At 67.5% G+C, this 81,520-nt stretch carries 81 protein-coding genes and 1 pseudogene (1 of these 82 cut by a window edge); 34 read left to right on the top strand and 48 right to left on the bottom strand.

Features of this window, described 5'->3' with window-relative positions; all coding sequences use genetic code 11:
• Positions 1 to 56: 56 nt before the first annotated feature.
• The 4 genes from EO174_RS20070 (at position 57) to EO174_RS20055 (ending at position 2,845) form a co-directional block, all read left to right on the top strand.
• The gene (locus EO174_RS20070; RefSeq protein WP_164739227.1) at positions 57 to 548 is read left to right on the top strand and encodes a TPM domain-containing protein; all 492 of its coding nucleotides are present in this window, start codon (positions 57 to 59) and stop codon (positions 546 to 548) included.
• 54 nt (positions 549 to 602) lie between these two features.
• Positions 603 to 1,493 carry a prolipoprotein diacylglyceryl transferase gene (lgt, locus tag EO174_RS20065; RefSeq protein ID WP_126946909.1) on the top strand — a complete coding sequence of 297 codons (891 nt, stop codon included), beginning with the start codon at positions 603 to 605 and terminating at the stop codon, positions 1,491 to 1,493.
• On the top strand, positions 1,490 to 2,284 hold the full coding sequence (locus EO174_RS20060; RefSeq protein ID WP_126946906.1) for a thymidylate synthase: 795 nt from the start codon (positions 1,490 to 1,492) through the stop codon (positions 2,282 to 2,284). The genes lgt and EO174_RS20060 overlap by 4 nt, the downstream gene beginning before the upstream one ends.
• Before the next feature lie 66 nt (positions 2,285 to 2,350).
• Complete coding sequence (locus EO174_RS20055; protein WP_126946903.1) at positions 2,351 to 2,845, top strand: dihydrofolate reductase; 495 nt, start codon at positions 2,351 to 2,353, stop codon at positions 2,843 to 2,845.
• Positions 2,846 to 2,918: 73 nt separating this feature from the next.
• On the opposite strand, the gene EO174_RS20050 is transcribed toward EO174_RS20055, so the two are convergent.
• From EO174_RS20050 to EO174_RS20010, 9 genes are all read right to left on the bottom strand, one after another.
• Positions 2,919 to 3,881: a symmetrical bis(5'-nucleosyl)-tetraphosphatase gene (locus tag EO174_RS20050; protein WP_126946900.1), complete on the bottom strand. Its 963-nt coding sequence runs from the start codon at positions 3,879 to 3,881 to the stop codon at positions 2,919 to 2,921.
• 28 nt (positions 3,882 to 3,909) lie between these two features.
• Positions 3,910 to 4,293, bottom strand: a complete 384-nt coding sequence (apaG, locus tag EO174_RS20045; RefSeq protein WP_104532996.1) for a Co2+/Mg2+ efflux protein ApaG — start codon at positions 4,291 to 4,293, stop codon at positions 3,910 to 3,912.
• A 36-nt stretch (positions 4,294 to 4,329) separates the two neighbouring features.
• Positions 4,330 to 5,118, bottom strand: a complete 789-nt coding sequence (rsmA, locus tag EO174_RS20040; protein ID WP_104584976.1) for a 16S rRNA (adenine(1518)-N(6)/adenine(1519)-N(6))-dimethyltransferase RsmA — start codon at positions 5,116 to 5,118, stop codon at positions 4,330 to 4,332.
• Between the two features lie 113 nt (positions 5,119 to 5,231).
• Positions 5,232 to 6,200, bottom strand: coding sequence for a 4-hydroxythreonine-4-phosphate dehydrogenase PdxA (gene pdxA / locus EO174_RS20035; protein ID WP_126946897.1), 969 nt, complete (start codon positions 6,198 to 6,200; stop codon positions 5,232 to 5,234).
• Positions 6,201 to 6,204: 4 nt separating this feature from the next.
• A complete protein-coding gene (locus EO174_RS20030) occupies positions 6,205 to 7,596 on the bottom strand; it encodes a peptidylprolyl isomerase (protein WP_104584983.1) in 1,392 nt (463 codons plus the stop codon).
• On the bottom strand, positions 7,593 to 10,025 hold the full coding sequence (gene lptD, locus EO174_RS20025; RefSeq protein WP_104649451.1) for an LPS-assembly protein LptD: 2,433 nt from the start codon (positions 10,023 to 10,025) through the stop codon (positions 7,593 to 7,595). The genes EO174_RS20030 and lptD overlap by 4 nt, the downstream gene beginning before the upstream one ends.
• Before the next feature lie 125 nt (positions 10,026 to 10,150).
• Entirely contained in the window at positions 10,151 to 11,059 is a 909-nt protein-coding gene (locus EO174_RS20020; protein ID WP_104584989.1) for a histone deacetylase family protein, read from the bottom strand.
• A gap of 37 nt (positions 11,060 to 11,096) precedes the next feature.
• The gene (locus EO174_RS20015; RefSeq protein WP_104584991.1) at positions 11,097 to 11,654 is read right to left on the bottom strand and encodes a cob(I)yrinic acid a,c-diamide adenosyltransferase; all 558 of its coding nucleotides are present in this window, start codon (positions 11,652 to 11,654) and stop codon (positions 11,097 to 11,099) included.
• A 1-nt stretch (position 11,655) separates the two neighbouring features.
• Positions 11,656 to 12,234 (bottom strand): hypothetical protein, encoded by a 579-nt coding sequence (locus tag EO174_RS20010; protein ID WP_126946894.1) that lies wholly within the window; start codon positions 12,232 to 12,234, stop codon positions 11,656 to 11,658.
• A gap of 288 nt (positions 12,235 to 12,522) precedes the next feature.
• On the opposite strand from EO174_RS20010, the gene ubiH reads away from it, so the two are divergent.
• From ubiH to EO174_RS19985, 5 genes are all read left to right on the top strand, one after another.
• Positions 12,523 to 13,731, top strand: a complete 1,209-nt coding sequence (ubiH, locus tag EO174_RS20005) for a 2-octaprenyl-6-methoxyphenyl hydroxylase (RefSeq protein WP_126946891.1) — start codon at positions 12,523 to 12,525, stop codon at positions 13,729 to 13,731.
• Positions 13,728 to 14,909, top strand: coding sequence for a UbiH/UbiF family hydroxylase (locus EO174_RS20000; RefSeq protein ID WP_126946888.1), 1,182 nt, complete (start codon positions 13,728 to 13,730; stop codon positions 14,907 to 14,909). The genes ubiH and EO174_RS20000 overlap by 4 nt, the downstream gene beginning before the upstream one ends.
• 115 nt (positions 14,910 to 15,024) lie before the next feature.
• Positions 15,025 to 15,747: an alpha/beta hydrolase gene (locus EO174_RS19995; RefSeq protein ID WP_104649456.1), complete on the top strand. Its 723-nt coding sequence runs from the start codon at positions 15,025 to 15,027 to the stop codon at positions 15,745 to 15,747.
• An 82-nt stretch (positions 15,748 to 15,829) separates the two neighbouring features.
• Entirely contained in the window at positions 15,830 to 16,261 is a 432-nt protein-coding gene (locus EO174_RS19990; RefSeq protein ID WP_115676180.1) for a nuclear transport factor 2 family protein, read from the top strand.
• 128 nt (positions 16,262 to 16,389) lie between these two features.
• The gene (locus EO174_RS19985) at positions 16,390 to 17,424 is read left to right on the top strand and encodes a transporter (protein WP_164740272.1); all 1,035 of its coding nucleotides are present in this window, start codon (positions 16,390 to 16,392) and stop codon (positions 17,422 to 17,424) included.
• Between the two features lie 196 nt (positions 17,425 to 17,620).
• Here EO174_RS19985 and EO174_RS19980 read toward each other — a convergent pair whose 3' ends face one another.
• Entirely contained in the window at positions 17,621 to 18,295 is a 675-nt protein-coding gene (locus EO174_RS19980) for a GntR family transcriptional regulator (RefSeq protein WP_104649459.1), read from the bottom strand.
• Positions 18,296 to 18,531: 236 nt separating this feature from the next.
• Here EO174_RS19980 and EO174_RS19975 point away from each other — a divergent pair, with 236 nt between their 5' ends.
• The 3 genes from EO174_RS19975 to EO174_RS19965 all read left to right on the top strand — a co-directional run bounded on the left by EO174_RS19975 (position 18,532) and on the right by EO174_RS19965 (position 20,875).
• Complete coding sequence (locus EO174_RS19975) at positions 18,532 to 19,437, top strand: gallate dioxygenase (protein WP_115676184.1); 906 nt, start codon at positions 18,532 to 18,534, stop codon at positions 19,435 to 19,437.
• A 10-nt stretch (positions 19,438 to 19,447) separates the two neighbouring features.
• On the top strand, positions 19,448 to 19,807 hold the full coding sequence (locus tag EO174_RS19970) for a protocatechuate 3,4-dioxygenase (RefSeq protein ID WP_039523676.1): 360 nt from the start codon (positions 19,448 to 19,450) through the stop codon (positions 19,805 to 19,807).
• 66 nt (positions 19,808 to 19,873) lie between these two features.
• Positions 19,874 to 20,875: a LysR substrate-binding domain-containing protein gene (locus EO174_RS19965; protein ID WP_104585011.1), complete on the top strand. Its 1,002-nt coding sequence runs from the start codon at positions 19,874 to 19,876 to the stop codon at positions 20,873 to 20,875.
• 191 nt (positions 20,876 to 21,066) lie between these two features.
• On the opposite strand, the gene EO174_RS19960 is transcribed toward EO174_RS19965, so the two are convergent.
• The 7 genes from EO174_RS19960 to EO174_RS19930 all read right to left on the bottom strand — a co-directional run bounded on the left by EO174_RS19960 (position 21,067) and on the right by EO174_RS19930 (position 28,133).
• Positions 21,067 to 22,545, bottom strand: a complete 1,479-nt coding sequence (locus tag EO174_RS19960; RefSeq protein WP_126946885.1) for an AMP-binding protein — start codon at positions 22,543 to 22,545, stop codon at positions 21,067 to 21,069.
• A gap of 207 nt (positions 22,546 to 22,752) precedes the next feature.
• Positions 22,753 to 24,222, bottom strand: a complete 1,470-nt coding sequence (locus tag EO174_RS19955) for an aldehyde dehydrogenase (RefSeq protein WP_126946882.1) — start codon at positions 24,220 to 24,222, stop codon at positions 22,753 to 22,755.
• Positions 24,223 to 24,305: 83 nt separating this feature from the next.
• The gene (locus EO174_RS19950; protein ID WP_016900748.1) at positions 24,306 to 25,133 is read right to left on the bottom strand and encodes a p-hydroxycinnamoyl CoA hydratase/lyase; all 828 of its coding nucleotides are present in this window, start codon (positions 25,131 to 25,133) and stop codon (positions 24,306 to 24,308) included.
• Positions 25,134 to 25,167: 34 nt separating this feature from the next.
• Positions 25,168 to 25,641, bottom strand: a complete 474-nt coding sequence (locus EO174_RS19945) for a MarR family winged helix-turn-helix transcriptional regulator (RefSeq protein ID WP_104649536.1) — start codon at positions 25,639 to 25,641, stop codon at positions 25,168 to 25,170.
• A 133-nt stretch (positions 25,642 to 25,774) separates the two neighbouring features.
• Complete coding sequence (locus tag EO174_RS19940) at positions 25,775 to 26,170, bottom strand: hypothetical protein (protein WP_104649463.1); 396 nt, start codon at positions 26,168 to 26,170, stop codon at positions 25,775 to 25,777.
• A 256-nt stretch (positions 26,171 to 26,426) separates the two neighbouring features.
• Positions 26,427 to 27,149, bottom strand: a complete 723-nt coding sequence (locus EO174_RS19935; protein ID WP_104560559.1) for a hypothetical protein — start codon at positions 27,147 to 27,149, stop codon at positions 26,427 to 26,429.
• Positions 27,150 to 27,230: 81 nt separating this feature from the next.
• Positions 27,231 to 28,133 (bottom strand): SMP-30/gluconolactonase/LRE family protein, encoded by a 903-nt coding sequence (locus tag EO174_RS19930; RefSeq protein WP_126946879.1) that lies wholly within the window; start codon positions 28,131 to 28,133, stop codon positions 27,231 to 27,233.
• A gap of 262 nt (positions 28,134 to 28,395) precedes the next feature.
• On the opposite strand from EO174_RS19930, the gene EO174_RS19925 reads away from it, so the two are divergent.
• Positions 28,396 to 29,505: a Gfo/Idh/MocA family oxidoreductase gene (locus EO174_RS19925; RefSeq protein ID WP_126946876.1), complete on the top strand. Its 1,110-nt coding sequence runs from the start codon at positions 28,396 to 28,398 to the stop codon at positions 29,503 to 29,505.
• Positions 29,506 to 29,850: 345 nt separating this feature from the next.
• Here the strand turns inward: EO174_RS19925 and rlmM are convergent, their stop codons facing one another.
• From rlmM to EO174_RS19895, 6 genes are all read right to left on the bottom strand, one after another.
• Positions 29,851 to 30,894 carry a 23S rRNA (cytidine(2498)-2'-O)-methyltransferase RlmM gene (gene rlmM / locus EO174_RS19920; RefSeq protein WP_126946873.1) on the bottom strand — a complete coding sequence of 348 codons (1,044 nt, stop codon included), beginning with the start codon at positions 30,892 to 30,894 and terminating at the stop codon, positions 29,851 to 29,853.
• Between the two features lie 36 nt (positions 30,895 to 30,930).
• The gene (locus EO174_RS19915; RefSeq protein ID WP_126946870.1) at positions 30,931 to 31,491 is read right to left on the bottom strand and encodes a nucleoside deaminase; all 561 of its coding nucleotides are present in this window, start codon (positions 31,489 to 31,491) and stop codon (positions 30,931 to 30,933) included.
• Positions 31,491 to 31,916, bottom strand: coding sequence for a hypothetical protein (locus tag EO174_RS19910; protein ID WP_126946867.1), 426 nt, complete (start codon positions 31,914 to 31,916; stop codon positions 31,491 to 31,493). Before EO174_RS19910 ends, EO174_RS19915 begins: the two co-directional genes overlap by 1 nt.
• Before the next feature lie 172 nt (positions 31,917 to 32,088).
• Positions 32,089 to 32,340: a hypothetical protein gene (locus EO174_RS19905; protein ID WP_126946864.1), complete on the bottom strand. Its 252-nt coding sequence runs from the start codon at positions 32,338 to 32,340 to the stop codon at positions 32,089 to 32,091.
• A 61-nt stretch (positions 32,341 to 32,401) separates the two neighbouring features.
• A complete protein-coding gene (locus EO174_RS19900; RefSeq protein ID WP_104649468.1) occupies positions 32,402 to 33,331 on the bottom strand; it encodes a DMT family transporter in 930 nt (309 codons plus the stop codon).
• Positions 33,332 to 33,549: 218 nt separating this feature from the next.
• Positions 33,550 to 35,289, bottom strand: a complete 1,740-nt coding sequence (locus tag EO174_RS19895; RefSeq protein ID WP_126946861.1) for a glutamine--tRNA ligase/YqeY domain fusion protein — start codon at positions 35,287 to 35,289, stop codon at positions 33,550 to 33,552.
• Positions 35,290 to 35,604: 315 nt separating this feature from the next.
• Here EO174_RS19895 and EO174_RS19890 point away from each other — a divergent pair, with 315 nt between their 5' ends.
• Together EO174_RS19890 and EO174_RS19885 are read left to right on the top strand one after the other, a co-directional pair.
• Positions 35,605 to 36,246, top strand: coding sequence for a glutathione S-transferase family protein (locus EO174_RS19890; protein ID WP_126946858.1), 642 nt, complete (start codon positions 35,605 to 35,607; stop codon positions 36,244 to 36,246).
• Between the two features lies 1 nt (position 36,247).
• Positions 36,248 to 36,478, top strand: coding sequence for a DUF2007 domain-containing protein (locus EO174_RS19885; protein WP_039409981.1), 231 nt, complete (start codon positions 36,248 to 36,250; stop codon positions 36,476 to 36,478).
• Positions 36,479 to 36,747: 269 nt separating this feature from the next.
• Here EO174_RS19885 and EO174_RS19880 read toward each other — a convergent pair whose 3' ends face one another.
• The 3 genes from EO174_RS19880 to EO174_RS19870 are packed head-to-tail and all read right to left on the bottom strand — an operon-like array spanning position 36,748 to position 39,823.
• Complete coding sequence (locus EO174_RS19880) at positions 36,748 to 37,212, bottom strand: response regulator (protein WP_104585035.1); 465 nt, start codon at positions 37,210 to 37,212, stop codon at positions 36,748 to 36,750.
• Positions 37,209 to 39,119, bottom strand: coding sequence for an ATP-binding protein (locus tag EO174_RS19875; RefSeq protein ID WP_126946855.1), 1,911 nt, complete (start codon positions 39,117 to 39,119; stop codon positions 37,209 to 37,211). The genes EO174_RS19880 and EO174_RS19875 overlap by 4 nt, the downstream gene beginning before the upstream one ends.
• Positions 39,116 to 39,823, bottom strand: coding sequence for a response regulator transcription factor (locus tag EO174_RS19870; RefSeq protein ID WP_126946852.1), 708 nt, complete (start codon positions 39,821 to 39,823; stop codon positions 39,116 to 39,118). Before EO174_RS19870 ends, EO174_RS19875 begins: the two co-directional genes overlap by 4 nt.
• Positions 39,824 to 39,947: 124 nt before the next feature.
• Here EO174_RS19870 and EO174_RS19865 point away from each other — a divergent pair, with 124 nt between their 5' ends.
• Together EO174_RS19865 and msrA are read left to right on the top strand one after the other, a co-directional pair.
• Positions 39,948 to 40,463, top strand: coding sequence for an SgcJ/EcaC family oxidoreductase (locus EO174_RS19865; protein WP_126942295.1), 516 nt, complete (start codon positions 39,948 to 39,950; stop codon positions 40,461 to 40,463).
• Positions 40,464 to 40,545: 82 nt separating this feature from the next.
• The gene (gene msrA / locus EO174_RS19860) at positions 40,546 to 41,196 is read left to right on the top strand and encodes a peptide-methionine (S)-S-oxide reductase MsrA (protein WP_104585043.1); all 651 of its coding nucleotides are present in this window, start codon (positions 40,546 to 40,548) and stop codon (positions 41,194 to 41,196) included.
• A 332-nt stretch (positions 41,197 to 41,528) separates the two neighbouring features.
• On the opposite strand, the gene EO174_RS19855 is transcribed toward msrA, so the two are convergent.
• The 6 genes and pseudogenes from EO174_RS19855 to ahpC all read right to left on the bottom strand — a co-directional run bounded on the left by EO174_RS19855 (position 41,529) and on the right by ahpC (position 47,745).
• Positions 41,529 to 42,098, bottom strand: coding sequence for a type 1 glutamine amidotransferase family protein (locus tag EO174_RS19855; protein WP_104585045.1), 570 nt, complete (start codon positions 42,096 to 42,098; stop codon positions 41,529 to 41,531).
• A 395-nt stretch (positions 42,099 to 42,493) separates the two neighbouring features.
• Complete coding sequence (gene tal, locus EO174_RS19850; protein WP_119129671.1) at positions 42,494 to 43,462, bottom strand: transaldolase; 969 nt, start codon at positions 43,460 to 43,462, stop codon at positions 42,494 to 42,496.
• Between the two features lie 56 nt (positions 43,463 to 43,518).
• Positions 43,519 to 43,960, bottom strand: a pseudogene (gene rnk / locus EO174_RS19845) (nucleoside diphosphate kinase regulator); the annotation flags it as partial.
• 391 nt (positions 43,961 to 44,351) lie between these two features.
• Positions 44,352 to 45,293, bottom strand: a complete 942-nt coding sequence (locus EO174_RS19840; protein ID WP_024940621.1) for a LysR substrate-binding domain-containing protein — start codon at positions 45,291 to 45,293, stop codon at positions 44,352 to 44,354.
• Positions 45,294 to 45,371: 78 nt separating this feature from the next.
• Positions 45,372 to 46,964 carry an alkyl hydroperoxide reductase subunit F gene (gene ahpF, locus EO174_RS19835; RefSeq protein ID WP_104585049.1) on the bottom strand — a complete coding sequence of 531 codons (1,593 nt, stop codon included), beginning with the start codon at positions 46,962 to 46,964 and terminating at the stop codon, positions 45,372 to 45,374.
• A 217-nt stretch (positions 46,965 to 47,181) separates the two neighbouring features.
• A complete protein-coding gene (gene ahpC / locus EO174_RS19830; protein WP_003488826.1) occupies positions 47,182 to 47,745 on the bottom strand; it encodes an alkyl hydroperoxide reductase subunit C in 564 nt (187 codons plus the stop codon).
• Between the two features lie 200 nt (positions 47,746 to 47,945).
• On the opposite strand from ahpC, the gene prmC reads away from it, so the two are divergent.
• Both prmC and pip read left to right on the top strand, forming a co-directional pair.
• Entirely contained in the window at positions 47,946 to 48,809 is an 864-nt protein-coding gene (gene prmC, locus EO174_RS19825; RefSeq protein ID WP_126946849.1) for a peptide chain release factor N(5)-glutamine methyltransferase, read from the top strand.
• 258 nt (positions 48,810 to 49,067) lie between these two features.
• On the top strand, positions 49,068 to 50,009 hold the full coding sequence (pip, locus tag EO174_RS19820) for a prolyl aminopeptidase (protein ID WP_104585053.1): 942 nt from the start codon (positions 49,068 to 49,070) through the stop codon (positions 50,007 to 50,009).
• Between the two features lie 249 nt (positions 50,010 to 50,258).
• Here pip and EO174_RS19815 read toward each other — a convergent pair whose 3' ends face one another.
• From EO174_RS19815 to EO174_RS19800, 4 genes are read right to left on the bottom strand one after another with little or no spacing between them, the layout of a single operon-like run.
• Positions 50,259 to 51,044, bottom strand: coding sequence for an N-formylglutamate amidohydrolase (locus EO174_RS19815; RefSeq protein ID WP_126946846.1), 786 nt, complete (start codon positions 51,042 to 51,044; stop codon positions 50,259 to 50,261).
• On the bottom strand, positions 51,037 to 51,588 hold the full coding sequence (locus tag EO174_RS19810; protein WP_005988855.1) for an NUDIX hydrolase: 552 nt from the start codon (positions 51,586 to 51,588) through the stop codon (positions 51,037 to 51,039). Before EO174_RS19810 ends, EO174_RS19815 begins: the two co-directional genes overlap by 8 nt.
• Positions 51,585 to 52,571: a 5'-3' exonuclease H3TH domain-containing protein gene (locus EO174_RS19805; protein WP_126946840.1), complete on the bottom strand. Its 987-nt coding sequence runs from the start codon at positions 52,569 to 52,571 to the stop codon at positions 51,585 to 51,587. Before EO174_RS19805 ends, EO174_RS19810 begins: the two co-directional genes overlap by 4 nt.
• Positions 52,568 to 53,143 (bottom strand): nitroreductase, encoded by a 576-nt coding sequence (locus EO174_RS19800; protein WP_115676215.1) that lies wholly within the window; start codon positions 53,141 to 53,143, stop codon positions 52,568 to 52,570. Before EO174_RS19800 ends, EO174_RS19805 begins: the two co-directional genes overlap by 4 nt.
• A gap of 129 nt (positions 53,144 to 53,272) precedes the next feature.
• Here EO174_RS19800 and EO174_RS19795 point away from each other — a divergent pair, with 129 nt between their 5' ends.
• Together EO174_RS19795 and EO174_RS19790 are read left to right on the top strand one after the other, a co-directional pair.
• Positions 53,273 to 55,525, top strand: a complete 2,253-nt coding sequence (locus tag EO174_RS19795) for a DUF1631 family protein (RefSeq protein WP_126946837.1) — start codon at positions 53,273 to 53,275, stop codon at positions 55,523 to 55,525.
• A gap of 221 nt (positions 55,526 to 55,746) precedes the next feature.
• Positions 55,747 to 58,104 carry a DUF1631 domain-containing protein gene (locus EO174_RS19790; RefSeq protein ID WP_119130793.1) on the top strand — a complete coding sequence of 786 codons (2,358 nt, stop codon included), beginning with the start codon at positions 55,747 to 55,749 and terminating at the stop codon, positions 58,102 to 58,104.
• 159 nt (positions 58,105 to 58,263) lie between these two features.
• On the opposite strand, the gene EO174_RS19785 is transcribed toward EO174_RS19790, so the two are convergent.
• The gene (locus tag EO174_RS19785) at positions 58,264 to 59,127 is read right to left on the bottom strand and encodes an alpha/beta hydrolase (protein WP_119130794.1); all 864 of its coding nucleotides are present in this window, start codon (positions 59,125 to 59,127) and stop codon (positions 58,264 to 58,266) included.
• Between the two features lie 125 nt (positions 59,128 to 59,252).
• On the opposite strand from EO174_RS19785, the gene EO174_RS19780 reads away from it, so the two are divergent.
• Positions 59,253 to 59,852: a TetR/AcrR family transcriptional regulator gene (locus EO174_RS19780; protein WP_119130795.1), complete on the top strand. Its 600-nt coding sequence runs from the start codon at positions 59,253 to 59,255 to the stop codon at positions 59,850 to 59,852.
• Between the two features lie 119 nt (positions 59,853 to 59,971).
• Entirely contained in the window at positions 59,972 to 61,063 is a 1,092-nt protein-coding gene (locus EO174_RS19775) for an NAD(P) transhydrogenase subunit alpha (RefSeq protein WP_126946834.1), read from the top strand.
• A 188-nt stretch (positions 61,064 to 61,251) separates the two neighbouring features.
• Here the strand turns inward: EO174_RS19775 and EO174_RS19770 are convergent, their stop codons facing one another.
• The 3 genes from EO174_RS19770 to EO174_RS19760 are packed head-to-tail and all read right to left on the bottom strand — an operon-like array spanning position 61,252 to position 62,653.
• The gene (locus tag EO174_RS19770; RefSeq protein WP_126946948.1) at positions 61,252 to 61,743 is read right to left on the bottom strand and encodes a DUF3106 domain-containing protein; all 492 of its coding nucleotides are present in this window, start codon (positions 61,741 to 61,743) and stop codon (positions 61,252 to 61,254) included.
• Between the two features lie 5 nt (positions 61,744 to 61,748).
• A complete protein-coding gene (locus EO174_RS19765) occupies positions 61,749 to 62,093 on the bottom strand; it encodes a hypothetical protein (protein WP_126946831.1) in 345 nt (114 codons plus the stop codon).
• Positions 62,090 to 62,653, bottom strand: coding sequence for an RNA polymerase sigma factor (locus tag EO174_RS19760; protein WP_115676227.1), 564 nt, complete (start codon positions 62,651 to 62,653; stop codon positions 62,090 to 62,092). The genes EO174_RS19765 and EO174_RS19760 overlap by 4 nt, the downstream gene beginning before the upstream one ends.
• Before the next feature lie 123 nt (positions 62,654 to 62,776).
• Here EO174_RS19760 and EO174_RS19755 point away from each other — a divergent pair, with 123 nt between their 5' ends.
• Entirely contained in the window at positions 62,777 to 63,082 is a 306-nt protein-coding gene (locus EO174_RS19755; RefSeq protein WP_119129683.1) for an NAD(P) transhydrogenase subunit alpha, read from the top strand.
• Complete coding sequence (locus EO174_RS19750) at positions 63,079 to 64,536, top strand: NAD(P)(+) transhydrogenase (Re/Si-specific) subunit beta (RefSeq protein WP_126946828.1); 1,458 nt, start codon at positions 63,079 to 63,081, stop codon at positions 64,534 to 64,536. Before EO174_RS19755 ends, EO174_RS19750 begins: the two co-directional genes overlap by 4 nt.
• A gap of 737 nt (positions 64,537 to 65,273) precedes the next feature.
• Here EO174_RS19750 and EO174_RS19740 read toward each other — a convergent pair.
• Positions 65,274 to 65,693: a hypothetical protein gene (locus EO174_RS19740; RefSeq protein ID WP_126946822.1), complete on the bottom strand. Its 420-nt coding sequence runs from the start codon at positions 65,691 to 65,693 to the stop codon at positions 65,274 to 65,276.
• Between the two features lie 175 nt (positions 65,694 to 65,868).
• Here EO174_RS19740 and sufT point away from each other — a divergent pair, with 175 nt between their 5' ends.
• The 5 genes from sufT to EO174_RS19715 all read left to right on the top strand — a co-directional run bounded on the left by sufT (position 65,869) and on the right by EO174_RS19715 (position 73,370).
• Positions 65,869 to 66,423 (top strand): putative Fe-S cluster assembly protein SufT, encoded by a 555-nt coding sequence (gene sufT, locus EO174_RS19735; RefSeq protein ID WP_016900709.1) that lies wholly within the window; start codon positions 65,869 to 65,871, stop codon positions 66,421 to 66,423.
• Positions 66,424 to 66,487: 64 nt separating this feature from the next.
• Positions 66,488 to 67,573, top strand: coding sequence for a branched-chain amino acid aminotransferase (locus tag EO174_RS19730; protein WP_126946819.1), 1,086 nt, complete (start codon positions 66,488 to 66,490; stop codon positions 67,571 to 67,573).
• A 315-nt stretch (positions 67,574 to 67,888) separates the two neighbouring features.
• Complete coding sequence (locus EO174_RS19725; protein WP_126946816.1) at positions 67,889 to 69,634, top strand: S8 family peptidase; 1,746 nt, start codon at positions 67,889 to 67,891, stop codon at positions 69,632 to 69,634.
• Between the two features lie 261 nt (positions 69,635 to 69,895).
• Positions 69,896 to 71,305 (top strand): S8 family peptidase, encoded by a 1,410-nt coding sequence (locus EO174_RS19720; protein WP_164739959.1) that lies wholly within the window; start codon positions 69,896 to 69,898, stop codon positions 71,303 to 71,305.
• A 364-nt stretch (positions 71,306 to 71,669) separates the two neighbouring features.
• On the top strand, positions 71,670 to 73,370 hold the full coding sequence (locus EO174_RS19715; protein WP_126946813.1) for a S8 family peptidase: 1,701 nt from the start codon (positions 71,670 to 71,672) through the stop codon (positions 73,368 to 73,370).
• A 204-nt stretch (positions 73,371 to 73,574) separates the two neighbouring features.
• On the opposite strand, the gene ybaK is transcribed toward EO174_RS19715, so the two are convergent.
• From ybaK to wrbA, 4 genes are all read right to left on the bottom strand, one after another.
• Positions 73,575 to 74,048, bottom strand: coding sequence for a Cys-tRNA(Pro) deacylase (gene ybaK, locus EO174_RS19710; RefSeq protein ID WP_126946810.1), 474 nt, complete (start codon positions 74,046 to 74,048; stop codon positions 73,575 to 73,577).
• A gap of 4 nt (positions 74,049 to 74,052) precedes the next feature.
• Complete coding sequence (locus EO174_RS19705) at positions 74,053 to 74,538, bottom strand: asparaginase domain-containing protein (RefSeq protein WP_016900703.1); 486 nt, start codon at positions 74,536 to 74,538, stop codon at positions 74,053 to 74,055.
• An 86-nt stretch (positions 74,539 to 74,624) separates the two neighbouring features.
• Positions 74,625 to 74,969, bottom strand: coding sequence for a DUF2069 domain-containing protein (locus EO174_RS19700; protein ID WP_126946807.1), 345 nt, complete (start codon positions 74,967 to 74,969; stop codon positions 74,625 to 74,627).
• The gene (wrbA, locus tag EO174_RS19695) at positions 74,966 to 75,562 is read right to left on the bottom strand and encodes an NAD(P)H:quinone oxidoreductase (protein WP_126946804.1); all 597 of its coding nucleotides are present in this window, start codon (positions 75,560 to 75,562) and stop codon (positions 74,966 to 74,968) included. Before wrbA ends, EO174_RS19700 begins: the two co-directional genes overlap by 4 nt.
• A gap of 111 nt (positions 75,563 to 75,673) precedes the next feature.
• On the opposite strand from wrbA, the gene EO174_RS19690 reads away from it, so the two are divergent.
• From EO174_RS19690 to EO174_RS19675, 4 genes are all read left to right on the top strand, one after another.
• Positions 75,674 to 76,951, top strand: coding sequence for a YihY family inner membrane protein (locus EO174_RS19690; RefSeq protein WP_104582248.1), 1,278 nt, complete (start codon positions 75,674 to 75,676; stop codon positions 76,949 to 76,951).
• The gene (locus EO174_RS19685; RefSeq protein WP_126946800.1) at positions 76,948 to 77,556 is read left to right on the top strand and encodes a TlpA disulfide reductase family protein; all 609 of its coding nucleotides are present in this window, start codon (positions 76,948 to 76,950) and stop codon (positions 77,554 to 77,556) included. The genes EO174_RS19690 and EO174_RS19685 overlap by 4 nt, the downstream gene beginning before the upstream one ends.
• Positions 77,556 to 77,822, top strand: coding sequence for an acylphosphatase (locus EO174_RS19680; RefSeq protein WP_126946797.1), 267 nt, complete (start codon positions 77,556 to 77,558; stop codon positions 77,820 to 77,822). The genes EO174_RS19685 and EO174_RS19680 overlap by 1 nt, the downstream gene beginning before the upstream one ends.
• Positions 77,823 to 77,906: 84 nt before the next feature.
• A complete protein-coding gene (locus EO174_RS19675) occupies positions 77,907 to 79,133 on the top strand; it encodes a hypothetical protein (RefSeq protein ID WP_119129693.1) in 1,227 nt (408 codons plus the stop codon).
• On the opposite strand, the gene ppk2 is transcribed toward EO174_RS19675, so the two are convergent.
• The 3 genes from ppk2 to EO174_RS19655 all read right to left on the bottom strand — a co-directional run.
• A complete protein-coding gene (gene ppk2, locus EO174_RS19670) occupies positions 79,115 to 79,897 on the bottom strand; it encodes a polyphosphate kinase 2 (protein ID WP_104582252.1) in 783 nt (260 codons plus the stop codon). The two genes, EO174_RS19675 and ppk2, sit on opposite strands and share 19 nt — an antisense overlap.
• A gap of 30 nt (positions 79,898 to 79,927) precedes the next feature.
• Positions 79,928 to 80,446: a molybdenum cofactor biosynthesis protein B gene (moaB, locus tag EO174_RS19665; RefSeq protein WP_039530503.1), complete on the bottom strand. Its 519-nt coding sequence runs from the start codon at positions 80,444 to 80,446 to the stop codon at positions 79,928 to 79,930.
• Positions 80,447 to 80,843: 397 nt separating this feature from the next.
• Positions 80,844 to 81,520: the final stretch of a tetratricopeptide repeat protein gene (locus EO174_RS19655; RefSeq protein ID WP_126946794.1), read on the bottom strand. Its footprint extends 1,030 nt past the window's final position; 677 of the gene's 1,707 nt are visible here — the last part of the coding sequence; its start codon lies beyond the right edge, outside the window; its stop codon occupies positions 80,844 to 80,846.

Here is an 81,520-nt window from a genome sequence, read left to right as displayed (position 1 = left end):
GGCTGGGGTGGTGGTGGCGGATCATCGGGAGGCGGTGGCGCCTCGGGGAGCTGGTGATGCGGTGGCTCAGACACGTTTTCGCGCCCTCGGCGCAGCGCAGTTTTCCGGCCAGCTGCATGGATGCGATCGCCGCGGCAGTGGCCGCCAGCGAGCGCACCCACACCGGGCAGATCATGGTGGCGGTGGATGCCGACCTGCCGCTGGACGCGCTATGGCGTGGGCAGACCGCGCGCCAGCGCGCCGAACAGGTCTTCGCGCAATTGCGCACCTGGGACACCGAGGCCAATAACGGGGTACTGCTGTATCTGCTGCTGGCCGACCACGCCATCGAGGTGGTTGCCGACCGCGGCCTGCGCAGCCGGGTGCCGGAGGCGCACTGGGCCGAGGTGTGCCGGCGCATGCAGCAGTTCCTGCGCGATGGCGAGTACGAGGCGGCGGTGCTGGCCGGGATCGAGGCGGTGACCGCGCTGTTGACCGAGCATTTCCCCGCCGTCCCCGGCTCCCAGCATGAAGACGAGCTGCCCGATCGTCCCCAGCTCTTAGGCTGAGCGCGCGCGAGGTGTCAGAATAGACGCCTCGCTTTTTTGTGATCCGCGGTCCGCATGATCTATCTGCACGCCATCGACCCCATCGCCTTCTCGCTTGGACCGGTGCAGGTGCACTGGTACGGGTTGATGTACCTGGCCGCATTCTTCTCTGCCTGGGCACTGGGACGCTCGCGCATCCTGCGCGGCCGCCTGCCGGGTGTGGACATGGACGGATTTTCCGACCTGTTGTTCTACGGCATGCTCGGCGTGGTGCTGGGCGGGCGCATCGGCTACATGCTGTTCTATGCGTTCGACAGCTTGCTGGCCAACCCATTGATCCTGTTCAAGGTATGGCAAGGCGGCATGAGCTTCCACGGCGGCCTGCTGGGCGTGCTGATCGCCTGCGGATTGTGGACGCGCAAGCATCGGCTGCACTTCTTCGACGTGATGGATTTCGTGGCGCCGCTGGTCCCGTTGGGGCTGGGCTTCGGGAGGCTGGGCAATTTCGTCGGCGGCGAGTTGTGGGGCAAGTTCACCCAGGCTGGTTGGGGCGTGATCTTTCCGCATGCGCCGGAGCTGGCCAATGTCGCACCAGCGCAAATCCAGGCGCAATACGTTGCCGGTGCGTTGACCCAGTTCGCGCGGCACCCGTCGCAGCTCTATGAAGCGGCGCTGGAAGGGGTGGTGATGTTCGTGGTGCTGTGGGCGTTCTCGATGCAGCCGCGCGCCCGCTATGCGGTGTCCGGGTTGTTTGCGCTGCTGTACGGCGTGTTCCGCTTCATCGTGGAATTCGTGCGGGTACCGGATGCGCCGATCGGCTACCTGGCCTTCAACTGGCTGACGATGGGGCAGATCCTGAGCCTGCCGTTGATTGCGGTGGGCCTGGTGCTGCTGGCGATGTCGCGCCGCGCGCCGGTGCTGCAGCCGGTGCGGGTGCAGGCCGTGGGCGTGGAGGCGGGCAAGTGAATCCCTATCTGGACCTGCTGCAGCATGTGCTGGAACACGGCGCCGAGAAGTCCGATCGCACCGGCACCGGCACGCGCAGCGTGTTCGGCTGGCAGATGCGCTTCGACCTCAACGACGGCTTTCCGCTGGTCACCACCAAGAAATTGCATCTGCGCTCGATCATCCACGAGCTGCTCTGGTTCCTGCAGGGCGATACCAATATCGGGTATCTCAAGGACAACCAGGTCCGCATCTGGGATGAGTGGGCCGACACCGATGGCAATCTCGGCCCGGTCTACGGCAAGCAGTGGCGGCGCTGGACCGGCCCGGACGGGGCCGAGATCGACCAGATGCAATGGCTGGTGGACGAGATCAAGCGCAACCCGGATTCGCGCCGGCTGGTGATCAGCGCCTGGAATGTCGGCGAACTGCCGCAGATGGCATTGATGCCATGCCACAGCCTGTTCCAGTTCTATGTGGTCGACGGCAAACTCAGCTGCCAGCTCTATCAGCGCAGCGGCGACATCTTTCTGGGCGTGCCGTTCAATATCGCCAGCTATGCGTTGCTGACGCATATGGTGGCGCAGGCGACCGGCCTGGGCGTGGGCGATTTCGTGCATACCCTCGGTGATGCGCACCTGTACTCGAACCACTTCGAGCAGGCACGCGAGCAACTGACACGCACCCCGCGCGCGCTGCCGACCTTGCGCCTGAATCCCGCCGTGACCGATCTGTTCGCATTCCGCTTCGACGACATCGCCATCGAGGGCTACGACCCGCATCCGGCGATCAAGGCACCGGTGGCGGTGTAGGCGGCGCTTCGCCGGTTGCGTGAGGCCACACGTTGCCTTGATGCTCGAAGGGATATCGTCTGCTGCATGAAACTGACCCTGATCGTCGCCTTCGACCGCAACAACGCCATCGGCCGCAATAACGAGCTGCCGTGGAAATTGCCGGACGACCTGAAGCGTTTCAAGGCGCTGACCTTGGGCAAGCCGATCCTGATGGGGCGCAAGACTGCGCAGTCGTTGGGACGTGCCCTGCCGGGGCGTTTGAACCTGGTGCTGACACGTTCGGGGCAGGTGCCGTTTGCGGACATGCAGGCAGTGGCGTCGGTCGATGCCGCGATTGCGCAGGCCGAGGCGACAGGCGCCCGGGAGTTGTGCGTCATCGGTGGCGGCGAGGTGTATCGCCTGACCATGGAGCGTGCCGACCTGCTGGCGGTGACCGACGTGGACACCAGCGTGGAGCAGGCCGACACCTACTTTCCGCCGATCGACCCGGCCGTGTGGGAAGCCGTGCAGCGCGAACCGCATGCGGCCGATGCCCGTCATGCCTTCGCATTCGATTACGTGGACTATCGGCGACGCTGAGGCGTGTGCGTCGACTGAAGCGCGCGTGGCTCAGCGCTTGGTTCGATTCGTCTGACCAGACCCGTCTCTCAGCTCAGTCAGCAGCAGGAGCGGGCGGGGCGGTATCGGGAGCAGGGGTGGAACCGGCGCTCGCGTTCGCATGGTCCCCGCCGCCGCCGCGCTGGCGTTGCCGCCGGCGCGGTGGCCGGTTGCGCTGCGCGGCCTGCGTCGGCTGCGTGATCGGAATTCCCGGTACCTGCACCACGCGCAATTCGTCGGTATCCAGCTGCAGCGCGGTGAGCTTGCCGCCCCACACGGCGCCGGTATCGATGGCATGCACGCCCTGGGTGATGGTCAGCCCGAGCGCGGACCAATGCCCACAGACGATCTTCAGGTCGCGCTCGACCCGGCCCGGCACTTCGAACCACGGATACAGGCCCTGCGCCTGCGTCCCCGGCGTGCCCTTGTCGTCGGTGGCGATGCGCCCGCGTGGGGTGCAATAGCGCATGCGCGTGAACAGGTTGATGATCGCGCGGCTGCGGTCGTACCCGCTCAGGCCCGGCGACCAGCCCGGCTGGTCGCCGTACATGTTGCGCAGCAGTTTGCGGTAGCCGCCGCCCTGCAGTTGCTGCTCGACCTCGCGTGCATGTTTCTCGGCCATCTGCGTGGTCCACTTCGGCGCGAGCCCGGCATGGATCATCATCCAGCCCAGGTCGCGGTCCACGTGTGCCAGCTTCTGCATCCGCAGCCAGTCGAGCAGCAGGTCGCGGTCTTCGGCCAGCACGATGCGCAGCAGATCCGGATTGACCTTGCGCTGCTCTTCTTCCGAGCGCGCGCCGATCGCCAGCAGCGACAGATCATGGTTGCCCAGCACCACCACGCTATGCGCGCGCAGCGAATGCACCAGGCGCAGCGTTTCCAGCGATTGACCGCCGCGGTTGACCAGGTCCCCGCAGAACCACAAGGTGTCCTGCGCAGGATCGAAGTTGATTTTTTCCAGCAAGCGCTGGGTGATGTCGTAACACCCCTGCAGATCGCCAATTGCCCAGACGCTCATCGCGTGCGCTCCATCAGTCCAGCATCCATCAGTGCAGCGTCCTGGGTACGCTCAGCACGAAGGCGGCGATCGGGGCGGTGAATTCGGTGCCATCGTCGGCCACCATGTCGTAGTGGCCTTGCATCTGCCCCTGCTCGGTCTCCAGCAGCACGCCGGAGGTATAACTGAACGCCTCGCCGGGACGCAGCCAGGGTTGCTCGCCGACCACGCCTTCGCCATCCACCCGCTCGGTGCGTCCGTTGGCGTCGGTGATCTGCCAATGACGCGCGACCAGGCGCGCGGGCACGGCGCCCGCGTTCTGGATGCGGATGCTGTAGGCGAAGGCATAGCGGCCTTCGTCGGGGGTCGACTGATGGGCGAGGAAGCGGGGCGACACCTCGACCTCGACCCGGTAGCGTGGATCATCGTGCATGCGGAAAGTCTAAAGAAAACCGTGTGGGAGCGGCGCTCAAGCCAGCTCGACATTGGCCAGACGGATGAAATCCGCGACCTCGAGTTGTTCGGCGCGTGCATCCGGACGCACCTGCGCGGCCTCGAAATGGGCGGGCTCGCAGACGTTGGACAAGGCATTGCGCAGGGTCTTGCGACGCTGGCCGAAGCCGGCGCGTACCACGTCGGCAAAGCGCCGCCGATCCCTGATCAGCACCGTGGCCGGATCGCGCGGCACCAACCTCACCACCGCCGAATCCACCTTCGGTGGCGGCCGGAATGCGCCCGGCGGCACCACGAACAGCGCGGTCACCTCGCAGTACGCCTGCAGCATCACGCTCAACCGCCCGTACACCTTGCTGCCGGGGCCGGCGGCCATGCGGTCGACCACTTCCTTTTGCAGCATGAAGTGCATGTCGGCCACCGCTGCGGCATGGTCCAGCGCATGGAACAGGATCGGCGAGGAGATGTTGTAGGGCAGGTTGCCGACCAAGCGGATCGGCGTGCCATCGGCCAGCGCAGTGAAATCCACACTGAGCACATCGCGATGGATGATGCTCAGCGCGCCGATCGGTGCGGCCGCCTCGGTCAATGGGGCGATCAGGTCGCGGTCGAATTCGATCACGGTCAGGGCGCCGTGCTTGCGCAGCAGTGGAAAGGTGATCGCGCCCTGACCAGGGCCGATTTCGACCAGGTGCTGGCCGGCGCGCGGGTCCACCGCCTGCACGATGCGGTCGATGTAATACCGGTCGGCAAGAAAGTGCTGGCCAAGCGACTTCTTGGCCGGTGCGCTGAAAGAATGATTCATGCGCGCAGTTTAACGTGGCAGCGCCTGCACGCGGTGCCGGTTCTGCGCCTGCAAGACGCGACAGACGGGCTGCGTGCACGCGGCGCACCGTTGAGCGCGGCAATCGCCGTTGCTCAGTCGCGTTTCGCCAGACGCGCGCACAGGTCGGTGGCCGCCATCAGGCTGGACGGGTCGGCAAGGCCGCGCCCGGCCAGCTCCAGCGCGGTGCCGTGATCGACCGCCACGCGCGGATACGGCAGGCCGAGCGTGATGTTGACCGCCTGCTCGAAGCCGCTGTACTTGAGCACCGGCAGGCCTTGATCGTGATACATCGCCACCACCGCATCGAAACCGGTGAGCTTCTGCGGCAAGAATGCGGTATCGGCCGGAAGCGGGCCGATCAGCTGCATGCCGTCGCCGCGTAGCTGCTCCAGCAACGGAATGATGATGTCCAGTTCCTCGCGGCCCAGGTGCCCGTCTTCGCCGGCATGCGGGTTGAGGCCCAGCACCGCGATGCGCGGGCGTTCCAGGCCGAAGTCGCGTCGCAGTGCAGCGTCGGTGATGCGCAGGCAGCGCGTAACGGTGTCGGCGGTGATCGCATCGGCCACTGCGCGCAGCGGCAGATGGGTGGTCACCAGGGCGACGCGCACGATGGCATTGGCCAGCATCATCACCACCGGACAGCCCGCCTGTTCGGCCAGCAGCTCGGTGGTGCCGGTATAGGGAATGCCACCGGCATTGATCACCGCCTTGTGCACCGGGCCGGTGACGATGCCCTGCAGCCTGCCGGACAGGCAGTCGCCGGCGGCGCCACGCAGGCCGGCAATCACCGCTGCCGCGTTGGCGGGGTCGGGCGTGCCGAAGCGGGTCGCCACGGCCTGGCGGATCGGATGCAGCGGCAGGTCGCCGGGCGCACGCGCGCGCTGGTCCGGATCGAGCAACCGCACAGACAAGGACAGCGCCTTTGCGGCGCTGTGCAGGGTGTCCGGATCGGCGTAGGCGACCAGGTGGGCGTCCGAGCGCGGCCGCTGGGCAAGCCGGACGCATAGTTCCGGCCCGATCCCGGCCGGCTCGCCTGGCACCAGCGCGAGCGACGGGAGCATCGAATCAGCGCGTCGGCTGTGCCGGCGGCGGGGTCGGTGCGGCAGGATCGGCCGGCTTGGCTGGTGCCGCAGTGGCATCGCCATCGGCGCGGTCGCCGGTGCGGAAGCTCACGTAGGCTTCGCCGCGCAGCTCCTGCAGGTAGCGGTTGTACTCTTCTTCCAGCTTGCGGCGGCCGATCGTTTCACGGATCTGCGCACGCTGGCTCTCGGCACTGACGTCGGTCTGACGGCTGCCCACACGCTGCACGATGTGCCAGCCCGCCTGGGTGCGGAACGGCTCGGACACCGCGCCATCGGCCAGGCCTTCGACCTGCTTGCCGAAGTCCGGGCCGAACGCATCGGCCGGGAACCAGCCCAGATCGCCACCCTGGCCACGGCTGTTGGTGTCTTCGGACGACTCCTTCGCAACGGCCTGGAAGTCGGCACCGCCGGTGATACGCGCACGCAGCGTGTCGATCTTGGCCTTCGCCTGCGCTTCGGTCTGGTTGTCGCCGATGCGCACCAGAATGTGGCGGGCGTTGTACTCGGTGACCAGCTTCTTCTCGCCGCCGGCATTGGCGTCGCGCATTTCCACCAGCTTGAGCAGCTGGAAACCGCTCGGACCACGCAATGGACCAGCCACCTGGCCAGGCTGCATGTCGCGGATCAACTGGGCGAATGCGTTCGGGATTTCGTCCAGGCTGCGCCATCCCAGATCGCCGCCTTCCAGCGCATTGGGGCTATCGGAATACCGTACCGCGGCTGCCGAGAAATCCAGCTCGCCCTTGTCGATCAATGCCTTGACGCCATCGACCTTCTTCTGGCCGGTGGCGATCTGATCGGCGGTTGCGCCTTCCGGCAGGCCCACCAGGATGTGCGCCAGGTGGTACTGGCTGCCGGTGGTGGCCTGCTGCGCCAGCGCGGTATCCACTTCGCCTTCGCTCACGCTGATGCGGCTCTGCGCAAAGCTCTGCCGCAACCGCTGCACGATGATTTCGTCGCGTACCGAGGCACGGAAGTCGCCATAACCCATGCCGTCTGCCGCCAGCTTTTGCCGCAGGCCGTCCACGGTGGTGCCGTTCTGCTGGGCGATGCTGGCGATGGCGCGGTTGAGTTCCTCGTCGCTGACGCGGATGCCGCTGCCATCGGCGCGGCCGACCTGCAACTTGACCAGGACCAGACGCTCGAGCACCTGACGCTGCAGGACATCGTCCGGCGGCAGCTGGTTCTCCCGGCCGGCGTACTGCGACTTGACGTTGCGCACGGCGCGATCAAGCTCGCTCTGCAGCACCACGTCTTCGTCGACGATGGCGGCAATGCGATCCAGCGGCTGGGATTGCTGCGCCGAGGCCAACGGCGAGAGCGTGCTGGTGAGTACCAGCAGCGAGGCGAGAACAACGGAGAAAGGCTTGGTCATGGAATCAAGTTCGGATCGTAATCGTCCGGATTAGTCGTGGTGTTGCTGGGCGGGACCAGGTAGAGGTCGTCGCGGTAATAGCCGAGAATAGCACGGCGCAAAGTGCGGTCTGTGTTCTGCCCGAACGAGCTCAGGCCCTTCAGCACGAACTCGAACTGGATGGAGTTGTCCATCTCGCCATCGCGGTTGCGCACGAACCGGCGCACCAGCGCGCGCACCGCCAGGCAGCAGCTGTCCCACTGCACGCCACCGATCATTTCCAGCGGTTTGCGGTCCAGCAGCGAGTAGTAGTAACGGCCGACCGCACTCCAGGTGGGGTTGATCGGATACAGGAACGAGAAATCGGCCTGCTCGAGCTGGTCGGTGTTGTTGGTCGGATTGCGGCGGTAGCGATAGGCCAGATTGATAATGCCGTCGTTGCCCAGCAGATAGCGCGTACGCAGGCTGGCCAGGTCTTCCTTGCGCGAGTTGGGGTTCCACTGGTAGGTGGCGCCCATCGACCAGCGGTCGTTGATCATGTAGTTGGCATCGGCCACCCAGGCGGACTTGCCCTGCTCGATGGGTTGTTCGCTACCGGCGGCCGAATTGGTGCTGTTGTTGATGGTGACCAGCGAATCGTTGAAATACAGGATCTGGCCCGCGCTCAGCGACAGCTTCTCGCGACCATCGTCCTGGCGCAGCCAGCGCGAGGTCACCGCCAGGGTCAACTGGTTGGCATCGTTCTGGCGGTCGGCACCGGTGTAGCGCGTGTCGCGGAACAACTGGCTGTAGCTGAAGGTGAACGGGCGGGTATCGAAGACCGGAAGATCGTCCTGGTCGCGGTACGGCACGTACAAATAGTACAGACGCGGTTCCAGCGTATTGAGATAGTTGGTGCCGAACACCGAGGTCTCGCGGTCGAAATACAGCCCGGCATCCAGCGAGGCGATCGGCAGGCTGCGCGAGGGCGAACGATCACCGGTCAGCGGCGCGGTGTTGGCCAGCGTCGAATCCAGCTGGTACGTGGTGTAGCGCCATGCCACGGTCGGAGTGAAGAACCAGGCCGCGCCGGACAACGGCATCGAGATGTAGGGCTTGATGTCAAGGCGCGAACCGCTGCCATATTCCTTGTTGCGGATGTTGGTGCGGACATAGTCGTCATCATCGTCATCGCCGCTGGTGCTCCCGTTCACCGGGGGCCTGACGAAGTACGAATCGTCGTGCGTGAAGCGCACCGCTTCGGCATACACGCCGGCCTCGAAGATGCCGAACGGCTTGTCCCAGGTGAAATAGGCGCGCGGCTGGCGGTTGTACGGCAGCGACTGCTCGTCCAGCGTGTAGTCGGTGAGCTGCCAGCGGTCGGCCATCAGGCCGGCGGTCCAGGTCTCGCCGGTACCGTAGATGCCGATGGTGCTCTGCAGGCTGGAGGCCGAGCCCATGCCGTTCAGGCGGCTGGTGAAGTCTTCCACATAGCGCGTATCGCTGACCCAGGAGATGCTGCTGCGCGCCTGCCAGTGATCATTGATGTTGTGATAGCCGCTATAGAAGACGCTGCCGCGGTCTTTTTTCCGCAGGTCGTCATTGGGCAGGTAGTTGCCGGTGATCTCGCCGCGGCCGCCTTCGTACAGGTAGCGGAACTCGGTGCCGAACATGAAACCGCGCTTGCTCATGTAGCGCGGCAGCAGGGTGGCGTCGTAGTTCGGCGCCAGGTTCAGGTAGATCGGCTGCAGGTAGTCGAAACCGTTGCGGCCGGACAGGCCGAACTGCGGAAACAGCAGGCCGGTCTGGCGGCGGTCGTCGATCGGGAACTTGAACCACGGGAAGTACAGCACCGGCACCTTGCCGATCTGCAGCACGGCGTTGCGTGCGGTGCCGAAGCCTTCTTCGTTGTCGACGTCGATCTCCGGCGCGCGCACGCGCCAGATCGGCTGCGAGGGATCGCAGGTGGTGTAGGTCGAACGGTGCATCTGCCCGACCTGGCCCTGCAGATCCACCGATTCGGCCGCACCATTGCCGCGTCGGTCCACCAACTGGTACTGGATGTTGGTGACCTTGTGGGCGTCGGTGTCCTGATTGCCTTCGGCGCGGTCGGCGACCATGCGGAAGGAGGTGTCCTGGTAGCGGACATTGCCTTCGGCGATGTAGTTGCCGGTCTCGGTGTCCATGCGCAGGTTGTCGGCACCCAGGAACTGGTCGCCGCGCTTGAGCGCCACGTTGCCCTGGTACTGCGGGGTGGTATCGGTACCGGAGAGCTGGTCGCCTTCGATGTCGGTCGGCAACTCCTGGCGCATTTCGGCGGCCTTGGCATCGGCGGCGGGGGCGCCGTCGAAGCCGGGCAGCGGATCCACCGCCGGGCACAGTCCCCAGTTCAACGGCTTGTCGGCAGCCATGGCCGGAAGGCAGATGGCGATGCTCAAAGGCAGGGGCAGCAGGCGGAGAACTCGGCGCACGCGTGATTCAACCAATAAAATGGCGACTAGCTTGCCGCATACCCCGCATAGGGGCAATGAAGAGCTCCCGGGTCGGGGGGGCGAGGTTCATCGCGATGGGGGCGCGAGCGACGCGCCGTCGGGGTTCACCGCAGCGCGGCCACGTGCGCCACGCTGCTCTCGCGCAAGGCCTGCAGGTCGTAGCCGCCCTCCAGCATGGACACCACCCGGCCACGCGCATGGCGGTCAGCCAGGGTGCGCAGTGCGCCGGTCAGCCAGGCGAAATCGTCGGCATCGAGCATCAGATCGGCCAGCGGATCGCGCAGATGCGCATCGAAGCCGGCAGAGATCAGGATCAGCTGCGGGCGGAAGGCGTCGATCAGCGGCAGCATCTCGTCTTCCCACACATTGCGGAAGCGCAGCCCGTCGCTGCCTGGCTGCAGCAGCAGGTTGTGGATGTTGCCGATGCCGCGCTCGTAAACGCTGCCCGAGTGAGGATAGAGCCCGGACTGGTGGGTGCTGAGATACTGCACGGCAGGGTCGCGCTCGAAGATCGCCTGCGTGCCGTTGCCGTGGTGGACGTCGAAATCCACGATGGTGATGCGTTCCAGCCCATGCCGGTCGCGCGCATGCGCGGCGGCCACGGCGACGTTGTTGAACAGGCAAAAGCCCATCGACACCTGCGCGGTGGCGTGGTGACCGGGTGGGCGCACTGCGCAAAAGGCGGTCCGGGTGGCATCCTGCATCACCGCGTCTACCGCGGCGACGCCGGCGCCGGCTGCGCGCAATGCCGCCGCGCGCGAGCCGGGCGACATCACGGTGTCCACGTCGAGCCGATGGTGGCCGTCGAAGGCGGTTTCCAGCACCGCATCCACCTGTTCGCGCTCGTGCACACGGCACAGGTCGCCGAGCTTGGCCAGCGGCGCCTCGCGCCAGTCCAGGTCCGGGAAGGCGTCGCGCAGCGCCTCCAGTACCGCTTCCAGACGGGCGGGACGCTCGGGATGCTCGGGGCCGGCGTCGTGACCGAGGCAGGCGGGATGGGTAAAGACCAACATGGGGCAAATCTAGCCTGTCCGCCGTGCCATGTGCAGGTCAGCCGCGCCGGCGGTCGTGCCGCCACAGCACTTCCTGCTGGCCATCGGCACGCGCCAGCACGCGGGCGAGCACGAACAGCAGGTCGGACAGGCGATTCAAATAGCCGATCGCCTCGCTGCGCACGGTCTCCTGGCGCGACAGCGCAACGGTCTCGCGCTCGGCCCGGCGCACGATGGTGCGGGCCAGGTGGCAGCGCGCGGCGGCCTCGCCACCGGCCGGCAGGATGAACTCCTTCAGCGGGGGGAGCGTGTCGTTGAAAAGATCCAGCTGGCGCTCCAGTGCAGCGATATCGGCGCTATCGATCGCCGCATGGCCCGGGATGCACAGCTCGCCGCCCAGATCGAACAGCTGGTGCTGGAGGGTGGTCAGCAGCTCGGCAACCGGTTCCGGCACGCCGGGAGCGGCCAGCAGCACGCCGATGGCCGAATTGGCCTCGTCCACGCTGCCATAGGCGTTGACGCGCAACGCGTCCTTGCCGGTACGGCTGCCGTCGCCCAGGCCGGTGCTGCCGTCGTCGCCGGTGCGCGTATAGATCCGCGAGAGCCGGTTGCCCATCTCAGCCGGCCTGGATCTGGCCGGGCGCGCTGGTCAGGCGCTCGGCTGCCACCTGGATCGCCGCGGCGGCGGCCACATACAGCGCGGCACTGCGCAGATACGGCCCCAGCCAGTCGCTGTAATTCTTGAACCAGCCGGCCACGGTCGGCTCGGCCACGCTGGCGCTGATCCAGTAGAAGCTGCCCTGGGCGATCAACTGGCACAGCGCCACGGAGAGCAACAGCGCCGGCACCAGCCTGGCCAGCGCGCTCCATTGCGCGCCGTGGTACTGCCGGCGCAACCACATCCCACCTGCCCACAGCGCGAAATACGCCGGCACCAGGCACCAGTACGCCGGCGATACGCAGTAGTGCTGCCAGAAGCTCAGGCCCTGGCGGGTGATCACCAGCCAGTCCACCGCTACTGCCAGCAGCATCAGCAGCGGGAAGGCCAGCCTGGTGCGCGCGGCCAGATGGAAGCCGCCGATGAAGAACACCGCCCAGGACGCGTCCGGGACCGGCGCGAAGTGATTGATCCGCGTGGCCGCCATCAGGACGGCAAGCAGGCTCAAAATCAGGGTGTCGTGCGAGCGAGGAGTCATGCGCGGAGGTGGCCGGATCACAGGCTGGCGAGTGTAGCGTGGAACCCGGCACGCCCGCGCCTTGGCGGTCCTGCGGGAGTGGCTGGCGCAAGCGACCGTGGCAGCGCTGCCGTTGCCGCCGCCCACCGCGGATGCAGACCGGTGGGCGCCTGGGTGTGCCCTGCAGCGGCAAGGGTCGGGCAGCGGGGCCTGGGTGAGCAGCCGGCCTCGCTACGCCAAGCCCGGGCGCGGCAAGCTGTCCCACCCGGACGCGGCAACGGGTCATGGGCGAAGGCTTATCATGTGTCGATGACACATCCACATGACGTTCTGATCGTCGGCGGCGGCCTGGTCGGCTCCAGCCTGGCGATTGCGCTGGACCGCATCGGCCTGGATGTCGGGCTGGTGGAAGCCACCCCGGCCGGCACGCCGCCAGCGGTGTTCGACCAGCGCAACCTGAGTTTTGCCGCTGCCACCGTCAATGCGCTGGGCGTGCTGGGGGTGATGGCCAAGCTGCGCAGCGCCCCCGGCCCGATCCGGCGCATCCACGTCAGCCGCGCCGGCGACTTTGGCCGCGTGCAGCTGGACGCGGCCGATTACGGCCGCGACAGCTTCGGCCAGGTGGTGGTGGCGCGCGATTTCGGCGAGGCGTTGCAGGCCCGCCTGGACGAGCTGACCCGGCTGCGCCGCTATCGCCCGGCACGCTGCATCGGGGTCGAGCCGGTACAGGACGGTCTGCGCACGCTGCGGATCGCCACCGATGACGGCGAGCAGCGCGTGCAGGCACGGCTGGTGGTCGGCGCCGACGGCACCCATAGCGCAGTACGCGAGCTGCTGCATATCGGCAGCGATGCGCACGACTTCCTGCAGACCTTGTTCGTGGCGCGGGTGCGCGCCTCCCGCCCACCGGATGGCACCGCGTGGGAGCGCTTCGGCGCGCATGGGCCGACCGCGCTGTTGCCGCGCGGCGACCGCCATTACGGCGCGATCCACTGCGTGGCGCGCGGCGAGGCCGAGGCGGTGGCCGCGCTCGACGAGACCGACTGGCTTGCCCGGTTGCAGCGGGCGGCCGGATGGCGCGCCGGGCGTTTTGTCGCCAGCGGCGAGCGCAGCGCATATCCATTGGTGCAGGTGCTGGCCAACGCGCTGGTCGCCGAGCGCGTGGTGCTGCTGGGCAACGCCGCGCAGACACTGCATCCGATCGGCGCGCAGGGCTTCAACCTCGGCTTGCGCGATGCGCTGACACTGGCCGAATTGATCGAGCACGATCGCCGCGATGCCGGTGCGGGCGCGTTGCTGGCCGAGTATTTGGCACGCCGACGCGTGGACCGCGAACAGACCATCGGGTTTTCCAGCGGGCTGGCGCGGCTTACCGGCAATCCGGCGCCGTTGTTGCGGCCGCTGCGCAGTCTCGGCCTGCTTGCGACCTCGCAGGCGGCGCCGCTGCAGTCGATGCTGGTCGGCGGGGCGATGGGGTTCCGTGGCGATGTGCCGCAGTTGTGCAGGGGCGTGGCATGAGCCGCCGTGGTAGCCGCGATGCGTTGATCGTCGGTGGCGGCGTGGTCGGGGCCGCCTGCGCGCTGGCCCTGGCCGATGCCGGCCTGAGCGTGGCCCTGGTCGAAGGCCGCGAGCCCGCGCGCTGGCGGGCCGACCAGCCCGATCTGCGCGTGTATGCCTTCGCTGCCGACAATGCCGCGCTGCTCGACAGCCTGGGCGTATGGGCCGCCGTGCGCGCTGCCCGCGTGCAGCCGTACCGGCGCATGCGGGTCTGGGACGCCGGCGGTGGCGGCGAACTGCGCTTCGACGCGGATACCCTGGGCCGCGAACAACTGGGCTGGATCATCGAACACGAGGTGCTGGTCGATCGCCTGTGGGCGGCGGTGCATGCGGCCGGCATCCAGGTGCATTGCCCGGCACGCGTGGTCGAGCTGGAACAGGATGCACACGGCGTGCGCCTGCGCCTGGACGATGGCAGCCGCCTGGAAGCGGCGGTCGCCATCGCTGCCGACGGCGCCGCATCGACCTTGCGCGAGCTCGCCGGCCTGCCGGTGTCGCGGCATGCCTACGCGCAGCGCGGCGTGGTTGCCTTCGTGGAGACCGAGCAGCCGCATCAGGCCACTGCCTGGCAGCGCTTTCTGACTACCGGCCCGCTGGCATTCCTGCCGTTCGCCGATGGCCGCAGTTCGATCGTATGGACCTTGCCGGATGCCGAGGCCGCGCGCGTGCTGGCGCTGGACGATGCCGATTTCGCGCGCGAGCTGACCCAGGCCTTCGCGGCGCGGTTGGGGCAGGTGCGCGTGGTGTCTGCACGTGCAGCGTTTCCGCTGCAGCGGCAGTTGGTGGAGCAATACGTCAGCGGCCGCGTGCTGACCCTGGGCGATGCCGCGCACGTGGTGCATCCGCTGGCCGGGCAGGGCGTCAACCTGGGCCTGCGCGATGTCGCCGCGTTGCGCGCGGAGGTGCGCCATGCGCTGGCAAAGCGTGCGGACTGGGCCGCCCCGCATCGGCTGCAGCGCTGGGCACGCACCCGCCGCAGCGAGAACACCGTGGCCGCCTATGGCTTCGATGCGATCAACACGGTGTTCTCCAACGACGAGATGCACCTGACGCTGTTGCGCGGGTCGGTCCTCGGGCTGGCCGGCAAGTTGCCGCCGCTGGTGGATGTGCTGTGGAAGCGCGCCTCCGGCAGCGCGTGACCGACATGCCGGCCGACGCCACCGTCGTCGGCCCCGTCTTTGTATGTTGATGCGCTTATAGCGCAGGCAGCATGTTCCATACGACGGGCGCAGCCGGCGTGGCTACAGTCGAGCCATGTCATCTTTCGCCACCCGTTCGTCCAGGCCCAACGTGCTGCTGCTCTGCGGTTTGCTCTGCGATGCCACCATCTGGCAGCCGCAACGCGAGGCGCTGAGCGATCTCGCCGCAGTGCAGGTGCTGGACTTCGCCGGCTTCGACAGCATCGCGCGGATGGCCGCACATGTGCTGGCCGTCGCCCCGCCGCAGTTCGCCGTGGCCGGCCATTCGATGGGCGGGCGGGTGGCGCTGGAGATCATGCGCCAGGCGCCGCAACGCGTGCAGCGCCTGGCCTTGCTGGACACCGGCATTGCGCCACGCCGCGATGGCGAGCGTGAACAGCGCGCGGCACTGGTGCAGCTTGCCCACACGCAGGGCATGCAGGCGCTCGCACGGCAATGGCTGCCACCGATGCTGCATCCGGACCGGCACGACGATGCCGGGTTGATGAATCCCCTGATCGCGATGGTGCAGCGGCATAGCGTGCAGGCCTACGCCGGGCAGATCCATGCGTTGCTGGAGCGCCCCGACGCCGCGCCGGTGCTGGCGCAGATTCGCTGCCCGACCCTGCTGGGCGTGGGCCGGCAGGACGCCTGGAGTCCCCTGGCCCAGCACCAGCAGATGGCGCAGCAGATCCCGCACGCACGGCTGGTGGTCTTCGAAAACAGCGGGCATATGGCGCCGCTGGAAGCCCCCGCCGCCGTCAGCGCAGCAATGCGCGACTGGTTGCAGGAGGCGTGATGGCGATCCGGTCCGGCCGGCGACGCGCGCGCTGTCGTTGACCAGGCTTGCCGCTTTATCAGCAGCGACTTGAGGAGGCTGCATGCACGACGATGCATCGATCATCATTGCCTGCGAGCAGGTGATTCGCCAATTCGCATTGCTCAACGATCGGCATGACCATGAAGGCCTTGCCGCATTGTTCACTGCCGACGGCGTGTTCGCCCGGCCCAGCGCACCGGAGCTGCCGGTGCACGGCCGCGAGGCGATCCTGCACTCCTTCCGCGCGCGCCCGCCGCGCACCACTTGCCATCTGATGCTCAACACCCTGGTCAGCATCCAATCGCCGACCGTGGCGCACGCGCACAGCAAGGTCCTGCTCTATACCGCCGCGGACACCTCCACAGCACCGCCCTGGACGGCCCAGTCGCCTGCGTTGCTCGGCAGTTTCGACGACGTGCTGGTGCGGGAGCAGGAGCGCTGGCTGTTCAAGCAGCGGCTTGGCGCCTTGCTGATGCGCATCGGCGCCGATTGATCAACTGCCTCGCATCCGTTCCTGGACGCACAGCCGGATGGCGCCCTCGTCGTCGCCTGCCGCAGCACCGCTTTCCTCCCCCACGTCGCGCCCGCAGTCATCCATCCATCGCATTGGAGAATCGCCTAGTGGAACGCGTGAGCTCATCTGCCCGTTGTGCCGTTGCACTGCCACGGTTGTCGTCGCATCGGCATCGTGTCCTGACCCTGGTCACCCTGCTGGGTGCCGGCCTGCCCGTTGCGGTGTCCGCGCAAGCGGTGCCGGAAACCGCTGCACCGCCGCAGGGCATCAATCTGGGCGGGACGAGTTTTCTCGACGGCTTCGGCTCCTCGACGCCGGGCTGGACGGTGATCGAATATCTGCGCCATTACGACTTCGACGCGATCAAGAACGCGCGCGGCGACGATGCGGCCGCCTTCCGCGATCCCAAGGTCGGTGTCAGCGTCCTGCTGACCCAGCTGATCTACGTCACGCCCTATCGCTGGAAGCGCGCGTCGCTGAGCTTTAATACGATCGTGCCGCTGGTCAACTACGACACGTCCTTCGCTGCAGACAGTCCGGTGCAGCTACGCGGCAACGGGTTCGGGATCGGCGATATCTCCTTCGGGCCGGCGCTGCAGATCGACCCGGTGATGCGCAACGGACGTGTCCTGTTCTTCCAGCGCTTTGCGATCGATGCGTTCGCTCCGGTGGGCAAGTTCGATCGCGATGCCGCCATCAACCAGAGCACCGGATTCTGGTCGGTGGCGCCGCATTGGGCATTCACCGTGCAACCCAGCGACACCTGGGAGATCAGCATGCGGGTCAACTATCTCTACAACTTCCGCACCGATCGCGCCGGCGGCGTACCGCCGATCCCGGGGTTCGGTTTTCGCAATGGTCAGGCCGGCGATCTGGTGTGGGCCAATCTGGCCAGCTCGGTGAAGGTCAGTGAGCAGCTGCGCCTGGGCATCAACGGGTATTATCTGCAGCAGCTGCAGGACAACCGCACCAACGGGCAGCGTGTACCCGACAGCAAGCGCATGCAGTTCTATCTCGGGCCGGGGCTGTCCTGGCGGCTGGATGCCAACAACCTGCTGAATTTCAATGTCTACCTGCCGGTGGAGGTGAAGAACTCGGTGGCCGGCACCAGTGTCAATCTGATGTTCGTGCATTCCCTTTAACGTGGAAGCACGCACATATGCGCAGCATGCACGCCGGCGCGTCCGCGTGCGTGCTGCGGCGCAGACGGATGCAGCACGCTGCTGCAGGCAACGCTGCATGCAGCGCAAGCCCGGGTAGTCCTACGTTCGAGTTCTGAGCTGTGCAGGCTGCTGCGCCAGGCCAGTGCACGCTGTCCGCACCAAACCCCTGCGCGCGTCAGATGCCCATGCTGTGGCGCTGGGTATTGGCGTGCTCGCGGAACAACAGCTCCGCACGCGCGCCATCGCGTTGTTCGATGGCCGAGACGATGGTGCCGTGCTGCCGATGTCCGTAGTACAGATCGTCGTAGGCCAGCGTGGGCGAGCGTTGACCGAACACCACATTGACCGGGCTGACGAAGGGCACCACGGTGCAGCGGTCCACGGTCTCGGTCAGGATCGGTTTGTCGGCGGCCACCACGATGGCGCGGTGGAAGCGGGCATTCATCGCGCCATAGGCCTGCTCGTCGTCGGCATTGAGGCTGCGCGTGGCCAGGATCCGGTCGCCTTCGGCGAGACAGGCATGCAAGGTGGCCAGCAGCGTGGTGGAAGCGCCCCGTTCGGCGACGGCGCGTGCAGCCATGCCTTCCATCAAGGCGCGCACCGCCAATGCGTCCAGGCTTTCCTGCTGGCTGAAGCGTCGCACTGCATAGCCGCGGTTGCCTGCCTGCACCAGCAGGCCTTCCTGGCACAGCGCGGGCAGGGCCTGACGGATGGGAGTGCGCGAGATGGCCAGTCGCTCGGCCAGGGCGGCCTCGGTGATGCGCTCACCCGGGGCGAAGGTGCCGCACAGGATCAGTTCGCGTAGCTGCTGGACCGCTTGCAATCGGTGGTTGTTCGCCATTGGCTCCATTCTCTCGCGCCGTACTGCGGCGCACGTTCCTTCGAAGGGGAAAACTCGCAATCCCGGTATAAAAAACCTTGCAGATCAGATCGCTTGGTGGCACTTTGGATCCCAAGGATACCGTTTTGGCGGTCCCGAGTGGCCAGTCGGCGCTGTTGGGATCCCGTGGCAGGACGGATTTCGGCTCAATCAATGATGCGCAATCGGTCACTGCCAGTGGCCGGTACGTATCGCAGGAGTGCAGCATGGCAAGCATCATCGGCGGCATCGGAACCTCGCACGTTCCCACCATCGGGGTGGCCTACGACAAGGGCAAACAGCAGGATCCCTTGTGGAAGCCGTTGTTCGACGGCTACACACCGGTGGCTGCCTGGTTGGCCGAGCAGCAGGCAGACGTGCTGGTGTTCTTCTACAACGACCATTGCACGACGTTCTTCTTCGACCTGTACCCGACCTTCGCCTTGGGCATCGGCGAGCGCTTCCCGGTGGCCGATGAAGGCGCAGGGCTGCGCAATCTGCCGCCGATCCGCGGCGATGTGCAGCTGCAGGCGCATATCGCCGAATGCCTGGTCAACGACGAATTCGATCTGACCGTCTTTCAGGACAAGCCGATCGACCATGGCTGCGCGGCGCCGCTGCCCTTGCTGTGGCCGCACGTGCCGGACTGGCCGGGCACGGTGGTGCCGATCGCGATCAACGTGCTGCAGTACCCGCTGCCGACCGCGCGCCGCTGCTATCGCCTGGGCCAGGCAGTGCGGCGGGCGATCGAATCCTATCCGGAGGATCTCAGGGTGGTGGTGGTGGGCACCGGCGGGCTGTCGCATCAGATCCACGGCGAGCGCACCGGCTTCAACAACACCGAGTGGGACATGGAATTTCTGGACCGCTTCCAGCATGCGCCGGAAACGCTGACCGATCTGACCCACACCGATTACGTGCGCCTGGGCGGAGCCGAGAGCGTGGAGCAGATCATGTGGCTGGCGATGCGCGGCGCGCTGGGCGGGCCGATCCGCAAGCTGCACCAGAACTACTACCTGATGACCACCACCGCGATGACGGTGGTGCTGTACGAGCCGGGTGTCGAAGCTGCTGACGCGCCGTCTTCGGCGCAGTTGCTCGCACACACCGCGCATACCGCAAACGCGGCATGAGGGCCGACCCATGAATCCGCAAGTACAGGGCATGGACCAGATCGGCGGGACCTACCTGTTCGATCTGCGCACCAGCAACCGCGCGTTGCGCATCAACCGATTCTTCTGGCATATGATCCGCGCCCCGTGGCGCGATCGCTTTCTTGAGGATTCCGAAACCCTGATGCAGGAGGCCGGCCTCACCGAGCACGAAAAGGCGCTGATCCGTGCACGCGACTGGCTCGGCCTGGTGCAGTACGGCGCCAACTTCTTCGTCATCGAAAAATTCGCACGCGTGGTGCGCATGACGAATCTGCAGGTCTACGCCATCATGCGTGGCGAGTCCTTCGAAGACTTCATGCAGACACGGCGTGTGCCCGATGCACGCTGATCTGCAGGCGGCGGCCAGGTGCCGTCGCGCCGCACTACCCGACTTCCCAACGTAAGGTCTACCCCCATGACCATGTCCTCCGTGTTCTTCGAACACCGCATCAAGGTCCGGCATCTACGTGTCATCGAGGCGCTGGACCGGCAGAAAAGCCTGCTGCGCGCCTCACGCGTATTGAACGTCACCCAGCCCGCGTTGACGCGTGCCCTGCAGGAGATCGAGGAGATCGTCGGCGCGCCGCTGTTCGAGCGTCACTCGCGTGGCGTGCGCCCCAACGCGATGGGCGAGGTGCTGGTACAGACCGCGCACGTCGTGCTCGGCCAGTTGCGCCGTGCGCAGGACACCTTCGAGGGTCTGCTGCAGGATGACGCGCTCACCATCACCGTGGGCGCGTTGCCGGTCGCGGCGAGCGGCCTGTTGCCGGCCGTGCTGGCCGCGTTGTATCGCGCCGAACCCACGCTGCGGGTGCGCCTGCTGCATGGGCGTACCGACGAGTTGCTGCCCAAGCTGGCCGGCAACGAGATCGACCTGGTGGTGGGCCGGCTGTATCCGCTGGCCCGCTACGACGCATTGATCCGCAAGGTGCTGTACCAGGATCCGATCGCGCTGGTGGCGCGCAGCGATCATCCGCTGTTTGCCAACGGCCAGGTGCGTATCGGCGAAGCCGCCGCGTATCGCCAGGTGCTGCCGACGCTGAGCCAGCATGTGGAGCGCGACGTGGCGCAGGTGATGCGCGAGCACGGGCTGGCCACGCGCGATCAACTGCGTTCCAGTTCGGCCAGCTTTACCCGCGAGATCCTGCTCGGCACCGACAGCGTTGCCGTGATGCCAAGCATGATGGTGGCCGGGGATATCGCACGTGGCGAGCTGCGGGCCTTCCAGCTGCAACAGCCGTCGCAGGCGCGCGCAGGCGGGGTGATCTATCGCGATGGCAGTGCCATCCACAAACCCGGCGTGCGCTTGCTGATGCGTGAGCTGGAGCGCCAGCTGGCGGTCATGGCCGGGCAGGGTGCGGTGTGGGTGGACGACCAGATCAGCGAGGACAACCTGTTGCTGGACGAGTCCGCGTGATCGATTGAGCGCTGCAACCGCGGCAGCAGGCTGCGGCTGCGTCGCACGACGCCGGAGCGCCGGATGCACACGACGGGCAGCGCAGGCTGCCCGTCGTGCTGTCGGGGCGTTGGTCGCTGCCGCACCTGGGCAGTGCGGTGCGAAAACGCGGGGCGTTGCCAGCTGCGCGCGGCGCGATCGCCCGGCATGCATCACGCCTCGCTGGCCAGGGCATCTTTCAGGCGCGCTTTCTGCAGCTTGCCGGTCGCGGTGCGCGGCAGCGCCTCGACCACGCGCAGATGCTTGGGCACCTTGTACTTGGCCAGTCGTTCGATCAGATAGGCGCGGATCTGCGCCAGATCCGGCGCGTCGTCGGCCGGCACGATCGCCAGGTAGCCCACTTCCCCCCATTGCGGGTCGGCGATCCCCACCACCGCACATTCGCGTACCTGCGGATGGTCGGCAAGCACCGCCTCGATCTCGGCCGGATACACGTTCTCGCCGCCGGAGATGAACATGTCCTTCTTGCGATCGACGATCCAGAAAAATCCATCGGCATCGCGTCGCACGATGTCGCCGGTGTGGAACCAGCCGTGGGCGTCGCGCGCGTCGGCGCTTGCCTGCGGATCGCGCCAGTAGCCGGGGCTGAGGTTGGGGCCGCGCAACAACAGCTCGCCGGGCACGCCGACCGGGCAGTCGTTGCCATCGCCATCGACCACGCGCGTCTGCACCGACGGCGCCGAAATGCCGACCGCGCCCAGCTTGTCGCGGATCACCGCGCAGTCCACCGACATGCCGAACACCGTGCCGGCCTCGCTCATGCCGAAGCCGCTGACCATCGGGATGCCATCGTCCAGCCAGCCGAGTAGGTCATCGCTGGCATGCGGCGCGCCGCCGCTGACCAGCGCGGTGAGATGCCGCAGCGCGGCCGCATCGAAACCGGGCTGGCTGCGGAAGGCCTGCATCATCTGCGGCACGCCGACGTAATGGGTGATGCCCAGCGACTGGTCGCTCAGCCAGTCCAGCGTACGCCTGGGTTCGAAGCCGTTGGAGACCTGGATCGAGCCGCCCACCGCCAGCACCGGGCGCACGTTGGTGGCCAGGCCGATGATGTGGAACATCGGCGCTTCGCACAGGAAACTGCTGCCGGCCTCCACGCGCGTGGTGACGCCGAAGTTGTGTGCCACCTGCTGCAGGTTCTGCTCGCTCAGCATCACGCCTTTGGGCTGGCCGGAGGTGCCTGAGGTGAACAGGATCAGGCTGACGCGGTCGGGGGGAATCGCCGCCGTGTCTGCCGGTTCCAGCGTCTTCGCCGTATCGACGAAATCGGCCAGCGCTTCGACATCGGCGCGCCCCGCAGCAACGTCGTCACCCAGCAGCAGGCGCGGCTCTGCGCGTTGCAGCAATGCATCCAGTTCGGTTGCACTCAGCCGCCAGTTGAGCGGCACGTAAATCGCGCCGACGCGTGCGCAGGCGAAATGCAGCGCAACCTGCCAGACCGAGTTGCGTGCCAGCACGGCGAGCCGTTCGCCATCGATGCAGCCGCGCCTCTGCAGCAACGCGGCCAGACGGCCGATCAAGGCGTCCAGTTCTGCGTACGTCCATTGCTGGTCCAGCAGCAGGTCGCGGGCGGCAAGCCGGTGCGGGGTGAGGCGGGCGTGGAAGGAGATCGAGTCGGTCGGCATGGTCATGGCGCTGTCTTCCGAATGCAGATGGGGAGTGACTGGCGTGAGTGCGACGGCTACGGCTGAAGGTTGATACGTGCACCCGATCCACCTGGCGAACGTTCACCAGAGAGTGCGGGTGTGCCGCGGGAGGCGATGGACGAGGCGGTGCCTGCCGCATCGCGATACGACGTTGCTTGCTCTGGTACGTGCGTGGTCGGTGGGCTGGAGGGCCTAGCTGAGATAGATGGTCTTGGTCTCGAGGAAGGCATGCAGTCCTTCGATGCCGCCTTCGCGGCCGATCCCGGAGTGCTTGACCCCGCCGAACGGCATGTCGAAGTCCACCCACATGCCATTGATCGCATGACTGCCGCTGCGCACGCGGCGGGCGATGCGGTAGGCGCGATCGGGATCCTCGCTGTAGACCGTGCCGTGCAGGCCGAAGTCGCTGGCATTGACCTTGGCGATCAGGTCAGCCTCGTCGTGATAATCGATAAAGCTCACCACCGGGCCGAAGATCTCCTCGCGGGCGATGGTCATGTCCGGGGTCACCCCGGCAAACACCGTCGGTTGGAGGAAGAAGCCGCGCGGCAGATGCGTGGGGCGGCCGCCACCCATGACCAGGCGCGCACCCTCGGCGCGGCCGTGTGCGATGTAGGACTGCACGCGTTCGAGCTGGCGGCCAAGCGCCAACGGACCCATGCCGGTCTCGGCAGCGAACGGATCGCCGAGCTTGAGCGCGCCGATGGCCGCGCAATACGCCTGCAGGATGTCGTCGCGTCGCTGCGCCGGCACCAGCACGCGGGTGAGCGCGAAGCACACCTGGCCGGTGATCGGCATCGAGTAGGGCACCAGGCTGGGCAGCACCTTGGCGATGTCTGCATCGTCCAGCACGATCGCGGCGGACTTGCCGCCCAGCTCCAGCCCGACCCGCGCCAGACGCTCGGCGCAGGCCATCCCGATCAGCCGCCCGGCCTGGGTGGACCCGGTAAAACTCACCTTGTCCACCTGTGGATGGCGGATCAGGTGTTCGCCAACCTCGCGACCGCCCGGCAGCAGATTGAACACGCCATCAGGCACGCCGGCCGCGCTGATGCATTCGGCCAGGATGTAGGCATCGATCGGCGTTTCCGGCGAGGGCTTGGCCACCACCGTGCAACCGGCCGCCAGGGCGGCAGCGACCTTGTAGCAGAGCAGCACCAGCGGGGCGTTCCAGGGGGTGATCGTGGCGACCACGCCCACCGGCTCCTGCACGATGTGCACGCGGCCGCCGTTGGCGCGTGCACGGGGCTCCACGAACGGATGGGTCGCGATCAGGTCGCCGTAATAGTCGAACAGGCCGGGCGCCTGCTGCGAGGCGCGGCGACTGAAGCCGATGGTGGCGCCGACCTGTCCGGTCCAGGCTTCGGCCAGTTCCGGCATGCGCGCACGCAACTGCGCGGCCACGCGCTTGAGCACGACGCCACGCTCTTGTGGCGATAGCTGCGGCCAGGGGTCGGTGTCGAACGCGGCGCGCGCGGCGGCGATGGCCGCCTCGGTGTCGGCAGGCGCGGGCTCGGTGTAGCGCAGCAGGCGTTGTTCGGTGTGCGGTGCAATCACATCGACGTCGCGATCGCCGCTGCTTGCGCGCCACTGGCCGTCGATGAACAGGCCCAATGGTCCACGCGCAGCGATCCCGCGCAGGGTTGCGGACAAGGCTTCCATACTCCCTCCTCGGTGCAGAAAACCACTGGCAGCGCCAGCGATGCGTGGGGTGCACGCATCGCTTCAGGCGCCCTGGGAACTGCTCAGGCGCTGTTTTTGGTCAGGTCGTATTCGCCCAGGCCGGGCTTGTAGCTCTTCTCGTCGATGAACTGACGGATGCCTTCCTTGCGGGCGTTGTTGTCGAACGAATTGGCCGCTTCCTGCATGCGCACCAGATAATCTTCGGCTTCGTCGTAGGTCATGGTGCCGACGCGACGCACGGCATCCTTTGCATACTTCAGTGCGACAGGGTTCTTCTTGAGCAGCAACTGGGCCACTTCGCGGGTCCGTGCTTCCAGCCGTTCCAGCGGCACGCTTTCGTTGACCAGGCGCCATTCGGCGGCCTTCTTGCCGTCGACCATTTCGCCGGTCAGCGTCATCCACATCGCATCGCGCATGGACAGCAGCTCCACCGCGACCTTGGTGACGCCGCCGCCGGGCAGGATGCCCCAGTTGATTTCCGACAGGCCGAACTGCGCCTCGTCGGCGGCGATCGCCAGGTCGCAGGCGAACAAGGGCCCGAAGCCGCCGCCGAAACACCAGCCATTGACCATTGCGATGGTGGGTTTCTGATACCAGCGCAGGCGGCGGAACCATCCGTAGGACTCGCGCTGCGAGCGACGCACGCCACGCAGGCCCTGTGCCTCGGTCTCGCGGAAGTATTCCTTCAGATCCATGCCGGCCGACCAGGCCGTGCCTTCGCCGCCGAGCACCAGCACGCCGACGTTGTCGTCGAATTCCAGCTCGTCCAGCACGTCCATCATGCGGCGGTTGAGCGCCGGGCTCATCGCGTTGCGTTTGTCGGGGCGTGCGAACTTCACCCAGGCAATGCGGTTTTCGATGCGGACCGATACCACGTCATGCTCGTTCAAGCGGCGTCTCCTTCGAGTCGGTACAAGGTGGGAATCACAGGTCTTCGGCGAGCGCGGTGTCCGGCACGTTTGCCCGTTCCAGCGTGGCGCTGGCGTTCAACTTGCAGAGCAGGCGCAGCAGGGTCTGCTGCTCGCTGGCTTGCAGGCCGGTGCAGGTACGCGCAACCGCCCGTGCCAGGCAGCCCTGGGCAGTGGCGAGCGTGCGCTCGCCAAGCGAGGTGAGATACAGGCCCTTGCTGCGTCGGTCGCGCCCGGCCAGGCGTTCGATCAGGCCCTGCTCGGCCAGCGCGTTGGCGATCTTCATGCCGGCGGCGCGATTGACCAGCAGGCGGTTGCCCAGTTCGGTCTGGTCGCAGCCGGGCTGGTCGCGGATATGGATCAAGGCGGTGACGCGCGCCGGGGTCAGATGCAGTTCGGCCAGTTCCTGGCGCGCGGCGTGGCTGGAGGCCAGGGTCGCCAGTTGCAATTGATAGCCAAGGTCTGCGGCAAGGGCCAGGCGAGCAGTCATCGATCCGTCCAAATTGTATCCGTTAAATACAATCTAGCCGACCGAAGCGGGCACTGCAAGAGGTTGTCGCGGTCACAAACGAAGCAGCGTGCGCGCCTGCGTAGCGCAGCCGCGCACACTGCTGACCAATACCTTACTGAATCAGCCAGCCGGCCAGCTGCTCGCGGCTCAGGTGGCCGCTGTGACGCGTGTCGAGCGCGTCGAATTCCTCTGCCAGTGCCGGGTTGGCCTGGGCCTCGGCGCGACTGATGCGGCCGTCGCCATCGGTATCCAGCGCCTGGAAGTCGATGCGGTAGCTGCCGACCACGCTATTGGGCTGGATCGAGCGCACGATCACGCTGGCCTCGCCGCGTGGACGCTCCAGCTGGGCCTGATGGGTGACCTCGCCGCTGGACAGCGGCTGGGTGCGAATCACATTGGGAACCTCGATCAGCGGCACGCTGCTGGCCGGTGTCGGCGTCTGTTGCGCGAGCGCGTGGCCGCCGAACAGCAGCAGTACGGAAAACGAGGCAATACGAACGGTGGTCATCAGATCCCCCTGATGTGGAACAGCCCGCAAGCATAGAGGCTGGCGGGCGTGTTGAGGTGCGTGCACGCTGCGCCCGGCGCCCGGCGCCCGGCGCCCGGCGTACGGCGTACGGCGTACGGCGTACGGCGACAGCGTCTGCGTGTGCGTGTGCCAGGCGACCGTCGGTGCGGCACGAAATGCGGCATCGGCCAACCGGGACCGGAGCCGGAACTCACCGCCGCACCGCAGCTTCGGACAGTGCACCCGGCTCCGCCGCTCAGCCCGGGATGAACGGAAACACGATCTTCAACAAGCCCTTCAGGCCACCCTCGGCAGTGCTGGCCACCGCCTTGGCGCCGAGGCTGTTGAGTGCGCGCCGGACATCTTCCCAACGCAGTTGCGCGATGTCCTTCTTCAGCAGATCCGCCACTTCCTCTGCCGTGGGCGTGAGCTTTTGCAGTTCGCGCACGGTGGCCTGCGGATCCGGCTGCAGATAGCCCCAGCGCTCGGCGACTTTCAGCAGCGTGTCGAAGCGCACCGCGACCACTTCGCGATTGCGCTCGTACACCGGCAAGGCACCGACATCCAGGATGGCCTGCTCGAATTGCTGCGCGTCATCGGGGTGTTCGATGCGCACCGCCAGAAACCCTTCCTTGCGGCTACGTTCGCTGACGTGCTTGGCACCGGAGCGCAGGTTGTCTTCGGTGAGCACGTTGGCGACGATGCGCTGCATCGCCGCGTCGCCTTCCTCGGGCACCAGCGAGCGCCAACGCGCATAGCCGTCGCGACGCAATGCCTTGACCTTGGCCGAGGTCACCCGCAGCTGCAGCGCGACCATCGCGTTGGAGCTGTTGCGCGAGATGGCGCCATCGCGTTCGAGCAGCACGAAGATCAGCAATTCCAGGTCGCGCTTGGTCAGCGACTGGAATCCCTGCAGCAGGGTCAGGCGCAGGAATTCGTTGCCGAAGGCGGCCGCGTCCTTGAGTTCGATCGGTTGCATGGGGAGTCCTCCACGGGTGACCTGCAGGATGCCAGGACGCTGTTGCGCGACCTGAGAACCGTTGCGACGCGCGCAGCAGTTTCAGCGTCCGGTTTCGCGCCCCGGGCGATCGGACCTGAACGTTTCAACTGCGCCACGATCCTGCAGGGTGACGAACACCTGTTTGCCATCGCTGCCGCCGAACGCCACGTTGCTGGCCTTGCGGCCCTTCAACGCGACCGTGCGCAGCAACGTGCCCTGCGGCGAGACCACCGCGATCTGCCCGGCATCGTAGCGGGCGATGTAGAGATTGCCGTCGGCATCGCAACGCATGCCATCCATGCCGAAGTCCGGGAAGCTGATCAGCAGGCGTTTGTTGCGCAGGCCGCCATCGACGCGGTCGTACACCCAGACCTTGCGCGACATGCTTTCGTTGACGTAGAGATGCTTGCCGTCGGGGCTGACGTCCAGCCCGTTGGGCGTGGTCATGCCCGACTCCATCAACTGGACCACGCCCTCGCGGCTGATGTGCCACAGGCGGCCGCTGTTGTCCTTCCAGTTCGGGTCGCTTGCATAGAAGCTGCCATCGGGCGCAAGCGCCAGGTCATTGGGACCATCGGCGTCGGGCAGCGAGGCGAAGGTGCTGACCGCACGCGTGCGCAGGTTCACCTGCAGGATCTTGTGGCTGGTGAAATCGGCCACGTACATCGTCCCGTCGCGGAAGCGGATGCCATTGCCGGTGCTGCCGTCGGGCAAGGTCACGAAGACCTCTGCCTTCGCGCTGCCATCGGCGTGCAGTGCAATGCGCGCGATGGTGCCGTCCTTGCCCAGATTCACTGCATACAGCGCGCCATCCGGCCCTGCCGCAGGGCCTTCGGCATTGTGGGTGAAGGCGCCATCGCCGATCAGGTCGCGCGCAACGAAGGGCGCATCGTCAGCGATTGCCAGCGAGCTGGACAACAGCAACGCCAGGGGCAGGAAACGACGGCGGGCGACAGCGGTCATGCGGCATGCTCCAGATGGGATCGTTGCCAGTGTGCCAGAACGTGCGCAGCGGCCATGGCGGTGATCACGCGCGATCAAGTAAGGTGCCCGGGCAGTATTGGCCGGCCAGCGACCAACAGCACCACTGCGCCCATCTGCGGGCAGTGCGATTGGGACGTGGTGCGGCATGTATCCACTGACACTCCGGTGCGCGTGCGTCGTCATCGACTGATGACCGCATGCGATGGTGTCAGCCGCTCTCAATCTTGCGAAGGAGGTTTGCATGTCCGTGGAATCGATCACACGTCGCCGTCTGCTTGCCGCGTTCGGCGGTGCAGGCATCCTGCTGGCGGCGCCCGGCTGGGCATTGCCGAAGAAAAAGCCGGGCAAACCGCTGAATGTGGCGCTGGCCGGCCTGGGCAGTTATGCCAGCGAGCAACTCGCGCCGGGCCTGGCACTGACCAAGCATTGCAAGCTGGCGGGCATCGTCACCGGCACGCCCTCGAAGATTCCGCAGTGGCAGGCCAAGTACGGCATCGCCGATCGCAACGTCTACAGCTACGAAAACTTCGACCGGATCGCCGACAACGACGACATCGACGTGGTGTACATCGTCACGCCCACCCACTTGCATGCGCCGCTGACCCTGCGCGCGGCGGCGGCCGGCAAGCATGTCTGGTGCGAAAAGCCGATGGCGATGCATGCCGGCGAATGCGAGGCCATGATCGCGGCGTGCAGGCGCAACAAGGTGGCGCTGGCGATCGGTTACCGCATGCAGCACGAACCCAATACGCGCCGCCTGATCGCGATGGCCAGCGAGAAGCCGTTCGGCGCGATGCAACGCGTGCGTGCCGAGGCCGGGTACAACGGCTACCACGATGCGACCAAGGCCGATCGTCCGTGGCGCTTGCGTTCCCAGTTCGGCGGCGGGGCGATGTACGACATGGGCGTGTATCCGCTCAATGCCGCGCGCTACACGGTGGGCAGCGAGCCGTTGGCCGTGACCGCCAAGCGCTGGACCGATCGCCCGGAGCTGTTCGATGAAGTCGACGAGCATATGGACTTCACGCTGGAATTTCCGAATGCGGTGCGTGCAGAGTGCAAAACCAGCTTCGGCAAGAACATGAATGTGCTGCGCGCCGAGTGCGAGCGCGGCTGGTATGAGTTGTCGCCGTTCCAGAGCTACCAGGGCGTGACCGGCAAGGCCAGCGACGGGCGCGTGTTCGACGCCAAGGTGCCGCACCAGCAGGCACTGCAGATGGACGAGGACGCGCTGGCGATCATCAACGGCACTCCGCTGCGCGCACCCGGCGAAGAAGGCCTGCGCGACATCCGCATCGTCGATGCGATCTACCGCTCGGCCCGCGAGGGCAGCAAGCGGATCGTGCTGTAATCGCGGTCCGCTCCGTCGAGCGACGGAGCGGGCTGGCCCTGATCTGAGAGAGCAGACTGGCTCAAGCCAGCTTGCCGCCACCAAGAGCTAAAAAGGCCTTCGCGTACGAGGAGGCCTTTCAATCCGACGCTGGAGCACATGCCGTGCCACCGCGCGGGACCAGCGCCTGCTGCGAGCCGCACGCCTACTCAGGTGCTCTGCATGGCCCCTTGGAGTGGTCTCATGCACATCGGCACGCTGCCACTGGCCAGCACCCACAGCAATTCCGCCGCCAATCACCCGCCTTTACGAATCCCGAATCCCGGCTCCTACGATTCCCCAATCCCGATTCCCGATTCCTGGCCCTCAGCCCCGCATCGCCAGCACCGTGATCTCCTCACGATCGTGATACAGCTGCTTGGCACGCACGATCAGCGATTTTTCGGCCTGCTGTTCGAACAGGTCCAGGCATAGCCGGGTTTCGTCCCAGCGCTTTTTCATCGGCAGCTTGAGGTTGAAGATGGTGTTGCGGCACCAGCCTTCGCGGATCCAGGTGGCCATGCGCTCGGCCACGCGGCGCGGTTGCTCGACCATGTCGCAGACCATCCAGTCCAGCGCCTGCGCAGGCTTCCAGTGAAAGCCGTCGGCACGCAGATGTTCGACCAGGCCGGTCTCCAGCACATGCTCGCGGAGCGGGCCGTTGTCGACGCTGGTGACATGCAGGTGCTGGCGGGTGAGCACCCAGGTCCAGCCGCCGGGCGCCGCGCCCAGGTCGGCGGCGCGCATGCCGGGCTTGACCAGCGTCTCGCGTTCTTCCGGTGTGAGCAGGGTGAGCAGGGCTTCGTCGAGCTTGAGCGCCGAGCGCGATGGCGCCTCCGGCAACAGCTTCAGGCGCGGAATGCCCAACGGCCACGGCGCGCTGTCGGTACTGTCGGCCACCGCCAGCAAGGCATGGTCGCCATCGAGAAAGCAGACATGCAGCCGCGCCAGGCGCGGCTGCGGTTTGTCGGTCAGCAGGCCGGCCTTGCGCAAGGCCGGACGCAAGGCATTGCCGAAACTGCGTGCCAGCCCGGCCAGCGGCTTGCCCGCGTCCGAATCCGGGTGTTCCACCCACAGATCGCCGAAACGCGGCTGGCCTTCCAGGGCAGCCAGGATCGGCGTGATGCGGTCCTTGGGGTCGATGCCCTTGAGCTCGGCGACCACCACCAGCTTCTGCCGCGCGAAGATCAGCTCGCGCCAGTGCAGCCTGGTGGCCAGTTGCGCGGCCTCATCGCAGACGAACAGCACATAGCCGTCGTTGCGCTGGGTTCGCGCATAGCCGGCGATGCCGACGAAGGCGGCGCGCGCGCTCAACTCGGCGGCCAGCTCCGGCTCGAAGCCCTGGCGGCAGTAGCACAGCAAGCCGCTCATCGCAGGGCCTGGCGTGCGCGATCGCTGCGGGGCAGGTCAATAATGGTCACCGCCGCCCTCGCCATAGGTGCGCAGCACCGCGCAGGCCTGGTCGCGATGCACGTCGCGCACCACCTCGATGCCGCGACGGGTGAGCTCGCCCACCCAATCGGCCGGCAAGGGGCCTTCGTCGAATTCGGTCAGCGCCATCACGTCTTCGGCGCGTGCGCCGATCAGCAGGCGGTCGATGCCGGCCCACACCGTGGCGCCGTAGCACTGGCAGCACGGCTGCGCCGAGGTGGCCAGCGTCACCGGCGACAGCACATCGTTCAGGCGCGGCGTCTGCAGGCGTTGCTGGGCAAGCATGTAGGCCATGTTTTCGGCGTGCGCCAGCGAGGTGGTCTGCGGCACCACGCGGTTCACCGCCGCGGCGATGATGCGGTGGTCCGGGCCGAACACGACCGCCCCGAACGGGCCGCCGCTGCGCTCATGCACGTTCATCCGCGACAGGTCGATTGCCAGCGCCACCTTGTCCTCGTCGCTGGGATAGGCGCGGCTGTCGTCGACATGCGCGTGGATCCAGTTGGGCAGCGTGAGGTGGACTTGCGCGTAAAGCATCAGTGGACCATTTCTGTAGAGGGGGGAGCGGGGCGCAGTGTATCGGCCTGGGCGTCCTTTGCGGCACATTGCCCGGCCACGCACTGGCAGGCGCTGATCTCGCGGAAGCCGCACACGCTCATCATGCCGCTGGCCTGGCATTGCGCCTGCACGCCCTTGGGGTCGGTGGCACTGTTGACGTTGACGCAGGCCGGAAATGCGCCGCAGCAGTTGCCGACGTTCTTCACCGTGCAGTCGGCGTCGGTGCGACAGGTGGTGGTCACGGTGATCGGCTTGCCGCTTGCCGGACCGCTTGCCGGACCGGTTGCCGAGCCGGTCGCTGGAGGCGGCGTGGCCGTATCGGCCGGCGGTGCGGCGCAGCCGACCGACATCAGACAGGCCAGCAACAGCATCGAGCTCAGACACCGGGATAAAAGACGGGACATGCGGCCGCTCCGATCAGGACAGGTGAGCGGCCATGGTAAGCCCCTGCTGCGTGGAGTGCGGCTGGATCTGGGCACCGGCACACATCCGGGGCGCCGGGGCCTGCGCGCGTTGTGCCCGATGGGCCGGCTGTGGCGGGCGCGTGGCCGGGACACGCCTGCAGCGTCGGTGCAGTCAGCGCTGTCTGCGCAGTGCCCGGTTGCAGCGGGTGGCAAGGTCCAGTTGCTGCATGCTTTCGTCGCGGCGATCGCTGGGCAGATCGTCCTCAGACCGGCCCGGAAGCAGCGTGCAGAACACCTCGGCCGGGGTCACCGCGGTCGAGGCGGGTGGCTGCGGCGAGCAGGCCGCCAGGCCGATCGACAGCGAAAACACCGCGCTACGCAGCGTGTTTGCAGGCGGGCGGGAACATGGTTGGGGGAGGCACATGGCGGCGTTCCTGACGGACACAGCCTGCAATCTAGGCCGCTGCGCGCATCAGCCGCCGGCGTCATTTCGCTTCCGCATGCAGTGCTGCGCACCACAGCACGCCGACCAGCAGGCAGGCGATGGCGGCCAGCTCCAGCGGCGTGGGCAGGCGCATTTCCCAGGCAAAGCCGTACAGCAGCGCAAACACCGTTTCGAACACGATCATCTGGCCCACCAGGGTCAGCGGCAGTACGCGGCTGGCCCGGTTCCACAAGGCGTTGCCGATCACCGAGGCCAGGATGCCCAGCAACAGCGAAATGCCCCAGAAACCCGCCCAGTCGATCGGCGCATGTGGCGCGCTGCCGAGCAGGGCAGCCGGCGCCAGCAGGAGTGCCAATGCGCCGGTGACCACGCCGGTCAGCAGCGACCAATCGCCCCCGGACAGGTCCGGCCGCCGTCGTAGCCAGCGCGCATTGCCGATGGAATAGGCCGACCACGACGCCAGCGCACCGAACGCACAAAGCAGGCCGGCGATGCGGGTGGCGCGATCGCTGGCGTGGTGACCGGCATCGTGCTGCAAGGTGTCCAGGGCGACCAGCGCCACGCCGATGACGCACAACACGCATGGCGCAGCCAGGCGTCGCAGTTGCACCGCGCCTGCGGCACGCGTGCCGATCACGGTGACCACCACCGGCAACAGGCCGATGATCAGCGCGGTCGCCGCGCTGCCGGCCCACTGCACCGCGCTGCCGAGCAGCACGTAATAGATCAGGTTGCCCAGCAGGCTCAGACGCACCAGCGCCCACCATTCGGCCCGCCCCAGCCGTGCAGCGGTCTGCCGCGCGCGCGGTGCCAGTACCAGGGCGGCGACCGCGCCATAGGACAGATAACGGGCAACGGCCAGTTGCAACGGCGTAAATGCCGCCAGCAACTGCGGCGCCAGAAACACCAGTCCCCATAGCGCGCCTGCACCGATGCCGCAGGCAACACCGACCATCAAGCGCTCACGCATCGTGCTGCTCCTTCATGCCATGCGCCATGCAATGAAGTGCGGCACGCAGTCTCCATTGCGCTTGTTCATTACTTCAAAAGACACCGCGCTGCGGTGGCTTCGCGCTGCTTGCCTGATCTGCGGTGACAGCCATCAGCGGCCGATCGCGCCAGCCAGGCCGGCTTGGCTGCCTGACGCCATATCCGCGCCGGACGGCTGGCCCCCGGCGCGGTTCCGACTCACTTGGCCCAGGTGTCGCGCAGGGTCACGCTGCGGTTGAACACCGGCGTGGCAGCGCTGTGGTCGCGGCGATCGGCCACGAAGTAGCCGGTGCGCTCGAACTGGAACGACTGCTCGGGCGCCGCCTGCGCCGCGCTCGGCTCCACATAGCCGCGCACGCTGCGCTTGGACTCCGGGTTGAGATAGTCGCGGTAGGTCTTGCCTTCGGACTCGTCATCGGGCTTTTCCACCGAGAACAGACGGTCGTACAGGCGGATTTCCGCTTCCACCGCATGTGCGGCGCTGACCCAATGGATGGTGCCCTTGACCTTGCGGTTGGCGCCCTCCATGCCGGGACGCGATTCCGGATCCAGCCAGCCGCGCAGCTCGACGATCTCGCCCGCAGCGTTCTTGATCACCTCGTCCACGCGCGCAATGCCGGCGCCGCGCAGGCGAATCTCGCCACCGGGCACCAGGCGCTTCCAGCCCTTGGGCGGGACTTCGGCAAAATCCTCGCGCTCGATCCACAGCTCGCGTGCGAACGGCACCTCGCGCGTGCCGAAGCTGTCGTCCTTGGGGTGATTGGAAAACTGCAGCGTCTCGGCGTGGCCCTCGGGCAGGTTGGTCAGTACCAGCTTGAGCGGGTCGACCACCGCCATGCGGCGCGCCGCGGCCGCATCCAGATCCTCGCGCAGGCAGCCTTCCAGCACCGAGAAATCGATCAGCGAGTTCTGCTTGCTGATGCCGACCCGGTCCACGAACAGGCGCATCGCCGCCGGCGTATAGCCGCGCCGGCGCAGGCCCTGCAGCGTGTACATGCGCGGGTCGTCCCAGCCGTCCACCAGCTGTTCTTCCACCAGCGCGGTGAGCTTGCGCTTGCTCATCACGGTGTAGTTGATGTTCAGGCGCGAGAACTCGATCTGGCGCGGCTTGGCGGCCTCGCGCGGCAGGCCCTTGTCCAGCAGCGGCTGCAGCAGTTCCGGATGGCCGGCCAGGTCCACCTTGTCCACGCACCAGTCGTACAGCGGGCGGTGGTCTTCGAATTCCAGCGTGCACAGCGAATGGGTGATGCCTTCCACCGCATCGCCCAGCGAATGCGCGAAGTCGTACATCGGGTAGATCGGCCAGGCGTTGCCGGTGTTCTGGTGCTCGACATGCTTGATGCGGTACAGCGCCGGGTCGCGCAGGTTGATGTTGCCGCTGGCCATGTCGATCCTGGCGCGCAGGGTGCGCGCGCCATCGGGGAATTCGCCGGCCCGCATGCGCCGGAACAGGTCCAGGTTTTCCTCGACGCTGCGCTCGCGAAACGGCGAATTGCGGCCGGGCTCGGTCAGCGTGCCGCGGTACTCGCGTACCTGTTCGGCGGACAGGTCGCAGACGAAGGCATGGCCGTCGCGGATCAGTTTTTCCGCAGCCAGGTAGTACACCTCGAAGTAGTCCGAGGCATGGCGCAGCTGCGCCCATTCGAACCCCAGCCAGCGCACGTCGTCCTGGATGGCGACCACGAACTCGGGGTCTTCCTTGGCCGGGTTGGTGTCGTCCAGGCGCAGGTTGCACAGCCCGCCGAATTCGGCCGCCAGGCCGAAATCCAGGCAGATCGCCTTGGCGTGGCCGATATGCAGATAGCCGTTGGGCTCGGGCGGGAAGCGGGTGCGGATGACCGTGTGCTTGCCGCTGGCCAGATCCTCGCGGACGATCTGGCGGATGAAGTCTTTCTTCTCCGCCGGGGCGGTGGCGTCGGTGGCTAGGGTCTCGGACATGCGCGCATCAGCAATAGGTAAACCGCAAGTTTAGGCGGTGGCACCGGTTTAGGGGTAGGCGGCGGCGGATGTTGCGTGGTGGGCTGGTGCTTTCCGCTGTGGCGTGAAGCGCCAGCAGGCCCGTTGGCCGGTGCCACCAACGCCACCCAGTGGGGCCATGGGCCTGCTCAAGTCCGCTATTGGCTGCAACATGTGGCTGTCGGCGAGACGGTCGCGCCGGTGGGTGAAGGCGTGCCGGGAGCGCCCGATCGGCCACGGCTGGCGGTCGCCGGCCCCGACGCGTACGCTGCGCCGACCTTCTGCAGCGAGCAGCGCATGCCTTTGCCCCGCCTGGTGATCGGCGACAAGACCCTGTCTTCCTGGTCGCTGCGCCCGTGGCTGCTGATGCGGCACTTCCAGGTACCGTTCGAAGAAGTCCGCCTGCCGCTGGATACGCCCGAGTTCCAGGCGCGCATTGCCGGTTATTCGCCGACGCGCAAGGTGCCGGTGCTGTGGGACGACGCCCTGCATGTCTGGGACTCGCTGGCGATCTGCGAGTACGTCAACGAGCGCTGGCTCGCCGGCCGCGGTTGGCCGGCCGAGCTGTCGGTGCGGGCGCAGGCGCGGGCGGCTGCGGCTGAAATGCATTCGGGCTTCGTCGCGTTGCGCACCCAGCTGCCAATGAACCTTGCTCGTCAGCCCGGCCCCGCCCACTGGGACGCGGCCGCCGAGCGCGACATCACCCGCATCCAGGCGCTATGGGCCAGCCTGCGCGCCGAGCACGGCCATGCCGGGCAGTTCCTGTGTGGCGACTTCGGCATTGTCGATGCCATGTTCGCCCCGGTCGCGTTGCGTTTTGCCAGCTACGGCGTACCACTGTTCGAGACTGCCGGGGATTACCTGGCCGCGCTGGATGCGCTGCCGGCACTGCGCGAGTGGACGCAGGGCGCCGAGCGCGAACGCCTGGAGCGCGGCTGACATGCAGATCGCGTACCGCGCCAGCCACATCATCGACGCGCACCTGGCCAAGCACGCGTTGGAAGATGCCGGCATCACCGCCTTCGTGTTCGGCGAATCGCTATTGGGCGGTGCCGGCGAGCTGCCCGCCTTCGGCGTGCTGCAGGTCTGCGTGGCCGACCTGCACCTGAGCCAGGCGCAGGCGGTGCTGGCAGACATCGGCCTGTGCGGCGAGGTCACCCGCGCGCTGTAGCGCAGCACCAGTCGTAGGAGCGCACCCGGGCGCGACGGGCGTTACCGGGAAAGCCTCGTCGCGCCCGGGTGCGCTCCTACGCTGGTAGGCGCTCGGGATTGATGGCGCGCATCATCCCGGCTGATGCTACCCGTTGGCGGCCCTCGGTCAGTGCGGCGAGGCACCCGCGCGCTGTAGCGCAGTACCAGTCGTAGGAGCGCACCGGGGCGCGACGGGCGTTACCGGTAAAGCCTCTTCGCGCCCAGGTGCGCTCCTACGACGTGCACCCATCATCCTGGCTGACGCCACCCGGGCGGCGCGGCCTCCGGCGCCGCCAGCGCCCGCAGGCGTTTGAACAGCACGGTGGTTTCGGCCACGTTCCAGACCCGTAGCGCGACCTCGAAGGTGTCCAGCGGCTTGGTCAGAAAGTCCTTGGCACCCAGGCCGAGGGCGCGGTGGCGCGCGCTGCGGCTGGGGTCGGCGGTGAGCACGATCACCGGCAGGAAGTGGCCCGGATCGGACAGCCGCGCCAGTTGTTCCAACAGCGCGTAGCCGTCGAGCTCGGGCATCTTCAGGTCCAGCAGGATCAGGTCGGGCGCGAATGCCGACACCAGCCCCATCACCCGCAGCGGGTCGGTGGTGGCGATGACCTGCTGGAAGCCTTCGCGCTGCAGCAGGTCTTCGAGCAGCCGCACATTGGCCGGCTCGTCGTCGACGATGAGGATGCGCGAGCCGAGGATTTCGTCGCGTGTCATGCCAGCAGTCCGTCGATCACAGTGAAGAATTCCGCCACGTCGAGCGGCTTGGTCAGATACGCACGCACGCCCTGGTTGCCGACGCGCGCCAGGGTGGCGGTGGTGGCATCGGCACTGATCACCACCACCGGCACGCTAGCCGTGGCCGCCTGCGCCTGCAGCTCGCGCAGCAGGTCTTCGCCGCTGCCATCGCTCAGATGCAGGTCCAGCAGGATCAGGTCCGGGACACCGTGCTGCAGCAGTTCGCGCGCCTGCGCCAGGCTGGCCGCCTCCAGCAGCTGCCATTGCGGGCGACGTTCGCTGAGGGTACGGATCAGGGCCTGATTGGACGGGTTGTCCTCGATGCTCAGCAGCCGGCACACGCCGCTGCCCGTGTTACTCGGCGGCACGCTGGCGCGCGCCGGCTCGCGGCGCTGCGGTTCGCCCTGCGGCAGCGCGATCCAGAAGCGTGCGCCATCGCGGCTGCTGTCCACGCCGATGCGCCCACCCATCGCCTCGATCAGCCGCTTGCTCAGTGCCAGGCCCAACCCGGTGCCTTCCACCGCCGAGCGCTCTGCACCCAGCCGCTCGAACGGCGTGAACAGCCGCTCGATCTGCGCCGGCGTCAGGCCCGCGCCCTGGTCTGCGACCGTGATGCGCACCTGCTCGCCATCCGGCTGCGCGCTCACCTGCACCTGGCCGCCGGTGCGGTTGAACTTGACCGCGTTCGACAGCAGGTTGAGCAGCACCTGGCGCAGCCGCTGCGCATCGGCACGCACCGTCCACGGCCCGTCGATGGCCGCCGGTTGCAGCGCGATGCCGTGCTTGTCCGCGTCCGGCGCGATCAGGCCCAGGGCCTCGTGGACGGCCGCACGCACCGAGATCGGCTCCGGGCTCAGGTCCAGTTGATCGGCCTCGATGCGCGCGATGTCCAGCAGCTCGGTGATCAGCCCCAGCAGGTGCCGGCCGGCGCCGAGGATATGCTGCAGATGACGGCGGTGCCCGGGTTCGGGCAGATCCATTTCCAGCACCTGCGCATAGCCCAGGATCGCATTGAGCGGCGTGCGCAATTCGTGGCTGCTGCGCGACAGGAATTCGGTCTTTGCGCGGTTGGCGGTTTCCGCTTCGCGCCGCGCCAGTTGCGCTTCGGCCGCACGTGCGGCGAGCAGCTCGCTGGCCTGGGCCAGGCGCTGACCGACCTGGCCCAGCTCATCGCCGGCACGCGGCTGTGGTGCCAGCGGCAGGCCTTCGCCCAGCCGGTCGGCGTTGGCGGCCAGCGTGCGCAGGCGCCCGGAGAGCGCCGAGGCAAACCACGCCACCGCAAACACCGCGCCCAGGCCGCCGAGCATTGCCGCACTCAGGGTGATGATCAGGTTGCGCTGGCGCAGCCCTTGCGCCTTGGCGGTACGCACCTGCAATTGCGCGGTTTCGTAATTGCGCAGTTCGCGCAGTTCGGCACGCAGGATGTCGAGCTTGTACTTGCCGTCCCACAGCTGGCGGATCTCTTCCTCGCGGCTCAGATCCGGCGCCAGCAGACGGCGCCAGCCCTGCATCTTTTCCGCAAACAAGGGCTTGATGCGCGCGAACCGCTGCGCCTGCCCCGGGTCGGTGATGCGTTGCGACAGCCGCTCTGCCACCCGTTGCAGGCGCGGCTCGGCATCGCGGTACGGGGTGAGGAATTCATCGCGGCGCACCAGCCGATAGCCGCGCACGCCGGCTGCGGTTTCGGCCAGTAGCGCATGGGCTTCGTACAGATCGCTCAGCACTTCCAGCGTCTGCCGCACATCGTTTTCGGCAGCGATGTTCTGCCGCTCCACGCTGTAGATCGCCATCAACGCGACCGCCAGCAGCAGCAAGGGCAGGGTCACCACCGCCAGGCTCTTGCGGGTGATCGGCCAATCGTTCCAACGCACCGCCACTGCATTCATAGCGCGAGTCCGGCTTGGACCGCGTACACCGCGGCCTGGGTGCGATCTTTTACCTCAAGTTTCTGCAGGATTCGCTCCACATGCACTTTGACCGTGCCGGGAGAAATCCCCAGTTCAGCTGCCAGGGTGGCATTGGTGAGGCCGCGCGGCAGCAGTGACAGCACCTGTTTCTCGCGCTTGCTGAGCGTACCGAGGCGGTCGTCCTGCACCGGCTTGCGCCGACGCGTGACGAGCGGTTTGGCCGGTTCGGCCACCATCGCCGGCAGCAGCAGTGCGAAGGCCTGCAGCGCCTGGACGTCATCGTTGCCGGGGGCGGGGCGGTTGTCGTTCCAGGCCACGCACAGCATGCCGAGGGTGCTGCCCAGCGCATGGATCGGCATCTTGGCCTCGCGGATATCGGCCGGGCGCGGCGGCATCAGCCATGCGGCCTCATGGCTGTCGCCGGCTGCGCTGGCTCCGGGCGGCAATGCGCGGCCGCGGCTGGCCAGCACCTGCGCACGCGGCCCGCGCTGTGCCAGCACCGCGCCATGTTCCAGGCCCAGCAACAGCAGCACCCGGCCCAGCACCGCGTCGCAGGCCTGCTCCGGCGTCTGTGCCTGGCGCAGCGCCACCGCCGCCTCCCACAGCGCCTGCCAGCGTGCGCTGTCGGATGCCTCGCGTCGCAGCGTCAGGCGCCAATCGCCAGCGTTGGTAGGGGTTTCCATAGGTTCGCTCTAGGCCGATCAGCATATTTGAGTATATGCCACCCGGCAGAATTGTTGGGGCCGCTTGGTTTCGATACTGCGCTTGCCCGATGAGGCACCCCCATCCACCACACGGAGATTTCCCATGCGTCGCACTCTGTTCTCTCTGGTTCTGGCTCTGGCTGCCACCCCGGCGCTGGCTGGCGGCGTGATGCACTACACAGACAAGGCCACGTTGCCGGCAGGCGGCGAAGAACGCGAAGTCGCGTCCCTGTTCGACACCTGGAACGCGGCGCTGGCCACCGGCAATCCGGACAAGGTGGCCGATCTGTATGCCCCGGACGGCGTGTTGCTGCCGACCGTCTCCAACGAGGTGCGCGCCTCGCGCGCGCAGATCGAAAAGTACTTCGAGATGTTCCTGACCAAGAAGCCGCAGGGCGTGGTGAACTACCGCACCGTGCGCGTGCTCGATGACGACAGCGCAGTGGATGCCGGCGTCTATACCTTCACGCTGACCGACAAGGACGGCAAGAAGAGCAAGGTGCAGGCGCGTTACACCTTCGTGTACGAAAAGCGCGACGGCAAGTGGCTGATCATCAACCACCACAGCTCGGCGATGCCGGAAGTGGACACCGCCACCGCCTCGTTGACCAGGAAGTGATGCCGCATCGGTCGTAGTGGCTTGAAAGCCGCTACGGCCGGCGCCATCCAGCAGGCAATCCTCACGATTGCGGAGTTGCACCATGCTGGGAATCGGCGCTTTCAAACAACGTATGCCACGTCCGGGCGAGGCCTTACCCGGACGCGAGCAGGCACTACCGCTCCACAACACCCACCTGATCAACGGCCATCCGTTGCGCGGGGAATTCACCGGCCTGGCCCAGGTGCAATTCGGGCTTGGCTGCTTCTGGGGTGCAGAACGCAAGTTCTGGAACCTGCCAGGGGTGTACACCACGGCAGTGGGCTATGCCGGCGGCGAAACACCCAACGCCACCTACGGCGAAGTGTGTTCCGGGCAGACCGGCCACACCGAGGCGGTGTTGGTGGTCTATGACGCAGAGAAGGTGTCGTTCGCGCAACTGCTGCGCACGTTCTGGGAAAGCCACGACCCCACCCAGGGCATGCAGCAGGGCAACGATGTGGGTACGCAGTACCGCTCGGCGATCTATTGCACGACACAGGCGCAATACGACGCCGCGCTAGCCAGCCGCGATGCGTACCAGCAGCAGCTGGACGCCGCCGGGTATGGCGCCATCACCACGGAGATCCGTTTCCCGGCGCCCACGTTCTATTACGCCGAAGACGATCACCAGCAGTATCTCGCCAAGCATCCCAACGGCTATTGCGGGCTTGGCGGAACGGGAGTGAGCTGCCCGATCGGGCTGGATGCCTGACGGAAAGGCGGGCCGGATTGAAGCGCTGTCATCCACGTGATCGTGGCGGCGTGCCGATGGCCAACAGTGACCGGCAGCTTTCTCACGATCAGGCAGCGCATGGGAGTGCATGCCAGGCAACTCGAATGGCTACGTCGGAGACGACGTGGCCATCTTTTTGTGTGGGGCGTACGCAAGACGCGCCGGCACCGCTGCGGGTGGCCGAGCGGCGAACCGGCCCGGCGGATCATTGCGGTCAATCCTGACGGCCAATCGGTGCAATGGATCGGTGCGGCGACCCGCTCCATCCAGTCAGCGCAGCCAATGCGCCGGGTGCGACTGAATCCGCTGGATCAGACGAACTCACCGGCGAACATGCCGCGCAACTGGGCCAGCATGTCGGTGCGTTCCGGATGCAGCAGTCGCATGCAGGCAAGCGCGAAGCCGACCGGGCTGGTGCCGGGCGCGGTGATCACGCCGTCGGCGGTCACCACCTTTTCGTGCCGGTATTGCGCAGCACCGGCGTACGGCACCACGTGTTCCTGCAGGAAGGCCAGCGCGTTGCTGGTATGCGCGCGTTCGTCGAGCAGGCCGGCATAGGCCAGGGCGATGGTGGCACCGCAGATCGCGGCGACCGGGCGCTGGTGCTGCACGCGCTCGACCAGCAGGCCGCTCAGTCCGGGGATTTCGCCTGCTTGCCAACGCTCGCTGCCGGGCAGGATCCACAGATCCGCATCCAGCGGCGCCAGATCGGAGAGGGCGAAGTCCGGGGTGATGCGCAGCCCGCCGATCGACTGCACCGGCTGACCATCGATGCTGGCGATGGCGACCTGGTCGCCGAACCATTCGCGCGCCGCCGGCAGGACGATGCCAATTTCCCAGTCGGCCACGCCGTCGACCATCACCACTGCAATGTTTGCCATTGTCCGCTACGCCAGTTGAGGAACCCGGATTCTAGGCAGTGCGGGTTGCGCGGGTGTAAGCGATGTGTGGAGAGCGACGTCGATGTGCTCTTCGATCAGACCAAACAGACGCTTGGCAGCCCGGTGGCGGCCGCGCAGGCGTCAACATGCCCGCACGCTCAGCGATGCCCGGCAAGACCCCCTTGGCCGGAAGCAGTTCCCGCGCCAGCCTCGCACGCCGAGCCGGGCGAGAATGGCCGCGGTGGAACGGGTGTATTCGCCTTCGAGAAAGCCATCGATCGGCCGGCATCACCACGCGTCGTGGCGACAGCATGTCATGCAGCCAGACGATGCAAACCAAAACGCCTGCAGCCAGGAGGCTGCAGGCGTCGTCGGTGCGACCCGTGGCGCTGCAATCAGCCGGCGAGCTTGTCGGTGATGGTCTTGCGCAGTGCCTGCAGATCCTTGGCGAAGGCGTCGATGCCGCTGGCCAGCTTTTCGGTGGCCATCGGGTCGGCCGCCAGGTCGGTGGCGAAGCGGTCGCTGTCGATCGGGGTGATCTGCGCGTTGTCGGCCTGCGCAGGCGAGAGCTTGCGCGTCAGCTGGCCGTGTTCGGCATCGAGCTTTTCCAGCAGCTCCGGCGAGATGGTCAGGCGATCGCAACCGGCCAGCGCTTCGATCTGCGCGGTGGAGCGGAACGAGGCACCCATCACCACGGTGGACGAGCCACGCTGCTTGAACTCGTTGTAGACCGTGCGCACGAACACCACGCCCGGGTCTTCGTCGATGCTGGCCGGGGTCTGGCCCTGGGCGACGTAGTAGTCCAGGATCCGGCCCACGAACGGCGAGATCAGGAACACGCCGGCCTCGGCACAGGCCAGCGCCTGCGAGCGGTTGAAGATCAGGGTCAGATTGCAGTCGATGCCTTCGCGCTGCAGCTGGCGGGCGGCTTCGATGCCTTCCCAGGTGGCCGCGATCTTGATCAGGATCTTGTCCTTGGACACGCCACGCTCGGCATACATCGCGATGAACTTGCGCGCCTTGGCGATGGTCGCCTCGGTGTCGTGCGCCAGGTCGGCATCGACCTCGGTGGAGACACGGCCCGGCACCAGTTCGGCCAGCTTGACGCCGACACCGATGGTGAGGCGGTCGGCCACTTCGTTGACGGTGGCGGTGCGGTCTTCGCCGCCATGTTCGCGGCCCCAGGCCAGTTCGCGCTCGATCAGATCGGCATAGACCGGCAGGTCCAGGGCCTTCTTGACCAGGGTGGGATTGGTGGTGCAGTCGACCGGCTTCAGACGCTTGATGGCGTCGTAGTCGCCGGTGTCGGCAACGACGACGGACAGGTCACGCAGCTGGGCAAGCTTGGAGGGAGATGCAGTCATGCGGGTTCTCTCGAATCGTGGAACGGGTCGTGGATAGGACGCAGCGCGCTACGGTAGCGCGCCTGGCGTGGGAAGTCAGGCGCCGGCCAGCGCATGTTGATCGTGCACGGCACTCACGCGCAGACGCAGGTCGCGCCCGTCGGGCGTGCGCCAGTCGATGCTCTGGCCGACCGACAGGCCGAGCAGCGCACTGCCGACTGGCGCAAGCACCGAGATGCGGCCGTGCTGCACATCGGCCTCGTGCGGATACACGAGGGTGAGCGTATGCCGTTCGCCATGCAGCTCATCTTCGCAATCGATGCGGGAGTGCATGGTGACGACATCGCCGGGAATCTGGTCGGGCGGCACGACGCGTGCACGGCCCAGTTCGTCACTCAGCGCGGTGGCGGCCGGGTGCTTGTTGAATGCGGGGGAATCGAGCAGGGCCTCAAGCCGGGCGAGGTCATGGCTGGAAACCAGGATGGACGGCGGCAAGCCGCTGTGGTGCTGCGAAGTCATGGCAATCTCCTTGACGACTACCGCTCGCCGACATGGTGAGCGTCACTCACCAGATGAGGGCGCCGTTGCCCGATCGCAATGCATGGCGAGATGGGGCAGCGCATGCCACCGGTTGAGGCCGGCGCGGCACCGCGCGTTTCGCGCCGTGGCCAGGGATCCGGCAAGCGCGGCAATGCGTCAGCACACCGCCGCGCGCATCAGCGCCCAGCGACGGGGGTGGAGTCCGTCGCGCGTCAATGACGCCGCAGCTGCCGGCCGTGTCCAAATGCATCGCACCGTCACCAGCGGCCAAACAAAAAACGACGCTTGCGCGTCGCTTCTGTCCACTAGCAGGTGAAAACGCATCACGCCAAGCAACCGCAGCCGTGACACGATTCCCGAATCCCGATTCCTAGGCCGCAACCGCCTTGGGGCCCGTCGCCGGCTGGTCCAGCGTGAACAGGCTCTCCGGCAACTCCTTGAACAACTGCGCCAGCTGCTCCAGGAACGCGGTCATGGCCGAGCTGCGGCGCCAGGCCATGGCGATGCGGCGGCTGGGTTGCTTGTCCTCGCGGAAGCGGATCAGGCGGATGTTCTCCGAGCGTGCGACCGGTGGCTTGACCGCCAGCAGCGGCAGCAAGGTCACACCGACGTTGGCGGCCACCATCTGGCGCAGCGTCTCCAGGCTGGTGGCCTGGAACTCGGATTTTTCCAGGGCACCGGCAAGATGGCAGACATCCAGCGCCTGCTCGCGCAGGCAGTGGCCATCTTCCAGCAGCAACAGCCGCTGCTCGGACAGATCGTCCAGCGTCATGCTGTCATGGCGCGACAGCGGATGACCTTCCGGCACGGCCAGCACGAAGGGTTCCTCGAACAGGAATTCGGCATGCAACTGCTCATCCTGCAACGGCAGTGCGAGCAGCGCCGCATCCAGGCGGCCTTCGCGCAGCTGGTGCACCAGCTGATCGCTCTTTTCCTCGATCAGCAGCAGTTCCAGGCGCGGGAAGCGCTCGCGGATCCGCGGCACCACATGCGGCAGCAGGTACGGCGCCAGGGTGGGAAAGATGCCCAGCCGCACCGTGCCCGCTTCCGGATCCTGGCTGCGCCGCGCGGCTTCCTTCATCTGTTCCACTTCGGCCACGATGCCGCGTGCGCGCATCGCCGCCTCGCGGCCGGCCGGGGTCAGCATCACCTTGCGCGGTGCACGTTCCACCAGCGGCACGCCAAGCTCGTCCTCGAGTTTCTTGATCTGTGTGGACAGCGTCGGTTGACTGACGAAGCACGCCGTCGCGGCACGGCCAAAATGCTTGTGGTCGGCCAGGGCGACCAGATATTTCAGGTCACGCAGATTCATGTGCAGCAGCCCTCATTGCGGTGACGGGGACGCCCGGAGCGTAGCGCCCGGCCGGGCCGGGCGCTGGCTCGAGTGCGCTTACGCAGCCTGGGCGACGTTGTCGGCGCTGACCGGTGCGCTGGAGCGGATCAGGTGGTCGAACGCGCTCAACGCAGCCTTGGAACCTTCGCCCATCGCGATCACGATCTGCTTGTACGGCACCGTGGTGGCGTCGCCGGCCGCGAACACGCCCGGAACATTGGTCTGGCCGCGATCGTCGACGATGATCTCGCCGCGTGGCGACAACGCAACCGAACCCTTGAGGAATTCGGTGTTGGGCAGCAGGCCGATCTGCACGAACACGCCTTCCAGATCGACGTGCTGGATGTCGCCGCCGGTGCGGTCCTTGTAGACCAGGCCGGTGACCTTCTGCCCATCGCCCAGCACTTCGGTGGTCTGCGCACTGGTGATGATGCGCACGTTGTGCAGGCTGCGCAGCTTGCGTTGCAGCACTTCGTCGGCGCGCAGCTTGTCGTCGAACTCCACCAGCGTGACATGCGCCACGATGCCGGCCAGATCGATCGCGGCCTCGACACCGGAATTGCCGCCGCCGATCACCGCCACGCGCTTGCCCTTGAACAGCGGGCCATCGCAATGCGGGCAATAGGCCACGCCCTTGTTCTTGTACTGGTCTTCGCCCGGTACGTTCATCTGCCTCCAGCGCGCGCCGGTGGACAGGATCACGGTCTTGCTCCTGAGCGAGGCGCCATTGGCCAGCTTGATCTCGATCAGGCCATCGGCACCGGCCGGGATCAGCTGCTCGGCGCGCTGCAGGTTCATGATGTCCACGTCGTACTGGCGCACATGCTGCTCGAGCGCGGCAGCCATCTTCGGGCCTTCGGTTTCCGGCACCGAGATGAAGTTTTCGATCGACATGGTGTCCAGCACCTGGCCACCGAAACGCTCGGCGGCCACGCCGGTGCGGATGCCCTTGCGTGCGGCGTACACGGCCGCTGCCGAGCCGGCCGGGCCACCGCCGACCACCAATACGTCGAACGCGTCCTTCGCAGCGATTTTTGCGGCATCGCGCTTGGCCGCATTGGTATCGAGCTTGGCGACGATCTGCTCCAGCGTCATGCGGCCCTGGTCAAACAGCTCGCCGTTCAAGTACACGGTGGGCACCGACATGATCTGGCGGGTTTCCACCTCGTCCTGGAACCACGCGCCATCGATGGCCACATGCTTGATGCGCGGGTTGAGCACGGCGGCAAGGTTCAGCGCCTGCACCACGTCCGGGCAGTTCTGGCACGACAGCGAGAAATAGGTCTCGAACTGGTAGTCGCCATCCAGATGCTGCACCTGCTCGATCACGTCGGCGGCAGCCTTGGACGGGTGCCCGCCCACCTGCAGCAGCGCCAGCACCAGCGAGGTGAACTCGTGGCCCATCGGCAGGCCGGCAAAGCGCAGCGAGATGTCCTGGCCGGGCGTGGTCAGCGCGAACGAAGGCTTGCGCTGGTTGTCGTCGCGGTGGATGTCCAGGCTGATCTTGTCCGACAGCAGCACCAGGTCCTCGAGCAGGTCGAGCATTTCGCGCGAGCCGGCGCTGTCGTCGATCGAGGCATTGATCTGGATCGGCCGCGTGACCCGTTCCAGGTAGGCGGTCAGCTGGGTCTTGAGGTTGGCATCCAACATGGAGAACTCCTGGGAATGGGCAAGGGGAGGGCGTGGCGTCGCTGCGGTGGGGCAGGTCGCCGGGGAGGAGGGGATGAACCGCAGCCGGCGCGATGTCGGGAATGCGTGCTGGCGATGGCTGGCGGGCAGCCCGGCACCGGCTCCGGTTCACCCCCGGCCCAGTGCTGGGCCGGAGATGTCCTTGCGGCCTGAGGACAGGCCGCAAGGGATGGTCGATTTAGATCTTGCCGACCAGGTCCAGCGACGGAGCCAGGGTCTTGGCGCCTTCCTTCCACTTGGCCGGGCAGACCTGGCCAGGGTTGTTGGCGACGAACTGGGCAGCGGTCAGCTTGCGCAGCGTCTCGGTGACGTCGCGGGCGATGGAGTTGTCGTGGATTTCCAGGGTCTTGATGACGCCTTCCGGATTGATGATGAAGGTGCCGCGCAGGGCCAGGCCTTCTTCTTCAATGTGTACACCGAAGGCACGGGTCAGCTTGTGGGTCGGGTCGCCGATCAGCGGGAACTGCGCCTTGCCCACGGCCGGCGAGGTTTCGTGCCACACCTTGTGCGAGAAGTGCGTATCGGTGGTGACGATGTAGACCTCGGCGCCTGCCTTCTGGAACGCGGCATAGTTGTCGGCGGCGTCTTCCACTTCGGTCGGGCAGTTGAAGGTGAAGGCGGCCGGCATGAAGATCAGCACCGACCACTTGCCCTTCAGGCTGGCCTCGGTGACTTCGATGAAGTTGCCGTTGTGGTACGCATTCGCCTTGAACGGCTGGACCTGGGTGTTGATGAGAGACATTGAGTTTCCTCGTGCGGTGAAGGGGACGGGGGATGGAACAGTCGCCATGGTAGGCAGGATCGATAGATTTCTCAAATCGATTGATGGAATTGTATAGATAGGCTGTGGCTATCGAGTGCGCAGACGGCGTCTGCCGCTGCAGGGGCAGATTCCATCTCCGATAATGGTCGGCCGATGTTGCGCAGGAGTGAATGAACCGCATGAGCCAGGACCCGCACGCTCTTGCCGCTGAGCAGTTGTTGCGGCGGGCAGTGGAGCGAATCGACCGCAGCGATGCCGAGCCGCTGCTGCTGCACGCGCTGGGCCGCGAGCGTGCCTGGTTGTTCGCGCATGGCCGCGACCCGGTCGACCCGTCTGTGGCCCGGACGTTCGAGGCGCTGGTGCAGCGGCGCCAGGGCGGCGAGCCGGTGGCGTATCTGACCGGCAGCCGTGGGTTCTGGACGCTGGAGCTGGCGGTCTCCACTGCCACGCTGATCCCGCGCGCCGACACTGAGCTGCTGGTCGAACTGGCACTCGAGCGCCTGGACGGCCTGCCTGGCCGCCGCGTTGTCGATCTGGGCACCGGCAGCGGGGCGATCGCGCTGGCGATCGCCAGCGAGCGGCCGCAGGCACAGGTGATTGCCACCGACGCCAGTGCGGCGGCGCTGGCGGTTGCCCAGCGCAATGCCGACAGCCACCGGTTGCGCAATGTCGACTGCCGGCAGGGCAGCTGGTTCGCGCCGCTGGCCGGCGAGCGCTTCGATCTGGTTGCCAGCAATCCGCCGTATATCGCCGCGCAGGATCCGCATCTGCGCCAGGGCGATCTGCGCTACGAGCCGGCCAGTGCGCTGGCCTCCGGCCCCGACGGCCTGGACGACATCCGCCTGATCGTTGCCGATGCGCCCGCGCATCTGCTGCCGGGCGGCTGGTTGCTGCTCGAACATGGCTGGGACCAGGGCGCGGCGGTGGCCGAGCTGCTGCGGGCGCGCGGTTTCGATGCGGTGGCGACCTACCAGGACCTGGAACAGCGCGATCGGGTGACGACGGGGCGCTGGTCGCGCGCTGCGGACGGACTGGGCGGCTAGCCACAGTTAGGCTAGCCACAGTGAAAAGCGGTCGTCAGGTGGGTGCAGACGGCGCGCTCTGCCCCGGGGCCAGGCGCATGGGGCAATCCGAATCCGGGCGGCAACCGCGCCTGCCTGGCGGCGCCTGCGGGCGTCTTGGATCAGCTGCACCAGGCCTTCGTGTATCGCCGTGCACCTGCCCTTGGTCGATCGCGTGGGTGCGCCCGGCGTGGGTGTGCCGGCTGCCGATACACTAGCGGTTTCCCGCAGGACCGACGCATGCGCACGCTCTATCCCGAGATCACGCCGTACGACCACGGCACCCTCCAGGTCGACGACCGCCACACCCTGTATTTCGAGCAGTGCGGCAATCCGCAGGGCAAGCCGGTGGTGATGCTGCATGGCGGCCCCGGCGGCGGTTGCAACGACAAGATGCGGCGCTTCCATGACCCGGCCAAGTACCGCATCGTGCTGTTCGATCAGCGTGGCGCAGGCCGCTCCACCCCGCATGCCGATCTGGTGAACAACACCACCTGGGACCTGGTCGCCGATATCGAACGCTTGCGCACGCACCTGGGCATCGCGCGCTGGCAGGTGTTCGGCGGCAGCTGGGGCTCGACGCTGGCGCTGGCCTACGCGCAGACCCATCCGCAGCAGGTCACCGAGCTGGTGTTGCGCGGCATCTTCCTGCTGCGCCGCTTCGAGCTGGAATGGTTCTACCAGCAAGGCGCCAGCCGGCTGTTCCCGGATGCCTGGGAGCACTACATCAACGCGATTCCGCTGGTGGAGCGCGCCGATCTGATCTCTGCCTTCCATCGCCGCCTCACCAGCGACGACGAAGCCACGCGGCTGGCCGCGGCCAAGGCGTGGAGCGTATGGGAAGGCGCCACCAGCTTCCTGCATGTGGACGATGATTTCGTCACCGGGCATGAGGACGCGCACTTTGCACTGGCGTTCGCGCGCATCGAGAACCACTACTTCGTCAACGGCGGTTTCTTCGAGGTCGAAGACCAGCTGCTGCGCGATGCGCACCGCATCGCCGATATCCCCGGCGTGATCGTGCAGGGGCGTTACGACGTGGTGTGCCCGATGCAAAGCGCCTGGGATCTGCACAAGGCCTGGCCGAAGGCGCAGCTGCAGGTCAGCCCGGCCGCCGGTCATTCGGCATTCGAGCCGGAAAACGTCGATGCGCTGGTGCGCGCGACCGATGGGTTTGCCTGATCGCAACCGGGAGCGTGCACGGGAAGCTGCAGCAGCGCTCGCGCGCCAGCGGTAGGAGCCCACCCGGGCGCGACGTAGGGTAACGGGACGGCCTGTCGCGCCCGGGTGCGCTCCTACGAGGCAACCGTCGTCACCGAGGCTGCGGATCAGCGCGGCCGCCGCATGCCCCGTAGGAGCGCGCCTGCGCGCGATGAGGCGTTACCGATGACGCCCCATCGCGCGCAAGCGCTCCTACGGTGACTGCCGGTTTCAGGGCGGCAGCAATGCCTGTGCCAGTGGCGGCAGGATGCGTGCCAGTCGCCGTGCCCAGGCCTGCTGGCCGGTCGCGTCGGCGATCAGGTCCTGGCGGATCTCCAGCTCCACATGCAGCAGGCCGCGGCCTTCGCCGTAGACCGGAATCGCGTAGTCGCTGCTGTCGCTGACCGCATACGGCTGGTTGTCGCCGACCACCAGATCCGGCTCCTCGCGCAAGGCCTGCAGTAGCCGGTGCGCCAGCCGGGTGTCGCGGTTGTACAGGACGCCGGCATGCCAGGGCCGCGCAGTGCTAGCCATGATCGGTGTGAAGCTGTGCATCGACACCAGCACGGTCGGTTGCCTGCGCTGTGCACGCGCATCCAGCTCCGCCGCGATGCGCGCGTGGTACGGCGCAAAGATCTCGTCGATGCGTTGCTGCCGCACGTCGGCCGACAGCTGCAGGTTGCCGGGAATCGGGGTGCCGTCGCTGACCTCGGGCATCAGCGTGGCCGAACCGTGCGGGCGATTGCAGTCGATCACCAGGCGCGAATAGGTCTGCGCGATGGCGATGGCATCCAGCGCATCGGCCAGCAGGCGGGTGACCCCGGCAATGCCAATATCCCAGCCGATATGGCGGTCCAGCGCATGCTGTGGCAGGCCGAGATTGGCCAGCCGCGCCGGCACGCGTTGACCGGCGTGGTCGGCGATCAACAGCCACGGCGAGGCGGCCTGCGGGTTGTGCACGCTGAAGGCTGCCGGATCGTCGGCGCCCAGCAGGCGGTCAGCGGTCGCTTCAGCCACGCGGGGTGCCGTCCAATGCGTGATCCACCAGATACAGCCCGGCCCACAGCTTGGGATCCATCTGGTAGCCCTCGGCCATCTTCTGCACCAGCCAGGCGCCGACCTGCGCGCGCGGGATCTCGTGCACGGTGATGTCCTCGCTGGCATCGCCGCCGCCCGCGCCGACCTTGCGCAGGCCGGTGGCGCGCACGAAGGCGATCTTCTCGCTGCTGGCGCCGGCCGAGGTGGGGCCGATCATCAGCACTTCGGCGTGCTCGGCGGTCCAGCCGGTTTCTTCTTCCAGCTCGCGAATGGCCGACAGCTCGATCGACTCGTCGGCATGCACGTCGCCGACCAGGCCGGCCGGCATTTCGATGGTGCGTGCCTGCAGCGGCACGCGGAACTGTTCGACGAACAACATCGCATCGTCCGGGGTCACCGCCACGATGATCGCGGCCAGGCCGCCGGCATGCACGCGCTCGGAATATTCCCAGGTGCCCCGCACGACCATGCGCTGGTACTTGCCTTCGTAGACCACGGTGGGCGGGGTATCGTGTCGGTTCATGGATGCAGACCTTGTTCCAGGGAAACGGGAGTGCGCGGTGCCGGCGCGCCACTGCACGCGGCCAGCAACCGGCGCCGGGTGAGCGGACCAAAGCGCAGGCTCTCGCACAATCGGCCCAGCATGTCCGTATCGGCTTGCGCGCGCGTGAAACCGGCACCGGTCAGCGCCAATGGCGCGTCGAGGGCGATGGTGGTGAGCTGGCGCCACAGCAATGCGTGTTCACGTTGCTCGCGCAGGCGCGCGGCCATCTGCGCCGCGCCGCGCAGGCGCAGGAACGGAATCTCGTCGATGCGTTCCAGCAACGCATCCAGGCTGCCGAAATGCGACAGCAGGACCGCCGCCGATTTGGCACCGATGCCGGTGACGCCGGGAATGTTGTCGATCGCATCGCCGCACAGCGCCAGGTAGTCGGCGATCTGGTGCGCATGCACGCCGTGGCGCGCCTTGACCCCGTCCATGCCCCAGCGCAGGTTGCGCGCGTAATCCCACTGTTCGTCGTGCTCGAGCAGCAGCTGCGACAGGTCCTTGTCGGCCGACACGATCACCCCGCGCAGGCCGTGCGCACGAACGCTGTGCAGGGCACTGCCGATCAGATCGTCGGCCTCGTAGTCGCGGTGTGCCAGCACGCTCAGGCCCAGCGCGGCGCACAGCGCCTTGCAGTGCGCGAACTGGCGCCGCAAGGCATCCGGTGCCGGGGTGCGATTGCCCTTGTAGGCCGGGTAGATCGCATGCCGAAAACAGCTGTCCAGCGCCTCGTCGAAGGCGATGGTGATGTGCGCGGGGTCCTCGCGCTCGAGCAGGTCGAGCAGGAAACGGGCAAAGCCGTGCACGGCATTGGTCGGCCAGCCCTGCGCATCCTGGAATTCGTCCGGGATCGAATGCCAGGCGCGGAACACGTACAGGCTGGCATCGACCAGATACAGCGGGGTCGGGCGAGTGACCGCCAGGGGCGCGCCCGCAAGCGTGGGGGTGTGCGTGGTCACGGGGCCCAGTCGCGCAGCAGCGCACGCGGGTCCGGGCGCTCGCGCTCGGGCACCTGCATGCGCGGGGTGCCGATATGGATGAAACCGGCGATGCGCTCGTTCTGCTCCAGGCCAAGATAGCCGGTCACCGCCGGGTCGTAGGCCATCCATGCGGTCAGCCACTGCGCGCCGAAGCCATGCGCCTGCGCGGCCTGCAGCAGCGCGAAACACACGCAGCCGGCGGTGAGCAGCTGTTCCTGCTCGGGCACCTTGTGCCCGGGGCGCAGCGCGGCGATCACCACGACCACCAGCGGCGCATCATTGAAACGGTTGCGGTCTTTTTCCACTGCTGCGGGCGGCGCCAGCGGGTCGGCGGCCTGGGTGCGCTCGGCCAGGAAATCGCCCAGTGCCTGGCGTGCGTCACCGCTGATGCGCAGAAAGCGGAACGGCACCAGCTTGCCGTGGTCGGGCACGCGCACTGCCGAGGCGAGCATGCGCAGCAAGGTGTCGTCATCCGGGCCGGGTTCGCCCAGCTGTTTGGATGGGACCGAGCGGCGCGCGTCCAGCGCCTGGAGCGAATACGGTGCGTGCATAATTTCGGGTCGAGGCAAGGATGCGGGCAAGTATAGACGGGCCCTTCCCAACGTCCGCCGCATCATGGGCGGCGGGCCGAGGTCGGCCCGGTCGTGAATCCCTTCCGTGTTCGTCCTGTGCGCTGCCCGATGACCCAGTTCGTGTCCACCCCCGTGCTTCCCAGCCGCAACCCGCAGCTGCTCGATCAGGTACGCGAGATCGTGCTGGTGCCGCTGGCCGATGCCTTTGTCCAATTCCAGGATGCATTGGCCGAGGCACTGTTCCGGCTGGCGGCCGATGCCGGCACGGCCCAGAACGACTTCCTGGAAGCCATCCAGGCGGTGCGGCAGCAGCGCGAGCCGATCACTGCGCGTTTTCGCGGGCATCTGGCCAAGGCCTGGCAGGGGCTGGAAGCCGGGCGGCCGTTGTCGGCCGATCGCAGCCTGGGACGCGGTGCGGCCGGGCTGACCCTGCTGCCCGAGCAGGATCTGGAGGTGCGCCTGGCGGTGCGCAATCTGGCCGGCGCGCTGCAGCACCAGTGGCGCCCGGAGCTGATGCGGCTCAATCGCTATCTCGGCTTCATTGCCGGCGGGCTGCGTATCGACGGCGACAGCAATCCGTTCGGGCCGGAGCATCTGGGCGTGGCCTTGTACGAGGCCTTTCAGGGAGTGCCGCTGGCGCCGAAGGCGCATCTGGCGGTGATCAAGGTCTGCGAGCAGCACCTGATGGAGCGCATCGGCCAGCGCTATGGCGCGCTGGAACAGGCGCTGGTGCAGGTGGCGCGCTTGCGCGAGCTGCCGCAGCCACGCAGCCGGCGGCGTGGCATTCCGCGCCAGGACGACGGCGCAGGCGCGCAGGCCGCCGAGACGCCGGACTGGATTGCGCGCTTCTTTGCCGGCTGGTCGGGCGGGCAGGGTGCGTTGGCCGGCGGCGGGGCGATCGACGTGCATCTGCGCAGCGACCGCGCGCTGCTGCCGGCGGGCCTGCACCAGTTGCTGCAGCATGCACGCCGCCAGCGCGAACCCGATGCGGATATCGATACGCCCGCCTTTGCCGCGCGGCGTCTGCTGTCGCCGCGCGAGGTGGTCTTGGCGCTGTCGCTGCTGCAGACCATGCCTGCGGCCGGTTTCGACGCCATCGACGGTGCCGGCCTGGGCCTGGCGCGTGGCCTGCGCCAGCAGGTCAGGCGTGCCGCTGCCGCGCTTGGCGTGGATCCGGCCACCACCTGCCTGAACCCCGACGACGACGACGCGCTGGATCTGGTGGCCCTGCTGTTCACCGCGATCCTGGTGCAAAGCCATCTGTCCGATGCGCAGCGCAGTGTGCTCGGCCAGTTGCTGGTGCCGATGGCCAAGCTGGCGATGCTGGACGGCCTCCTGTTCGTGCGCGATGGCCACCCGGCGCGTCGCCTGCTCAACCTGTTGGTGGAGGCCTGCGACGGCAATGCCGGCGAAACCGCGGCAGAACAGGCCTTGCTCGACCAGGTGCAGGAGGTGGTCGATACGCTCGTGCGGGATTTCGACGAGCATCCGGGGGTGTTTCTGACGCTGGAAGCCGAGTTCGGTGCCAGTTACGCGCACTACCGCCGTCGGGTGGAGATCGCCGAGCGCCGTGCCAACGAATTGCAGCACGCCGAAGAGCGCCGCGAGCGCGCACGCCGCGCCGCCGCGCAGGCGCTGGCCGAACGCCTGGCGCGTGGGCCGCTGCCGCCGCTGGTCGCGCATTTTCTCGGCCGCGTCTGGCAGCCGTATGTGCAACAGGCGGCGTTGCGCGGCGACGGCGGCGGCCCGGCGCTGGAGGCCGCGGTGGCCCTGGGCGATGCGGTACTGGCGCAACTGACGGCTGCCCCTGGCGACACGGCGCTGGAGGCGCAGCGCGCGCAGCTGCTGCAGGCCTTCGCCCTGGCCGGGCTGGCGCCATGCGAGGCCGGGCGGGCCGTGCAGGAGTTGCAGCATGCGCTGGTGTCCACGCCCCCGGTCGCGGTGACCGGGCCGCCCGATCCGGTCCTGCGCGCGCCAACCCTGGCTGCGCTGCCTCTGAGCCCCGCTCCGGCCGACCCGGTCGGCGCGCCGCTGACCCCGTTGCTGGACGCCAGCGCGCAGGTGGCATTCGATCGCGTCACCGCCGATTTCTTCCGTGCCATGCCGGTCGGCACCTGCCTGGACTTCATCGACCGGCAGGGCCGTGCGCAGGCCGGCAAGCTGTCGTGGATCAGCCCGATTTCCGGGCGGCTGATGTTCGTCAACCGGCGCGGCGGGCGGTTGTGCGTGTCCTGGCCGGAGGAGCTGGCGATGATGGCGCGGCTGGACCGGCTGCGCCTGCATCGCGACGACGATGCGTTCTACGGCGCGATGCAGGACGTGGTCGATACGCTGGAGCGGCCGTACAGGCTGGAGCCTTAACCCCCGCAGGCGATGAACGCGTGTGGGCAAGCGCCACCGCAACGATGCAGCTAGGATGTTGGCTTGACACGCAAACCTTGGGCGGTCACGAGTAAAGTGCGAACGGTGTCACACTTAACAAACGAGCGAAACGCCTACCATGCGGTGGCGGAATTTGGGGCCGCGTCTGCTGTTTCTCGTTTGAATATTTTCACGCCTGCAGGGGCGGGGAGCCTTTGCGCATGACTTTTCAGCCCAGTCCGTCGGGACATCCGGGCCGTGACCAACGCTTGCTCGAACAGGCGCACGCCGTGTTCGTGCCCCCACTCGCGCAGGTGTTCGCAGCTGCCGTCGCACACTTCGACGATGTGCTGTTCGATCGCGCCGAGTCCGCCGGCGCATCGCAGCTGCTGTTTCTCGATGGCATGCGCGAGTTGCGCCGCAAGCGCGACGAGGTGGCCACGCAGTTCCGCCAGCAGCTGGACGACGGCTGGCAGGCGTTGCTGCTGGGCGAGCCCTTGTCGGCCGAGGTGGTCCTGGCAGGGGACATCGGCACCGGCCCGCTGAGCCTGGTGCCCGAACACGTGCTCGAGTCGCGGCTGGCGGTGCGCAATCTGGCCACCGTGCTGCTGCGCGACTTCAAGCAGGTGCTGGCGCGGGTGGACCGCCGCCTGGGCTGGATTGCCGGCGGCCTGGAGCTGGTGGCCGATACCAATCCGCTGGGTCCGGAACATCTGGGCGTGGCGATCCACGAAGCCTTCGCCACCTGCGACCTGGCGCCGGAAGTGCGCCTGGTGCTGATCAAGCTGTGCGAGCGCGACCTGGCCGAGTCGATCGGCAAGCTGTATGCGCGTCTGGACGAGACGCTGGCCAAGGCCGGCGTCATGCCGGAGATCTCCCAGCCCAAGCGCCCGCCGCCGCGCGCGCAGCCCCGGGGCGAGACGCCCGAAGAGCGCGTCCAGGCCGCGGCCCAGGGCGCTGCTGCGCAGATGGGCGGCGACGATCTCAATGACCAGTACGCACCGGCCTGGGCCAACCGTTTTCTGGACCGCTGGGCACATAGCCGCGGCCGCATGCAGGCTGCCGCCCAGCGCGGCCAGGCCGACGGCGGCGGTGCGGGCGGCATGGACGGTGGCGAGGCCGATCATCCCGGCGGGAGCCAGGGCATGCTGCTGGAGGCGCTGCACGAACTGCTGCAGCAAACCCGCAGCGTGCGCGACAACGCCGCCTCTGCCGCCTCGGTGGCGGTGGGCCAGCAACGCCCGCTGAGCCAGCGCGAAATGATGTCGGTGCTGTCGTTGCTGCAGGCCACGCCGAGCGCGACGCTGCAGGCGGCCATCGGCGACGACACCGAATCGCTGGCCCAGCGGCTGAAGAACGAAGTGCTGTCCAGCGCCACCCGGCTGGGCGTGGATCCGGCCACCGCGCGCCTGGACCCGATGGACGAGGATGCGATCGATCTGGTCGGCATGCTGTTCGACGTGATGCTGGACGAACGCGACCTGGAAAACCGCTCGCGCGAAATGATCGGCCGCCTGGTGGTGCCCTTCGTCAAGGTCGCGCTGCTGGACCGCAAGATGTTCGTGCAGAAGACCCATCCCGCGCGGCGCCTGCTCAACTCGCTGGCCGAGGCCTGCGAAGGCAACAACGGCGACAGCGCCGCCGAGCGCGTGTTGATGGGCAAGGTCGAGGAAATCGTCGACCGCCTGGTGGCCGAGTTCAACGAGAACCTGGCGATCTTCATGACCCTGGAAGAGGAATTCCGCGATTTCCTGTCCCAGCACCGGCGCCGGGTGGAGATCGCCGAGCGCCGCGCCACCGAAACCCAGCGTGGCCAGGAAAAGCTCGAGCTGGCGCGCAGCCGCGCGCTGTCGGAGCTGGAACAGCGCACCCAGGCCGGCACGCCGCTGCCCGGGGCGGTGGAGGATTTCCTGCGTCAGCCGTGGCTGCATCACCTGACCATGGCGATCCTGCGCGACGGCGACGAAGGTCCCGGCACCCTCGAGGCCCTCGCCCTGGCCGACGGCGTGCTCGAAGAACTGGCCGAGGCACGTCGCCACATCGTCGGCAAGCCGTGGCTGCAGGTCTGGCAGCCGGCCCTGCATCGCGTGTTCGCCAGCATCGGCCTGCACGGTGATGCGGTGGTGGTGGCGATCAGCGCGCTGCACGACACCCTGCAGGCGATCGCCGAAGCGCGTCCGGAGCTGGAAAAGGCCTTGCCGGAGCTGCCGCAGGTCAATCTGCCGCCGCCGGCTGCCGAAAGCGTCAGCGTGGTGCTCGGCGCCGAAGCGGTGGCGCAGAGCATCGACAGCGCCGATGCCGAGCGTTTCCGCGCGATGGATATCGGCACCTGGCTGGATTTCGTCGACAAGGACGGCAAGGTGCAGGCAGGCAAGCTGTCGTGGGTGAGTCCGATCTCGCAGCGGCTGCTGTTCGTCAATCGCCGCGGCGTGCGCTTCTGCGTCGCCTCGCCGGAGGAACTGGCGGTGATGGTGCGCCTGGGCCGGCTGCGCGAACACATCAACGATGGCGCGTTCGACAGCGCGATGCAGGGCGTGATCGATCGGCTGGATCCGCTGCATAACAGCACGGTGCACTGAGCGGCAGTCACCGCGTTGCCGCGTCGTGGTTGATCAGCACAGGGCCGTACGATTGCGATGCAGCGCACCGCAACCGGCGCAAGCGAGGCTTCGTCCAGCATGCGTGCCGGGGGGCATCGCACCACCGCAGCACGCGCCTGCGGCACAACGCGCGTGCAGTTACTGCGCTGCCGGGCCGATGAACTCCAGCGCCCGCGCCATTACCGAAGCGTGATCGACCAGGCGGTTATGGCCCAGGCCCTCGGTACTGAACAGCTGCGCGCCCGGCCACAATGCGGCAAAGCGCGCGCCTTCCTCCCACGGCGTCTCGCGGTCGCGGCGGTCGTGGATGACCAGCGCCGGGCGATCGAACTGTGGCAGGTGCAGGCTCGCGTCGAGATCGGCAAAACGCAGGCCGGTGAGCTGGCACAGCCAGTTTTCGAATGGCGCAAACGCGGCGGGTGCGATCCCCGAGGCACGAAACTGGCGGTGCGCACTGGCGCTGGGTTCGACCAGTGGCGCGATCAGCACGTAGCGCTCGGGCCGCCATGCCGGGTCGTTGGCAAACACCGCCGCTGCCGCGCCGATCGAGTGCCCGATGAAGGCGGCAGGGCGGCCGAAACGGCTGCCGATCTGGCGCAGGACCTGCACGAAATGCGGCATGTTGCTGATCTGTCCGCTGCTCAGGCCATGCGCGGCCTGATCGAACGCCAGCACCGCGTAGCCGAGTGCGCGCAGCTGCGGCACCCATGCAGCAAAACGCAGCCCGTAACTGGACCAGCCATGCGACAGCAGCACATACGGTTGCTGGCTCAGCTCGCCCCACTGGTACACCGCAATGTCGAACCCGTCGATGTGCAGCGTCTGGCGTTGCACGTCGGTCAAGGTTGCCGCGAGGGCAGCCGCCTGCTGCCGCCCTTTACGCGCAGGTGTCACGAAACGGCGCGCCAGATAGCGCCCGGTCGGGCCAGGGGCCAGGCAGCTGGCGCCGGCCAGCACACCGCGAAGCATCCGGAGACGCAGTTTGGCGATGGACGCGCTCATCGGAAGGATCCTTGTGGAAGAGGAGGCGCTATATCTTGCTGGTGACAAGATCAGCGAGTCTGCAGTTGGATCTTGTCATCGTCAAGATGATCTGCTCCACTGGAATCCCGAAAAACGAAGCCGCCATGTCGCGCACCGATGCGTCTGCTGCCTATCATCACGGCGACCTGCCGGCCACGCTGCGGCGCGCCGGCTGGGAGCTGCTGAGCGAATCCGGCGTGCGTGGGTTGAGCTTGCGCGAATGCGCGCGGCGCGCCGGCGTCTCGCACGCGGCTCCGGCGCATCACTTCGGTTCGCTGGACGGATTGCTCGCGGAGCTGGCGGCCGACGGCTACGAACGCATGCTCGCCTGCATTCGTGCCGCCCAGCAGGAACTGGCCGACCCCTTGCTCGGCTGTGGCCTGGGGTATGTGCGGTTTGCGCTGGACTACCCGCAGCAGTTTCGGCTGATGCTGGGGCTGGAGGTGAGCCCGCGCAGCCTGCCGCGGCTCGTGCAGGCCAGCGATGCGGCGATGGCGAGCCTGCGCGAGACAGTGCGGACGCAGTGGGTCGCCCGTCACGGCCATGCCCCGGCCACGGACGTGCTGCAGCAACGCACGCTGCTGGCCTGGAGCGCGGTGCATGGCTATGCCTCGCTTGCGATCGACCGCAAGCACACGGCCTTGCTGGCCTTCGCACCGGAGGTGGTGTTTGCGCCGTTGCTGCACGCCGTGCTCGAACCCTGAAACACGGGCCGGACCTGCTCGGGCATGGCCTGGCTGGCCGCGTGCCGGTCCGCACGCCCGGCGGCGGTGCGTGGCTCTGCTAGCATCGCCGCCACTGGAGCGCGAGACCGGAGCAACCCATGGCTGTGCAGGTGCTGGTGCTGAAAGAACGGGCGGCCGGCGAGCGCCGCGTGGCGGCAACGCCGGAAACGATCAGGAAACTGGTCGCGCTTGGCGCCAGCGTGTGGATCGAGCCGGACGCCGGACGCGCCAGCAGCATGGACGATGCGGCCTACCAACAGGCCGGCGCGCAACTGGCCGGCGCACACACACTGGGACAGGCCGACGTGGTGCTGTGCGTGCAGGGACCGCCGATCGATGTCCTGCTGCGGTGCAAGCCGCACACGGTGCTGATCGGCATGCTTTCGCCCGATGCCGACCCTGCCCGCGCGCAGGCCTTCTCAGAGCATGAATTGATCGCATTCCCGCTGGAGCGGCTGCCGCGCACCACGCGTGCGCAATCGATGGACGTCTTGAGTTCGCAGGCCGGCATGGCGGGCTACAAGGCGATGCTGATCGCCGCACAGCTGGCGCCACGCTTCTTTCCGATGCTGACCACGGCCGCCGGCACCATGCGCCCGTGCAAGGTGCTGGTGATCGGTGCGGGCGTGGCCGGGCTGCAGGCGATCGCCACTGCCAAACGGCTGGGCGCGCAGGTCGAAGGCTTCGATGTGCGCCCCGAAACCCGCGAACAGATCGCCTCGCTGGGCGCGCGCTTCCTGGACCTTGGCGTGAGCGCGGCCGGCGAGGGCGGTTATGCGCGCCAGCTCACCGACGAGGAGCGTGCCGAACAGCAACGCCGTCTTGCCGACCATCTCAAGGGCGTGGACGTGGTGGTCTGCACCGCCGCCGTGCCCGGCCGGCCGGCGCCGAAGATCCTGAGCATGCAGATGCTGCACGGCATGCGCGCCGGCAGCGTGATCGTCGATCTGGCCGCGGAGACCGGTGGCAATTGCGCCGCCACCCGGCCGGGCGAAACGTATGAGCTCGACGGCGTGGTGATCGCCGGCCCGCTCGATCTGCCCAGCCAGGGTGCCGTGCACGCCAGCGAGATGTTCGCGCGCAACGTCTACGCGTTCGCCGCATTGCTGATCAAGGATGGCGCGCTGTCGTTCGATTGGGACGACGAACTGCTGGCCAAGACACGCTGGTCGGCGACAGCGACTGCATAGCCCCGCCGCGTCCATGCGCCTTGCGCGTCGGCGTTTCCGGGTAGGAGCGCGCTGGCGCGCGATGGAGCGTTACCGATGAAGCTCCATCGCGGGCCAGCGCGCTCCTACAGTGGCCGCACGCACGTCCACCTGCGCCCGGGATGCCGCCCTAGCGATGGCGTGCCGCGCTCGCCGCGGCGACGCTGCCGTCAGTCGTCGGTTGGCGGATGCTCGCGCAACCAGGTGCTGCGCTCGGCCGGGCTCATCTTCTGCCAGCGTTGCTGCAGCTCGTTGCGTTGTTGCTGGTTGAGCGTGCGCATGCGGTCGAACAAGGCCTTGGCCTCGCGACGCTGCTCGGGGCTCATGTTGCGGAAGCGGTCCATGCCGGCCTTGGCCTGCTTGCGCTGCTCCGGGGTCATGTCCAGCCAGCGGCGCGCGTGGCGATACATGCGCGGGCGTTCTTCCGGCACATCGTTCCAGCGCTCGCGCAGCGCGTCGATCAGCACCTGACGCTGTTGCGGGGTCAGCGCGTCCCACTCGGGCATTGGCGTCTCTGCCGCGCGCGGTCCGGGTCCTCGCGGGCCGGGGCCATCCGGCGGTGGCGGTCCCGGCGGTCCGGGGGAATGGGCCTGGGCCAGCAAGGAGGCGCAGGGCGCCGCGCACAGCAGCAGGGTCAACAACAGGCGGGTGGTGCGGGTCATCATGCTTATTCCATGGCCAGGGCGGTGTCGGACCCCAGCCAGACGTACAGGTCCGGATTCTGGGTCAGCATGTCGTCGGTATCGGTGGTGGCGCCGGCCATTGCCTGGGTCGGGGTGGAGGCAGGCGAGGCGGTCTCGCCCGGACGCAGCTGCAGGCCGATGCCGACCGCCAGCAGCCCCGAACACGCGGTCGCCAGCAACCAGTAACCGCGTCGGGAACGCGTGGGAGCGGCCGCATGACGGGCCTGGCGCAGGCGCGCCAGGGTCTGCGGCGGCAGGCTGGTGAGGGCGGTGGCATGCAGCTGGCGCAATTGCGTATCCAGCTTGGCCGGGTGGTGGGAGCGGTTCACAGGAAATCCTCGAACTGTGTTTGCAACGCGTCGCGCGCACGCGACAGGTGGGTTTTGACCGAGCCTTCCGAGCAGCCCATCGCCTTGGCGGTGGTGGCCACGTCCAGGTCTTCCAGCACCCGCAGCGTGAACGCTTCGCGCTGGCGCGCCGGCAGGCTGCGCAAGGCCTCGACCAGCCGTTGGTAGGCCTGTTGATGCTGGTGTTCGTCCACCGGCCCGGTGCCGGGGTCGGCCCAGTCGATGGTGCCTTCGTCGTCGGCGCGCTCGGCCGGTGCCCAGAACTTCAGGCGGAAGCTGCGCCGCCGCTGCAGGTCGATGATGCGGCTGCGCAGGATGCTCCAGAACAGCGGCGTCCATTCGGCGGCCGGGCGCTCGCGGTAGCCGAGCAGCTTCACCATGGCGTCCTGCACCGCGTCCAGCGCATCCTCGCGGTGACGCAGGCCGGCCTCGGCAAAGCGGAACGCACGCGGGCCGATGCCGGCCAGGAAGGCGTCCAGCGAAACCGGCGCGGTGGCGGCCGGTGCGGCAGGTTGCGGATCGAAAGGGGTTCCCACCAGCACAGCGTAGCTTCCGCGGAGACGATACGACGTCAACGGACGAGCGCCGATTCGGTTGACACGCGCCCAGGCACGCATGGCGTGGGTATGATCGGCGGGCCACACCGGCCAGTGGAGCGAACGACGATGAGCGACGGATTCGTAGCGCTGTACATCTTCATGCTGGCGGCCATCGCCGGCCACGTGATCATCTCGCGGGTGCCGGTGATCCTGCATACCCCGCTGATGTCCGGCTCCAACTTCATCCACGGCATCGTGCTGATCGGCGCGATGGTGGTGCTCGGGCATGCCGACACCACGCTGGAAAAGGCGCTGGGATTTGTCGCGGTAATGCTGGGTGCGGGCAATGCGGCCGGCGGTTACGTGGTGACCGAGCGGATGCTGGACATGTTCAGGTCCAGCAGGAAGCCGCCGGGCGGGGACGCGCCATGAACGTCTCCACCGCCGCGTTGCTGGCGTGGCTGGTGAAGTCCAGCTATCTGGTCGCGGCGACCTTGTTCCTGCTCGGGCTGCAGCGCATGGCCTCGCCGCTGACCGCGCGCAGCGGCATCCGCTGGGCCGGGCTGGGCATGCTGATCGCCACGGTGGCGACGTTCTTCCTGCCCGAACTGCATAACGTGCCGCTGATCCTGGCCGCGCTGGCGATCGGCACCGGGGTGGCGTGGTGGTCGGCCAGGAAGGTCGCCATCACCGACATGCCGCAGATGGTGGCCTTGTACAACGGCATGGGCGGCGGCTCGGCGGCGGCGATCGGGGCAGTGGAGTTGCTGCGCTTTGCCTTCTTCGCCAACCGCGATACCACCCACTGGAGTGCACAGGCCATCGCCGACCTGGCGGCGCGGCGGCCGGATACCACCACCGTGGTGCTGGCGGTGGTGGGCTCGGCGATCGGCGCGGTGTCGCTGTCCGGCTCGATCGTGGCCTGGGCCAAGCTGGATGGCCGGCTCGACCGCCGGGTGACATTTCCGGGCCAGCAGGCCTTTAATCTGCTGGTGGCACTGGCGGTGCTGGTGCTCGGCATCTGGGCGGCCAGCAGTCTGCAGCCACTGGCGATCGTCGCCTTCTTCGTGGTGGCGCTGGCGCTGGGCGTGCTGATGACGCTGCCGATCGGCGGCGCCGACATGCCGGTGGTGATCTCGCTGTACAACGCCTTCACCGGCCTGGCGGTGGCGTTCGAGGGCTACGTGCTGGGCAACGAGGCGCTGATCATCGCCGGCATGATGGTCGGCGCGGCCGGCATCCTGTTGACCCGCTTGATGGCCAAGGCGATGAACCGGCCGATCAGCGGCGTGCTGTTTTCCAACTTCGGTGGCGGCGGCCAGGCGCAGGAGATCGGCGGTGCGCAGAAGCCGATCGAGGCCGGCGACGTGGCGGCGATGATGGCGTTCGCCGAGCGGGTGGTGATCGTGCCCGGCTACGGCATGGCGGTGGCGCAGGCGCAGCACAAGATCTGGGAGCTGGCGCAGCGGTTGATCGCGCGCGGGGTCAAGGTGAAGTTCGCGATCCACCCGGTCGCCGGGCGCATGCCCGGGCACATGAACGTGCTGCTGGCCGAAGCCGGCGTGCCCTACGACCTGATCGCCGACATGGACGACATCAACCCCGAGTTCGCCAGCACCGATGTGTCGCTGGTGATCGGCGCCAACGACGTGGTCAACCCGGTGGCCAGGACCGACCCGGCCAGTCCGATCTACGGCATGCCGATCCTGGACGTGGTCAATTCGAGGAACACGGTGGTGATCAAGCGCGGCAAGGGCACCGGCTTTGCCGGCATCGAAAACGCGCTGTTCTACGCCGACAACACCCGCATGCTGTACGGCGATGGCGCGGAAGCGGCCGGTGCGCTGGTCAGCGAGCTGAAGGCGCTGGACGGGGGCGGGCACTGAGGCCTCGTGCGACGGATCAGGTGGATGCGTCTGTGACGTCATGCGTGGAAGCGGCGCCGTCCTCAGCACATGGGCCCGTGTAGCGGCGTTGCAGGACAGTCGCGCCAAGTCGAACTGTTCGCCGTGTCCAGCCAGTCCCGAGCAGGACGCGGAGCTTTCAGAAAAGCACCGGGCTTTCGAGTCGCAGCGGTGTCTTTGCAGATAGTCAAAAGCCTGGCTAGTGAGGGCGCGGCGCCCTCACCGCTCGCGGGACACGACGTGAACACATCCATGGGGGGCTCGGTGGCGGCATCCATGCCGTCATACGGTCCGGCAACCGGCAAGAACACCGCACCAGGCAGTTGGCCGGCCCTTGTTTGAAAAGCTGTCTGTAGCGCGGTGTGCATCAGACGTGGAGCCGACGCTTCATGATGGAGGCGCATCCAGCACTGCTCTTACCATGCACACCGACCAACTCGATAGGTCCTTGCCCGCTCACCGTCGCGGGACCCTGAGCGGCATGGATGCCGCGCCGGAGCCTACAAGGACGTACTTGCGGCGTGTCCCGCGATGGTGGGCGGGCAAGGGCCCTGCAGCCAAGCTAGAGCGCCCTGCAGCCAAGTCGCACAGTTCTCCAGGCATCGCTGCGTCAGCGCAACAAAGCGCATAGCACCCAGCAGCAGTAGCGTTACCCGAAGCTGCGCGGCCGCCGCTTCAACGCATCTGTGCGCCGGCGATTGCAACAAAACGCGCCTGGCTCAGCGCGCCGTCCACCACGCCAGGACCAGTGCGGCGGCATAGCACAGCAGGTCGAAACCGTTGTTGGCCAGCTGCAGCAGGGTCCAGGCCAGCCCGGTGCCCATCTTCTGCGCCGAGGTCCACGGGTCCAGGCCCAGTGCACCACCCAGGTGCGCCGAGGCGATACCCCAGTTGGCACCGACGATGATCAGCGCGGTCGCCACGATCGCGACGCCGGTGCGCAGCGGGCCGGCGCCCAGCGTGCCCAGGCGCAGCATCCAGACGATTTCCAGGGCCGTCAGTACCGCCATCCAGCCGGCCTGGTTGCCGGCGGCAAGCGCAATCAGCATCCAGGCGATCAGGGCGGTGACGCATCCCAGCAGCAGGAGCGGGGGCCAGAGCCAGTGGGCGGTTCTGGCGGACGCGGTGGTGGGCGGCATTGGAGCTCCTGACAGTGCGCACATGATAAGGCGCGCGACGTGCTTTGCGCGGTGATGGGCGCGCCGATGGAATGCAGCGTCGTCGCTGGCTCCATCCGGCAACCGGCAGCGGCCTTGCCGTGGTCGGCTAGAATGGCGGACTTGCGCGCACCCGCCGCGGCCCCATATCCAGCCCATGTATTCCCGTAGCAGCGAACCCGTCCAGTTCGAACGCGATTGCGATGCCGTCATGGTGCCGCAGGGCGATTCGGTGACCCTGCCCGCAGGCAGTTACGGCTATATCACCCAGGCGCTGGGTGGCAGCTATACCGTCTTTGTCGAAGGCAACCTGTTCCGCATTGCCGGCAAGGATGGCGATGCGATCGGCAAGGAGGCCCCGCCGGGGCTGGAACTGCCCGCCGATGCCAGCGACGAAGAGGTGGAGGCGCTGGTGTGGCAGCAGCTGCGCACCTGCTTCGACCCGGAGATCCCGTTCAACATCGTCGATCTGGGCCTGGTCTACGAGGCGGTGGTCAGCCATCGCGAGGAAGACGATCAGCGCCGGGTGGACGTCAAGATGACCCTCACCGCCCCCGGTTGCGGCATGGGCGAGATCCTGGTCGACGACGTGCGCAGCAAGGTGGAAATGATCCCGACCATTGCCGAAGCCGACGTCGAGCTGGTCTTCGACCCGCCGTGGGGCCGGCATATGATGTCCGAAGCAGCCCGTCTTGAGACCGGCATGCTCTGATCATCAGGCGCCATGTCCAAGAGGTGGCGCCGCGTCCTTTCGCCCGCCATACAGGAATCTTCCGGTGTCCGTGTCCTTCGCTTCCACCCGTTCCCCGTCGCCGCGCAGTGCCGACGAGCTGTCCGTGATCCTGGCCGCGCCCGGCTTCGGGCTGCATTTCACCGACCATATGGTCGCCATTTCCTGGACCAACGAGCTCGGTTGGCATGACGCGCAGGTGCGCGCCTATGGCCCGCTGCAGCTGGATCCGGCCGCCTCGGTGCTGCATTACGGCCAGGAGATCTTCGAAGGCATCAAGGCCTACCGGCATGCCGACGGTTCGATCTGGACCTTCCGCCCGCAGGCCAATGGCGAGCGCCTGCAGCGCTCGGCGCGCCGGCTGGCGTTGCCGGAACTGCCGGTCGACCTGTTTGTCGAATCGCTGCGCCAGCTGGTGGCGGTGGATGCCGGTTGGGTCCCGTCGGCCCCGGAAACCAGCCTGTATTTCCGCCCGTTCATGATCGCCGACGAGGCATTCCTGGGCGTGCGTGCCGCGCACAAGGCCTCTTACTACGTCATCGCAAGCCCCGCCGGTCCGTATTTCGCCAAGGGCGTGGCGCCGGTGTCGATCTGGTTGTCCACCGAATACGCACGTGCGGCCAAGGGCGGCACCGGTGCGGCCAAGTGCGGGGGCAACTACGCCGCCTCGCTGCTGCCGCAGCAGAAGGCCTATGCACAGGGCTGCTCGCAGGTGCTGTTCCTGGACCCGGTCGAAGGCAGGTACATCGAAGAGCTGGGCGGCATGAACGTGTTCCTGGTCTACAAGGACGGCACGCTGGTGACGCCGGAATTGTCCGGCAGCATCCTGGAAGGCATCACCCGCGACAGCATCCTGCAACTGGCCCGCGACCGCGGCATGCAGGTGATCGAGCGCAAGGTCGCCATCGACGAGTGGAAGCAGGGCGTGGCGTCGGGCGAGATCACCGAGGTGTTCGCCTGCGGCACCGCCGCCGTGGTCACCCCGATCGGCGAGTTGAAGGGCGATGGCTTTGCCGTCGGCGATCTGTCCGCCCCGGCTGGCGAGGTGACCATGTCGCTGCGCCAGGAGCTGACCGATATCCAATATGGGCGCATCCCGGATCGCCATGGTTGGCTGGTGCGTCTGTCCTGAGCCAACACATCGCGTCAAAAAAGGCCTCTGCGCAGTCGCGCAGGGGCCTTTTTTTTGGGCGCAGCGCAGCAGGGGTGTGGCTATGCATGTCCGAACATGTCTTCAACTGACTGAACGGTGCCGTACGGTGTCACAAATCTGATATTTGATTTGTAGAAAGTGCGAACTTCTTATTGTCCAGTCTGGTTGCAGTGCGGTAGGTTCGCTGAACGGATCGATAACAGGGGGTCGATCCGGGACCCCGGTGCTGACCTATGGAAGGCGGCACCGGCTACCACCGCCACGGCGGTGCTCTTTGATCTAGAAGGGAATTCGATGTCGAACGAGTCTTTCCGCAAGTGCCCCCGCGCACTCACCATCCTGAGCGCGGCTGCGCTGACCTCGTTGTTGCTGGCGACCCCGGCCTTTGCCGGTGAGGTCTATCTGGATGGCCTGGCCACCGCCGAGACCCACCAGAAATTCATCGTGACCTACAAGGACGGCAGCACCGCGCTGGCCAGTCCCACCGCGTTGAGCACGTCGCTGCGCACCGCCGCGCGCGCTGTTCCGGCCAAGGCCGGCAAGGCGCTGGGCCTGAACTCGGTGCGCCGCCTGGCGGTGGGACCGGAGCTGGTCAGGACCGACCGCGCACTCGACCGCGCCGAAGCCGAAACCCTGATGCGCCAGCTGGCATCCGACCCCAACGTGCAGAGCGTGGAGGTGGATCAGATCCTGCACGCCACGCTGACCCCGAACGACACCCGCCTGTCCGAGCAGTGGGCCTTCGGCACCAGCAACGCCGGCCTCAATATCCGCCCGGCCTGGGACAAGGCCACCGGCGCCAATGTGGTGGTGGCCGTGATCGATACCGGCATCACCACCCATGCCGATCTCAACGCCAACATCCTGCCGGGCTACGACTTCATCAGCGATGCCACCACCGCGCGCGACGGCAATGGACGCGACAGCAATCCCGCCGACGAAGGCGACTGGTACGCCGCCAACGAGTGCGGCACCGGCATTCCCGCCGCCACTTCCAGCTGGCATGGCACCCATGTGGCCGGCACGGTGGCCGCAGTGACCAACAACACCACCGGCGTGGCGGGCACTGCCTACAACGCCAAGGTGGTGCCGGTGCGCGTGCTCGGCAAGTGCGGCGGTTCGCTGTCGGATATCGCCGACGCCATCGTCTGGTCGTCCGGCGGCAGCGTCAGCGGCGTGCCGGCCAATGCCAACCCGGCCGAAGTGATCAACATGTCGCTGGGCGGCGGCGGCACCTGCTCGGCCACCATGCAGAACGCGATCAGCGGTGCGGTCTCGCGCGGCACCACGGTGGTGGTGGCGGCGGGCAACGATTCCGTCAACGTGTCCGGTTCGCTGCCGGCCAACTGCGCCAACGTGATCGCAGTGGCAGCCACCACCTCGGCCGGCGCCAAGGCCAGCTATTCCAACTTCGGCACCGGGATCGACGTGTCGGCGCCGGGCTCGGCGATCCTGTCCACGCTCAACAGCGGCACCACCACGCCGGGCAGCGCCAGCTACGCCTCCTACAACGGCACCTCGATGGCGGCGCCGCACGTGGCCGGCGTGGTCGCGCTGGTGCAGTCGGTCGCGCCGAGTGCACTCACGCCGGCCGCCGTGGAAACCCTGTTGAAGAACACCGCGCGTGCGCTGCCGGGCGCCTGCTCGGGCGGCTGCGGTGCCGGCATCGTCAATGCCGATGCGGCGGTGACCGCCGCCATCAGTGGCAGCAACGGTGGCGGCGGTGGCGGCACCGGCAACACCCTGACCAACGGCACGCCGGTTACCGGACTGGGCGCGGCCACGGGTGCGGAACTGAACTACACCATCGCGGTGCCGGCCGGTAGCGGCACGCTGACCGTGGCGATCAGCGGCGGCAGCGGCGATGCAGACCTGTACGTGCGTGCCGGCAGTGCGCCGACCGACACCACCTACACCTGCCGCCCGTACCGCAGCGGCAATGCCGAGACCTGCAGCATCAGTGCGCCGTCGGGCACGTACTACGTGCGGGTCAAGGCGTACAGCACGTTCTCCGGCGTGACCTTGCGCGCTAGCTACTGAGGCACGTCGGCACTGCCTGGCCATGGCCGGGCAGTGCCGATCCGGTGCCGCAGAGCGGCTTTACCCCATCAGCGACGTATCGCCCACGTCTGCCGCATCGGCAGGCGCCGGTGATGTGTTGCCGCTCGACCGGAATGGACATCGGTCAGTCGTCTCGCCGGGCGCACGCGCCCGTGCACTGCCCGACCCGATCCGCAGCACGCGGGGATGGTTCGGCCATCTCGCCGCACCTGCGGCACCCTCTCAAATAAGGAACGATCGATGTCCAATGTGTCGCAACGTCGTGCGCCCACGCGCGCGCTGGTGGTCCTGGGTGTGTCCGCGCTGACCTCGCTGCTGGCGGTGCCGGCGTTTGCCGGTCAGGTCAATCTTTCCGGCCTGGATTCGCAGCCCACCCTGGATCGCTTCATCGTCAAGTACAGGGACGGTTCCAGCGCCGCGGTGAGCCCGACCTCGATGCGTGCATCGCTCAAGTCGGTCGCCACCGCCGTGCCCGCACGCGCCGGCCGTGCGCTGGGCCTGAATCACGTGCGTCGCACCGCGCTGGGCTCGGAAGTGCTCAAGACCGACCGTGGCCTGGACCGCGCCGAGGCCGAGACGCTGATGCGCCGGATCGCCGCCGACCCGAGCGTGGAGTACGTGGAAGTCGACCAGATCATGTACCCGACGCTGACCCCCAACGACACCCGTCTGTCCGAGCAGTGGGGCTTCGGCACCACCGCCTCGAGCATCAACGTGCGTCCGGCCTGGGATACGGCCACTGGCACCGGCGTGGTGGTGGCGGTGATCGACACCGGCATCACCAGCCACCCGGACCTCAATGCCAACGTGCTGCCGGGCTACGACTTCATCAGCGACGCGGCACGCGCGCGCGACAACAACGGTCGCGACAGCAATCCGGCCGACCAGGGCGACTGGCGCGCTGCCAACCAATGCGGCTCCGGCGTGGCAGCGGCCAACTCCAGCTGGCATGGCACCCACGTGGCCGGCACCATCGCCGCGGTCACCAACAACAGCACCGGTGTGGCCGGCACCGCGTTCAATGCGCGCATCGTGCCGGTGCGTGCGCTGGGCCTGTGCGGCGGCACCACCTCCGACATCGCCGATGCGATTGTCTGGGCGTCCGGCGGTACCGTGTCCGGGGTGCCGGCCAACGCCAACCCGGCCGAGGTGATCAACATGTCGCTGGGCGGCAACGGCACCTGCTCCAGCACCTACCAGAACGCCATCAACGGCGCGGTGTCGCGCGGCACCACGGTGGTGGTGGCGGCCGGCAACAGCAATGCCAACGTGGCCAACTTCACCCCGGCCAGCTGCGCCAACGTGATCTCGGTGGCGTCGATCACCTCGGCCGGGGCGCGTTCGAGCTTCTCCAACTTCGGCAGCACCATCGACATCTCCGGCCCCGGCTCGGCGATCCTGTCCACGCTCAACAGCGGCACCACCACGCCGGGCAGCGCCAGCTACGCTTCCTACAACGGCACCTCGATGGCGGCCCCGCACGTGGCCGGCGTGGTGGCGCTGGTGCAGTCGGCGGCCAGCCGTCCGTTGACCCCGGCGGCGGTGGAAACCCTGTTGAAGAACACCGCCCGTCCGCTGCCGGGCGCCTGCTCGGGTGGCTGCGGTGCCGGCATCGTCAACGCGGCCGGTGCCGTCAGCCAGACCCCGTAAGCCACGCGCGGTGCCAGCGGCCGGACCGTTGGCATCGCGTCGGTCTGCGTGATGCAGCGTGGCTGCAGCACGCTTGGTATCCCCATTGCCCCGCCAAAACGCGGGGCAATGGCGTTTTTGAGGTGTACGGGGAGGGCAGGTCGGCGCAGTTCCGGTCGTCGCCGGCATCTGCTCTTCAAGCGGCCGCCTTAACGAACCCCATGGTTCGCCACGTCTGGCCGGCCATCCCCGCTCAGGTCCGCTCGTACCGGGTCGATAGCGTGGGCAGGTGGGCAGCGACGCCAGTCGGCGCGCCTCACCACGATGCGAAGCGGCACACCTGTGCCCGCGTTTGCACCACGACATCTTGGGGAGGGGTCGATCCATGCACCATCTATCATTCAAAGGGTTGCGCCATGTCGCGCTGGCCTGTGCACTGCTGTGCGGCGCTGCGCCCGCGTTCGCCGGCGATGTCAGCCTGCAGGGGCTGGGCTCGGCGTCGGCTCATCAGCGTTTCATCGTCAGCTACAAGGACAGCAGCGCCGGCAACCGTGGCGGGCGTCTGAGCGGCTCGCTGCGCGAGATCGCCCGCGCAGTGCCGGCGCGGCGCGGGCGCGCGCTCGGCCTGTCGTCGTCGCGCTGGCTGGGCGTCGGGCCGCAACTGCTGGTGGCCGACCGTGCGCTGGACCGGGTGGATGCGGAAACGCTGATGCGGCGTCTGGCGGCCGACCCGTCGGTCAAGCGCGTGGAAGTGGACATGCTGATGCGCCCGATGCTGGTGCCGAATGACACCCGCCTGCCCGAGCAATGGGCGCTGGGCACCACGACCGCCGGCATCAACGTGCGGCCGGCCTGGGACAAGGCGACCGGCAAGGGCGCGGTGGTGGCCGTGATCGATACCGGCGTCACCACGCATCCAGAGCTGTCGGCCAATGTACTGGCCGGCTACGACTTCATCAGCGACGCCTTCATCGCCCGCGACGGCAACGCACGCGACACCAGCGCCGCCGATGTGGGCGACTGGGCCGCGGCCAACGACTGCGGCAGCGGTGCCAGTGCGTCCAGCTCCAGCTGGCATGGCACCCATGTGGCCGGCATCGTCGCGGCCGCCGCCAACAATGGCACCGGCACGGCAGGCGTGGCATTCAATGCCAAGGTGCTGCCGGTGCGCGTACTGGGCCGTTGCGGCGGTTATCTGTCCGATATCGCCGATGCGATCGTGTGGGCCTCCGGCGGCACGGTGTCCGGTGTGCCGGCCAATCCGACCCCGGCCAAGGTGATCAACCTGTCGCTGGGTGGCATCGGCACCTGTTCGACCACCTTGAGCAATGCGATCGCCAGCGCGGTGTCACGCGGCACCAGCGTGGTGGTGGCCGCCGGCAACAGCAATGTCGATGTCTCCAACAGCGTGCCGGCCAATTGCCCGAACGTGATCGCGGTGGCCGCGACCACGTCGTCCGGGGCCAAGGCCAGTTTTTCCAACTTCGGCAAGGGCGTGGATATCGCCGCTCCCGGCCAGGCGATTCTGTCCACGCTCAACAGCGGCACCACCGCGGCGGGCAATCCCAGTTACGCGGTCTACAGCGGCACCTCGATGGCGGCGCCGCACGTGGCCGGCGTGGTGGCGTTGATGCAGTCGGTGGCGCTCAATCCGCTCAGTGCGGCCAGCGTCGAAGCCATGCTCAAGAGCACTGCGCGTGCATTGCCGGTGGCATGTCCGCAGGGGTGCGGGGCAGGGCTGGTCAATGCCGATGGTGCGGTGGCTGCGGTGATCGCCTCGACCACCCTGACCAGCAAAGCAGCGCGCAGCGGCCTGGCCGCGGCGACCGGTGGTTCGCTGTATTACCAGGTCAATGTGCCCGCGGGCACGCGCAGCCTGCGGGTGGCGCTCAGCGGAGGCAGCGGCAATGCCGATCTGTCGCTGCGCGCCGGCGCATTGCCCAGCGATACCGCCTATGGCTGCCGTGCCGCGGTGGTGGGCAACGCCGACAGCTGCACGCTGACCGCGCCTGCGGCAGGGGTGTATTACGTGCGGCTCAAGGCCACGCTGGCATTTTCGGCGGTCACGCTGGTGGCCACGTACTGAACGTGCGCGCGGCCCTGCGCGCCGGTGGGTGCAGGGCTGCGCCCGGCCTATGCGCGTGATCGCGCGTCGGGCACGTGGCACCGGCGCACCACTCACGTCTCCTGGCACGTGCGTGATCGCTGCCGCAAGCAGAAGGCACTTTTTGCATGTCCCAGGTGCTGGCCGGCACCAGCCGACATGCACGCGGCACGGGGATCGCCGCGTCTAGTCGCAGACACTGCAGGGCCGCGCCTGCAATGCGGCGACGATGCCGTCGCCCGGCAATTCCAGCAGCAAACCGCGTTGCCCGGCGTTGATCCACAGCGACGGGACATCCAGTGCGCTGGCTTCGATCAGCACCGGCGCCTGGCGTTGTTGCCCGAGCGGGCTGATGCCGCCGACCTTGTAGCCGGTGCGACGCTCGGCATCGGCCACCTCCATCATGCGCGCGGACTTGCCGTGGCAGGCACTGGCCAGTTTCTTCAACGACACCCGGCGATCGCACGGGATCACCACGCATACGGCCTGGTCGTCGACCCAGGCCATCAGTGTCTTCAGCACCGTGTGCGGCGCCAGCCCCAGGGCGGTTGCCGCCTGCACGCCCTTGGCGTCCGCATCGGCCTGGTACACGTAGGGGTGCAACACATAGGCCACGCCGGCCGCATCCAGGGCCCTGGTCGCGCGGGTGGCCTTGCTCATGGCGTCAGAGCGACTCGAAGCGGTTGGCGGCGACGTTCTTGCGCACCTTTTCCGGATTCCAGATGCGCCCGTTCATGGCGATGTACACGCCGGCCGGCAGCGACTGCACCGCGCCGACCGCGCAGCCGATATTGAACTCGGCATCCGAGCCGCGGAAGCGCGCCGGATTGAGCGCGCCGGTCATCACGATGGTCTTGTCGGCGATCGACTGCAGCACCTTGCCGGTTTCCACCATCGAATCGGTGCCATGGGTGATCAGCACGTGGCGCGTCGGCTGGGCGGCGATGGTGGCGCGCACCAGTTCGCGGTCGGCATCGGTGATGTGCAGCGAATCCTTGCGGATGATCGGGATCACCGAGAAGCGGAAGGTCACGCCCAGTTCCTTGAGGATCTGGCCGATCTGCGGGTCGCCGATCTGGTAGTCCGATTTGTCGTCGAAGTAGATCTTGTCGATCGTGCCACCGGTGGTGACGATCAGGAGGTCTTCCATTGCTGCCAGTCCTTCAAACGGGCGCGGTGCAGGCCGCGCGAGGGCCGTCATGATACGACCCCGGCGCGTGCGCTGCCCAAGCCGGGTCAACGCGGAGGGCGAGGGCGGCCGAAGCGCGCCGCCATCCCGGGGCCACCCACCAGTGCCACCACGAGCAGGGCCAGCAGCACTTCCAGCCAGGCCAGTGCACGCGCCTGCGGCTGGCTCCAGGCGGCCATCACGCCGTGACTGAACCAGCCCAGCGCGAACACGCCGGCCCAGAAACGCGCGCGCGCGCTGCGCAGCGCCAGCGCGGCCATCAGCGCCGGCGGCAGTGCAAACACCAGCAGCGCTGCGGCGCGGTGGCGGTCGTCGTGAAACCAGGTCACGAACAACACCGTCAGCGCGAGCAGCGCGGCGGTCAGCAGCCAATGCGTGGCGCGCAGGCTCACTGGCTGGCCAGGCGCCGGGCGATGTCGGCCACCCGCCGGCCCAGCGCACGCGCCAGCACGGCTTCGTCCTCGCTCGGCTGCGGGTCGCCTCCGGCACCGGAGACATGGCTGGCGCCGTAGGGCGTGCCGCCGCTGGTGGTGTGGCTGAGTGCCGGCTCGGTGAACGGAATGCCGACGATCAGGCAGCCGTGGTGCAGCAGCGGCAGGTGCATCGACAGCAAGGTGGATTCCTGGCCGCCGTGCATCGCGGCGGTGGAGGTGAACACGCCTGCCGGCTTGCCGGCCAGGGTGCCGCTGGCCCATTCGGCGCCCAGGCTATCGAGGAAATGCTTCATCGGCGCGGCCATGTTGCCGAAGCGGGTCGGGCTGCCCAGCAGCAGCCCGCTGCACTCGGCCAGATCGGCCTTGTCCACATACGGCGCGCCCTCGTCCGGCACCGGCGGGGCGCTGGCCTGGGTCACTGCCGCCACCGGCGGCACCGTGCGCAGCCGCGCGCTCATGCCGGGCACTTCGCCGATGCCGCGCGCGATCTGCCGCGCCAGCCGCGCCACGGAACCGCCACGGCTGTAATACAGCACCAGAATCTCCGCCATCGCGCATCCACCGCCTGTGTAAGTTGCCGCAGTATCGGCCAAGCCACCACCTCGCTGCACGCTGCGGCTGCGGCAAGGCCGCGATGACGGCGCATCGGGTACCCTTGCGCGATGTCGCGCGTGAACAAACTCCACCAATGGAAGGAACGGCTGCGCGACCGCGCGCGGACCGTGAGCTTCGGGCGCTTCCTGTGGCGCCGCTTTCTCGATGACCGCCTGTTCCAGGCGGCCGCCTCGCTCGCCTACACCACAGTGTTCGCGCTGGTGCCGCTGGCGATCGTGGTGTTCGGCGTGTTGTCGGCGTTTCCGGCCTTCAACGAATGGAAGGACGCGCTGACCGACTTCATCTTCAACAACTTCGTGCCCGGCGCGGCGCGTTCGGTGCAGAACTACCTCAACCGTTCGCTGGAAGATCTGGGCAAGTTCACCGTGGCCGGCATGGTCGCGCTGGTGGCCTCGCTGCTGATCACCCTGCACAGCATCGAGCAGACCTTCAACAGCATCTGGCGGGTGGCCGCCGCACGGCCGAAGGTGACCCGCTTCCTGATCTACTGGACGGTGCTGACCCTGGGCACGATGCTGGCGGCGGCTTCGATGGCGATGGCCGCCTACGTGTTCGCACTGCCGCTGTTCCGCACCACCGAAGGCCAGTGGCTGGCCGAATTCGCCTGGCGGCTGGCGCCGATGGCGGTGGAGTTCGTCTGCATCGTGCTGATCTACCGCGTGGTGCCGCAGCATGCGGTGCGCCTGCGGCACGCGCTGCCGGGCGCATTGCTGGCGGTGATCCTGATGGAGATCGTCAAATGGGGCTTCGGCTTCTATCTGGGCAACTTCCAGACCTATCAGCGCATCTACGGCGCACTGTCGGCGCTGCCGATCCTGCTGCTGTGGATCTATCTGAGCTGGGTGTCGGTGCTGCTGGGCGCTTCGCTGGCCTCGTCGATGTCTGCGTTTCGCTACCAGCCCGAAGCGATGCGGTTGCCGCCGGGCTTTGAGATCTATGGCCTGCTGCGCCTGCTTGGTCGTTTCCGCCAGGCACGCATCCATGGCAACGGGCTGGACGAAGACCGCATCCTGGCGCTGGAGCCGATGCTCACCGACACGCTGATGCAGGAGTTGCTGTGCGAACTCAAACGCATCCGCCTGCTGCGCCGCGACGAGCGCGGCCAATGGCTGCTGGCGCGCGATCTGGACGTGGTGCCGCTGGCCGAACTCTACGAAAACTGCCAGCTGCGCGTGCCGATCGAAGACCGCCCCCTGCCGTGCCGCGACGATGCCTACGGCCAGGCCGCGTCCGCTGCGCTGGAACAACTGCGTCAACCCTTGCGCAGCGTGCTGGCGCAACCGGTCGGCGACCTCTACACCCACCTTCCCGGAGACCCCTCATGACCGTGCGCCTCGTGCGCGGCGCCTGTGCGCTGCTGTTGCCGCTGTTGCTGCTGACCGCCTGCAAGCCCGCCAGCGAGGGCACGCCCGCTGCGGGCGGTGCAGCGCCTGCGCCCACCGCGCAGACGCCGCAAACCCCTGCCGCCCCCGCCGACCCGGCAGGCGCGACCGACTCCTCGGTGGTGCAGCAGACCGCCGAGATGCCCAAGCTGTCGCTGCCGACCGTGACCGGCGGGGCCTACGACCTGGCCGCGCATCGCGGCAAGTGGGTGGTGGTCAATTTCTGGGCCACCTGGTGCGCGCCGTGCCTGAAGGAGATGCCCGAGCTGTCGGCGCTGCACACCATGCGCGACACCATCGAGGTGGTGGGCCTGGCCTATGAAGACATCAGCAGCGCCGACATGCAGGCGTTCCTGAAGGACCACCCGGTGTCGTACCCGATCGCCGTCCTCGACCCCTACCAGCCGCCCCAGGACTTCGCCACGCCGCGCGGGTTGCCGATGACGTATCTGATCGGTCCGGACGGCAAGGTTGCCAAGCAGTTCCTCGGCCCGGTCACCGCGCGCGACATCGAAACCGCGGTCGGCATCACCGGCAAGGCCGGCTGATGCAGGCGGCGCACTTTATCGTCACCGGCGTGGTGCAGGGTGTGTGGTTCCGTGCGGCCACCCGCGAGCGCGCGGTTGCGCTGGGCCTGCGTGGACACGCGCGCAACCTGCCCGACGGCAGTGTGGAGGTGGTCGCTGCCGGGACCGACTCCGCCCTGGATGCGCTGGAGACCTGGTTATGGCAAGGCCCGCCGGCGGCCCGGGTCGCGGCGGTGACACGCATGCCCTGCGCGCAGCCGCCGACTGAAGAATGTGTAACTGGCTGAGTCGCTGCCGCCGGCGCAGGCCAACAGACTTGCGATGCGTCGCCGATAACCTTGTCAGCGCGATCAGGCGCGCAGGGGAACTATATGGCCGCTCCATCTCAAGATCACACCGACGGGCACGAACCGCCTGCCCACCATCGCAACCGCCGCCTGGCGCAGCTTGCGCCATGGCTGTACCTGGGCGTCGTGGCGGGCAGCGGCTGGTTGTTGTTCCTGCAGCCGCAGACCCGTGTGCTGCAGCCTGGGCAGGCGGCCACCAGCTGGCTGCTGGCCTGGATCTTCGGCGGCATCGCGATCGGTGCGGTGCTGTGGAGCCTGAAACTTGCTCGTCGCGGCCTGGGCCCGTCGGCGGCTGGCTATCCGCTGTCGGCGCGTCTGCCCGATTCCTGGGCAGATGCCTATGCTGCCCTGTTGCGCCCGGCCACCGCCGCGCCGATGACCGCGTCCAGGCCCGATCCTGCCGGCACCCAGCGCGGCGCAGCCTGGCACCGTTTCGGCGGCGGCATGCTCAGCGTGGAAAATTTCGATCCCAACGACGCCACCCGTGCGCCCTGGGACAACCTCGATGCCCAGGCCTGCATCGCGCGTCTGGACGATGTCCGTCCGGCCTGGCAGAACGCCACCGCCAACCGCGCGCTGCAACAGGAGCGTCGCTACTGGCTGGATGTGGTGCTGTCGCTGCTCGACCATGGCGTGATGCGGCCGCTGCAGGACGGCTACCTGCCCGACACCGCCACGCTGCGCACCGAACGTTTCCTGCTCGGCGCCGATGCCGGCCCGGTCGTCCTGGCCGAGGTGCCTGCACTGTTCGCACGCCGCCTGGCGCTGGCGATCGAAAGCCTGCCGGCCCCGCAACGCGAAGCCGCCGGCGTCCAATGGCGTCTGCTGCAGCAATTGCACGGCCTGGTTGCCGAAAGCCGCATGCTGGACGAGCGCTCGCAGGTCATCCAGGTGCTGGCGTGGAATCCGGACGTGGACCTGGATCAGGTCGAAGTGGCCTACATCCTGGCCGCCGAGTACCGCCAGGGCATGCGCGACTGGTTGCGCCGCGCCGCGCTGGTGCGTCTGCCCGACAGCGCGCTGCGCCTGGACGAAGTGCTGCTATCGTCCTGCAGCCCGCTCGGTCCGCAGGCTGACGATGTGGATTACATCGAAGCGATGCGCCCGCTGCACCGCGGGTTCATGCAGCTGTTCAGTCAGCGCCTGAGCCAGCTGGTCTTGCAGGCCGAACAGGCCGAACGCCAGTCCGGCCTGTATCCCCTGCCACGCGCCACGGCCAGCGACGAGATATCTCAGGACTGGCCGGCGTAATCGTCGATCGGTTCCAGTACTCCGTAACGTTCCTTGTGCGGCTTGCCATCCAGCGGTGGCAGCTGCAGCGTGTCATCGGGCACCGCGATGTCCGGGAGCCGATCCAGCAGGTTGCGGATCAGACTCAGTCGGCCCCGCTTCTGGTCGTTGAAATCCACCAGCGTCCACGGTGCGTCCGGCGTATGCGTCACCTCTAGCATGCGCTCGCGCGCGGCGGTGTAGTCCTCGTACTTGCTGCGTGACTGCAGGTCCACCGGCGACAACTTCCAGCCCTTGAGCGGATCTTCCTGGCGTTCGGCAAAGCGTTGTTCCTGCTCGGCCTGATCCACGCACAGCCAGTACTTGAACAGCAGGATGCCGTCGTCGACCAGCAGTTGTTCAAAACGCGGCGCCTGATCGAGGAACGCTTCGTACTGGGCGTCGGTGCAATAGCCCATCACCCGTTCCACGCCGGCGCGGTTGTACCAGCTGCGATCCATCAGCACCAACTCGCCCGCCGCGGGCAGGTGCGCCACATAGCGCTGGAAATACCATTGCGTGCTTTCGCGGTCGTTGGGTGTCGGCAATGCCACCACCCGGCACTGGCGCGGGTTCAGATGGCTGGCGATGGCCTGGATCACGCCGCCCTTGCCGGCGGTGTCGCGGCCTTCCACCAGCACCAGCGCGCGCTGGTTGGTGTGGCGCAGCCAGCGGGCCATGTTGACCAGTTCCAGCTGCAGCGGTGCCAACAGCTTCTTGTAGGCCTTGCGTTTCAGGTGCGACATGCGCGTTCCGACAGCGGTGAAGCGCGCAGGCTATTCGCCCAGGCGTGGACGCAGTGTCGCCAGATTGCAGGGCTTGGTACGTGCATCAAGCTGCGCACGCACGATCTTTTCCCAGGCCGTGCGGCAGGCCGAGGTGGAGCCGGGCAGGCAGAACACGAAGCTGTGGTTGGCCAGCCCCGCAAACGCGCGCGACTGCAGCGACGAGGTGCCGATTTCGTCGACGCTGACCGCGCGGAACAATTCGCCGAAACCGGGCATGGTCTTGTCCAGCAATGGCGTGATTGCCTCCGGCGTGCTGTCACGGCCGGTAAAGCCGGTGCCGCCGGTGATCAGGATGCCGTCGACCTGCGCGTCGGCGATCCACGCAGAGACGATCGCGCGCATGCGGTAACGGTCGTCCGGACACAGGGCGCGCTCGTGCAGCACGTGACCATCGTGAGTCAGGGCATCGACCAGATAGTCGCCGGAGCGGTCATCGGCCAGCGTGCGGCTGTCGGACACCGTCAGCACGCACAGGTGCAAGGGAATGAAGTCGAGATTGGAAGGCATGCCGCAAGCCTAGCGAGCCGGGACGCGCGGGTACAGCGCCACGGCGTGAAGCCGCAAAACTCAGCTGCTGGCTTCGGTTAGGGCGGCAGCGCGGCCGGGGATCGGCTCCTCGGCTCGGCAGACATCCTGTCTGACTCGCCGCCGCGGCACATCCGTGTGCCGCTCTCCGCCAATCCCCGGCCACGCTGCCGCTCTGCACGTTGTTTCCATGACCTGAAAAGGTCTCGAAGAAATTCAATGACGCTTTTAAGCACCTCTCCCGCAGGGGCGAGGTGGCACAGCTGGGCGCGCGTGCCTTGGAGCGCCCGCGCCGCAAGCGCGGGCCGGGGCACGGAGCGGGAGTTGGGTTGGGGTACAGCAGAAGACAGCCATCTACCTTGGAAAGGCAAGCAGGCCGCTAGTTACCTGGCCAACCATGTTGGCGCGCGAGTGCTTGCATCAGGTCGGCGAACCCGTCGGCAAACCCATCCATATCGAACACGCCCGACGCTCGCCGACGCTCTGCCACCCGCTCCCGCAACGCACTCAACGCGGCTGGATCACTCGCCAACGCCACCGCCTTGGCCACAAACGCGGCATCGTCGGCCACATTCATCTCATCCAGCCCCAGGTGATGATTCAGACTGCCGGCCACGCGCGCGGCAAACGTCTCGCCGGGCGTCGTCAGCACCGGGCAACCCGCCCATAACGCATCCGAGGCGGTGGTGTGCGCGTTGTACGGATGCGTATCCAGGAACAGGTCGGCATGCCGGTAGCGCGCCAGATACTGTGCATGCGGCAACTTCGGCATGAACACCAGGCGCTGCGCATCCACGCCTTGCGCCTGCGCCACCGCACGCAGGCGCGCGTCGGCCTCGCCCGGCCCGGACAACAGCCACAGCACGCTGCCCGGCACCGCGCGCAACACCGCCAGCATGCGCGCCATGCTGCGTGGATTGAGCTTGTAGCTATTGTTGAAGCAGCACAGCACCACGCCATGCTCGGGCAAGCCGCACTGCGCCCGCGATGGTGGTTCGGCGACCACGCGCGAGGTATCCGACGGCTGGAACGCACCGTTCAGGCGCAGCACGCGCT

The organism is Xanthomonas sp. BRIP62418, assembly GCF_003993495.1.
GTDB lineage: Bacteria > Pseudomonadota > Gammaproteobacteria > Xanthomonadales > Xanthomonadaceae > Xanthomonas > Xanthomonas euroxanthea.
This window is presented reverse-complemented; position numbering and strand designations above follow the sequence as displayed.

Coding starts and splice junctions, on each gene's coding strand:
- EO174_RS20070 (WP_164739227.1), top strand. CDS start 57: ATGCGGTGGCTCAGACACGTTTTCGCGCCCTCGGCGCAGCGCAGTTTT.
- lgt (WP_126946909.1), top strand. CDS start 603: ATGATCTATCTGCACGCCATCGACCCCATCGCCTTCTCGCTTGGACCG.
- EO174_RS20055 (WP_126946903.1), top strand. CDS start 2,351: ATGAAACTGACCCTGATCGTCGCCTTCGACCGCAACAACGCCATCGGC.
- EO174_RS20050 (WP_126946900.1), bottom strand. CDS start 3,881: ATGAGCGTCTGGGCAATTGGCGATCTGCAGGGGTGTTACGACATCACC.
- apaG (WP_104532996.1), bottom strand. CDS start 4,293: ATGCACGATGATCCACGCTACCGGGTCGAGGTCGAGGTGTCGCCCCGC.
- rsmA (WP_104584976.1), bottom strand. CDS start 5,118: ATGAATCATTCTTTCAGCGCACCGGCCAAGAAGTCGCTTGGCCAGCAC.
- pdxA (WP_126946897.1), bottom strand. CDS start 6,200: ATGCTCCCGTCGCTCGCGCTGGTGCCAGGCGAGCCGGCCGGGATCGGG.
- EO174_RS20030 (WP_104584983.1), bottom strand. CDS start 7,596: ATGACCAAGCCTTTCTCCGTTGTTCTCGCCTCGCTGCTGGTACTCACC.
- EO174_RS20020 (WP_104584989.1), bottom strand. CDS start 11,059: ATGTTGGTCTTTACCCATCCCGCCTGCCTCGGTCACGACGCCGGCCCC.
- EO174_RS20015 (WP_104584991.1), bottom strand. CDS start 11,654: ATGGGCAACCGGCTCTCGCGGATCTATACGCGCACCGGCGACGACGGC.
- EO174_RS20010 (WP_126946894.1), bottom strand. CDS start 12,234: ATGACTCCTCGCTCGCACGACACCCTGATTTTGAGCCTGCTTGCCGTC.
- ubiH (WP_126946891.1), top strand. CDS start 12,523: ATGACACATCCACATGACGTTCTGATCGTCGGCGGCGGCCTGGTCGGC.
- EO174_RS20000 (WP_126946888.1), top strand. CDS start 13,728: ATGAGCCGCCGTGGTAGCCGCGATGCGTTGATCGTCGGTGGCGGCGTG.
- EO174_RS19995 (WP_104649456.1), top strand. CDS start 15,025: ATGTCATCTTTCGCCACCCGTTCGTCCAGGCCCAACGTGCTGCTGCTC.
- EO174_RS19990 (WP_115676180.1), top strand. CDS start 15,830: ATGCACGACGATGCATCGATCATCATTGCCTGCGAGCAGGTGATTCGC.
- EO174_RS19980 (WP_104649459.1), bottom strand. CDS start 18,295: ATGGAGCCAATGGCGAACAACCACCGATTGCAAGCGGTCCAGCAGCTA.
- EO174_RS19975 (WP_115676184.1), top strand. CDS start 18,532: ATGGCAAGCATCATCGGCGGCATCGGAACCTCGCACGTTCCCACCATC.
- EO174_RS19970 (WP_039523676.1), top strand. CDS start 19,448: ATGAATCCGCAAGTACAGGGCATGGACCAGATCGGCGGGACCTACCTG.
- EO174_RS19965 (WP_104585011.1), top strand. CDS start 19,874: ATGACCATGTCCTCCGTGTTCTTCGAACACCGCATCAAGGTCCGGCAT.
- EO174_RS19960 (WP_126946885.1), bottom strand. CDS start 22,545: ATGACCATGCCGACCGACTCGATCTCCTTCCACGCCCGCCTCACCCCG.
- EO174_RS19955 (WP_126946882.1), bottom strand. CDS start 24,222: ATGGAAGCCTTGTCCGCAACCCTGCGCGGGATCGCTGCGCGTGGACCA.
- EO174_RS19945 (WP_104649536.1), bottom strand. CDS start 25,641: ATGACTGCTCGCCTGGCCCTTGCCGCAGACCTTGGCTATCAATTGCAA.
- EO174_RS19940 (WP_104649463.1), bottom strand. CDS start 26,170: ATGACCACCGTTCGTATTGCCTCGTTTTCCGTACTGCTGCTGTTCGGC.
- EO174_RS19935 (WP_104560559.1), bottom strand. CDS start 27,149: ATGCAACCGATCGAACTCAAGGACGCGGCCGCCTTCGGCAACGAATTC.
- EO174_RS19930 (WP_126946879.1), bottom strand. CDS start 28,133: ATGACCGCTGTCGCCCGCCGTCGTTTCCTGCCCCTGGCGTTGCTGTTG.
- EO174_RS19925 (WP_126946876.1), top strand. CDS start 28,396: ATGTCCGTGGAATCGATCACACGTCGCCGTCTGCTTGCCGCGTTCGGC.
- rlmM (WP_126946873.1), bottom strand. CDS start 30,894: ATGAGCGGCTTGCTGTGCTACTGCCGCCAGGGCTTCGAGCCGGAGCTG.
- EO174_RS19915 (WP_126946870.1), bottom strand. CDS start 31,491: ATGCTTTACGCGCAAGTCCACCTCACGCTGCCCAACTGGATCCACGCG.
- EO174_RS19910 (WP_126946867.1), bottom strand. CDS start 31,916: ATGTCCCGTCTTTTATCCCGGTGTCTGAGCTCGATGCTGTTGCTGGCC.
- EO174_RS19905 (WP_126946864.1), bottom strand. CDS start 32,340: ATGTGCCTCCCCCAACCATGTTCCCGCCCGCCTGCAAACACGCTGCGT.
- EO174_RS19900 (WP_104649468.1), bottom strand. CDS start 33,331: ATGCGTGAGCGCTTGATGGTCGGTGTTGCCTGCGGCATCGGTGCAGGC.
- EO174_RS19895 (WP_126946861.1), bottom strand. CDS start 35,289: ATGTCCGAGACCCTAGCCACCGACGCCACCGCCCCGGCGGAGAAGAAA.
- EO174_RS19890 (WP_126946858.1), top strand. CDS start 35,605: ATGCCTTTGCCCCGCCTGGTGATCGGCGACAAGACCCTGTCTTCCTGG.
- EO174_RS19885 (WP_039409981.1), top strand. CDS start 36,248: ATGCAGATCGCGTACCGCGCCAGCCACATCATCGACGCGCACCTGGCC.
- EO174_RS19880 (WP_104585035.1), bottom strand. CDS start 37,212: ATGACACGCGACGAAATCCTCGGCTCGCGCATCCTCATCGTCGACGAC.
- EO174_RS19875 (WP_126946855.1), bottom strand. CDS start 39,119: ATGAATGCAGTGGCGGTGCGTTGGAACGATTGGCCGATCACCCGCAAG.
- EO174_RS19870 (WP_126946852.1), bottom strand. CDS start 39,823: ATGGAAACCCCTACCAACGCTGGCGATTGGCGCCTGACGCTGCGACGC.
- EO174_RS19865 (WP_126942295.1), top strand. CDS start 39,948: ATGCGTCGCACTCTGTTCTCTCTGGTTCTGGCTCTGGCTGCCACCCCG.
- msrA (WP_104585043.1), top strand. CDS start 40,546: ATGCTGGGAATCGGCGCTTTCAAACAACGTATGCCACGTCCGGGCGAG.
- EO174_RS19855 (WP_104585045.1), bottom strand. CDS start 42,098: ATGGCAAACATTGCAGTGGTGATGGTCGACGGCGTGGCCGACTGGGAA.
- tal (WP_119129671.1), bottom strand. CDS start 43,462: ATGACTGCATCTCCCTCCAAGCTTGCCCAGCTGCGTGACCTGTCCGTC.
- EO174_RS19840 (WP_024940621.1), bottom strand. CDS start 45,293: ATGAATCTGCGTGACCTGAAATATCTGGTCGCCCTGGCCGACCACAAG.
- ahpF (WP_104585049.1), bottom strand. CDS start 46,964: ATGTTGGATGCCAACCTCAAGACCCAGCTGACCGCCTACCTGGAACGG.
- ahpC (WP_003488826.1), bottom strand. CDS start 47,745: ATGTCTCTCATCAACACCCAGGTCCAGCCGTTCAAGGCGAATGCGTAC.
- prmC (WP_126946849.1), top strand. CDS start 47,946: ATGAGCCAGGACCCGCACGCTCTTGCCGCTGAGCAGTTGTTGCGGCGG.
- pip (WP_104585053.1), top strand. CDS start 49,068: ATGCGCACGCTCTATCCCGAGATCACGCCGTACGACCACGGCACCCTC.
- EO174_RS19810 (WP_005988855.1), bottom strand. CDS start 51,588: ATGAACCGACACGATACCCCGCCCACCGTGGTCTACGAAGGCAAGTAC.
- EO174_RS19800 (WP_115676215.1), bottom strand. CDS start 53,143: ATGCACGCACCGTATTCGCTCCAGGCGCTGGACGCGCGCCGCTCGGTC.
- EO174_RS19795 (WP_126946837.1), top strand. CDS start 53,273: ATGACCCAGTTCGTGTCCACCCCCGTGCTTCCCAGCCGCAACCCGCAG.
- EO174_RS19790 (WP_119130793.1), top strand. CDS start 55,747: ATGACTTTTCAGCCCAGTCCGTCGGGACATCCGGGCCGTGACCAACGC.
- EO174_RS19785 (WP_119130794.1), bottom strand. CDS start 59,127: ATGAGCGCGTCCATCGCCAAACTGCGTCTCCGGATGCTTCGCGGTGTG.
- EO174_RS19780 (WP_119130795.1), top strand. CDS start 59,253: ATGTCGCGCACCGATGCGTCTGCTGCCTATCATCACGGCGACCTGCCG.
- EO174_RS19775 (WP_126946834.1), top strand. CDS start 59,972: ATGGCTGTGCAGGTGCTGGTGCTGAAAGAACGGGCGGCCGGCGAGCGC.
- EO174_RS19770 (WP_126946948.1), bottom strand. CDS start 61,743: ATGACCCGCACCACCCGCCTGTTGTTGACCCTGCTGCTGTGCGCGGCG.
- EO174_RS19755 (WP_119129683.1), top strand. CDS start 62,777: ATGAGCGACGGATTCGTAGCGCTGTACATCTTCATGCTGGCGGCCATC.
- EO174_RS19750 (WP_126946828.1), top strand. CDS start 63,079: ATGAACGTCTCCACCGCCGCGTTGCTGGCGTGGCTGGTGAAGTCCAGC.
- EO174_RS19740 (WP_126946822.1), bottom strand. CDS start 65,693: ATGCCGCCCACCACCGCGTCCGCCAGAACCGCCCACTGGCTCTGGCCC.
- sufT (WP_016900709.1), top strand. CDS start 65,869: ATGTATTCCCGTAGCAGCGAACCCGTCCAGTTCGAACGCGATTGCGAT.
- EO174_RS19725 (WP_126946816.1), top strand. CDS start 67,889: ATGTCGAACGAGTCTTTCCGCAAGTGCCCCCGCGCACTCACCATCCTG.
- EO174_RS19720 (WP_164739959.1), top strand. CDS start 69,896: ATGTCCAATGTGTCGCAACGTCGTGCGCCCACGCGCGCGCTGGTGGTC.
- EO174_RS19715 (WP_126946813.1), top strand. CDS start 71,670: ATGCACCATCTATCATTCAAAGGGTTGCGCCATGTCGCGCTGGCCTGT.
- ybaK (WP_126946810.1), bottom strand. CDS start 74,048: ATGAGCAAGGCCACCCGCGCGACCAGGGCCCTGGATGCGGCCGGCGTG.
- EO174_RS19705 (WP_016900703.1), bottom strand. CDS start 74,538: ATGGAAGACCTCCTGATCGTCACCACCGGTGGCACGATCGACAAGATC.
- wrbA (WP_126946804.1), bottom strand. CDS start 75,562: ATGGCGGAGATTCTGGTGCTGTATTACAGCCGTGGCGGTTCCGTGGCG.
- EO174_RS19690 (WP_104582248.1), top strand. CDS start 75,674: ATGTCGCGCGTGAACAAACTCCACCAATGGAAGGAACGGCTGCGCGAC.
- EO174_RS19685 (WP_126946800.1), top strand. CDS start 76,948: ATGACCGTGCGCCTCGTGCGCGGCGCCTGTGCGCTGCTGTTGCCGCTG.
- EO174_RS19680 (WP_126946797.1), top strand. CDS start 77,556: ATGCAGGCGGCGCACTTTATCGTCACCGGCGTGGTGCAGGGTGTGTGG.
- EO174_RS19675 (WP_119129693.1), top strand. CDS start 77,907: ATGGCCGCTCCATCTCAAGATCACACCGACGGGCACGAACCGCCTGCC.
- ppk2 (WP_104582252.1), bottom strand. CDS start 79,897: ATGTCGCACCTGAAACGCAAGGCCTACAAGAAGCTGTTGGCACCGCTG.
- moaB (WP_039530503.1), bottom strand. CDS start 80,446: ATGCCTTCCAATCTCGACTTCATTCCCTTGCACCTGTGCGTGCTGACG.